Source organism: Paenibacillus solisilvae, assembly GCF_042656405.1.
Taxonomy (GTDB): domain Bacteria; phylum Bacillota; class Bacilli; order Paenibacillales; family Paenibacillaceae; genus Paenibacillus_Z; species Paenibacillus_Z solisilvae.
Genome location: NZ_JBHSOW010000043.1, coordinates 57,672 through 173,014, shown reverse-complemented (window position 1 = coordinate 173,014; position 115,343 = coordinate 57,672). Strand labels below are relative to the sequence as shown.

The 115,343-nt window shown below is 48.2% G+C and carries 99 protein-coding genes and 8 pseudogenes (2 of these 107 cut by a window edge); 53 read left to right on the top strand and 54 right to left on the bottom strand.

Features of this window, described 5'->3' with window-relative positions; translation table 11 throughout:
• A protein-coding gene (locus tag ACFPYJ_RS13085) for a ZIP family metal transporter (RefSeq protein WP_379188587.1) crosses the window boundary here: on the top strand, nt 1-1,168 show its 3' portion. Its footprint begins 26 nt before the window's first position; 1,168 of the gene's 1,194 nt are visible here — the last part of the coding sequence; its start codon lies off the left edge, out of view; its stop codon occupies nt 1,166-1,168.
• A gap of 28 nt (nt 1,169-1,196) precedes the next feature.
• Complete coding sequence (gene tatA, locus ACFPYJ_RS13080; RefSeq protein WP_379188586.1) at nt 1,197-1,370, top strand: twin-arginine translocase TatA/TatE family subunit; 174 nt, start codon at nt 1,197-1,199, stop codon at nt 1,368-1,370.
• Between the two features lie 102 nt (nt 1,371-1,472).
• Here tatA and ACFPYJ_RS13075 read toward each other — a convergent pair whose 3' ends face one another.
• Nucleotides 1,473-2,525: a LacI family DNA-binding transcriptional regulator gene (locus tag ACFPYJ_RS13075; protein WP_379188585.1), complete on the bottom strand. Its 1,053-nt coding sequence runs from the start codon at nt 2,523-2,525 to the stop codon at nt 1,473-1,475.
• Between the two features lie 284 nt (nt 2,526-2,809).
• On the opposite strand from ACFPYJ_RS13075, the gene ACFPYJ_RS13070 reads away from it, so the two are divergent.
• From ACFPYJ_RS13070 to ACFPYJ_RS13005, 14 genes are all read left to right on the top strand, one after another.
• Nucleotides 2,810-4,594: a sensor histidine kinase gene (locus ACFPYJ_RS13070; protein WP_379188584.1), complete on the top strand. Its 1,785-nt coding sequence runs from the start codon at nt 2,810-2,812 to the stop codon at nt 4,592-4,594.
• Nucleotides 4,569-5,783, top strand: coding sequence for a response regulator transcription factor (locus ACFPYJ_RS13065; RefSeq protein ID WP_379188583.1), 1,215 nt, complete (start codon nt 4,569-4,571; stop codon nt 5,781-5,783). Before ACFPYJ_RS13070 ends, ACFPYJ_RS13065 begins: the two co-directional genes overlap by 26 nt.
• A gap of 91 nt (nt 5,784-5,874) precedes the next feature.
• Complete coding sequence (locus ACFPYJ_RS13060) at nt 5,875-7,563, top strand: ABC transporter substrate-binding protein (protein WP_379188582.1); 1,689 nt, start codon at nt 5,875-5,877, stop codon at nt 7,561-7,563.
• A gap of 149 nt (nt 7,564-7,712) precedes the next feature.
• Nucleotides 7,713-8,573 carry an ABC transporter permease gene (locus ACFPYJ_RS13055; protein WP_379188581.1) on the top strand — a complete coding sequence of 287 codons (861 nt, stop codon included), beginning with the start codon at nt 7,713-7,715 and terminating at the stop codon, nt 8,571-8,573.
• 16 nt (nt 8,574-8,589) lie between these two features.
• On the top strand, nt 8,590-9,492 hold the full coding sequence (locus ACFPYJ_RS13050; protein ID WP_379188580.1) for a carbohydrate ABC transporter permease: 903 nt from the start codon (nt 8,590-8,592) through the stop codon (nt 9,490-9,492).
• Between the two features lie 25 nt (nt 9,493-9,517).
• A complete protein-coding gene (locus ACFPYJ_RS13045) occupies nt 9,518-11,980 on the top strand; it encodes a GH116 family glycosyl hydrolase (protein WP_379188579.1) in 2,463 nt (820 codons plus the stop codon).
• 93 nt (nt 11,981-12,073) lie between these two features.
• Nucleotides 12,074-13,177: a glycoside hydrolase 5 family protein gene (locus ACFPYJ_RS13040; protein ID WP_379188578.1), complete on the top strand. Its 1,104-nt coding sequence runs from the start codon at nt 12,074-12,076 to the stop codon at nt 13,175-13,177.
• A gap of 75 nt (nt 13,178-13,252) precedes the next feature.
• Nucleotides 13,253-14,200 carry a phytanoyl-CoA dioxygenase family protein gene (locus tag ACFPYJ_RS13035; protein WP_379188577.1) on the top strand — a complete coding sequence of 316 codons (948 nt, stop codon included), beginning with the start codon at nt 13,253-13,255 and terminating at the stop codon, nt 14,198-14,200.
• 700 nt (nt 14,201-14,900) lie between these two features.
• Nucleotides 14,901-15,623, top strand: coding sequence for a M50 family metallopeptidase (locus ACFPYJ_RS13030; RefSeq protein WP_379188606.1), 723 nt, complete (start codon nt 14,901-14,903; stop codon nt 15,621-15,623).
• Nucleotides 15,624-16,179: 556 nt separating this feature from the next.
• Entirely contained in the window at nt 16,180-16,962 is a 783-nt protein-coding gene (locus tag ACFPYJ_RS13025; protein ID WP_379188576.1) for a sugar phosphate isomerase/epimerase family protein, read from the top strand.
• A gap of 178 nt (nt 16,963-17,140) precedes the next feature.
• Nucleotides 17,141-17,722: a TetR/AcrR family transcriptional regulator gene (locus ACFPYJ_RS13020; RefSeq protein ID WP_379188575.1), complete on the top strand. Its 582-nt coding sequence runs from the start codon at nt 17,141-17,143 to the stop codon at nt 17,720-17,722.
• Between the two features lie 253 nt (nt 17,723-17,975).
• The gene (locus ACFPYJ_RS13015; protein WP_379188574.1) at nt 17,976-18,713 is read left to right on the top strand and encodes an SDR family NAD(P)-dependent oxidoreductase; all 738 of its coding nucleotides are present in this window, start codon (nt 17,976-17,978) and stop codon (nt 18,711-18,713) included.
• Between the two features lie 202 nt (nt 18,714-18,915).
• A complete protein-coding gene (locus tag ACFPYJ_RS13010) occupies nt 18,916-19,089 on the top strand; it encodes a hypothetical protein (RefSeq protein ID WP_379188573.1) in 174 nt (57 codons plus the stop codon).
• Nucleotides 19,090-19,216: 127 nt separating this feature from the next.
• Nucleotides 19,217-20,701: a glycosyl hydrolase gene (locus ACFPYJ_RS13005; RefSeq protein ID WP_379188572.1), complete on the top strand. Its 1,485-nt coding sequence runs from the start codon at nt 19,217-19,219 to the stop codon at nt 20,699-20,701.
• Between the two features lie 100 nt (nt 20,702-20,801).
• Here the strand turns inward: ACFPYJ_RS13005 and ACFPYJ_RS13000 are convergent, their stop codons facing one another.
• The gene (locus ACFPYJ_RS13000) at nt 20,802-20,990 is read right to left on the bottom strand and encodes a hypothetical protein (protein WP_379188571.1); all 189 of its coding nucleotides are present in this window, start codon (nt 20,988-20,990) and stop codon (nt 20,802-20,804) included.
• A 206-nt stretch (nt 20,991-21,196) separates the two neighbouring features.
• Here ACFPYJ_RS13000 and ACFPYJ_RS12995 point away from each other — a divergent pair, with 206 nt between their 5' ends.
• A complete protein-coding gene (locus tag ACFPYJ_RS12995; RefSeq protein WP_379188570.1) occupies nt 21,197-21,937 on the top strand; it encodes a YheC/YheD family protein in 741 nt (246 codons plus the stop codon).
• An 89-nt stretch (nt 21,938-22,026) separates the two neighbouring features.
• On the opposite strand, the gene ACFPYJ_RS12990 is transcribed toward ACFPYJ_RS12995, so the two are convergent.
• Nucleotides 22,027-22,218 carry a DUF1657 domain-containing protein gene (locus tag ACFPYJ_RS12990; RefSeq protein WP_379188569.1) on the bottom strand — a complete coding sequence of 64 codons (192 nt, stop codon included), beginning with the start codon at nt 22,216-22,218 and terminating at the stop codon, nt 22,027-22,029.
• A gap of 215 nt (nt 22,219-22,433) precedes the next feature.
• On the opposite strand from ACFPYJ_RS12990, the gene ACFPYJ_RS12985 reads away from it, so the two are divergent.
• From ACFPYJ_RS12985 to ACFPYJ_RS12975, 3 genes are all read left to right on the top strand, one after another.
• A complete protein-coding gene (locus ACFPYJ_RS12985) occupies nt 22,434-23,294 on the top strand; it encodes a DUF421 domain-containing protein (RefSeq protein WP_379188568.1) in 861 nt (286 codons plus the stop codon).
• Nucleotides 23,295-23,462: 168 nt separating this feature from the next.
• Entirely contained in the window at nt 23,463-24,218 is a 756-nt protein-coding gene (locus tag ACFPYJ_RS12980) for a DUF3891 family protein (protein WP_379188567.1), read from the top strand.
• 46 nt (nt 24,219-24,264) lie between these two features.
• Nucleotides 24,265-24,687 carry a DUF1284 domain-containing protein gene (locus tag ACFPYJ_RS12975; RefSeq protein ID WP_379188566.1) on the top strand — a complete coding sequence of 141 codons (423 nt, stop codon included), beginning with the start codon at nt 24,265-24,267 and terminating at the stop codon, nt 24,685-24,687.
• Nucleotides 24,688-24,944: 257 nt separating this feature from the next.
• Here the strand turns inward: ACFPYJ_RS12975 and ACFPYJ_RS12970 are convergent, their stop codons facing one another.
• Entirely contained in the window at nt 24,945-25,277 is a 333-nt protein-coding gene (locus ACFPYJ_RS12970; protein ID WP_379188565.1) for a MarR family winged helix-turn-helix transcriptional regulator, read from the bottom strand.
• Between the two features lie 395 nt (nt 25,278-25,672).
• On the opposite strand from ACFPYJ_RS12970, the gene ACFPYJ_RS12965 reads away from it, so the two are divergent.
• From ACFPYJ_RS12965 to ACFPYJ_RS12945, 5 genes and pseudogenes are all read left to right on the top strand, one after another.
• Nucleotides 25,673-26,257: a GNAT family N-acetyltransferase gene (locus ACFPYJ_RS12965; RefSeq protein WP_379188564.1), complete on the top strand. Its 585-nt coding sequence runs from the start codon at nt 25,673-25,675 to the stop codon at nt 26,255-26,257.
• A 27-nt stretch (nt 26,258-26,284) separates the two neighbouring features.
• A pseudogene (locus ACFPYJ_RS12960) lies at nt 26,285-26,812 on the top strand (class I SAM-dependent methyltransferase); the annotation flags it as partial.
• Nucleotides 26,813-26,949: 137 nt separating this feature from the next.
• Nucleotides 26,950-29,058 (top strand): serine hydrolase, encoded by a 2,109-nt coding sequence (locus ACFPYJ_RS12955; protein ID WP_379188563.1) that lies wholly within the window; start codon nt 26,950-26,952, stop codon nt 29,056-29,058.
• Nucleotides 29,059-29,462: 404 nt separating this feature from the next.
• Nucleotides 29,463-30,461: a Gfo/Idh/MocA family protein gene (locus ACFPYJ_RS12950; protein WP_379188562.1), complete on the top strand. Its 999-nt coding sequence runs from the start codon at nt 29,463-29,465 to the stop codon at nt 30,459-30,461.
• 478 nt (nt 30,462-30,939) lie between these two features.
• Nucleotides 30,940-31,593: a methylenetetrahydrofolate reductase gene (locus tag ACFPYJ_RS12945; RefSeq protein WP_379188561.1), complete on the top strand. Its 654-nt coding sequence runs from the start codon at nt 30,940-30,942 to the stop codon at nt 31,591-31,593.
• Between the two features lie 328 nt (nt 31,594-31,921).
• Here the strand turns inward: ACFPYJ_RS12945 and ACFPYJ_RS12940 are convergent, their stop codons facing one another.
• A complete protein-coding gene (locus tag ACFPYJ_RS12940) occupies nt 31,922-32,800 on the bottom strand; it encodes a helix-turn-helix domain-containing protein (RefSeq protein WP_379188560.1) in 879 nt (292 codons plus the stop codon).
• A gap of 168 nt (nt 32,801-32,968) precedes the next feature.
• On the opposite strand from ACFPYJ_RS12940, the gene ACFPYJ_RS12935 reads away from it, so the two are divergent.
• From ACFPYJ_RS12935 to ACFPYJ_RS12920, 4 genes are all read left to right on the top strand, one after another.
• Nucleotides 32,969-34,021 (top strand): alcohol dehydrogenase catalytic domain-containing protein, encoded by a 1,053-nt coding sequence (locus tag ACFPYJ_RS12935; protein WP_379188559.1) that lies wholly within the window; start codon nt 32,969-32,971, stop codon nt 34,019-34,021.
• On the top strand, nt 34,018-35,019 hold the full coding sequence (locus ACFPYJ_RS12930) for a Gfo/Idh/MocA family protein (protein ID WP_379188558.1): 1,002 nt from the start codon (nt 34,018-34,020) through the stop codon (nt 35,017-35,019). The genes ACFPYJ_RS12935 and ACFPYJ_RS12930 overlap by 4 nt, the downstream gene beginning before the upstream one ends.
• Before the next feature lie 169 nt (nt 35,020-35,188).
• Nucleotides 35,189-35,824 carry a pentapeptide repeat-containing protein gene (locus ACFPYJ_RS12925; protein WP_379188557.1) on the top strand — a complete coding sequence of 212 codons (636 nt, stop codon included), beginning with the start codon at nt 35,189-35,191 and terminating at the stop codon, nt 35,822-35,824.
• 206 nt (nt 35,825-36,030) lie between these two features.
• On the top strand, nt 36,031-36,768 hold the full coding sequence (locus ACFPYJ_RS12920) for an MBL fold metallo-hydrolase (RefSeq protein WP_379188556.1): 738 nt from the start codon (nt 36,031-36,033) through the stop codon (nt 36,766-36,768).
• A gap of 88 nt (nt 36,769-36,856) precedes the next feature.
• On the opposite strand, the pseudogene ACFPYJ_RS12915 reads toward ACFPYJ_RS12920, so the two are convergent.
• A pseudogene (locus tag ACFPYJ_RS12915) lies at nt 36,857-38,180 on the bottom strand (TrkH family potassium uptake protein).
• Between the two features lie 193 nt (nt 38,181-38,373).
• Here ACFPYJ_RS12915 and ACFPYJ_RS12910 point away from each other — a divergent pair.
• Nucleotides 38,374-38,742: an MmcQ/YjbR family DNA-binding protein gene (locus ACFPYJ_RS12910; RefSeq protein ID WP_379188555.1), complete on the top strand. Its 369-nt coding sequence runs from the start codon at nt 38,374-38,376 to the stop codon at nt 38,740-38,742.
• A gap of 3 nt (nt 38,743-38,745) precedes the next feature.
• Here the strand turns inward: ACFPYJ_RS12910 and ACFPYJ_RS12905 are convergent, their stop codons facing one another.
• On the bottom strand, nt 38,746-39,036 hold the full coding sequence (locus ACFPYJ_RS12905; protein WP_379188554.1) for a DUF3817 domain-containing protein: 291 nt from the start codon (nt 39,034-39,036) through the stop codon (nt 38,746-38,748).
• Nucleotides 39,037-39,501: 465 nt separating this feature from the next.
• On the opposite strand from ACFPYJ_RS12905, the gene ACFPYJ_RS12900 reads away from it, so the two are divergent.
• Nucleotides 39,502-41,265, top strand: coding sequence for a proline--tRNA ligase (locus ACFPYJ_RS12900; protein WP_379188553.1), 1,764 nt, complete (start codon nt 39,502-39,504; stop codon nt 41,263-41,265).
• A gap of 108 nt (nt 41,266-41,373) precedes the next feature.
• Here the strand turns inward: ACFPYJ_RS12900 and xerS are convergent, their stop codons facing one another.
• Nucleotides 41,374-42,450, bottom strand: a complete 1,077-nt coding sequence (gene xerS / locus ACFPYJ_RS12895; RefSeq protein ID WP_379188552.1) for a tyrosine recombinase XerS — start codon at nt 42,448-42,450, stop codon at nt 41,374-41,376.
• Between the two features lie 203 nt (nt 42,451-42,653).
• Between xerS and ACFPYJ_RS12890 the strand changes: the two genes are divergently transcribed.
• Nucleotides 42,654-43,403, top strand: a complete 750-nt coding sequence (locus tag ACFPYJ_RS12890) for an SDR family NAD(P)-dependent oxidoreductase (RefSeq protein ID WP_379188551.1) — start codon at nt 42,654-42,656, stop codon at nt 43,401-43,403.
• 46 nt (nt 43,404-43,449) lie between these two features.
• Nucleotides 43,450-44,385 (top strand): helix-turn-helix domain-containing protein, encoded by a 936-nt coding sequence (locus ACFPYJ_RS12885; RefSeq protein ID WP_379188550.1) that lies wholly within the window; start codon nt 43,450-43,452, stop codon nt 44,383-44,385.
• Between the two features lie 224 nt (nt 44,386-44,609).
• Here ACFPYJ_RS12885 and ACFPYJ_RS12880 read toward each other — a convergent pair whose 3' ends face one another.
• Nucleotides 44,610-44,954, bottom strand: a complete 345-nt coding sequence (locus ACFPYJ_RS12880) for a winged helix-turn-helix transcriptional regulator (RefSeq protein ID WP_379188549.1) — start codon at nt 44,952-44,954, stop codon at nt 44,610-44,612.
• A 259-nt stretch (nt 44,955-45,213) separates the two neighbouring features.
• Between ACFPYJ_RS12880 and ACFPYJ_RS12875 the strand changes: the two genes are divergently transcribed.
• The 3 genes from ACFPYJ_RS12875 (at nt 45,214) to ACFPYJ_RS12865 (ending at nt 48,114) form a co-directional block, all read left to right on the top strand.
• Nucleotides 45,214-45,861, top strand: coding sequence for a cell wall hydrolase (locus ACFPYJ_RS12875; protein WP_379188548.1), 648 nt, complete (start codon nt 45,214-45,216; stop codon nt 45,859-45,861).
• A 189-nt stretch (nt 45,862-46,050) separates the two neighbouring features.
• Nucleotides 46,051-47,454: an immunoglobulin-like domain-containing protein gene (locus tag ACFPYJ_RS12870; RefSeq protein ID WP_379188547.1), complete on the top strand. Its 1,404-nt coding sequence runs from the start codon at nt 46,051-46,053 to the stop codon at nt 47,452-47,454.
• Between the two features lie 99 nt (nt 47,455-47,553).
• Nucleotides 47,554-48,114: an NUDIX domain-containing protein gene (locus ACFPYJ_RS12865; protein ID WP_379188546.1), complete on the top strand. Its 561-nt coding sequence runs from the start codon at nt 47,554-47,556 to the stop codon at nt 48,112-48,114.
• Nucleotides 48,115-48,246: 132 nt separating this feature from the next.
• Here the strand turns inward: ACFPYJ_RS12865 and ACFPYJ_RS12860 are convergent, their stop codons facing one another.
• Nucleotides 48,247-48,729: a C40 family peptidase gene (locus tag ACFPYJ_RS12860; protein ID WP_379188545.1), complete on the bottom strand. Its 483-nt coding sequence runs from the start codon at nt 48,727-48,729 to the stop codon at nt 48,247-48,249.
• Between the two features lie 268 nt (nt 48,730-48,997).
• Here ACFPYJ_RS12860 and msrA point away from each other — a divergent pair, with 268 nt between their 5' ends.
• The 5 genes from msrA to ACFPYJ_RS12835 all read left to right on the top strand — a co-directional run bounded on the left by msrA (nt 48,998) and on the right by ACFPYJ_RS12835 (nt 54,781).
• Complete coding sequence (msrA, locus tag ACFPYJ_RS12855; protein ID WP_379188544.1) at nt 48,998-49,987, top strand: peptide-methionine (S)-S-oxide reductase MsrA; 990 nt, start codon at nt 48,998-49,000, stop codon at nt 49,985-49,987.
• 310 nt (nt 49,988-50,297) lie between these two features.
• A complete protein-coding gene (gene hflK, locus ACFPYJ_RS12850) occupies nt 50,298-51,356 on the top strand; it encodes an FtsH protease activity modulator HflK (protein ID WP_379188543.1) in 1,059 nt (352 codons plus the stop codon).
• Complete coding sequence (gene hflC, locus ACFPYJ_RS12845; RefSeq protein WP_379188542.1) at nt 51,353-52,213, top strand: protease modulator HflC; 861 nt, start codon at nt 51,353-51,355, stop codon at nt 52,211-52,213. Before hflK ends, hflC begins: the two co-directional genes overlap by 4 nt.
• 1,223 nt (nt 52,214-53,436) lie before the next feature.
• A complete protein-coding gene (locus ACFPYJ_RS12840) occupies nt 53,437-53,832 on the top strand; it encodes a PadR family transcriptional regulator (protein WP_379188541.1) in 396 nt (131 codons plus the stop codon).
• A 373-nt stretch (nt 53,833-54,205) separates the two neighbouring features.
• Nucleotides 54,206-54,781 carry a Calx-beta domain-containing protein gene (locus ACFPYJ_RS12835; protein ID WP_379188540.1) on the top strand — a complete coding sequence of 192 codons (576 nt, stop codon included), beginning with the start codon at nt 54,206-54,208 and terminating at the stop codon, nt 54,779-54,781.
• 168 nt (nt 54,782-54,949) lie between these two features.
• On the opposite strand, the gene ACFPYJ_RS12830 is transcribed toward ACFPYJ_RS12835, so the two are convergent.
• Complete coding sequence (locus tag ACFPYJ_RS12830; RefSeq protein ID WP_379188539.1) at nt 54,950-55,213, bottom strand: hypothetical protein; 264 nt, start codon at nt 55,211-55,213, stop codon at nt 54,950-54,952.
• Between the two features lie 280 nt (nt 55,214-55,493).
• Nucleotides 55,494-56,012, bottom strand: coding sequence for a hypothetical protein (locus ACFPYJ_RS12825; RefSeq protein WP_379188538.1), 519 nt, complete (start codon nt 56,010-56,012; stop codon nt 55,494-55,496).
• 590 nt (nt 56,013-56,602) lie between these two features.
• Here ACFPYJ_RS12825 and ACFPYJ_RS12820 point away from each other — a divergent pair.
• Complete coding sequence (locus tag ACFPYJ_RS12820) at nt 56,603-57,958, top strand: FAD-binding oxidoreductase (protein ID WP_379188537.1); 1,356 nt, start codon at nt 56,603-56,605, stop codon at nt 57,956-57,958.
• A 249-nt stretch (nt 57,959-58,207) separates the two neighbouring features.
• On the opposite strand, the gene ppsA is transcribed toward ACFPYJ_RS12820, so the two are convergent.
• From ppsA to ACFPYJ_RS12780, 8 genes are all read right to left on the bottom strand, one after another.
• A complete protein-coding gene (gene ppsA / locus ACFPYJ_RS12815; RefSeq protein WP_379188536.1) occupies nt 58,208-60,823 on the bottom strand; it encodes a phosphoenolpyruvate synthase in 2,616 nt (871 codons plus the stop codon).
• 303 nt (nt 60,824-61,126) lie between these two features.
• On the bottom strand, nt 61,127-63,382 hold the full coding sequence (locus tag ACFPYJ_RS12810) for an ATP-binding cassette domain-containing protein (RefSeq protein WP_379188535.1): 2,256 nt from the start codon (nt 63,380-63,382) through the stop codon (nt 61,127-61,129).
• Nucleotides 63,383-63,893: 511 nt separating this feature from the next.
• On the bottom strand, nt 63,894-64,292 hold the full coding sequence (locus tag ACFPYJ_RS12805; RefSeq protein WP_379188534.1) for an SRPBCC family protein: 399 nt from the start codon (nt 64,290-64,292) through the stop codon (nt 63,894-63,896).
• Nucleotides 64,289-64,618: an ArsR/SmtB family transcription factor gene (locus ACFPYJ_RS12800; RefSeq protein WP_379188533.1), complete on the bottom strand. Its 330-nt coding sequence runs from the start codon at nt 64,616-64,618 to the stop codon at nt 64,289-64,291. The genes ACFPYJ_RS12805 and ACFPYJ_RS12800 overlap by 4 nt, the downstream gene beginning before the upstream one ends.
• Nucleotides 64,619-64,765: 147 nt before the next feature.
• Nucleotides 64,766-64,861 (bottom strand): hypothetical protein, encoded by a 96-nt coding sequence (locus tag ACFPYJ_RS12795; RefSeq protein ID WP_379188532.1) that lies wholly within the window; start codon nt 64,859-64,861, stop codon nt 64,766-64,768.
• Nucleotides 64,862-65,807: 946 nt separating this feature from the next.
• A complete protein-coding gene (locus ACFPYJ_RS12790) occupies nt 65,808-67,019 on the bottom strand; it encodes an MFS transporter (protein ID WP_379188531.1) in 1,212 nt (403 codons plus the stop codon).
• Nucleotides 67,020-67,048: 29 nt separating this feature from the next.
• Entirely contained in the window at nt 67,049-68,053 is a 1,005-nt protein-coding gene (locus ACFPYJ_RS12785) for an ROK family protein (RefSeq protein WP_379188530.1), read from the bottom strand.
• 266 nt (nt 68,054-68,319) lie between these two features.
• The gene (locus ACFPYJ_RS12780) at nt 68,320-70,350 is read right to left on the bottom strand and encodes a hypothetical protein (RefSeq protein ID WP_379188529.1); all 2,031 of its coding nucleotides are present in this window, start codon (nt 70,348-70,350) and stop codon (nt 68,320-68,322) included.
• Nucleotides 70,351-70,518: 168 nt separating this feature from the next.
• On the opposite strand from ACFPYJ_RS12780, the gene ACFPYJ_RS12775 reads away from it, so the two are divergent.
• Both ACFPYJ_RS12775 and ACFPYJ_RS12770 read left to right on the top strand, forming a co-directional pair.
• A complete protein-coding gene (locus ACFPYJ_RS12775) occupies nt 70,519-71,325 on the top strand; it encodes a phytanoyl-CoA dioxygenase family protein (RefSeq protein WP_379188528.1) in 807 nt (268 codons plus the stop codon).
• Nucleotides 71,326-71,430: 105 nt separating this feature from the next.
• Complete coding sequence (locus ACFPYJ_RS12770) at nt 71,431-72,276, top strand: AraC family transcriptional regulator (protein ID WP_379188527.1); 846 nt, start codon at nt 71,431-71,433, stop codon at nt 72,274-72,276.
• 279 nt (nt 72,277-72,555) lie between these two features.
• Here the strand turns inward: ACFPYJ_RS12770 and ACFPYJ_RS12765 are convergent, their stop codons facing one another.
• Entirely contained in the window at nt 72,556-73,677 is a 1,122-nt protein-coding gene (locus ACFPYJ_RS12765; protein ID WP_379188526.1) for a mandelate racemase/muconate lactonizing enzyme family protein, read from the bottom strand.
• A gap of 195 nt (nt 73,678-73,872) precedes the next feature.
• Between ACFPYJ_RS12765 and ACFPYJ_RS12760 the strand changes: the two genes are divergently transcribed.
• On the top strand, nt 73,873-74,571 hold the full coding sequence (locus ACFPYJ_RS12760) for a GntR family transcriptional regulator (RefSeq protein WP_379188525.1): 699 nt from the start codon (nt 73,873-73,875) through the stop codon (nt 74,569-74,571).
• Nucleotides 74,572-74,858: 287 nt separating this feature from the next.
• Nucleotides 74,859-75,743: an endonuclease/exonuclease/phosphatase family protein gene (locus ACFPYJ_RS12755; RefSeq protein WP_379188524.1), complete on the top strand. Its 885-nt coding sequence runs from the start codon at nt 74,859-74,861 to the stop codon at nt 75,741-75,743.
• A 135-nt stretch (nt 75,744-75,878) separates the two neighbouring features.
• Here ACFPYJ_RS12755 and ACFPYJ_RS33195 read toward each other — a convergent pair.
• The 10 genes and pseudogenes from ACFPYJ_RS33195 to ACFPYJ_RS12705 all read right to left on the bottom strand — a co-directional run.
• Nucleotides 75,879-76,025 (bottom strand): annotated as a pseudogene (locus ACFPYJ_RS33195) (transposase); the annotation flags it as partial.
• A gap of 479 nt (nt 76,026-76,504) precedes the next feature.
• Nucleotides 76,505-77,032, bottom strand: coding sequence for a DinB family protein (locus ACFPYJ_RS12745; RefSeq protein WP_379188522.1), 528 nt, complete (start codon nt 77,030-77,032; stop codon nt 76,505-76,507).
• A gap of 207 nt (nt 77,033-77,239) precedes the next feature.
• Nucleotides 77,240-77,988 (bottom strand): annotated as a pseudogene (locus ACFPYJ_RS12740) (polysaccharide deacetylase family protein).
• 110 nt (nt 77,989-78,098) lie between these two features.
• Nucleotides 78,099-79,204, bottom strand: a pseudogene (locus tag ACFPYJ_RS12735) (rhamnogalacturonan acetylesterase).
• Nucleotides 79,201-79,746: pseudogene (locus ACFPYJ_RS12730) on the bottom strand (hypothetical protein); the annotation flags it as partial. The pseudogenes ACFPYJ_RS12735 and ACFPYJ_RS12730, both read right to left, overlap by 4 nt.
• Nucleotides 79,747-80,936: 1,190 nt before the next feature.
• Complete coding sequence (locus ACFPYJ_RS12725; protein ID WP_379188521.1) at nt 80,937-81,920, bottom strand: aldo/keto reductase; 984 nt, start codon at nt 81,918-81,920, stop codon at nt 80,937-80,939.
• A 123-nt stretch (nt 81,921-82,043) separates the two neighbouring features.
• Entirely contained in the window at nt 82,044-83,027 is a 984-nt protein-coding gene (locus ACFPYJ_RS12720; protein WP_379188520.1) for an aldo/keto reductase, read from the bottom strand.
• 25 nt (nt 83,028-83,052) lie between these two features.
• Nucleotides 83,053-84,042, bottom strand: a complete 990-nt coding sequence (locus tag ACFPYJ_RS12715) for an aldo/keto reductase (RefSeq protein ID WP_379188519.1) — start codon at nt 84,040-84,042, stop codon at nt 83,053-83,055.
• Between the two features lie 29 nt (nt 84,043-84,071).
• Nucleotides 84,072-85,025, bottom strand: coding sequence for an aldo/keto reductase (locus ACFPYJ_RS12710; RefSeq protein ID WP_379188518.1), 954 nt, complete (start codon nt 85,023-85,025; stop codon nt 84,072-84,074).
• Between the two features lie 282 nt (nt 85,026-85,307).
• Nucleotides 85,308-86,231 carry a helix-turn-helix transcriptional regulator gene (locus ACFPYJ_RS12705; protein ID WP_379188517.1) on the bottom strand — a complete coding sequence of 308 codons (924 nt, stop codon included), beginning with the start codon at nt 86,229-86,231 and terminating at the stop codon, nt 85,308-85,310.
• A 112-nt stretch (nt 86,232-86,343) separates the two neighbouring features.
• Here ACFPYJ_RS12705 and ACFPYJ_RS12700 point away from each other — a divergent pair, with 112 nt between their 5' ends.
• Entirely contained in the window at nt 86,344-87,879 is a 1,536-nt protein-coding gene (locus tag ACFPYJ_RS12700; RefSeq protein WP_379188516.1) for a sulfatase family protein, read from the top strand.
• A 119-nt stretch (nt 87,880-87,998) separates the two neighbouring features.
• Here ACFPYJ_RS12700 and ACFPYJ_RS12695 read toward each other — a convergent pair whose 3' ends face one another.
• The 4 genes and pseudogenes from ACFPYJ_RS12695 to ACFPYJ_RS12680 form a co-directional block, all read right to left on the bottom strand.
• Nucleotides 87,999-90,008 carry an alpha-L-arabinofuranosidase C-terminal domain-containing protein gene (locus tag ACFPYJ_RS12695; RefSeq protein WP_379188515.1) on the bottom strand — a complete coding sequence of 670 codons (2,010 nt, stop codon included), beginning with the start codon at nt 90,006-90,008 and terminating at the stop codon, nt 87,999-88,001.
• A gap of 19 nt (nt 90,009-90,027) precedes the next feature.
• Nucleotides 90,028-90,783 carry a carbohydrate ABC transporter permease gene (locus ACFPYJ_RS12690; protein WP_379188605.1) on the bottom strand — a complete coding sequence of 252 codons (756 nt, stop codon included), beginning with the start codon at nt 90,781-90,783 and terminating at the stop codon, nt 90,028-90,030.
• A gap of 13 nt (nt 90,784-90,796) precedes the next feature.
• Nucleotides 90,797-91,582 (bottom strand): hypothetical protein, encoded by a 786-nt coding sequence (locus tag ACFPYJ_RS12685; protein WP_379188514.1) that lies wholly within the window; start codon nt 91,580-91,582, stop codon nt 90,797-90,799.
• 196 nt (nt 91,583-91,778) lie between these two features.
• Nucleotides 91,779-92,624: pseudogene (locus tag ACFPYJ_RS12680) on the bottom strand (formylglycine-generating enzyme family protein); the annotation flags it as partial.
• Between the two features lie 405 nt (nt 92,625-93,029).
• On the opposite strand from ACFPYJ_RS12680, the gene ACFPYJ_RS12675 reads away from it, so the two are divergent.
• From ACFPYJ_RS12675 to ACFPYJ_RS12665, 3 genes are all read left to right on the top strand, one after another.
• Nucleotides 93,030-93,659, top strand: coding sequence for a chromate transporter (locus ACFPYJ_RS12675; protein WP_379188512.1), 630 nt, complete (start codon nt 93,030-93,032; stop codon nt 93,657-93,659).
• Nucleotides 93,660-93,674: 15 nt separating this feature from the next.
• Nucleotides 93,675-94,205 (top strand): chromate transporter, encoded by a 531-nt coding sequence (locus ACFPYJ_RS12670; protein ID WP_379188511.1) that lies wholly within the window; start codon nt 93,675-93,677, stop codon nt 94,203-94,205.
• A gap of 136 nt (nt 94,206-94,341) precedes the next feature.
• Nucleotides 94,342-95,511, top strand: coding sequence for an ROK family protein (locus ACFPYJ_RS12665; RefSeq protein ID WP_379188510.1), 1,170 nt, complete (start codon nt 94,342-94,344; stop codon nt 95,509-95,511).
• 411 nt (nt 95,512-95,922) lie between these two features.
• Here ACFPYJ_RS12665 and ACFPYJ_RS12660 read toward each other — a convergent pair whose 3' ends face one another.
• The 5 genes and pseudogenes from ACFPYJ_RS12660 to ACFPYJ_RS12640 form a co-directional block, all read right to left on the bottom strand.
• Nucleotides 95,923-96,210 (bottom strand): DUF3986 family protein, encoded by a 288-nt coding sequence (locus tag ACFPYJ_RS12660; protein WP_379188509.1) that lies wholly within the window; start codon nt 96,208-96,210, stop codon nt 95,923-95,925.
• A gap of 301 nt (nt 96,211-96,511) precedes the next feature.
• The gene (locus ACFPYJ_RS12655) at nt 96,512-96,784 is read right to left on the bottom strand and encodes an NAD(P)H-dependent oxidoreductase (protein WP_379188604.1); all 273 of its coding nucleotides are present in this window, start codon (nt 96,782-96,784) and stop codon (nt 96,512-96,514) included.
• Nucleotides 96,781-96,876 carry a winged helix-turn-helix transcriptional regulator gene (locus ACFPYJ_RS12650; protein ID WP_379188508.1) on the bottom strand — a complete coding sequence of 32 codons (96 nt, stop codon included), beginning with the start codon at nt 96,874-96,876 and terminating at the stop codon, nt 96,781-96,783. Before ACFPYJ_RS12650 ends, ACFPYJ_RS12655 begins: the two co-directional genes overlap by 4 nt.
• Nucleotides 96,877-96,904: 28 nt before the next feature.
• Nucleotides 96,905-97,000 (bottom strand): annotated as a pseudogene (locus ACFPYJ_RS12645) (winged helix-turn-helix transcriptional regulator); the annotation flags it as partial.
• Nucleotides 97,001-97,247: 247 nt separating this feature from the next.
• The gene (locus tag ACFPYJ_RS12640) at nt 97,248-98,351 is read right to left on the bottom strand and encodes a glycoside hydrolase family 172 protein (RefSeq protein WP_379188507.1); all 1,104 of its coding nucleotides are present in this window, start codon (nt 98,349-98,351) and stop codon (nt 97,248-97,250) included.
• Nucleotides 98,352-98,472: 121 nt separating this feature from the next.
• On the opposite strand from ACFPYJ_RS12640, the gene ACFPYJ_RS12635 reads away from it, so the two are divergent.
• The gene (locus ACFPYJ_RS12635) at nt 98,473-99,348 is read left to right on the top strand and encodes an AraC family transcriptional regulator (protein ID WP_379188506.1); all 876 of its coding nucleotides are present in this window, start codon (nt 98,473-98,475) and stop codon (nt 99,346-99,348) included.
• 40 nt (nt 99,349-99,388) lie between these two features.
• On the opposite strand, the gene bioC is transcribed toward ACFPYJ_RS12635, so the two are convergent.
• From bioC to ACFPYJ_RS12600, 7 genes are all read right to left on the bottom strand, one after another.
• Nucleotides 99,389-100,249: a malonyl-ACP O-methyltransferase BioC gene (bioC, locus tag ACFPYJ_RS12630; protein WP_379188505.1), complete on the bottom strand. Its 861-nt coding sequence runs from the start codon at nt 100,247-100,249 to the stop codon at nt 99,389-99,391.
• Nucleotides 100,221-101,027, bottom strand: a complete 807-nt coding sequence (locus ACFPYJ_RS12625; RefSeq protein ID WP_379188504.1) for an alpha/beta hydrolase — start codon at nt 101,025-101,027, stop codon at nt 100,221-100,223. Before ACFPYJ_RS12625 ends, bioC begins: the two co-directional genes overlap by 29 nt.
• A complete protein-coding gene (gene bioF, locus ACFPYJ_RS12620) occupies nt 101,024-102,193 on the bottom strand; it encodes an 8-amino-7-oxononanoate synthase (RefSeq protein WP_379188603.1) in 1,170 nt (389 codons plus the stop codon). The genes ACFPYJ_RS12625 and bioF overlap by 4 nt, the downstream gene beginning before the upstream one ends.
• A gap of 24 nt (nt 102,194-102,217) precedes the next feature.
• Complete coding sequence (bioB, locus tag ACFPYJ_RS12615) at nt 102,218-103,195, bottom strand: biotin synthase BioB (RefSeq protein WP_379188602.1); 978 nt, start codon at nt 103,193-103,195, stop codon at nt 102,218-102,220.
• A gap of 43 nt (nt 103,196-103,238) precedes the next feature.
• Nucleotides 103,239-103,970: a dethiobiotin synthase gene (gene bioD / locus ACFPYJ_RS12610; RefSeq protein WP_379188503.1), complete on the bottom strand. Its 732-nt coding sequence runs from the start codon at nt 103,968-103,970 to the stop codon at nt 103,239-103,241.
• Nucleotides 103,967-105,328, bottom strand: coding sequence for an adenosylmethionine--8-amino-7-oxononanoate transaminase (bioA, locus tag ACFPYJ_RS12605; RefSeq protein ID WP_379188502.1), 1,362 nt, complete (start codon nt 105,326-105,328; stop codon nt 103,967-103,969). The genes bioD and bioA overlap by 4 nt, the downstream gene beginning before the upstream one ends.
• Nucleotides 105,329-105,645: 317 nt before the next feature.
• Nucleotides 105,646-106,443 (bottom strand): aldo/keto reductase, encoded by a 798-nt coding sequence (locus ACFPYJ_RS12600; protein WP_379188501.1) that lies wholly within the window; start codon nt 106,441-106,443, stop codon nt 105,646-105,648.
• Nucleotides 106,444-106,695: 252 nt separating this feature from the next.
• Here ACFPYJ_RS12600 and ACFPYJ_RS12595 point away from each other — a divergent pair, with 252 nt between their 5' ends.
• A complete protein-coding gene (locus ACFPYJ_RS12595) occupies nt 106,696-107,577 on the top strand; it encodes a pentapeptide repeat-containing protein (protein ID WP_379188500.1) in 882 nt (293 codons plus the stop codon).
• A gap of 237 nt (nt 107,578-107,814) precedes the next feature.
• On the opposite strand, the gene ACFPYJ_RS12590 is transcribed toward ACFPYJ_RS12595, so the two are convergent.
• On the bottom strand, nt 107,815-108,009 hold the full coding sequence (locus ACFPYJ_RS12590) for a hypothetical protein (RefSeq protein WP_379188499.1): 195 nt from the start codon (nt 108,007-108,009) through the stop codon (nt 107,815-107,817).
• Nucleotides 108,010-108,075: 66 nt separating this feature from the next.
• Here ACFPYJ_RS12590 and ACFPYJ_RS12585 point away from each other — a divergent pair, with 66 nt between their 5' ends.
• Nucleotides 108,076-108,483, top strand: coding sequence for a MarR family winged helix-turn-helix transcriptional regulator (locus tag ACFPYJ_RS12585; protein WP_379188498.1), 408 nt, complete (start codon nt 108,076-108,078; stop codon nt 108,481-108,483).
• A gap of 116 nt (nt 108,484-108,599) precedes the next feature.
• On the opposite strand, the gene ACFPYJ_RS12580 is transcribed toward ACFPYJ_RS12585, so the two are convergent.
• From ACFPYJ_RS12580 to ACFPYJ_RS12555, 6 genes are all read right to left on the bottom strand, one after another.
• Nucleotides 108,600-109,196 carry a YjgB family protein gene (locus ACFPYJ_RS12580; RefSeq protein WP_379188497.1) on the bottom strand — a complete coding sequence of 199 codons (597 nt, stop codon included), beginning with the start codon at nt 109,194-109,196 and terminating at the stop codon, nt 108,600-108,602.
• Nucleotides 109,197-109,524: 328 nt separating this feature from the next.
• A complete protein-coding gene (locus tag ACFPYJ_RS12575; protein ID WP_379188496.1) occupies nt 109,525-110,556 on the bottom strand; it encodes a LacI family DNA-binding transcriptional regulator in 1,032 nt (343 codons plus the stop codon).
• Nucleotides 110,557-110,581: 25 nt separating this feature from the next.
• Complete coding sequence (locus tag ACFPYJ_RS12570; protein WP_379188495.1) at nt 110,582-112,741, bottom strand: DUF4185 domain-containing protein; 2,160 nt, start codon at nt 112,739-112,741, stop codon at nt 110,582-110,584.
• A gap of 118 nt (nt 112,742-112,859) precedes the next feature.
• On the bottom strand, nt 112,860-113,945 hold the full coding sequence (locus ACFPYJ_RS12565; protein ID WP_379188494.1) for a Gfo/Idh/MocA family protein: 1,086 nt from the start codon (nt 113,943-113,945) through the stop codon (nt 112,860-112,862).
• An 84-nt stretch (nt 113,946-114,029) separates the two neighbouring features.
• Entirely contained in the window at nt 114,030-115,022 is a 993-nt protein-coding gene (locus ACFPYJ_RS12560) for a zinc-dependent alcohol dehydrogenase family protein (protein WP_379188493.1), read from the bottom strand.
• A gap of 103 nt (nt 115,023-115,125) precedes the next feature.
• A protein-coding gene (locus ACFPYJ_RS12555) for a DUF6259 domain-containing protein (RefSeq protein ID WP_379188492.1) crosses the window boundary here: on the bottom strand, nt 115,126-115,343 show its 3' end. 2,014 nt of this gene lie beyond the right edge of the window; 218 of the gene's 2,232 nt are visible here — the last part of the coding sequence; its start codon lies off the right edge, out of view; its stop codon occupies nt 115,126-115,128.

Sequence of the window (115,343 nt, the reverse complement as noted above, 5' to 3'; positions counted from 1 at the left end):
CAGTTGGAAATTGTGGGGCTGGGGGATTGCGCCTATCGTTGTATTGGCTATTATTATTACGGTTATTACTCAGTTAGGCACAGGTGTGAAGGAGCAGCAGGCCGCTCCTATAGAAGTGATTAACTTTGAGCGAATTACGTTGGTGGACAACGGATTCAAAGTGAGGGTGCTCAATTCGGGACCGAAAGAGGTTACGATTGCACAGGTCGTCGTAGACGATGCGTTCTGGAATGCAGAGTTTGATCCCGATCCGACTCTGAAGCGATTTGAACAGGCAACGATCACCATTCCTTATCCTTGGGTGGAGGGGGATCCTCATGAAATTCGGGTGATTACAACGAACGGATTGATATTCGCCGGCGAGGTAGCTGCAGCAATGAAAACGCCGGAGCCGAATGCCAATCGGTTCATGCAGTATGCTTTAATCGGCTTCTATGTCGGAATTGTTCCAGTCGGCTTAGGACTGCTCTGGTTCCCGTTTATGCGGCGCTTCTCAACCAGAGGAATGCAGGCTGTACTCGCATTCACGGTAGGCTTGTTATTCTTTCTCATTATCGATACGATTCAAGAGGGAATAGAGCTTGGTACGGAAGCGCCGGGAGTATTTCAGGGAACAGGCCTCGTATGGTTTGGGGCGCTGCTCAGCTTTCTATTCCTGCTTGCTGTTGATCAAAGCGGCAGCCGAAGAACGAAGGAGCTTGAGAATAACGGTAAACGGATCGCATTCAAGATCGCCGGCGGAATCGGGCTTCATAATTTCGGCGAAGGGCTGGCAATCGGTGCGGCTTTTGCAGCTGGAGAAGCCGGGCTTGGAGCGTTTCTTATTATAGGATTCACGCTGCATAACGTGACGGAGGGAGTCGGAATTGCTTCACCGCTCTTGAAGGAACGGCCGACGTGGAAGACGTTTCTCGCTCTGGCCTGTATAGCAGGGGCTCCGGCCATTATAGGAACGTGGACAGGTGGATTCGTGTTCAATGATGCACTTGCTGCGCTGTTCTTTGGGATCGGTGCCGGAGCCATCGCTCAAGTCATTTACGTCATCAGCAAAATGATTATCCGGGAATCGCAAAGGTACAGCATTCCTTCCGTCAGCTGGACGAATTTCTCCGGCGTTTCGCTCGGCCTGATTGTCATGTACGTAACGGCTCTACTGGTTAATTTTTAAACAAATCATCACTTTGGGGGTGCACAATATGCCATTTGGAATTGGTGCAACAGGTCTCTTGCTATTGGTGCTTGTCGGGCTGCTGCTGTTCGGTCCATCAAAGCTGCCTCAGCTTGGCAGAGCGATCGGTTCAACGTTCTCAGAGTTCCGTAAAGGGACGAAGGAATTAATTGATGGGGACGCGGAGGAGAAGAAGAGTTAATAGTGGGACTAAGTTGAAGAGGGCTGCCAATTGGCAGCCCTCTTCTTTTTAGCATCATATTAAGGTATGTACGCTAAGTTCTCCCACGCATTGCCGTCTGGATCATAGACCTGCACTATATCTTGAACGAGTACTTTCCCCAAAAAAAACCTTGGTAGACAAACGCACCGTTTCATATGGACGATCCGGATCTTTCAACCGCTGCAGCAATTGTTCGGCTGAGCGAACCCCCAATTGATATTCGTCGTTGGAAACGGTGGTTAAAGTGTACCCCAAAAATTCAGCTTCATTGATTTGATCGAAACCGGAGACGGCGATATCTTCAGGAACCCTTTTGCCGATTTCGTTCAAATATTTGATGACGTGGAGCGCTGTCCTGTCATTGACACAAACGAAAGCGGAAGGGAGTCTTTCCATTGAGGACAACGAATGAACGATATCTTCGTAGCTCTGATAGTTATCCGTGCTATCCGAAATGATGAAATGGTTCGGATCAATGGTTAATTTTGCTTCAAGGACGGCTCTTTGGAAGCCAAGCCAGCGCTCCAAAAAGCTTCTGCAGGATGAAATGTCGCCGATAAAAGCGATGTCAGAATGACCAGTCTGAATCAAATGCCTGGTGATGCGGAACATGCTGTCTTCATTTTCCATGAAAACGACGTCTGCATTCAATTCGGAAAGCGATATATCGGGATTAATGTTGATAAACACCTTAGGCAATGGCAAATCAATCAATTTCTCGGTATACAGCTTGGTTATACTCCCTGCCACGATAAAGCCTTCTATGCCATTACCCAAGATGTGGGGCAAACCGAGCGAATGGATATCTTCTTCTTTAATAAAGCTGAGCTTCATTTCATATCCGCTGCTGCTGATGATTTGTTCGACGCCCCGCATCACATTCATCCAGAAGCCTGAGACATGCAGATGGCTCTTGGTTACGTATGCAATGCTTTTTGCCAGGTTCACAGTCCCGGGCGGATCGTCCAAGCTAGGCAATTTCACTTTTTTATAGCCCATGGCAACGGCTTGCTCGATCACTTTTCTTTTGGTTTCTTCCGTAATGCCGTGATGATTATTAAGCGCCTTGGAGACGGTGTTTCTGGAAATACCCAAACGATTTGAAATATCGCTGGTCGTTATTTTTTTGCTCACGTTTGTCATCAAATCCTTTATTCCTTGATCATCTCTCCTCTCATTCTAGGGTAGCCAAACATTTTGTCAATAAACAAACTCGATAAAATGTAAAAAAAAATTGTAATTGTGAATGAAATGCCTAAATTTCAATGGGGCGAAATGAAAGTTTTGTTTACAAAAAATGCAGTTGGATATATCATAATCAGCATAATGCTTACAAAAATATAGAAATTGTAAACTTACAAAATGCGCAAAATGAATTATGGCAATGATCTTATCCGCAAGGAAGGTGCGTAAGGGCAATGATTCGACTCCTAAGACTGAATAACATCCGGCTTCGCAACAAGCTGCTGCTGTTATACTTTCTCGCCATTTTCATTCCGGTCATGCTGACCAATGCGCTGTTTTATGCTACGGTGTCGAGCAATGTGAAGCAGCAGAAGGTAAAAGACCTCTCCTATACAATGGACAGCATGAAAGAGGAATTTCGCAAGGCGGTCGACGGGGCCGTGCAAGTTTCGTCCGTATTGTATACGGACAGCGTATTCAATGACGATTTGAGCAAGTCCTACGGTTCTCTGGGGGATTTTATCTATACCTATTATGAGGATATCCGGAAGCCGCTCAGAAGCTTCATTTCCATCTACAGTCAAATAGAAGCCATAGAATTGTATTCCCAGAATGATACAATCATTTATTCGGATTTCCTGCGGGTGCTGGACCGCTCTGTCCGTGAATCGGAATGGTACAAGCAGCTTGCGGAAAGCCGGAACCAGCTGTTGATTTATCCGATTCCGTCACAGCCGGATATGCCAGCGGCAGCGCCGCTGAGCCTGATTCGGAAGCTTGATTATTTCAAGGACGGGGGAAAGGTTGAATCGATCCTAAAGATCAATCTCCGCTTTCAGACGTTACAAAGCATATTCGACAGACCAAGCACCCAAGGCGAAATCGCACTGCTGGACAGTAAAAACAACGTGATCTACTCTACCGGCAGGACTCCGATTAATGAGCTGCTCGCGCAGAAAGGAAACATTAGGATTGAAACAAACCTTTCGGATTCGCTCTATGTCGGGGGATGGACCATCGTCGGCTTTTTTCCGGAGAAGGTTGTGCTCGGCGAATTATTCGAATCCAGAAAAATCGTCTATGATCTCGTGATCGTTAATTTACTGATTCCTACGCTGGTCATTGTGCTGATCTCCCGTTCGCTGCAGACTCGTCTTGTCAGGCTTCTGAAGCATATGAAAAAGCTGAAAAATCAAAACTTCGAAGTGATCGATCATAAGCAGGATCAAGACGAGGTGGGGCAGGTGACACTGGAATTCAACCGTATGACGGTCCACATGAAAAATTTGATTCAGGACGTTTACAGAGCGGACATTCAGAAAAAAGCGCTGGAACTCGCCCATAAGCAGGCACAATTAAACGCGCTGCAAAGCCAAATCAATCCCCATTATTTATTCAATACCTTAGAAGCCATCCGCATGCATTGCGTCATCAAGCAGGAGGACGAGACGGCAAGGATTATTAAATTGCTGGCCAAAAGTTTCCGCCGTTCTCTGCATTGGGAGAATGATTTGATACCGCTTCAGGAAGAAATTAATTTCATTCATGAATTTCTGCAAATCCAAATGTACAGGTTTCACCATAAATTCAGCTGCAGAATAGAAGTCGCAGAAGAGGCATTGGGCCGGAAAATACCCAAGCTGAGTATTCTCTCCATTGTTGAGAACGCTTGCATCCATGGTTTGGAAGCGAAATCCGGGCAGGGCACTATCACTGTCGACTGTCAACATTATGGGGGGGATTTGTACGTTTATATCGCAGATAACGGCATTGGAATGACGGAGGAAACCTACGAGTCGATAGTTGGCCGTCTTGCCTCTGGCTATGAGTCAGGAGGAAGCATCGGAATTATTAATGTTTATAACCGGCTGAAGTTAATTTATGAAGACAGGTTCGATTTTCATATCGAATCACGACTGAATTCCGGTACGAAGGTTTACATAAAACTGCCGTGTTTGATGGCGGAAGCTTCCGAAAGCGAGGGGGATGAAAATGGTGTATCGCTTACTTATCGTTGAAGATGAACCGGTGATCCGGCAAGGTTTGATCCGGCTGCTGGCTTTGGAGACGCATGGATATATGCTCTGCGGTGAGGCGGAGAACGGTTCGGAAGCTGCTGCGATGATCGAGGCGCATAACCCGCATGTCGTCATAACGGATATAAAAATGCCTCTGATGGATGGTCTGGAGCTCATCAGAAGGGTTAACGAAAGCGGCTGGCCAAAACCAAAGTTCATTCTATTATCCGGCTATCGCGAGTTTGATTATGCGAGAAAAGCGCTCCGCTATGGAGTTACCGATTATTTACTGAAACCAGTAGACGAAGATGAGCTGATTGCATTGCTGAAGAAGACAGCGGAAGAACTCAGGAAGGATGAACGGAAGAGATTCAAGGAGGCGGCGGTTAAGGCACTGATCGGACTGACCGCTGCCGTGGAAAATGACCGTTTGCCGGAATTAATGGGCTCTGTATGGGAAGGACCTTATCGTTATGTCGGGATTTCAATTCATGAGGCCTTTCATCGGCAATTTCGGGATCAGGTCATTTCTATGCTGGATGTTATGAAACCAGATATTATCGCCGTCGCCTTACCGGGCGAAGACGGTTCGGATCTAGGGATGGTATTCTCAGGTCCGGCGCTTCGGGAAATCGGCGATGATTGGGGCTCTTTGGCGGATGAGCTGAACGTCAGCCTTTCCGGCTGTGCAGAGGCCGATACGCTGCCCGAACCTTATTTATACATTGGAGAGCAGGTTGAGGAGCTGCAGTCGCTGCGTTCCTCTTACCGTACTGCGGTAATGGCCTGTCATGCTGCTGTACTGTCGGACAAAAGATTTACAGTCAGCGGCAAGTCCGGGAATCTGAGCGGGTCAGGCGTAATCGGCGAGATCCAGCAGTTTATCCGGGAGCATTATAGGGAGCCGATTACACTCAAGGAAATGGGAAAAGCGAATTATATCCATCCGATTTATTTGGGACAACTGTTCAAGAAGACGACCGGTCTGCATTTCAAAGATTATTTGCATAAAGTCCGGATCGAAGAAGCGAAGCTGCTGCTGCGGAAATCCGATTTGAAGGTGTATGAAATCGCCGGTAACGTCGGTTATGCGGATCAGGACTATTTTATGGATAAGTTCAAAAAACTGGCGGGTATGACGCCGACGCAATACAGGGAGAAACAAATGACCGGATGGGAGACTGGTTAGTTTTTTGGGGGTAGGAACACAGCTTTACAGGGATTCAGAAGAAAGCGATTACATTTATACTACATACATACCAATCAGAGGGGGAAATATTTTGAAGCAGCTAAAACCGCTTACAGTCTTAACTGCCGGACTTTTGGCCATGTCGGTCGTATCGACTGCCTGCAGCAGCAAAACGGATGAACAGCCTAATGCCGAAGCGGAACAAACGAATGTCGCGAAGCAAAATAACGAATCGGCTGGGCAAGCAAAATCGGACACCAAACCGATTACATTCTCTTATTTCCTCGGAGATCCTGGAGATAACCCGCCTGAGAAAAGAAAGATTGCGGATATGATTACAGAGAAAACCGGCGTAACCATCAAGTATGAGAATGTAGTAGGTGATCTCGGCCAGAAGCTGGGCGTTATGATTGCCAGCGGCGATTACCCTGATTTGATTTACGGTCAGAATCAAATGGGTAAGCTGGTGGATGCTGGAGCACTTATACCGCTTGAAGATTTAATAGAGAAATATGCTCCGAATATCAAGAGGCTTTATGAGCCTTACTTTAACCGGATTACAAATAAAGACGGGCATATTTACTCCATTCCGTTCGGAGCACCAACAGGTAAACCGATTAGTTCTATGAACGCTGCTTTCTGGATTCAGAAAGATGTCCTGAAGGATATGGGCTTCCCGAAAATCCGCACGTTCGACGAATATGTCGATGTCCTGAAGCAATATACGGCGAAGCATCCGGAAATCGATGGCCAGAAGACGATTCCATTCGATATTCTGACCGATGACTGGAGGATATTCACGTTAACGACAGCGCAGCAATTTCTTGCTGGTGGACCTAACGATTCGAAGGCGATGGTAAAACCAGGAACAAGTGAGCTGAGCTTCTATCAAACGGATGAAAACATTTCCAAGCGGTATTGGGGCAAGCTGCAGGAAATGTACAGCGAAGGCATGATCGATCCTGAAGCGTTCGTAGCCAATTATGATCAATACATCGCCAAGCTGGCGAGTGGGCGCGTACTCGGCATGTACGATCAAGCTTGGCAATTCGGCAACGCGACGAATGCTTTGTTAACAGAGAAGAAATTCAATCGGACTTTCGCACCGGTGCCGATTACATTTGACAGCAGCATCCAAGACGACTACATGGACGTTCCGACAATGAACTATGGCTTTGGTTTCGGAATTACGATCAATTGTAAGGATCCTGTCCGTGCTATCCAATTCGCCGACTACATGGCGAGCGATGAAATCCAGCTCCTCAATAAGTGGGGCGTGGAAGGCGAAGATTACAAGGTAGACGAAAACGGAAGATTCTACCGTACGCCGGAGCAAATTGCTAATTTTAGCAATAAAGATTTTGTAGCGAGCTTTGGAGCTGTCGGGGCTTTCCCTGACGCTGTGGGGACAAGACCGGATGGCAATGCGTACAATCCGAATCAACAGCCTGAGATTGTTGCAGCCAGCTATTCCGATATCGATCGCGAAATTTTGGAGCACTATGGCGTTAAAACATACGAGCAAATGTTCTCGCCGCCGAATCTGGCCAGAAAATACTTCCCGCTCTATAGTGTCGATCTTTCGGACAAGGCGAAGGTTTTTGAGCAGAAATCCAATGATTTGCTCAGAAAATATGCCACTCAGATGGTTGTGTCCAAAACGAAGGATGATTTCAACAAATCCTGGGATGAATATGTTGCGGAAATGAATAAGCTTGATCCGAAGAGCTGGATCGACGAACTGACTGAATCCGTTAAATATCGTCAAGAAAACTGGTAATCGCCATCCAGGTGCAGAGCAAAATGTACGCGATTCAAGCGTGCATTTTGCTCTCCTTATTTCAAATGCAGCAAAGAAGGGAAGGAAACGGGATGCCCGCTGGGATGAGATTTTTCAAGAAAGTCAGCAGTCAGAAGGCCTTGATATTCATGTCATTTCCATTTGTCATCTATGTCGTTGTGTTCGCCTATGTTCCGATTTGGGGATGGCTGATGGCCTTCCAGAACTATAAGCTGGCGCTTGGCATGTTTGATCAGCAATGGGCCGGTTTGGACCATTTCAAGGCTTTGTTTGCTGACGACGCTTTCCTCCGGGTCATGCGCAATACGCTTGCGATGAGCATCATCAACCTGGTGCTTGGGTTCGTGACTGCTATCGGTTTGGCTTTGCTATTGAACGAGCTTCGGAGTTTAATGTTTAAGCGTGTGGTACAGACCATCAGCTACCTGCCTCATTTTATATCCTGGACAGTAGGCGCGAGTCTAGTGCTTTCCATGCTGTCCATTGACGGTCCGGTCAACACGATATTAGTTTCCTTACATATTATTGATAAGCCTATCATGTGGATCGGCATTCCTCATTATTTCTGGGGCATCATCGGATTGTCTAATGTGTGGAAAGAGGTCGGTTGGAGCGCAATCATCTATTTGGCTGCGATGTCAACGATCAATCCTTCTCTCTATGAGGCAGCAAGTATAGACGGTGCAAGCCGGTTCAGACGAATCTTCCATATTACACTGCCAGGAATACGCCCCATTATCGTTATCTTGCTCATTATGAGCATCGGGCACATCATGGATGCCGGGTTTGAGCAGCAGTATTTGCTGCAAAACGGTCTCGTTGTCGATTATGCCGAAACGATTGATATTTTTGTGTTGAAATACGGGTTTAATTTGGGTCAGTTTTCGTTTGCTACAGCAGCCGGAATATTCAAAAGCGTTGTCAGCATTGTGCTGCTCTTCGGTGCGAATGCCGCCGCCAAGCGATTGGGCCAGGAAAGACTGATGTAGGAAGGTGAACAAGTTGATGAAAAACCGAAGCGATGCATTCGGTATTGGCAGCAAGCTGTTTGATTGGTCGAACTATTTACTGATGGGTTTACTCATCGTCGTTGCTTTGTTTCCATTCCTTAATGTTCTTGCCGTTTCCTTGAATCAGGCTGTAGATACGGCGCGCGGAGGTATTTATTTATGGCCAAGGCAATTCACATGGCTCAATTATAAGTCTGTATTTAACGATCGCATTATTTATCATGCCGCTTTGATCTCCGTGCTTCGAACGGCGGTCGGAACAATTCTCAGCGTGTTTTGTACGGCGATGCTGGCCTATACCATCAGCCGCAAGGAATATGTATTCCGTAAATTTATTACGATCCTGTTCGTCATTACAATGTATTTCAACGGCGGACTGATTCCGAATTATCTGCTCATCAGGCATTTGCATATGACGAACAGCTTCTGGGTTTATATTGTTCCGGGCATTGTAGGCGCCTTCAACCTGATCGTCATCCGCTCCTTTATCAACGGCTTGCCAGGCAGCCTGATCGAATCGGCAAGAATGGACGGCGCCGGAGAATTCCGGACCTTCATTAAGATTGTACTGCCCTTATGTATGCCTGTAATCGCTACCGTTTCCTTATTCGTGGCAGTAGGCCAATGGAATAACTGGTTCGATACCTTTCTTTATAATTCTTCTAATCTTAACCTAAGCACACTGCAGTATGAGCTTATGAAAAAGCTGCAGTCTGCCAGCCTGAGCGTTTCGGCGGATTCGGCATTCGTCCGAGGCAGTGACAATAAAATCGTCGTTACGCCGAATTCGATCCGGGCTGCGATTACTTTGGTTGCAACGGTGCCGATCATGCTGGTCTATCCGTTTCTGCAGAAATATTTCGTTGCCGGAATGACGCTTGGCGGAGTGAAAGAATAAATGAATTCAGCATGGGGGGACAAGTGTGAACCAGAAGCGTTATAACGGGGTTTATAAGAGCAGCCGAAATTCGCATGTTGCGTTTCCGCTGGGGGGAATTGGTGCAGGCATGTTCTGCCTGGAGGGCACCGGTGCGATGTCGCATTTCTCCCTGCATCACAGACCGGATACGACGAATGAACCGATCGTATTTTCCGCGATCAGCGTAAAAGGACGGGACGGTGTCATTGCCAGAGTGCTGGAAGGACCTGTGCCGAAACGGAAAATATTCAGCAGCCGATCGAAAGACTCTAACGGGCCGGGGAATGGGCTGTACGGCAAGCACTACGGGCTGCCGCGGTTCAAGGAAAGCCGTTTTCAAGCGCGTTTCCCCTTCGGAACAGCGGAACTTCGCGATCCCAAGGTGCCGGTAGCTGTGACAATCTCCGGCTGGAGCCCGTTCATTCCGCTAAATGCCAACGATTCCAGCTTGCCTGCGGCTGGGCTGGAATTTACTTTTGCAAACCTGACCGATCAGCCGCTTGAACTCGTCTATTCTTATCATGCGGCTCATTTCATGGCGGCAGAGGGCGCAAACAATCAACGTGTGCTGCGGGCAGATTCGGAGAACGGTTTTGTGCTGGATCAGCCGCCGATCGCAGATCAGCCGTGGAAGCGGGGAGCGTTCAGCGCGGTTACGGATCACCTTCAGGCAAAAGTGGACTGCGCCTGGTTCAGGGGAGGCTGGTTCGACTCGCTTACGATGGTCTGGAATGCGGTTGAATCCGGGCAATGGCGTGAGAATCCGCCGGTCGACAATGGAGCGCCGAGCCCGGGAGCAAGTATTTATGTGCCTCTTCAGCTGCTGCCGCATGAGCGTCAAACGGTCCGCCTGATGCTTTCCTGGTTCGTGCCGGAATCGAATTTGAACGTCGGAATTCCCGCTTCTTCGCAGCAGGAGGGTGCGGACAGGGTTCATGCAGCGCCGCTGTACCACAAACCGTGGTATGCGGGGAGATTTGAAGACATATCGGCCGTATCAGCTTATTGGACCCGCAGCTATGCACGATTGCGTGAAGAGAGCTGTGCGTTCACCGACAGCTTCTATGGTACGACAATGCCGGCAGCAGCGGTAGAAGCCGCTGCAGCGAATTTGTCCATTCTGAAGTCGCCAACCGTTCTGAGGCAAATCGACGGAAGGTTCTGGGGCTGGGAAGGGAGTGAGGATACGAGAGGCAGCTGTCATGGCACATGCACACATGTGTGGAACTATGCGCAGGCGCTTCCTCATCTGTTCCCGGAATTGGAGCGGAGTATTCGCGCAACTGAATTTGAAGAAGGCCAGGATGAGCGGGGACATCAGAATTTTCGAGTACCGCTGCCGATCCAGCCGGCCGATCATGACTTTCATGCGGCTGCCGACGGTCAGCTGGGCGGGATTATGAAAGTGTACCGGGAATGGCGGATCAGCGGCGATATCGGATGGCTGCGGGCAATTTGGCCGAAAGCAAAACAGAGTCTGCGCTTCTGTATGGAAACCTGGGATCCGGATGGGACCGGCGTTCTCGCCGAACCTCACCACAACACGTATGATATCGAATTTTGGGGTCCTGACGGGATGTGCTCGTCGATCTATCTCGGTGCGCTGAAGGCCGCTTCCCGCATGGCTGAAGCCTGCGACGACAATGCCGATGTATACGAAACGGTATACCGGAGAGGCAGAGATTATTTGGAGAATGAACTGTTTAACGGGGAGTATTTCGAGCAGAAGATCAAGTGGGAGGGACTTAGAGCGCCTTCGCCGACTACCGGCAAACAGGCGTGGAACGTTAATTATTCCTCTGAAGCGGCAGCGCTTATGAAGGAGCAGGGGCCAAAATATCAATACGGTCAAGGCTGCTTGTCCGATGGTGTCATCGGCGCTTGGTTAACCGAAATGTGCGGGCTCGGCGATATTCTGGATCGCGCAAAAGTCAGAAGCCACCTGCTCAGCGTGTATACCTATAATCTGAAACGCGATTTATCTGAGCACGCCAATCCGCAGCGACCCGGATTTGCGCTTGGCAATGAAGGCGGCTTGCTGCTGTGCACTTGGCCGAAGGGAGGACGGCTGGCATTGCCGTTCGTATACAGCAACGAAGTATGGACGGGTATTGAATATCAGGTTGCGTCCCATTTGATCTCGTTAGGCTGCGTAGAAGAAGGGCTGGAAATTGTGCAGACTTGCCGCGACCGATATGACGGCAGCGCGCGCAATCCGTTCAACGAGTATGAATGCGGTCACTGGTATGCGCGGGCAATGGCTTCGTATGGACTGCTTCAGGGGTGGAGCGGTATCCGTTATGATGCATGCGAACGGACGCTGTACATGTCGCCGAAAGCAGCCGGGGATTACAGCAGCTTTCTGTGTACGGCCAGCGGATACGGCATTGCCGGGATGAAGGGCGGGATGCCATTCGTAGACGTCAAATCCGGCCAGATCGCTATCGAACACATAAACCTGGAATAAAGATGCCGAAGTGGGAGGTGATGGATGGGAAAATAGAGCGGATGTTGTTCAACCGTTTGTTGATCTGCAAATTGATGAGGAGGGATTGTTGAAATGGTCTATAGCCGTCAAATGTTATCTGTAATTCTGGTCATGTCGTTGTTGGCAATGATGCTACTCGTTACTCCGCCGAAAGCCGATGCGGCTTTTGGGGATCGTGTTACAGTGTCGGGAACGCAGTTTATGGCGGGCGGAAAGCGGATCTGGTTCAACGGCGCGAATACACCATGGAATTCATGGAATGATTTCGGCGGCAGTTTTGATGCTGCATGGTGGAGCAGCCACTTCCAAGCTTTGCACGACAACGGTGTCAATGAAACGCGAATTTGGATTACATGCAATGGCGAGACAGGCATCAACATTTCAACCGATGGAACCGTATCCGGTGCTACCGCGGCGCATTGGAGCAATCTTGACACGTTGTTCCAGTTGGCAGAGAGCAAAGGGATCTATATTATGGCCACTTTAATTTCGTTTGACCATTTTAAGAACAATCATGCGAATTATATGAGTTGGCGCAATATGATTACAAATAATGCCAAAATCGACTCTTTTGTAAACAATTATATAATCCCTTTTGTTAACCGTTACAAGTCCAATCCTTATTTGTGGTCGATCGACCTGTGCAACGAGCCAGACTGGATCTATGAGGATGCGGCCAACGGCAATCTCTCATGGGATGTGCTGCAAACCTATTTCGCCAAAGCCGCGGTTGGCATTCATCAGAACAGTAATATTTTGGTTACGGTCGGCATGGCCATGATAAAATACAACAGCGATACGGCTTCGGGCGCTCAAGGGAACAAAATCAGCAATGCTGCCCTGCAGGCTAAAGTCAATAACGCCGCCGCGAAAGTCGATTTCTATTCGCCGCATTATTACGATTGGATGGGACAGTATTGGGGTGTCCCTTTCTATATGACGCCGTCTGCTTTCGGGCTTGAAACAAGCAAGCCGGCAATGATAGGTGAAACGCCAGGCAACGGTACATCCGGTCATACACTTACCCAAGACTATGAAAACGGCTATACGAATGGATGGCAGGGTGTGCAGCCATGGACTTCAAACGGTGTTGACAGTCAGGGCAATTTCAATACGCTCACGCCTGCGACCAATGCCTTCCGCAATAATCACGGCTCATTGGTATTCCCGTCCTAGGCGAGGCAATGCTAGAGTCCTGAACGTAGCATTTATCAATTGTGTTCATCCAAATGTCTTAAGGGAGGGTTTCGGTTGCCCAAAGTGCTTACAAATGAGCAGGTCCAGCATTTTAGAGAAAAAGGTTGGGTAAAAGTAGAGCAAGCTTATCCGCGGGAAGAGGCTCTGAAGGTGCAAGATTTCCTCTGGGATGAATTGGCCAAGCGCGGGTTCAATAAGGAAGATCCGAGCAGCTGGACAGAGCCTGTCGTTCGGCTCGGAGACTATGTCAATCCGGTGACGGACGGCCTTAATTCGGATCGCCTCACGGGGGCGATCGAAGATCTGCTCGGCGAGGGCCGCTGGCAGTGCGGGCAAGACCGGCATAATGTCAGCTGGGGCGGCTTCATCATTAACTTTGGTCCAGAGGTTCCTGGCGGCTGGCATTACGACGGAAGTCATTTCCGACATTATCTGGACAGCTGGGAGCAGGGACTGCTTCTAGTCTGCTTATTCTCCAGCGTCCGCAAGGGTGGATCAGGCACGCTTGTCGCGGAGGGCTCCCATAATATCGTTGCGAAGATGCTGGCGAAACACGAGGAAGGTATTGGTCTTGGGGAAGCGATTCGCGAATGCAATAAACATCCTTGGCTCGCAGAGCTGTCAGGCAGGAACCAACAAGCGGCTAACGATATCTATAATAATGCAACCTCAAAGGACAAGAAATCCAATAGAGAACATCTGGCTAAATTTATGAATACAGCCTACGAAGATCCGGATGGATATTCCTTGCGAGTCGTGGAAACGACCGGAGAGCCTGGAGATCTGGTCATTTGCCATCCGTTCCTGTACCACGCTCCATCTGACAATGAGCTTGGGGTTCCGCGTTTCATGTGCAACCGGGTATCGCCTACATACGATAGAATGAACTTCAATCGGGAAAACCCGGCGGATTATTCGGTAGTCGAGCAGATGATTCGAGCGTCACTAGGGCTTAAAGACGGTGAAAGATGTACGTGGGCAAGAAAAGAGGAAGCGGGCTAATCCTGAAGCTCAAATAGAGACTGCATCCTTTTCGTTATTCATGAAGTTCTTTTCGATCAATATAGCGAATTTCAGCAGTAATTTAATAAGCAGCAGAGGGCTCCCTAAGTCAGGGAGCCCTCTTTCGCATGCCAAGCGTTTACCTGGCACAATATCAGAATTGGGAAAAATATGTTGGATAATTACAAGTAAAAGGGTGCCGCAATTATGAGCTGGTTAGCGGTACTGGTTGTGCCAGGACTACTGTATTGTGGTTGATTGATCAGCATAGAATAAAGGATATGATGTTATTCAGAGTTTCTATTTCACTGCTTGTCTAATTGCCGGTGCTTATTTTCGCTTTTTGCGTGACCGGGTTTTGGTTACTGTACCGTTTCCGGTAGTTTCCGCGCCAGAGCCAGCTGCATTCCCTGTTCCATTATTGGAATTTGAAGTTCCGGAAGGAGGCGGCAAGTTGGTGGCATTACCAAAAATAATCGTACCTTCATTATGAACAATAACCACCCATCCAATTTGACAAGTCATAGATTCTTCATCATCCTTTACAATCTACTTCTCCAGATCATCTATTATATGAGAAACTAATAGGATCCGTATTGGCTATTGCTGGTGCTGCAAGAGCCTTTTCTCTGATTTGCTAGAGGAAATTGGCGTCTTCTAAGTTTTTCCGGATCCGCTATTTTCTAGGCTCTCCTAGTAGCTGCCCGGCCGGCTGAGGTATAATAGATCAGATAGAATAGAGGAGGGGAATATCATAAAATCTTGGTTAAAAACAGCTGTAGTCCTCGTTATTACGGCATTCTTAACACGGTTTATACCGTTCTCCGAATTTTTCCGAAACGTGGATACGCTTGTCCACGAGCTGTCTCATGGATTGGCAACCTTGCTGCTATCGGGTGATGTGAGGTTCATTAATCTGTATGCGGATCAGAGCGGAGTCACTTATTCAGCCTACACCGGTTCATGGAAGTCTATACCGATCTCGCTCGCGGGATATTTCGGCTCCGCTTTGTTCGCGGTTCTCTTGTTTTTCCTGTATTCATATAAGAAGGAAAAAGCTGGACTCATCGCGGTCGCTGCTGCTGCCGTTCTGGGGGTTTCGCTGTTTGTCCGGAATAGCTACGGCATGTTGTGGTGCGGCGGATTTGCGCTGCTAACGCTCTTTATCTGTTATCTTTCACGTCCTTGGCTGCTGAGAGGCTATTATTTGCTCATTGCTTTCATCTGTCTGGTAGAGTCGGTCATCAGCACACTGATTCTATTCTCGATCTCCATTCAAAATCCGCAAGCTGCAGGAGACGCAGCCAATCTCAGTCATGCCACTTATGTTCCGGCGATTTGCTGGGCATTGCTGTTCGTGGGATTCTCGCTCTGGAGCGCCAGATTATCGGTTAAGCTCTTCGCTAAACGAGGGTTTAAATAATAGAAGGGGAGGCTCAAGACCAGCCATTCTCCTGTCTCATTAGAAACAACCTTGTTATTATGAAAACAATTCAAGCTAACTTGAAACGGCGGCTCATCCCGGTTGGGATGGCCGCCTTATTTCGTTCCTTTTCTCGTTTAAAGAGGCGTATCAAATACGTATAGCCTTCCAAGAAGCTGAACAAGCTGCGGCTCATTTGGCTGGAGAAACGGAATTTAATATTCAACGTTCATAATTTAATCGGTATGGCGGAATTGAGATGCCACTCTTTTTCCTAAACGAATCAATCACAAGCAAGTGTTCCAAAGTAAGTCTTGCAAATGCTTACATCACGTTTTATAATCAAAATCAGAGAAATCCAAAACGTTTTGGAGGAGGTGGACTGCGTCCGCTCAAAAAATGATACATAAGACAACATTCCTGTTATCGGCCTAATAAACGACAACATTTGCAGTTTTGTAAGACTATAAAATCAAATCCGAAACGTTTTCGAATAAAGAATGTGTCAGACCCTGTAAAAGGAAAGCACTGCAGCCATCAAATAGGAGGAGTTCACATGAAATTAGGTATTATTGCTTCAGCAGAAGCCTCTCGTTTTCAGGAGGCGAAGTCTAAGGGGCTTGAGTTTTTGGAATTCTGTATTAATATCGGATCCGATGTCGATGCCTTCGCAGCCAGCGTACCAGCGCTGAAGGAAGCAAGCGAGCAGACAGGGGTAAAGGTTGCTTCAGTCGGACGCTGGGGCTCCGAACGGATTACCAAAGCGGGGGTCGTGGAGGAGGAGCTTCTGATCTCCTACCGTCTCATTGATGCAGCGGCGGAACTTGGATGCCCGAATTTCGTATGCGGCGTAAACTATGTTCCTGAGCTGTCTTACTATGAGAATGCAACGCTCGCAATTGCCTATTTCAGCAAGCTCATCGATTATGCGTCGGCAAAGGGCGTTGCAGTATCCGCCTATAACTGCTCATGGAATAACTTTGTAGATAATGAGATGGCTTGGACGGTTATTCACGGGCATTTGCCGCAGCTTGGCATCAAATACGATCCTTCCCACTCGCGTTACGCCGGCAGGGATTACTTGAAGGAAGCGCGTGATTGGGGCCAGCGTTTCCGCCATGTCCATATTAAAGGGTCCGTTATCATTGATGGGCAGCGTTTTGACGATCCTCCGGCGGGCTTGGATCAAACAGATTGGGGAACCTTCATGGCGATTCTTTATGGTAAAGGCTACGATGCCGGCCTCAGTATCGAGCCGCATTCAGATGTTTGGCACGGAGAGCTTGGCGGCAAGGGTGTACAATTTACGATGGACTATATAAGGAAAATGATGTTCTAATCATACCCATACCCATACGTTAAAGGCGCTGAGAGGCGTCTTTTTTGTGTTAAGAATATAACGAACGTAAATAATAAAAGGGATCGTCGTCGTTAAATTGACATTCCGATACGTTTCAATTACACTAGAATGAACATTCGGTTTATAAAACATATCATCTAATCAAGGGGGGAATATGATGTTCGAGAGATACAATAAAGTTCAAAGAGCCGTCTTGGAAACGACACTGCGTATCATCAATCAAAAAGAGCTGCAGGCTACTTCGATGTCTCTGATCGCCAAAGAATCCAAGGTATCCACGGGAAGCATCTATCACTATTTTCAAAGCAAAGAAGACATAATCAATGAACTGTACAAAGCAATTGTTACGTTTACCGGCGATGTTGTAATGAAGGACATTGATGCCAATCAGCCTGTTCAAGCACGTTTTCGCCGAGTGTGGGAAAATATTATCGGGGTGAGCATGAAACATCCGGAAGGATTTCAATTTATTGAACAATATTCCTTTTCTCCATATATATATGAGGAATCGAAGCTGGAAGCCTACAAGGTAGGCTGGTGCAATCCCGTTGAGAAGCTTTATTCAGAAGCGATCGAGCAAAAGCTGTTCATCGATATGGAACCCAAATTGTTAGTGCAAATGCATTATGGCTCCATCGTTTATTTGGTTAAGGCCGATTTACAGAAGTATATCGAGCTAACTGAGGATGCGGTTCAACATGTTATTACATCTGCTTGGAAATCGGTTTTGCGAAGTTGAAGAAGCATGCTGTGATATGCAATTTCGATAACGAAGGGAGGTGAGAGGCATGTAAGTCATGATATGCTGAGGGATCGACAAACCTAATAAATCGAATTTAAATGATTCTAATTCTAGAATGAACATTCGGTCTATCCAGTTCGCCAATGTAAAGCATCGTTTCCAATTTCTTAAAAACACAGGTTGGATAACATTTTTTTTACATGTATTAGATAGAACGTTGATTCTAATTATAAAAACGGAGGTTATTCATTTGAAAAACAAAATCGTGTTAGTGACAGGCGCAACAAGCGGCATTGGCAGAGCCACAGCGATATTACTTGCAGAAAGAGGAGCAAAGGTTATTGTCGCAGCCCGCCGTGAGCAAATGGGACAGGAAGTTGTTGAAGAAATAGCTGCAAAAGGCGGGGAAGCCGTTTATTTGAAAATGGATGTTAACAGTGAAGAAAGTATTCGAGAGGGTATTCATTGGATCGTGGATAAATATGGAAGACTGGATGCGGCAGTTAATAATGCCGGTATAGTCAGAATACCGACATCGCTGATCGATACGGAAATCAAAGATCTGGAGGAAGTGTTTCAGACGAATGTCATTGGTGTCTTTGCCAGTATGAAAAATGAAATTCAGCATATGCTGCAAACAGGCGGAGGAGCCATTGTGAATGTGTCTTCCATTAACGGTCTGCGGTCCATGGCCAAATCAGGTCCATACAGTTCCTCGAAGTTTGCAGCTCAGGCACTGACCCAATCGGCTGCATTGGAATTTGCAAATCAGAACATCCGGATAAACGCTGTTGCCCCGGGGCCGACAACGACGGAAATTACAGCTGGTTTGGAGCCATCCATTATCAAGCATTTAACTGATATTATTCCAATGAATAGAATGGGTGATTCCGAAGAAATTGCCAAGGGAATCGTATTCCTTCTCTCTGACGAATCTTCCTTTACAACGGGTGCAACTTTGGTTATGGATGGCGGATTTACAGCCTAATAGGTATGATCAGACACATCAACTGGCCATTCCGAGCGGGATGGCCAGTCCTCTCAGAATTCTTCAACAACGAAAATGCTCCTTTTTTCAGCTCATGAAAATTTTCGAACAATAGTAAAATACCTAGATATATAGTAAGATAATGGAAATAGAAAGTGGGGCGACTCAATAAAAGAAACTTATTTGGAAAGGAAGATTTGTAATGTTTAGCGGAGTTGGAGTATGGTATGGACTTTTTCCTGGAATCGCATTTCTATTGAATTTGTCTCTCCTGATTCTAGGCGTATATGCACTCGTTATGATAATAAAGCTTGCGCATCGTGGAATTAAAGCATTGGACATCTATATTGACGAGAAGACAAACAAATTCCGTTAAGCTCAGCATTATTATTTTGTTAGTCATTATAATAACTAATTTAAATAAAATTAGTGACAACTTGTTAGCAATTAATTATACTCCCCTTATAAGTCATGAATTCTTAAATGCCTAGGGGAGAATGCAAATGAGAAAAACGCACCTGCTTTTGATAACGCTTTCTTTAGCTGCAGCGGCTGTAATCGTAGGGATCCTGTTAGCGAAGGAATCGGTACCTGCTGAGGTGACGGAGGCTGAATCATTAAAGGGAACATCAGCTGCGGAGACGGCCATACCTATGACTTTTGAAGCGGAGAGCGGTCAGTTACAAGGAGATCTAACCATCGGCAAACAGCCGGCTGGATTCTCGGGCAGCGGCTATGTAACCGGATTTAAGAAGCCTGGGGATTCAGTCACGATACCTGTCACAGCGCCTGCTGATGATATTTTTGAGCTGATTGTCGGATATAATGGCCCGAGTGGGGATAAAGACACCGAATTAGCAGTGAATGGGATAGCGTTTGGCAGTGTCAATCTGAGGAAGACGGCAGGATTTACGGAAGTATCAGCTGGAAAAATCGCCTTGAATAGAGGAGAGAATACGATTACCTTCAACACAGGGTGGGGCTGGTACGATATCGATTATGTCAAAATCACAAACGCGGCAAAGAATCAAGAGCATCAGGTGGTCAAGGGCCTCGTAAATCCGAATGCCACACCTGAGGCGCTGGCCTTACAGCGTTATCTGGTCGACAGCTATGGAACGAGCATCCTCTCTGGACAGCAGAACTTAAATGATGCACTTGAGCTTAAGAAGCCGTACGGTAAGCTTCCTGCCATCGTTGGCTTTGATATGATGGACTATTCTCCGTCACGAGTGGAGCACGGAGCTAAATCCATGGAGATCGATAATGCATTGCTCTGGCATGATCTAGGCGGTATTGCCGCTTTTACATGGCATTGGAATGCTCCAACGGACCTTATCGATTCCGGGGAAAAACCTTGGAGCAGCGGCTTTTATACCGAGGCCACAACCTTTGACCTTGAGAATGCTCTGGCGGATCCTGATTCCAAGTCCTACAAACTCCTGTTAAGAGATATGGATGCGATTGCGGAGCAGTTAAAGAAACTGCAGGATGCCAAGATTCCCGTACTCTGGCGGCCCCTTCACGAGGCGGAAGGCGGATGGTTCTGGTGGGGGGCGAAAGGTCCTGAGCCTTGTAAGCAGCTGTGGAAGCTATTGTATGACCGGTTAACGAACGTTCATCATCTGAACAATCTGATCTGGGTCTGGAATTCAGAATCCCCCGACTGGTATCCGGGTGATGATACCGTAGATATCATCAGTGTTGATTCCTATCCGGCAGCAGGCGATTATAGTCCGGATATTAACCGGTATGAGAATCTGGTGAAGCTTGTTCAAGATAAGAAGCTCGTCGCGATGGCTGAGAATGGACCGATACCGGATCCGGACCTGCTGACTAAGCTTCAGGCCAATTGGAGCTGGTACTGTACCTGGGGCGGAGAGTTCATCAATGACGGCAAGCAAAATACGAAGGAGCATATCCAAAAAGTCCTGGATTCGAGCTATGTGATCACGCTTGATGAGCTGCCGGATTTCAGCACCTATTGAATGTTAAGAAGAAGGCAATCTCAGCATGCGTTTGATTTCATTGAAGATGATTTCGATCCCCTGCTCAATCTGGTCTTCTTGAACCCTGGTTACACTAATCTTAAATCATATTCATGTTCGCTAAGCTGCCGGAAAAATGCTGCTTGGGCGATTCCAGCAAAATATGCTTCTTCTTCAGTTTCTCAAGCAGAGCTGCAATGTTAAGTGAGTCCGGTAATCGAATATGAGTGTGAACGCCTGAATAGACTTCCGCATGGTGAATGATCGATGTGTCGTTATATTTGTTCAAGGCATCCTTCAACCGGGTTAATCTTCAGCCGGAGTAGTCGGAGCTAACTATCGGGTCGTGAAACGGGCCAAGGCCGCTGAAGGCGAGCAATCCTATAAACTTACGGCAAGGTAAAGCCGGGGATCTCCGCCTATTTTTAAGACCGTCAGCAATCTTCCACATACACTGTTCAAGGAAGATCATGATGATTTCAGGGAGGTTAGTCCATGCCTCAATATATTGGAAGCAAATTGAGAAAAACAGAAGCCATACTTCGTAATAAGTCGCTTCGGCAGTTTGTCCCGAAGACTGTCAGGCTTAATCGTCTTCAACTGCTCAGAATGCTTCAGCAATTTAAGATGGTCTATGTCAAGCCGGTGAGCGGCACTGGTGGAAACGGGGTCATGCGGGTTGAAAAAACCGCAGCAGGATATCATTTTCAAATTCTAACACGCAAACGCTCATACAAAAGTCTAAATGCAATGTACAGCGCGATTCAGAAGGAGACGAGGGGCAGAGGCTACCTCATTCAGAAGGGGATTCATTTGCTCAAATACAGAGGCCGAAGATTCGACCTGCGCATTATGGCGCAGCTTAATCTCCGGAAGAGATGGGAGACAACCGGAATCATCGGCCGGGTCGCCGCCCCGCGAAAAATCGTCACGAATTATCACAGCGGCGGAACTCCGACCCCTGTATCGAGGCTTTTAGGCAGTCTTAGCAATAAACGCAAATACAACCTGACCATCCAGAAGCTGAAGAATATGGGTGTAACATCCGGTCGGGCCATGAAGGCTAGATTCCCGGGCGTATGTGAAGTCGGCGTTGATGTCGGCTTGGACAGTACGCTCAAGCCTTGGATTCTTGAGGTTAATACCCGCCCGGATCCGTATATTTTCAGAAAACTGTCCGATCCTTCGATATTCAGGAAGATCAGGCGTTATGCTAAGGCATATGGAAGGTTATAGAACGTTCATACAGCCATCAGAAACACAATCGATCTTTGTATCGGTTGTGTTTTTTTGCAGCCGATATCCATGCTGGTATGCGCAATAGATCAGGACTCATCCTGTTCAAGCTGCCCCAACCGGGATTGCAGCTTCTGAACAACTAGGTCGGTTTGCTGAGCGGCATGTGCAAACTTCGACTTGGCATATTGATTTTCTGTCTCCAAGGCAAAAAGTTCTAAGCTGGCTTGCGCCCCTTTCAAAGCAGCAAGACATGCTTTTACATCAGATGTTACCGTCAAGACCAACACCGCCTAATTAAGATAGGTTGATATCAAGGTTAGTTTAGCGCTAACGACGGATAACTATTCATAATGATGGCAATTAATACGATTCTTCGTTTCATAAAATTCATCCAATTCCTGAAGACCTTTCTAATGATGGGAAACAGTTAGAGGACTGATGGTTTCTTATAGGTGAAATAATGGATATAACGATTTACGGGAGGTTTAATGATATGCCGGAATGGATTGAGGTTGCGTTGCGTACTTTAGTTTCCATCATCGTATTATTCATCATGACAAAGATATTGGGAAAGCGGCAAATTTCTCAGCTTTCTTTATTCGAGTATATAACTGGGATTACAATCGGCAGTTTGACCGCTTATATATCGTTAGACATCGAATCGACCTGGTTTCTTGGCATTGTCTCCTTGTTGGTTTGGGTCGCATGCTCTTATGGCATTGAATTGCTGACCTTGAAGAGCAAAAAAATGCGGGATCTTATTGATGGCAAAGGAACGGTCTTAATAAAAGACGGCAAGGTGATGGAAGAAAATTTGAAGAAGGAACGGTTGACTGCTGACGAACTGCTGGAGCAGCTGCGGAGCAGAAATGTATTCCGGGTGGCAGACGTTGAATTTGCGTTAATGGAATCAAGCGGTCAAGTCAATGTGCTGCTCACAAGAGAACATAAATCGCTAACCCCGTCGCATCTGGGGATCCAGGTTTCGCCCGAGCAGGAGCCTCAAACGGTGATTATGGATGGGAAGATGATTGACGAGCCGCTTGCTACACTCGGTTTAACCCGTGAATGGATAAAGGTTGAGCTGGATAAAATCGCTGTGCTCCTTGAAGAGGTATTCCTCGGTCAGGTAGATGCATATGGGCAGCTGACTGTAGATGTATACAATGATCAAATCAGTGTGCCGGTGCCTCAAAAGAAGGCGGCCTTATATGCCGTACTCAAGAAGTGCGAAGCAGATTTAGAGTCGTTTGGCGTGACGGCCAAGAGCAAGAAATCCAAACGGATGTATGAAGATTGCGTACACCAGCTGGAAACCGTAATAGCGGAGCTCAAGCCCATTTTGCATCGATAAGCGCTGCCAAGATCCCGCTCCATCCTTGAATATAGAAACGGACACTATGCAAGGCGAAAAGGTTTGTGGGAGAATCACCCATGAGCCTTTTTTGGCCGATAGGATTTCTTGATTATTAATGCCATTAATAATGGTAATATAATAAAAAAGGAGGAGGGTGAAGCTAAGATGATTGTTTATGAGAGGCAGCATGATTTTATTATGATTACTCAGCATGAACACGCTCATCTCTCTGGAGACCTTGCAGCAGCATTGGATAACAGGTTTGCTGCTCAAGACGATCGAAGAAACGACTTTCTATTTGCAGCAAGGGAGCATGATCGGGGGTGGATAGATTTGGACAGTGCACCTTTATGGAATGACCGGGATCACTGTCCCTATTCTTTTCTGGATTTTCCGCTTCAGCCCAGATTTACCTTCTATACAAAAGGGATTGATGAGGTTCAAGAGCAAAATAAATTTGCAGCGCTGTTATGCAGCCTGCTCTATACGACACTTTTCGAACGGCTTCATAGCAATGAATGCTTAAAATATTTGAAATCCGAATACGATAGACAAGGATATCTTGCAGATAAACTTGCGATTGAACGTGAAGACAGCCAATTAAAGCATTATTTAAACCTGCTGTTATTCTGTGACGAGCTGTCTTTGTTTCTGTGCATGGAAGAGCCCGGCTCGCCTGTCAGCCAATATAAATTCTTCGCCGGGGGTCTGGGCAGTCCTATGGATCATAAGGATAAGATTCATGTGAACTGGAAAAACAGTGAAACTCTGGTCCTTTCGTTATTTCCTTTTCAACACGATATCATCGCCAAATTTCCTTATAAACAAGTCCCTAAATCAGAGATTTCCGCACTTGGAATTACAGAAGCCTATTTACAATCGGAATGGAAGAAACGGGATATCAGGATTCAATCCGAATGAAAATGACTAGCGTATGAGTTGAATGGCAGACAGGGAGAAGAGTGACATGACAATTAAATTACGCGGACATCATCTGCTCTGTTTACTCGGATATCGCGGGATGGGATATTCCGAGGCGTTTTGCGTCAATATGACCGGGATCTATGAAACCTTGAGAGCGGAGCCTGACACAAGGATCGAAATCGTCATCGGACCGGATGACATCTGCCAGGCTTACCCGCCGGATAAACCGAACCACTGCAATGGCGACGTATATCTGCAAGATCAGGCTGTCTTGTTGAAGCTGGGGCTTGAACCCGGCAATCAGGGCAGCTGGGGAGAGATATGTGAGAGGGTCACTACGAACATTGTACCTTCGGATATCAGTCACATTTGCAGCACATGTCCTTGGGAGTCCTATGGTGTATGCCAGGAAGGCGTGCAGTTGATTATTGAAGGGAAGTCATTACCGGCAATCGGGAATAAGTAAAGGACCTGTCTTAGCAGAAGTAAGCTGATAAGCTGATCAGGATGCAAACCACACGCCACCGGTGCCATTCTCAGAAATGAGAAATGTACTTGGTGGTTTTCTTTTGCTGCTTGCTGCCGCGGGTTGTAACTTTTTTGTTCCGCATATTGGTGAAGACGATTCCGCACTCAGAGGCAGAAGTACTGCCTAATCTTGATCATCTGGCTCCTGAAAACAGACATTCACCGCTGGAAGCAGCACGGTCGGTAAAGAAATTTTTAAGAACCTGAACAACTGTTGAGTTGTTTAAGCAGGTTAAGTAATAGCCTGCGGTTCTCGGGAGACAATGATCCTACTACTTGCTCTGACGCTTCGCTCATGGCATTTCGTGCATGTTGGATTAGTGGCGGGGCCGCATCTGTGAGCCGTAAGAAAGTAGCGCGGCGATCCTCCGAATCCGGAACGCGTATTAGCATGTTTTCCTGCTCCAGCGCATCAACAAACTGTGTGACGGTACGAGCTTTAATCCCGATTTTGGCGGCGAGCTCGCTCATTCGGATCGGTTCATTCTCAGCGATGGCGATGAGAAACCGCAAACTGGGCCCTGTCATGAACGAAGGGACATCAAGGTTTCCTAACTGTATTTCAAATTGCGTATGCAGCAAAGCCCATGAACTCAGCCAGACCGGACATGGACGGGGCCGCATTGTGCTTCAGATTGCTGATGAATAAGCAAGTATTTAATGATATTAATAATCGGGCCGGAACTCACACTTTTGTGGGTTCTTTTTTTATATCCAGAAGATTAGCTGACATGGTAAAATGTACCTCAAAGCAAGTATGAAGGGTTTTGAACACGGCATTCAGAAGAGGAACGGAATTCAAACGAATGTATGGAGAGGGAAATTGCAAGATAGTTAATGACATTAAATGATTGTGTCGAAAATTCGCTTGGTTGTATCCAAGGATCTACTAATTCTTCGAATAATTATTTGGAGGCGTATCTATGAAACTGGAGATCTGCAATCCTATATTACTCTCGTTTCCAGACCGATTCGAGAGCAAGCGGCTTATCATACGCACTCCATTACGCGGGGATGGTGCAAGGGTTAACGAAGCGATCAAAGAAAGCATCGAAGAACTGCGGCCTTGGATGCCATGGGCACAGCAAGTTCCGACAATAGAAGAATCAGAGATCATCTCACGCGAAGGAAATATCAGATTCACAGAGCGATCAGACCTGAGGCTCTATTTAATCCATAAGCAAACAAGTCAATTCATTGGCGGCAGCGGACTGCACCGGATAGACTGGCATGCAAGGAAGTTTGAAATCGGATATTGGGTTCGCACTTCCAGCAGCGGTCAAGGTTATATTACAGAAGCGGTGGAAAGAATTACACAGTTTGCCATTCAAGAATTACAAGCCAATCGGGTGGAGATTAGATGCGATTCAAGAAATTTACGGAGCATTCATGTTGCGGAACGTCTCGGTTTCACCAAAGAAGGAATCCTTCGGGCTGATAAATGTGATGTGGACGGCTGCTTAAGAGATACCGTTATTTTTGCGAAAATACGTGGGACAGAGTTCTGACTCTGTCCAGTTCATGGATGCGGGGTTGGGAGAAACAGCATCCCGATCGCACAGAGAATGAAAGAAAGCAGCGGTACAGTTACCTGTATTGACCTGCTCCCCGGTGCAATCGAGAAGCTGCTTGCAAATGCGGAGCAATACAACGTCAATGATCGTATCGCAGTTGAGGCTGCTGATGTGGAATTCTATGCAATTAAACGCAATCACTACGATTACGTGATCGCCTGTTCATCTTTGGAGCATGTTTCAAGTAAGGAGGCATTCCGCATGGTAGTGACACGTATCATTGAAGGGACGAAGGCTGGCGGAATCAATATTTTGATCAATACAGAAATCGAGGAGGTTGATCTTGGTTCAGGCGTGATTACAGAGGGTGTAATTGAGCTTAATATGAAATCAGAGCGTGCAGTTACTGTCCTTAAGGAGCTGTATAAAGATTGGGACATTCTTGTACATACTCAAGTCCCTTATCTCATTCATGAAAGCAAGGCGGGCAGGGATATCGAATTCAGGTCCAATTGGATTACGTTTGTTGTGCAGAAGCATCGCTTGTAGGAGGGGAACCGTGGAAGCGGTAGAATCCAACTAACGTCGCAGGGAAGACTGGTCTTAAGTCTAGTTACAGGAAATGTAAATACAGCTAAGATGGAGATGGAAATTCATTCCTGACTATCCATAAGGAGGGCTGTGTTTTGAAATCTCGTCGAATACGCAGTATGACCATAATTATATCTGCAGCAGTTGTTCTTAGCCTGACAAGTGCGAGTGTATATGCTGAGCAGATGAATCCAATCGAATTTAGTGTTCCCGTTAATTTGACCCAGGGAGCTTCTGCTGTACCGGCAGTTCCATTCGCGAATCCTGAACCGGCTCTATCTGACGGGCCGCGCGAAGCAGCAGAGGTACAAGCCTTTCTTGATCAATTATTCGCAAGCAGTTCGATTAAGCAAAAGGCAGGAGCAGTCTCGGTCTCTGTTGTCCGTGATGGCCAGGTGCTTGCCGCCAAGGGCTACGGCATCGTAGATCAGATTGCCAAGCAGCCGGTGAGTGCGGAGCAAACCACATTCCGGATCGCTTCGGTCTCGAAGGTATTCACAGCAGCTGCAATCATTCAGCTCGTGGATCAAGGTAAGCTTTCGCTGGAGGATAATATAGAGAAATACTTAGACGGATTTAAGCTGACTAATCCCTTCAATAAACCCGTTACCATTGCAAACTTGCTCACACATACAACCGGCTTTGAGATTCGGGACCCGAATAACAGCAATTTCCTCTTCGAACCTGCAGCGCCAGCCATGGCGCTTAAAGATTCCATTTTCACAGATTTCCCTCCAGTCGTACGTGAACCGGGAACTTCTTACATGTACGATAATTTTGCTTCGCGACTGCAGGGCTATATTGTTGAGAAGGTGAGCGGCGAAGCCTTCGGCCTCTATATGGCGAATCACATGTTCAAGCCTCTTGGCATGACCTCATCCAGTTTCACGCAAACGGAGGATTTGGAAAATAGGCTGGCTGTTAGTTATGATGCTGCAGGAGCTGCGGTTCCTGCCTATCGTCTACAGCCAAACCCGCTTCCCGAGGGCGGTATGATTACGACCTCGGCCGATATGGCGAGGTTCATGAACGCCTTCATGAATAGCGGCAAAGCTGCCGATGGTACAGTGATACTAAGTCCGGAATCGGTCAAAGCGATGTCTACCTATCATATGTCCATCGATCCTTCCGTTCCGGATACCACCTATGGCTTCGAGGCTCCCAATCCGGTGCAGACAAAAGGTTTGTTTACTATAACCAAGGGAGGCGACATACTTGGGTTCAGCTCGCTGCTGTGGCTGATGCCGGAGAGCAAGGTCGGTATTTTTGTAACTTACAATAAGAATGGAGATCTGCGAGATGCGCTGATTTCTGCGTTTATGGATCATTACTATTCCGGTCATACGAAGGATATTGGAGATCCGGGTTACGTGCAGCAGTCCGAAGAAGAACTTCGCGCCAATTTTGAGGGGTTATATAAGGACCTGAGAACTTCGGCATTAGTAACACGTGTAACAGCAGCGGGGCCCGGGAAGCTGATCACATTCGACATTGTCAGCGGGCGTCATGAGTTTAAACAGGCAGGGAAGCTTTTGTTCATCGATGAAGCGGGTTCGCCGCTTGCATTTAAGCTGGATGATCAAGGGCAAGTAAGCTATCTCAAATATCCGAATCCGGTCGGCTATGCAGCGAAGACACCGGCTGCGGCGGGCTTCCCGGACATTCCTGACAATCACCCTTTTGCTTCTTATATTCATGCAAATCAATCGATTGGATTGATTAAGGATGATCCGAACAAGCCTTTCCGGGCAACGGATACGGTCAGCCGTGCTGAGTTTATACATGCATTAGTGCAGCAATTCAGTTTGCCGCCTTCTGCGAATCCTTCGGACTTCAAGGATACGGGCGGTTCACCCTATGAAGCAGAGATTCAAGCAGCGAAGGAAATCGGGTTGTTGACGGGTACAAGCAAGGGGAATTTCGAGCCGAATCGGCCAATTCTTCGTGAGGAAGCGGCTGTCGTCATAGAACGGCTGTTGGCTGCTGTCAGCGGCCAACAAACTCCCAGATTACCGGCGAAATTGGCACCCGGTACGGATTATTGGGCCGTTTCTGCCGTCAGCTTGATGGTGAACCTGAAACTTTATGGCCCGGAAGTAAGCACAGCAGCAGACGGGTTCACCGATTATGGTTCCAAGCGCTCATTAAACAAACAGGAACTGGCTGTTCTTCAATATTCACTGTTATTTCCTGGTTCTGAATAGGACTTCAGGGTGGATCTGAGCCGCACCTCGTGCGGCTTTTTTCTATTGTCTAGAGTGAGCTTTTGTTGCTATTATGAACGACTATAAGAATCATTGTTACAGAATTGGCAAGAATTGAGTTGAGCAAACCTCCACGATTAGGACAGAAGGAAGGGTCAAATCCATACCGAATCGTCTGCGTAAGAAGTTGCTCTTGGCCAGTAAGCAGGTAATTGAATCCTTCACCGGCAGCTGCCGCCGCAAACTTATCGCCCTTATGATTATCCTTACCTGTAATCGCTTTCTATCTGATTTTTCAGCGTTATATCGTGCAGGGGATTGCCGAGGGGGCGATAAAAGGCTAGTCTAGTTAAGGGAAACCATTCATTACTTAACTAACGACAAGCAATCGCCAAGGAGGAACTATGAACATTCGATTCGGGATTATCGGCACAAACTGGATTACAGAGCGTTTCATTCAAGCTGCAAGAGAAGCGGAAGGCTTCGAATTAACTGCGGTCTATTCCAGAACACAGGAGAAAGCGGATGACTTTGCAGCTAAACACGGCATTGCGCATACCTTTATAGATCTGGAAGAGATGGCGCGCAGCGGGGAGCTGGATGCGGTGTATATCGCATCCCCTAACTCCTATCATGCGAAGCATGCAGTCTTATGCATGAGTCATGGGAAGCATGTATTATGCGAGAAGCCCGCCGCATCGAATACGGCTGAGCTCAAGCAAATGATTGAAGCTGCATCCCAGCACAACGTGGTCTTCATGGAAGCGCTCAAGAGCACGCTGCTTCCAAGCTTTCAATCGATCACGGAGCATTTGCCTGAGATCGGGAAGGTACGCCGCTATTTTGCGAACTACTGCCAATATTCATCCCGCTATGATGCTTATAAGGCAGGGCAAGTGCTGAATGCTTTCAATCCGATCTATTCAAACGGAGCTCTGATGGATCTTGGCGTCTATTGTATCTATCCGCTGATCGTGCTTTTCGGCGAGCCGAAAGAGATTAGAGCAACGGGAATGCTGCTGGAGTCCGGAGTCGACGGACAGGGAAGCTTAGTTGCGCGGTATGAAGAGATGGAAGCCGTCGTCATGTATTCGAAGATTAGTCAATCGTCCATTCCTTCAGAAATTCAAGGGGAAGCGGGCAGCATCGTCATTGACAGCATCAGCGATCCGCAGAAGATTGAGATTCAATACAGAGATGGACGCATTCAGGATATATCAAGACCTGCCGACAGGCCTACAATGTATTATGAAACGCAAGTATTCATGGACCTGATTCGCAGCAAGCAGACCGAATCAACGGTTAACTCGCATGCGAACTCATTGGCTGTAATGGCAGTATTAGATGAAGCGCGTAAACAGCAGGGACTTGTATATCCAGCGGATATCAATGAAATGAACTAAACAGCCAAGGATTCATGTAACCCCTTATGACCATCGGCTGTATTTTACCCATCAGGAGCTTGCGGCAGGAGCGACAATCAAATTCAAGATGAGCAATCAACCGAATTCCAAAGAACGGGTTTAATCGGTAATCAGGGAGCTGTCTGAGTAGAGAATTTCTACCTTCAGACAGCTCCTTTTGATCATATTAACAAGGTAATTTGAGGTGGAATGGTGAATATTACTTTGAGCCGATCACACCGACTCAAATCCATTATATCTACCTTCAGATTATAATCGGCAGGCTGGTACTTTATCAGACAAACGAACGATACCTCAGAATGGACGTGTAGAAGTTATATCCGTTGAACTTATCCCTAGAAACATCGAGCAGCTGGACCATGAACTGCAGCTGATTCAATCCAATTTCCCGATTGTTAATACCGTTAATATTCCGGATCTGTTAAGATTTCAGACTCGCAGCTGGGAAGGCGCCGCCTTGGCCAAACCGTATTATGACCATGCAATTCCTCATATTCGTGCAATTGATTTTAATCTTAAGGAAAGGCTCGATCTGCTGCAGTATTTGGATCATCATTCTATTACTCAAGTACTGGCAGTGACGGGAGATTTGCCTCAGGATATGAACCGCAATGTGTATCCGACCACAAGCATCGATTTTATCAGGAAAATAAAGCAGGAGAGCCCCCATATCAAAGTTTTTAGTGCAATTGATCCCTATCGCAATAATTTCAAAATGGAATACGAGTACATCGGGCGAAAGCTTGACGCAGGTGCGGATGGATTCTTCACGCAGCCTTTCTTTGATCTACGCCTGATGGAGGTATACAGCGAGCTGCTCCATAATGTGGAGGTGTTCTGGGGGGTGTCGCCGGTAATCAGTCCTAAGTCCCGGAATTATTGGGAGACGAAAAATCATGCGATTTTCCCTCGAGACTTTCAGCCGACGATGGAGTGGAATATTGAATTCGCCAAGAACGTTACAGCATTCAGCAGAGCGACCAACTCGAACATGTATGTTATGCCGATCCGGGTGGACTTGAAGGCTTATCTGGAGGGGATATTCCAGGAAGGAAGCCAGTCCGTACAAGAGGATGAGGAAATGAGATTGGCGGGAAAAACACTTCTCTGATGAAAGGGAAGGCAGCCGCCTAATAAAACGATTTAAACGGAGATTTACAATGAAAGCGGAGGAGACGTGGGGAGCGAAAATTATTAACAGCATTAAACATTTGCCTGCTCAAGGCGGGGCAACTTACGAATCCGCTTCCCTTGAAGCCGGGCACGTCTGATGGACGACTGGCGGCTGAGGTTCATCCTGACCAGGGCTTATCTGCACTGGGATTTCAAGGGTATAAGTAGAGGGAAGGCGACGTGATCAAAAGCGGTGAATGCCAATTGACATTCACCGCTTTTTTCCGTTCACAGCGATATACGATATACGGCTGCCTCTTGCAAATTCAGGATAAGGAGCGTCGGTATTCTCTTGGGGACAATCCAGTTTGACTCTTGTATGCTTTGGATAAGTGGGAAGCGCTGCCGAAACCGCAGTATTCCGCAATAAGTTCCAGATTAAGCGAAGTCGTCGATAGGAGCTCGCGGGCCTTCTGAATCCGCAGCTTTACTAAATATTGATGAGGCGTTGAACCGAAATTCGCGATGAATACGGTGGAGAAATGGGAATCTGAATATCCGGCATGCTTGGCCATCTTATCGACTGTAAGCGGCGTAGAGAGATGAAAGGAAAGGAAAGCATTCATTTTATTAACGAACTGCTGCTCTTCAAACTCATTGGAGCCAGCTGAGGTGTTCCCGTCACTGCCCAGCAAAAGCAGCAGCAGCTCTGTAGCCAGCTTTTGCACAGTAAGCATACTTCGAATGTCATTATGCTTAAAATGTTCAATCATGCGGTAGAGTGTATCCCTGCATTTCAGCGGCTGCTCTGGATAGAGCTTTACAGGAAGCCGGATCGACGGGAAATCATTAAGCTGCGGCTGAAGAAGATTCATATAACCGTCGATATGGGTTTGACCCGGCGTCGTAACGAAGCTTTTCGACCGTTCAGCGTTATAGAACCAATCCAGATGAGCATTTGGGACAACACATTCGCCGATGCCTTTGGTCGTGAATGGAATACCGGGCTGTATAAGGGCAAAATCACCCTCGTATAACATGTAGGCGGTTCCCTCTACCGTTAACTCGTATGTGCCTTTCTCCAGAAACAGAATTAAATAATCAAGCAGTCTTCTCTCTGCCTGGAAGAAGTTCGAGCTTATGAATCGATAGCAAAGCCGAACATAAGGCAGGATCGGATAATCATTCCAGCTTTTCTGCTGCATATAAACCTCATTCCTCTAACTTTCATGGCATGATGTCATTATAAATCGTTGTTTTTGACAAGTAAAATCAAAGTTTTAGGCAAGCGTATTCGAGTCATTACAGGTAGAATGGTATACATTGAGATAAAGTATAACATGTTTTTTACATGAATAATTGGAGGTCTTCTTATGAACTCATTAATGGCATTAATTAAAGAAATTCCGAAGAAAATGCAGTCTCCGATCTTCACTGGAGAGAAGAGAATCGCCTTTATGGAGAAGGATGTCCCAGTGCCGGGTCCAGGAGAACTGCTGATACGTTCCAAAGCGAATGCGCTTTGCGGATCAGAAAAGGGTTTTTATCTGCATGGATCGGACAGGCTTACACCAGGCCATGAAGCTGCTGGTATCGTCGCTGCTGCTGGCCCTGAAACGATAGTGAAACCGGGGACACCGGGTGTTGTATTTTTGATGGATTTCTGCGGTTCATGCCGCAGCTGTAAGCTGGGCTTTACGAATCAATGTCTGGCCAAGCGGGCGGATATCGGCTTCTCGCAGGATGGCGGATATGGTGAATATATGGTTGTTCATGAGAATATTTTCTTCCCGATTGACGCCGGCTTACCTTTCGCTGATGCAACCCTGCTGCTTGATATAATGGGAACCGGGGGCCATGCGATACGCCGCGCAGTGCATGCGCGTCAAGATATTGAATCTGTTCTGGTTGCAGGAGCGGGACCTATTGGCCTTGCTATACTGGCAATGGCAAAGATCCTTCTAGGCAGGGAAATACCGGTATTCATCACAGATATCAACCCTTATCGGCTTGAATTAGCGGAGCGCCTGGGCGGCATTCCGATCCGTGTAGATCAAGAGTCCATTGCTGACCGGTTGAAGGCTGGCGGACTTGAAGCGGTTGATGCGGCGCTGGATTCCAGCGGGCAAACAAGCGCGCGCCGGGCATGTGTGGATCATTTAAGCAAACGCGGTGTTCTTGTCTGTGTAGGACATGGCGGTGAGGTGAATCTTGAAGTTTCATCGGATTTAATCGGACCTGAACGGGCTGTCTTAGGCAGCGAATATTTTGCTTTTCATGAAATTGAAGCAAATGCACAATTATTGCGTGTTCATCGCGAATATTTATCTCAGATTATTACGCATCGGTTCCCTGTCGAGCGAATGCAGGAAGCTAGTGATTTGTTCTTCAGCGGCCAGTGCGGGAAAGTGGTGGTAGAGCAATGAGCGGGATACAAAATCAGGACAGCCGTAAAACGAAGATAGCCATAATCGGTGCCGGAGGCTGGGGAGAGCAGCATGCACGTGTACTGTCAGCTCATCATCAGATTGAGTTATGTGCAGTCGTCGGGCGCACGCAAGAGCGGACAAGGGAGAGAGCGGAGAAGTACCATGCACGCAGCTATACAGATATTCAAGCCATGCTGGAGCAAGAACAACCGGATCTGGTGACGATCTGTCTGCCGAATCAGTCGCATTTCGATGCTACACTCACTGTTATAGAGGCTGGAATACCGCTTCTCGTGGAGAAGCCGCTTGTATTCGATATCGCCGAGGCGGATCGTTTGCTTGATGAAGCTGCAAAGCGGAATTTGTTCTTCGCTATTAATTTCAACCATCGCTATGCCAAACCCATGCAGCTTGCCAAGCGTACAATCGAAGCAAACAAGCTGGGTGAACTCGTATTCGGCACTTGGCGCTTTGGCGGTGAAGGCGGCAACGAGCATCCATACGGGAATCTGATTGAAACCCAGTGTCATGGCTTTGATTCTCTGGAATATTTGATGGGACCCATTGAATCGGTTATGGCGGAGATGACCGACATTACAGGTAAAGGGTTCAGCTCGATGTCTATTTCGCTTCGCTTCAAGAATGGTGCGGTTGGAAGTATGACCGGCTCCTATGACTCTTCCTACGCTTATGCGGATACACAGTTCCTTGAAGTGAACGGGACGCGGGGGCGTGTTCTAATTGAGGACACGGTTCGCCGCTTTTCGTACCAAGAGGCAGGCAGCGAGACGGCAGAAGTATGGCAGGCCGGTTATTTCAATGACCGGGAGAGAGAGTTCCACCGGACGTTTGACTTACATGTTGAACAAATCATTCAAGCTTTCCGCTCGGGCCAAGCACCGCCGGTTCATGCAGAGGCCGGACTGCGGGCACTCAAGCTTGCGCATGCGGCGATAGAATCTTTCCATTCCGGGAGAAGAGTTCGGATTGAATAGAGAGGTTTGAAAGGAGACGACCTTGCCTCATGGTTCGAATAGCGGTGAACCGGCTGAATCTGCTGCCCCAGCAGCAGAATCGACAAAACCTGTTGTGGAATCAGCGAATCCTGAGTCAAATAATCAACATAATTATAATTATGTAAACAAATAAAGGATGTATTCACTTATGAAAATCACACCGCCGAATATTCCAGCCATGATATCTCCCTACATGATTGAACAGCAGGAAATTTATCCGGAGGAAGAGATATCGGAATGCCTCTTTACGGATACCCTAATTGAGAACCAAGCAGCGGAGGCAGCCGTCTTTTCTAAAGTCATCTTTCGGAACGTGACCTTTAACCAGGTTTCGCTTCGAAATGCAGAGCTGACCGATGTGCGCTTTGAGAAATGTGACTTGTCTAACGTAGATTTCAGCGAGTCGCTCATGCACCGCGTAGAATTCATCAATTGTAAAATCATTGGAATTAATCTCAGTTCGTCCACACTGCGGAATATCAGGTTCGATTCCTGCAACGGCAGCTACGCAAATTTTCAATTTACGGATTGGAAGCAAGGTATTTTTCAAGATTGCCTGCTTGTTCAAGCGGATTTCTATGCGTGTAAGCTAGTACAGATGCAGTTCGAGCGGTGTCAATTAAAGCAGGCCGAGGTCTCTGGCACGAGTTTGGCTGGTATCGACCTGAGCAGCTGTGAGATCGAAGGTCTTAGCTTGACAATCGAGGATCTTCAAGGCTGCATCATTTCTGCTGTTCAGACTGTCATTTTCTCCAAATTTTTAGGTGTGGTGATCAAAGAATAGACGGCAATGCTAACATCCGCATCTGTTGATTATGCGTAATTCGTTTACGCTTGATCAACAGATGCTTTTTTATAACCACTAAAATATATATTTACAGGTTATAAATATTCGGATACAATGAAAATATAACCAATTAAATACTATTTTAAAGGTTATAAAATCCAACGATTTCATTTCAGCTTTCATTCAGAAAGGATGGATGAGCAATGAAGATTCAGAAACTCCCTTGGGCAGGTATTCGAGTGGAGGTCGAGCAGACAAGTATCGTAATCGATCCCTTATTTCATTTTCCGGCCAAATATGGTGAGCCCCATGAGCGATTTTATCCGCTTGACGAATTTGGTTCCGTTGATGCTGTACTTATCACTCATCATCATGGCGATCATTTTGACCAGGCAGCGATTTCCACTTACTATGGGGCGGATATACCTGTGTATATGCCGCAGGAGTCAATTGCCTTGGCGGCCGCTCATGAACTCAAGTCCGTACAAGGTGTAACCGTGGGACAAAGCATCGAGATTGGTTCCTTGACTGCTTCAGCAACGTTCTCTGTAGATGGATTTGGGGATCCTCAGGTTGCATGGGTAGTTGAAGGCGGAGGCAAGAAGCTTATTCACTGCGGAGATACGTTATGGCATGGCTCCTGGTGGAGAATAGAGAAGGCTTACGGACCGTTCGATGCGGCTTGTTTGCCGGTAAACGGGGCTGTTCTCGAGCCTCCTGGCGTAACCCCAAGCGGACAGCCGATTGTCCTCAATCCGGAACAAGCGGTTTCTGCTGCTGTTGTGTTAAAGGCATCCGTATTAGTTCCGATTCATTATAAAGCCATACACTATCCACCGCTGTATACCGAAACGCCAAATGTGCTGGAGCGATTAGAACAAAGCGCGAATGGAAAAGTCAAGCTAGCCGTATTAAAGGCTAAGGAGTTTCTGGCGTTATAATCACTTCCAATAACTCATATTCGTCCAAAGCCAAGATATCGTAAAAATACAGAGGTCCAATGCTGCCTGCATTGGACCTGAAATTCGTTTATTGGCCGATCATGACTTGTTCCTTCGGATAATGAAAACGAGTATCCTGATTTCCTTTCTTCAGAAATAGAATCACATTCATGATCCCGATCCGCCCTATGAACATCGTAAGTATCAGCAGAAGCTTGCTGACTGCACCCAGGCTAGCCGTGATGCCTGTACTGAGGCCGGTTGTACCGAAGGCCGAACAGAGCTCGAAGAGCAATCGCTCGAACGGCAGATCTTCCACCCAACACGATCATACTTGCCGCGATATAGGAAATGGCTGTGAAGAAGACGATGTGAGCCCTGCTGATATCCTCGTCGATAAGCTCTCTATTAAAGACACGGATGCTCTTATGCCCCCGCATCGCAGCAAGCACAGAGAAAACCAGGACGAATATGGTTGTTGTCCGGATTCCTCCGCCGACACTGCTCGGTGATGCGCCGATAAACATCATACCCGCCAGCATCGTAAGCGTCGGTGCAGAGAACAGCCCGATATCAATCGTTGCAAGCCCGCCGCTGCGGGAAGAAACAGAATGAAACAAGGCGATGAACAAGGATTCATACCAGCTTTTTCCCTGCAGAAGACGATCCTGCTCGAACAGCAGAATGAACAGCGTACCTGTAACGACAAGGATGACGAACGTGAACGTCGTAATTTTCGTAAACAGAGAATAACGGTATTTCATCAGCTTACGCTGTGCGTAAGCAGCCCTTACTTCGATTAGAACAGGAAAACCGATGGCGCCGCATACAATCAGCAGCATCGTGATGGTTTGATAGATATAATCATTGGCGAAACTCAGTAATGAGTTGCCATAGACATCAAATCCTGCATTCGTGAACGCACTGACAGAGGCGAATAACCCATGAAAGTACGCCCAATACCAGCGGCTCTCATACCCTGTGATCAATAGATGACTGCCGAGCAGGAGAGCGCCGATAAGTTCAATCACTAATGATAAAACAATGATATCGCGCATAAGAGCGACTAAGCCGGAGAGCTTGGAGCGATTGTGATCCGCAGCAATGCGAATTCGCTGCTCCAACCCTATTTTCTGGCCAAATAATAGCCATACCAGTGTTCCCATCGTCATAATGCCGATTCCGCCGATTTGGAAAAGGATAATAAGTAGAACAATGCCCCAGATATTAAAGATATCATTAATGGATATTACCGATAATCCGGTTACGCTAATTGCACTCGCTGCCGTGAATACGGCATCCATAAAGGTTAGAGAAACGCCAGGCTTATGAAATAACGGCAAATAAAGCAGGACTGAAGCGACCGCAACGCAGGCAAAATACAGCGTTACGATAAGCTGAATAGAGCTCATCCGCTTCTTGGGACTATCAATCTTCAAGTTCAACAGCCTCCCATGAATCTATACTATCGATTAGCATACCCTAACCGGATCAAAAGTAGAAGCGGTAGAACGTTTAATGATTCAAGGGTGAAAGAAGGAAAAGAATGACCATTCTCGAAATAATGGGAATAGTCATTCTTGGCTTAGGAGAGGAATGAATGGGATGAATGCTTTGCTTGCGCAAATTATGCGGTTGTGTCTCTCTTTTCCAGAAACCAGTGAACGGTTGAGCCATGGTGCTCCAAGTTTCTTCATTCAGGAGAAAAAGGCATTTGTGCATGCTCACGATAATCATCATGGTGACGGGAAACTCGCAATTTGGTGTGCGGCCCCTGCGGGTGCTGCCGCTGTGCTGGTAGAGTCGGAGCCGGAAATTTACTACATTCCCGCATACGTCGGGCATTTGGGCTGGGTGGGTGTTCGTCTTGACCGCAATGCCGCCTGGGATGATATTGCCGGTGCGATACAGAATGCTTATCTAACCCGAGCCCCAAAGAAGTTGAAAGATGTTCTTGTCAACAAGGATCGTTAAGAGCTACTCTTCTTTGCGAAGCTTCGCATCGAGAACGTACGTTCCTATTGGAATGAAGGCAACCAGGAACGCGATAAGAACACGCAGGAATGACCAGCGTTTGACGATCCACACATGAAGCAGCGCGAATAGATATAAAGTAAATAATAATCCGTGCAAAGCACCGACGATGGTCACTGCCAGCGGCATGTCCGCCCAATATTTGAGCGGCATCGCGATTAAGAGCAGCACCAGATAAGACGTACCTTCTGCATTACCGATGAATCTGAAACGGCCGAGTGCGGTTTTAAGCATGATAAATAATGACCTCCGCTTTCTTTTGGGATGGTTGTCTTTTTTGTATACGCACCCCGCCTTTAGATGGTTGCGATTGCCGCACAGATATCATTGACAGGTGTGACAAAATCGTGTAATTTAAATTAAAATATTGACACAACAACCATAATCAAGGACATAGACCGTAAACGGACGCTGCGGACAGAGAGGGAGCCGATTGCTGAGACGCTCCTCGCCAGTAATTTCGGTTTCCTCCCTTGTAGTTGCTTGCAGAGCGTAACTAAGCATCTGCGGCCGGATAATCCCGTTACAGATGAAGAGAGTTGTATTCCTGGTTGACGGCTGCACTGATTCCAATTCCATAATTGGGGTCATCATTCAATCAATAGGGGTCCAATCAAATTTTGGGTGGTACCACGAGCGCGCACTCGTCCCTTAACCAGGGATGGGTGCGCGTTATTTTTCGTGGAGAGGGTGATTGGAATGAAACAATCGAAGACTTTCGTGCCCACGCTGCGGGAAGTGCCAGCAGATGCTGAGGCCATCAGTCATCAATGGCTCGTTAAGGGAGGGTTTATCCGTCAGGTTTCCGCTGGGATTTATTCGCTTCTGCCACTAGGGCGAAGTGTACTGCGCCATATTGAAGCCATTATCCGGGAGGAGATGGAACATACAGGCGCCCAGGAGGTGCTGCTTCCAGCGCTTCAGCCTGCTGATCTATGGCATCAATCCGGCAGATATGACGTATATGGGCAGGAACTTATCCGGCTTGATGATCGGAATGGGCGGGACTTCGTACTTGGTCCAACTCATGAAGAGGTGATTACCTCTTTGATCGAACAAGAAATAAACTCTTACCGGAAGCTGCCTGTGACTTTATTCCAGCTTCAAACGAAGTTTCGTGATGAGCGCCGGCCTCGTTCCGGCTTGCTTCGATGCCGGGAATTTCTCATGAAGGACGCCTATTCCTTCGCAGCAAACTGGGAGGATCTCGACCATACCTATACAGCGATGTATGATGCGTACCACCGGATATTCGAACGCTGCGGCTTAACTTTCCGTGCTGTTCTGGCAGATGCGGGTGCTATCGGAGGAGAAGGCGGGACCCATGAATTCATGGCAATCGCCGAATCCGGCGAGGATACAGTTGTGACCTGCGATACCTGCGGCTATGCAGCTAATTTGGAGAAAGCGACTAGTGTGCTTGATTCATCAGCTGCAGCAAAAGGGGCAGAGGCAAGTTCAGGTTCAGGAATACCCGGGGATTCCGCCGCTGCTTCTGATCAAGAGGATGTTCCCGAGAAGTTCCATACGCCAGGCATGAAGTCGATAGAGGAACTTATCCATGGACTCGGCATAGGCGCAGATCAATATATTAAAACCTTGATCTTTGCGGCAGATGGCAATCCCGTTGCTGTTCTGGTTAGAGGCGATCATTCGATCAATGAAACCAAAGTGTTGAATCAGCTCAGCGCCATCACGCTGGAGCTTGCGGATGAGGAAACAGTCAAGTCCATTACCGGGGCTGCTTGTGGATTTGCAGGACCAGTCGGGCTGAGAATTCCGGTGCTGGTCGATGCCGCGGTCGCTATGATGAGCGCGGCTGTCACGGGTGCAAACGAAACAGACTATCATTTACGGCATGTTGTGCCAGGCAGGGATTTCTCAACGGAACAAGTCGGCGATTTCCGGAATGTTCAAGCAGGCCAGCGATGTCCTTGCTGCCCGTCCGGTGTGCTTCAGACCGTTCGGGGGATCGAAATTGGTCATGTGTTCAAGCTTGGAACCAAATACAGCGATTCAATGGGTGCAACATTCATGAATGCCGGAGGTTCGGAACAGTCCGTTATTATGGGCTGCTACGGGATAGGCGTGACGCGACTTCTTGCGACCATTATCGAACAGCATCATGATGAACAGGGAATGATTTGGCCGGCTGCGGTTGCTCCTTATCACGTCCACCTTATTCCGGTATCGCTGCAGGATTCCGTGCAGAAGGAAGCAGCGGAACGGCTTTACGCAGAGCTGTCTGAAGCGGGTATCCGCGTGCTGCTTGATGACCGGGATGAGCGGATGGGCGTAAAGCTGAAGGATGCTGATCTGATCGGACTGCCGATACGGATTGTTGTTGGGAAAGCAATCAGCGATGGTTTGGTAGAGCTGAAGGAACGCGGATCCAAGGATGCGGCGGAGCGGGTTGGAGCCGATCAAGCGATTGCGCTTGTTCGGGAAATTTTGGCGAAATAAAGCATCCTTATCTAATGAAAACCCCTGCTTCCTTCTCAGCTTATGACTTCCGCGGCAGGTTACCGCTCAAGTCAGGACCGAAAAGGGGCAGGGTTTCTTATCTCACATTTATTTCTGCCGGTCAATAGCCTCAGCCATCGTTTTATCGGTTAGATGCGCATAGATTTGCGTGGTTTCCGGCGAAGCATGACCAAGCTGCTCCTGTGTTTTGTACAGATCGTTGCGCAGGTAATAATCGGTTGCGAATGAATGCCGTAGTTTATGTACGGACAGATAAGGCTTTCCGAATCGCTTCGCGTATTTGATTACCATCTCTTGTATCGCCCGCTTCGTCATCCGCGAGCCTTCCTTCTTGCCATTGGCAATGGCGAGGAATAGCGCTTTTTCCCGTTTGGGCGATTTATATTTCGTCTCCCTTAAGGACAAATACTGTTCGATGTCACGCATAGCTTCTTGGCGGAAATAAACAGGTGTCTTGAACGTGTCGTCGTTCTTCCCTTTCCGGTACACGTACAGTAATCTCTTCTTGAGATCGATATCATCGACATTCATATTGTATACCTCAGATACACGAAGGCCGGAATTCAGAATCAGGCTTACGATGCTCGTGTCCCGCAACCGGTTATTCACGTAAGCGTAAAGGGCCTGCTTGTTATTGGCGATTTCTTTGCCGTAGTCCTCATTAATGTAGGCGATAAATTCATCAATTTCCTGCTCCTGAAGCAGCTTCCCTTCAAGCCGGGCGGCGGTATCCTTCGGTTTCTGCGTTCGTTTGATCGATACTTTAGCCATCACATTGCGCTTGAGAAGCGGGTAAAACTCCTCATCCTCTGCAATTTGGCTCAAATAATGAAATAATGAGCGAAGGGAGGAGAGTTTGCGGGAAATGGTCGTTTTGCTATTCGTATTTGACTGCCTCGTAGCTAAGAACATTCTGAATGAATCAATGCTGTCCATGTGCAGCTTCTCGAGCTCATCAAGCTTGATCTCGCGGAAAGTCGGGCCTTGTGCCAAACCTTCCGCCAGCAGCCAGGAGAAGAAAGTGTCATAATCGCGAATATATTCGAGCAGGGACGAGGGTGAGAGGTCGGGCAGCTTGTAGTTAATGAACTTCTCCACGAACCATGGCATGGATGGCGTCTTGCGATCCAGCTCCTGTCGATCTTTGATTTTGATAATATTCATTCCATATTCACCTCAGGTCGTTCGAATGGCTTATCTATTCATTTTATAGGAGCGGGAAGTGCTTGTAAACAGATCTCAGAACGTATGTTCCAGTCCTCGGGTAATCGCCCAGGTTGCTGTCTGCAGGAGAAAAGGATTACACTAAAGACAACCGAACAGGTAATAGTTAGCGTTAGGAACTACAAAAGCAGGGAGTGAGGGATATGCTTACATACGACGGTAAAATCGTGCTCATTACAGGTGCTTCAGGAGGCATCGGCAGCCATTTGGCAAGAGCTTACGCTAAGGAAGGCGCTCGTGTCGTACTCGTAGACAAGCGGACATCTAACGGACAAGCAATCGCTGAGGAGATCGCAGATGAGGGCGGGCACGCTCAATTCTTTGCAACGGACCTGGGCAGTCCCGACCAAATTGAGCAGCTGTTTAAATGGATTCAGCAGGAGTATGGCACGCTGCATATCCTCATTAATAATGCCGGCTTTGGCATTTGGAAATCACCTTACGAGCTGACAGTCGAAGAATGGGATCATGTGCTGAATGTGAATCTGAGAGGTACTTTCCTTTGCTCCAGGGAAGCGGCTAAACGAATGCGGGTGACCGGAGGCGGGCGAATTGTTAATATTTCGTCCACCCGGGCGAGAATGTCCGAGCCCTCAGGGGAAGCTTATGCAGCTTCCAAAGGCGGTATTACTGCCATAACGCATGCGCTTGCCGTTTCACTCGGGCAAGATGGGATTACTGTGAACTGCATCAGTCCCGGCTGGATCGAAAATGGGGATTACGGGGAGCTGCGCCAGATCGATCATGATCAGCATCCGGCAGGACGTGTTGGCCGGCCTGACGATGTGGTGCGAGCCTGCATGTATTTGACCGCACCGGATAATGACTTTGTCACGGGAGCGGATATTGTCGTTGATGGCGGTATGACGCGTAAGATGATTTACGAGCACTGATCCTGATACATTTCATCATGCACGAATAGGGAAGGAGGGTATGCCTTTGAATGGCGATGCGAACAGAAATACGAACAGTACGGAGCTTGACTATTCCAACAGAGGCTTACCCTCCATTAAAGTTGCAGGCGACTTCGTGATGAAGGCCGGCACTGGCCTTGGGCCCAGACAATTAAAGGATTATGAGCTGCTTTATTTTCCTGATGGGACAAGAAGCGTTTATACGGTTGATCAAAGGACGTATATATTAAACGAGCCCTGCTTTATTCTTACGAGGCCGAACGAAACACATACTTATATTTACGATCCGATTCAACCGTCACGTCATTTGTTCGTCCATTTTGATTTCAATCAACCAAGCTCAGCCGTCTTGCCCTTGCCAATTCTGCTTCCGGGCGAGCCTTCATATATTCCGATAATCGGTGAGCTGCTGCCTGCTATGATGAAGCAAATTCTGACGATTACCTATACGCTGCCCAATCGAATTCAGCAGCGGGGCGGAGCGCTGCTGCTTGCTTTACTCGAGGAGCTTAACGGTCTTCTCAGCGATAAGCCTGCAGAGCCGGATTCGAATCAAATGCCGCTTCAAATTATTAAAGCTCTTGAATATATTGATAAGCATCTCGAAGAATCCATTAGTATTGAACAGCTTGCCCATAAAGTGGGTTGGACGCATGAACATCTGTCACGCTCTTTTGTTCGTTATACAAGCCGGACCCCGCGTGAAGTCATCATCCAGCGCCGGGTTGAACGGGCTTGCCAGCTGTTAATCTATGAAGAGAAAAGTGTAAAGCAGATCGCATATACAGTTGGATTTTCAGATGAAAATTATTTTTGCCGGGTATTTAAGGTCGTTAAAGGAGTGACCGCTACTGCTTACCGCAAGAAATATTACAACCCGAAGTATCGGGATTTATATCCTGTCCAGGATGGAGATTCCTTGTATCCAGCCAATCGGATATTGTTCCCTAGAGGAAGCTGACTGGCTTCGTCAGCCAGACAGTTCAACAGACAAGGACATCAGGATTAAGCGAGCTCTACATGTTTAGACAAAGTATTTAATGAAGTTAACTATCAATGTCGAATTACTTGTTCAGCTAACTCTACACGTATCGACAAAGTATTTAATGATGCTAACTATTAATGTTGAAAAATAAAGCCGAACCAATCCCTTTGGGGAATGGCCGGCTTTTTTTGTCGTATGCGCTATAAGGTGAGGCCAAATCGTTTTAATTCGATGAAGATACGCTCGAGCTGTTTCCCCTTCTCTGTGATGGTATATTCCACACGAGGAGGGACCTCGGGGAATACGGTACGCTCAATAATGCCGTTCTCCTCCAGCTCTCTTAAACGAAGGGAGAGCGTCTTTGGACTAATCCTATCCATCGCTTTCAGCAGCTCGCTGAACCGCAGTGTTCCTTCAATAAGAAGATCGCGAATGATGAGAAAAGTCCACTTCGTTCCAATGACATCGATGGTTTTGGCAATGGGACAAGCTTGTCCTGGTGTTCCCTTATTCAAGGTTACGGGCTCTGCCTCAGGCTTTTGCATTGATTCATCATCCTTTACCGGTCAATGTGCATCCAATAGGGCCAAGTATAATACAAAAGTAACTTTTGGGAAACAGCTTTTTTAAAGGAAATGTTAGATCAACCAGCTCCTTCCTTAATGAGAGATTTTTTAGATCATTAAAATTCATTCTTAATCGACAGATGTATCTGCAAACCATGCTACAATTATGGCTGTGAATCACCACCCGGGTGATTCTTATTCCAGCATAATGATAATGATACGGAGGGATTTATACATCGTGTACAAACGACTAACGGCTCTCGTTCTTGTTCTGCTTGCTGCATCGGGAGCAACTGCGAGCTATCAAGCTGAAGCGCAGGTACCTGCGACTTTGAAATATGGAAGCACAGGACCTGATGTTCCTGATCTGCAGTTCAGACTGCAGACGCTCGGTTACTTCAAAGGCTCGATTACGACGACATTCGGTATGTCAACTCGCAATGCTCTAATGGGCTTTCAGAGGGCTAACGGGATTGCTAAGGATGGTATTGCTGGTCCTCGAACATGGGGCAAGCTTAAGAAACTATCCGTAAGTAGACCAGAGCTATCGAAGCTTGCACGAATTATATATTCTGAGGCAAGGGGAGAGGTTTATAAAGGGCAGGTAGCTGTCGGCGCTGTTGTAATGAACAGACTGATTTCGCCTAAATTTCCTAAGACAGTGACAGGTATCATCTTTGAGCAGTCTGCGTTTACAGCTGTAGCGGACGGTCAATACTGGCTGCTGCCGAACCAAACTGCCTTTAAAGCGGCAAGAGAAGCTGTAAGGGGCTATGACCCCACGGGGAATGCATTGTTCTACTATAATCCGGATACTGCAACCTCAGACTGGATTCGGACCCGTAAAATCGTATCCAAGATCGGCAATCATGTATTCGCGAAATAATTAACGGCTATGAGACTTCAATAACGCTATTTTAAAAAACGCTATTTTAAAAAATCCGCCTCGTGCGGATTTTTTTTTTGATTCCATCGCTGCAACAAATCTGGTGAGGGATTCGTTAAAAAGGTAAGTATCAAGAAGAAGATCCAGCGTGTAGATCTTTACCAACATTGGTTCAAGGAGAGATGATGCATGAAGAGGTGGACCGCATTACTCGTTATTTTATCCTTGTTCGTATTCAGCACCACGACGATGGCTCACGGCTATGAGGGCAGCAAGAAAAACTCCATTTCCTGCAAGAAGATTGAGGATCAGATGCTGCACGCTTTGAACAAAATTAAGAATGGTAATGACCGTGCTGAGCTCAAGAAGAAGATTGATGAGTTTAGAAAGAAATGCGAGGCTGATCAGTACAATAATAACGGGAAGCAATCGGATTTGAAACGGGTGACTGCAGATAAGAATGAGCTGCAAATTCGTTATACGAATAACGATTCTGCTAATCGTGTAACAGGGCCAGTTATTCTGAGTCAAAGGGGTACGAACGGTTCGGTCATTACTTGGAGCTCAAGCAATCCCGGCGTTATTTCAAATAACGGTTTAAATGTCAATCGAAGCAACAGCTCCGATCAGAAGGTTATTCTGACAGCAAAGATCAGGTACAGCAAGACTAGCGTTTCGAAGAGCTTCACCCTAATTGTTAAATCAACGGAGCCGGTATTAACGGACGCTCAGAAGCTTGCTAAAGACAAAGAGGCTTTGACCCTATCTTTTAATGGAGTGGATAACGCAGGCAGCGTTACCCAGAAGCTTAAGACGCTGCCGACAAAAGGGAAGTATGGATCTTCGATCTATTGGTATTCAAGCTCACCTAATCTTGTATCCGCCGACGGTCAAACCATTAATCGTCCCGCTGCCGGAACAGGGGATATCAATTTAACATTAACGGCATTAATTTATAATAACAGTGCCGCTGATGTCAAAATTTTCACGATTACAGTGAAGCAGCAGATTTCGGATGTGCAGCTGGTAGCAGAGGATAAAGCCGCTTTGCAAATAGACTTTGGCGGTAATGATGATGCAAGCCATGTGACAAGAGCGATTGATAAGCTTCCATCCAAAGGGCAGGGCGGCTCCACGATTATATGGAATTCAAGTTCTCCATCGATTCTCTCAAATGACGGGAAAACGATCCATCGTCCTGCATACGGCAGCGGTGATGCATTTGTCGTTATGACCGCATTCATTTCATCGAACGGAACAGGAGACGTGAAAGTGTTTATCCTTACTGTGAAACAATCGTTGACAAACGGTGATGCGGTTGCAGCCGATAAAGCTGAGCTTGCAATTACCTTCAAAGACAGCGATAATGCCTCAAATGTCACCAAAGCGATCTCCCTGCCTACAAAGGGCTCCTATGGCAGTACAATTAAATGGTACTCCAGCATGACATCTGTTATTTCGGATAATGGCTCAGTTGTGAATCGTCCTGCAAGAGGAAAAGGCGATGCGATCGTCACCTTGATTGCAATTATCAGCAGCGGTAATGCAGCTGATGTGAAAACCTTTTATCTGACGGTTAAGCAGATGAATTAAGTGATAGTCAACAGTTGAACTTTAGAGTTTGCAGCGCTATGATGAATGAGTAAGCGAAAGTGAAAGTTGACTCATACATCGGACAAATAGGGTGAATTCATGGAACCAAAATTTTGTTTAACATGCGGATCGGTATTAGAGAAGCGTGATATGGATGGAACGCTTCGAATGGCTTGCACAGCTTGCAGTTTCGTTCATTGGGGCAACTACAGCGTAGGCGTTGGCGCGCTCGTTGTCAAAGAAGAAAAGGTTCTGCTCGTTCGAAGAGCCCAGGAGCCGGGCAAGGGCTATTGGACCAATCCTGGAGGCTATATCGAGCAGCAGGAGCTCATTCATGAAACCATTCAAAGAGAAGTGAAGGAAGAGGCCGGTATCGATGCAGTCGTACGTAGTGTTGTTGCTGTGAGAGATCAGCCGCGGTTCATCCATAACGTATACATTGCGTTTTCGATGGATTACGTTGCAGGGGAGCCCACACCTGACGGTTTCGAAGTAGACGCGGCCGGTTTCTTTAGTCTGGAGGAGATGGGAGAGATGAATGTAGCCGGATTCACGAAATGGCTCGTTAACATTGCACTTGAGCCGCAGCATTCAGCTGGATTGAAACCGGATTTGGAGCCGATCGTTCAATTGGATGGTTATGGGTTGTTCCGGGTCTAAAAGGTTTTCATAATTATTATTATGTAAACTAAAAAAATGAACCTTTTCGTGTGACAGCGAAGAGGTTCATTTTTTATTTACACGGAAATATAACAATTAAATAAATGAGTTGGTTTTTATGTTGGATCGTTATTAAGATTTTACAACCCGACGGGCTGTAACAAATTTGGATTTCCAATACTTTGAATTCATATCCGCAATATTAACACCTTTGTTGGAACTATGTAGAATTTTGTTATTGCCGGCATAAATTGCGACATGACTGATGCTTCTTCCGTTTGTATTAAAGAAAACAAGATCTCCCATACTCAGATAGCCTTTCGGTACTTTCGTTCCTTCCGTTGCTTGAAGAATAGAAGTACGTGCTAATGAGACATTGAACTTGTCAAATACATATTGCGTAAAAGAAGAGCAGTCAAATGCATTCGTGGACATGCTTACGACACCTAGTTTATATGGGGTACCGAGATATTTTTCGCCGAATTTAATAAGTTCTCTTGTGGTCTTAGTTGCTGCATGTGCCGGTGCTGCTGTTCCTAACGCAAGCGCTGTTAATCCAATGGTAGCGCACAAGCTCACGTTCACGACGTTCTTAAGTAATCGATTCATTTGCATGTTCTTGTTGTTCCCTCCAGCTCTTGTTATGTATAATTTGTGATTTGTAATGTCAGAAATAACTATAACACACAAAAAAACTCGTAAAATGGCACATTAAGAAGGAACATCAGGAATAAGAGTATCTATCGTTCTTTATGAGAATTTAATGAGAATTCTCTCATAGAAATAGGAATACGTATGAATTTCCTTCAGTTTGGAAAGTTATACGTCTTTTGTTATGATTATTGAGTATGAACAGTATAAGGAATGTAGGAGGAGATCCATCTTGAAGGATGAGCAAAATCAAGGCGAACATTACCAATTAGCTACTTTTGCCGGTGGCTGCTTCTGGTGCATGGTGACGCCGTTCGAAGAACTTCCGGGTATCATCAGCATCGTTTCGGGATATATGGGTGGACATACCGTTAATCCAACGTATAAGGAAGTATGTACCGAGACGACCGGTCATGCCGAGGTTGTACAAATAACGTTTGATCCGAACGTTTTCCCATATGAGAAGCTTCTAGATATTTATTGGATGCAAATTGATCCGACAGACGCCGGCGGACAGTTTCATGACCGGGGCTCATCTTATCGGACGACGATCTTTACCCATAATGAGGAGCAGCAAGAGCTTGCTGAGAAATCGAAGCAGCGTCTGAATGAAAGCAAACGTTTCGATCAACCGATCTTCACACCGATCGTGCCGGCCTCTACATTCTATCCGGCGGAGGACTACCATCAGGATTATCATCATAAGAATCCGCTGCGTTATAAAATGTACCGTAAGGGCTCGGGCCGGGACAGCTTCATTAAGAGTCACTGGAACACGGAGCAGGATCGGGAAAGCCGCCGCGATAAACTCACTCCCATTCAATTTGAAGTCACTCAGAATAATGGGACAGAGCCGCCATTTCGTAATGAATATTGGGACTTTAATGGAGAAGGCATCTATGTTGACATCGTATCCGGCGAGCCGCTATTCAGCTCCCTAGATAAATTTGATTCCAATTGTGGATGGCCGAGTTTTACTAAACCGATTATTCCTTCACAAGTGAAGGAGAAGCAGGATATTAGCCATATGATGATCCGTACGGAAGTGCGAAGCAGGGAGGCAGACTCCCATCTAGGTCATGTTTTTACAGATGGGCCAGGGCCGACGAAGCTCCGTTATTGCATCAATTCCGCCGCACTGCGCTTCATTCCCAAAGCTGATCTGCAAGAAGCCGGTTATGGACAATTTGCTAGTTTATTTTTGGATTCATCCAATAATTAACGACATGAAATAAAACCGCTATTCAAGAATTGGAGTCAATCTGATTCTTGAATAGCGGTTTTTTTAGTTTACATAAATAAAACTATGTTAAATTTCTGCGAGCCTACTTATTTGGAGCAGAATGATCTGATCTCACCTAATAGATTACATAGTTTTAATTATGTAATCTAATTATAAATAATTAATCACATTAAACAATAGATCAACTGCTTCCGCAGTCCGCATGCCGTTTTAATACAAAGAGAAAGTCTGAAACGCTTAGGTTTAAGCTGCGTACTTACCTTTAGAGTTTAAGAAAGGGGAAATATGGATGAGCGAGTACAATGCATCTATACCGCGCAGACCGGAATTCAACTGGTCGCCGAAAAAGACAAAAGCCACGATAATCGGTGTTATCGTGGCTTTTGCAGCACTTTTAGGCTACTCCACATTTTATACGGTTCAGGAGCAAGAGCATGCGGCAATTCTAACTTTTGGAAAAATCACACACACGGAAGAGAAAGCTGGACTGCATTTCAAGCTTCCTTTTCCAATTCAAGAGGTTATCAAGCTGCCTGCAGTTAAGACTCAGCGAATCACGATCGGCTATCGCGATGATGGCGGTAAGATAACGACTGTCGATGAAGAAGCACTAATGATTACTGGAGATGAGAACATTGTATCAGCAGATGCGGTAGTGGAGTGGAACATCAGCAATATCGAGAACTATCTCTATAATATCGATAATCCGGAAGCCTTCTTAAGAAATTCCGCGATCGCCGCGATTCGTTCCGTTATGGGAGCGAACAAACTCGATTATGCCATTACGGAAGGAAAGACAGTCATTCAAGGTAAAGTGAAAGAGAAGCTAATTGAGCTTCAAACACTCTACAATACTGGGATACACATTCAGGACGTGAAGTTCCAGGATATTGAACCCCCTGGCGGGGAAGTAACGGATGCCTTCAGAGAAGTAACGAACGCGCGTGAACAGAAGAACACGAAGATTAACAATGCAGCCAAATATGAGAATGATACGATTCCAAAAGCGCGGGGAGAAGCCGAAGCCCTGCGTCAGAATGCAGAAGGTTTAAAGCAGTCCCGAATCTTGAATGCGCAGGGTGATGTCGCCAAATTCAATGCCATTTATTCGGAATACGTCAAGAATCCTTATGTCACGAAGGAACGTTTAGTCATCGAGACGCTTGAGAAGATTTTGCCGAAAGCGAAGATCTTTATCTCCGATTCTTCAAGTGAAACCGTCAAATACTTGCCGATCAATGAGCTGCTTCGGAGCGGCAGCACAGCTGGGACCGCTGCGGGCGGCGGAGCTGGAGCTGGAGCTGGTTCAAGCACGGGATCAGCGGCGCAGGGAGGAACTTCAAAATGAATAAACGTTGGGTTTTCACAGGTTTGGGTGTAATTGCCGCAATCATACTGTTAAGCGGATCGTTATTTATCGTTCGGGAAGGCGAGTATAAGGTGGTTTTAAAGTTCGGAGAAGCGGTACGTTACATCGATGAGCCGGGGATGAAGCTGAAGATCCCATTCATTGAGAGTGTTACCTTCCTTCCTAAATATCAAATGGTCTACGATAGCAAACCTACCCCCATACTAACAAAAGATAAGAAACCGATCGTGGTAGACAATTATACGATTTGGCGCATCAGTGATCCGCAGAAATTCCTTAGAAAGTTTCAATCGGTCACCTACAGTCAGGAACGGATCGATGCGGCTGTCTACAGTATCGTACGCAGGAAGCTCTCTGAAATCGATTATGGTAATATCATTAGTGAAAATACGTCGCGCGGGGATTTGACAGCTCAGATCACATCTGAGGTTCGTTCGGGAATGGAAGAGAATGGCGTTGAAATCGTCGATGTCCGGATCAAGCGGACGGATTTGCCTGAGGAAAACAAACAGAGCGTGTACAGCCGAATGGTATCTGATCGACAGTCTATAGCTACCCGTTATTTGTCCGAAGGCGATGAGGAATCGCGCAAAATTACTTCCAAAGCTGACCGTGCTGCGACGGAACTGATTGCAGAGGCTCAAGCTGATGCGAAGAAAATTCTAGCCGACGGCGAGCAGCAGGCCGCGAAAATCTATAATGACGCTTACAGCAAGAACCCCGAGTTCTATAAGCTCTACCGTACACTGGAGAGTTATGTTACGACTTTCCAAGGAGAGCCTGTCATCATGCTTCCCATTGATTCGGACTACACCAAGATATTAATCGGCAAATAAGAAGAAGTTAGTCGTGATTAGTCATGCTAGGTGATTTTTGATGTGTATGAATGAGGAATGATTGTGAAGGAGCTTGCCAAGCGGCAACTCCTTTTTTCTATGGAAGCAATTGGCAGACCGCGGAGACATTATTTAAGTTCGTATCCGCTCGCAGACTTACGAGAAACGATGGTCTATAAACATCGCGGCCATTTTTATGGGCTTGGAAGTTCTGGGACGTTGTGCAAATGTTTTGGTTCCGCTTATCTTCTTTGGAATCGTTGTACTAGTAGGATTGGCAGTTCCTCAAATTCCCATCGTCTGGGGGATTTTGAGGACGGAAGCTCTCGATTGAGACCCGCCGTCGTTTTCAATTAGACCGTAGCATACGATTGTTTTAAATATACTTGTTTCCACCCTTATATATGAAAAGCAGCTTCGTTCAGGGAAATTTTAAGAGCGAAGTGGGGGATTTTGAAGACGGCGGCTCTCGATTAAGACCGCCGTCTTATTCAATTTGAACTTCCGCATACGATTGTTTTCGATATACTTGTTACCACCCTTATAATATACTATCTAACTCTCTTCGGCGCACTATGTTTATCCTGCTACGCTGCTCGGTAGACACACCTTATTTTGTTTGATCGATTGTACCACCTTACTTTCATTCATCCAATCTGCTCATTTCAATTCCTTATCTACTTATTACGATGTCCAATTCTCTGTTTATTTTCTTTTATGAGATCTGCAACTTAAAGAATTTGCCCCTTTGATACCCGGTTTTTGCTATCTGCCCGGCCGGCCCACTCTCAATCGAAATCGATTCTAGATACGTATAAAGTTTTAGAGAGATAATCTGCTCCTAGATTAGAAGAGACAAAAAGAATAAAAACGAGTCCAGAAATAGATATAAATACTGCAGCTAGATAGGAATCTAGATACAGAAGATGTAGAAGAATGGTTGAAAAGGGGATAGGTAAAGGTAAAAAAAGTGTGGCGGAGAGGATTCTAAAAAGAGTGGAAACAAGTATATCGAAAACAATCGTATTTGTGATACAATATGGATAAGTAAATTTTCCCTTAGAATGCACTTATTGGTAAGTTCGCTTTTTAGTCCTCTTTACTCCCCTCTTTCAGTCGAGTGCTGAAAATACAGATTCCAAGGGGGGAGGGTACTATTTTCTGTTTTCGGAATTCATTGATGTGGTATGACTTTCCAAAAATTAGAAGGGGTGAAATTCATTATGCCGAGGAACGAAAATCCAATTGAAAAAACGGAATCGCTAGGACATGTTGTAAAAGTGCAGCAGGTTATCGATTTTATCGTGCTTTCCGATTTGATGAATGGACGGCGTTATCACAGTGAAATGGAACAGTTCATTACTCATACGCTTGATGGCGTTGGTGTCAATGATGCCTATTTCAGCCAGCGTCTAAAAACGCTCGCAGAGAACGGCCACGTTAATCGACAGTGGGAGGGCGACAACCGGTACAATCGATTTTACCAGATTACGGATTCGGGTGTTGAATATTGTAAGAGCCTGCTCCGCGAACTTCCGGATCGTGTGAAGATGGCGCAGCGAGTTTACACTCTCTTTGATAAATACATGGATAAGTTTGGTAAGATGAATCTGAAATAGCATTTTTTTATATTTCGCACTGCATTATGATATAACATCATGAATTAACCGATGCTTGTAAAACCGTTATATATTTGACTGTAATATATATCATATATATTGGGATGGCGAACCTGTCACTAGAGAATTATCGGTATTGATTTATGACAATGACACTCCTGAATCGGTTCCAGGTTCGGTATCGATATGGCCCAGTGAACAGTTCGCACAACTGCCAGCTGATGATTTGACGGCCCCTTTTTACTACTTCGACCCAGCGTACGAGAAAGCAGGCTATGTCTCCCTTACCGTATATCGAACCGGGAGAAAAGGGGGCGTAACTGTCAACCATGAAACCCGGCCCGGGAAAGCTTCCAAATAAGCTGAACCGGCTGTGGAGAACGAAGACTACACGCCGGTGAAAGGAACGCTGACGTTTGCCGAGGACGAGCATATGAAACGGATCGATATTCCAATTAGGGATGATATTAAATATGAAGGACCCGAAAATTTTAGGTTTGCCCTGACTAATCCGACTGGCGGGGCTACATTATGGAATTTGATAGAAACAGATGTGTTCATTTACAGCGACGATCCACGTCACCAATTTCGATTCGAAGATGCTGCTTACTATGCAATTGAAGAGGAGGGAAAAGCCCTGATCAAGGTGAGGCGCTCAGGCGATGTAAGCATACCGGCCACCATTGATTACGAGCTTATCCCCGGAACGGCTGAAAGCAGTGATTATACGTCCGCAACGACTGGGAGTATCACGTTTGGAGCTGGCGAAATAGCGAAAATATTGGTGATTCCAATTACCGATGACACGCTTAAGGAGTACCAGGAATCGTTCCAGATCCGGCTGCTGGACAATAACCCGGACGACATTATAATAGGGCTCGGCACGTGGCCGACGACCGAGGTAGTTATCTATGACAAAGACCATCTAAAGCCCGGTAGTTATCTATGACAAAGACCATCTAAAGCCCATTAAAATGATAAATCCGGAATTGCTGTTTTGATATTTGTACAAAATACGGGTTTTGTGATTATGTATCTCGTGTAGTGTATCTCGTGTTGTTTTCCAGCCCCTAATCTTTAATTTTATTTTCTTAGTCTTTAATTTTATTTTCTGCTTTTATTTTCTGCCGCTGCTGTAGCCTCTCATTGAATTTTTGTTTAGTTTCAGTAATGGTCTGCTCGCGATTTCTGGTAAAGGTAAATCATGACCGTTTCCAGCCCCTATCACTAATACATTGGTGGTGAAGTCTCCGCTAAATACACCCGCACTCTGGATTAGCTTATGAACCACCTGTTTATGAGGCGCCCAATGAGGAACTATTAGCTCTAAATCTGTATTCATCTCTCGATAGAAATTCTGTAGAAGTTGCTGAACAGCCATTACTCCTCCTCCTCTAAAAAGGCTCTCCCAAAATTGTGATCTTCGTTTTACGACGATAACCCGCTAATAAAGATGATGCTGATTAAGTCTCTATTGTATTATTCGCAAATATGATTTCCAAAGCCACCCGGTGCGTAACGGGTATACAACTTGAAAATAGGTCTATCCACAATTTCGGATAGACCTATTGTTGAAATGTTATTGGATAGCGAGCGCACTATATTTCGGATTTTTCGTTATTTCGTTCTTTATCTTCTGTTTTAAATCTTTCCATTCAGCTTCATGGATCGCTGTTGTCGACATTATATTTTCCCAATTCAGCAGTCATAACAAAATACAGACCTTGTCGATTTTTCTTTAGAAATAATAAGTATTTGCTACCAGCTTTTAATTCTTTGTAACCTTCTCTTGTAATTATTGACTTACCGGTTAGTGTTTGATCATAGCTAATTGGCTCACCAACTTGTAAAGTTTGATTTATTAGAACATCACCTTTTAATATTTTATCTACTTGAACATTAGTTATGGTATAAAAGTCTTGGGTCGCTCCAGTCGAAGCAAATGTAGTTGTAACGTGCTTTCTGTCATCAAAGTTTTGATTTGTTGATCCAATAATTACTGCATCAGCCTGATTAAACATTGTTTCTTCGGAGTCGAAGACTTTGTAAAAGGCATGGGTCTCAATAATCGTTTTGTTTACCGAGTTATATACTGTGAAATAATATGTTACAGCAGATAAAAGCAATACAGCAAGTATTATTACCGTGTAGTTTACTTTTCGAGATGCAACTAATTTCATTTAATTTCCTCCTTAATTTTGGTTTAACTTAAGTCCCCCATCTAGTAGTTAATTGTCCTTTATCATAAGTACTAGGAGTATTAAATGATTCTTTAGTTGAAGAAACTGTTGATTTCATTATTGAAGTTGATGCGCTTATACCAGTGGTATGCGCTATAAAATGTCGGGATCTTGTTGGAATATACAAATATTTAGATTCACAAGGTTCCCTATGCTCTACTTTTTTCTTGTTGTTTAATTTCTCCCATTTCCATGCATGTCTTGCTCGATGCTCTAAGTCAGTTTGCTGAAACTTCATTAGCTTTTCAATTGCATAGTGGTTTAACATTTGAGCACCACCGCCATTCATCAAAATTTCTTGATGAAATCAGTGCAGCATGTAGAAAAAAGGAAATCAAGGATTAATCAAAATAAATTGATTTAGCACTTATCGGCTTCGTCCATATCTATTCATTCGTTTAGAATTATTTCTTTTTAGATCAGTAATAATCTGCATTGGCCCACTCCTTAGTCTGATGTCCTTCATACGATATAAAGTTCCATATGCTGGATGAAAGTCTAATCACATGCTCAAAGGGAGTTGGGATTTGTTGAAATCCAAAACGAAACTTACCGGGCTAGTTATATTTAAAGGCGATCCCGGTTACGATGTTGCTCGTAAGAATTGGGACCCCCATACGAACAGATTCCCCAAAGTGTTTGTTTTTGCGAAAAGAACGCAAGACGTGGCGAATGCCATTAAGTGGGCCAACGAAAACAAGGTTCCCATCCGTCCGAGAAGCGGAAGGCATTCCCTGGAAGTCAATCTTTCGCAGGTCAACGGAGGCATTGTCATCGATGTAAGCAAAATGAAAAAAATAACGCTCAATAAAAAAAGGAGCACTGCAATCGTCGGATCGGGCAACACAGTGGGAAGAATCGCTAAAACGCTTGCGCCGCTAGGCTATATCGCTCCGTTTGGCGACAGCCCATCCGTTGGGATCGGCGGCATCACGCTCGGCGGAGGAATCGGACCTCTTCAACGGACGGTCGGCCTCGTCAGCGACAATCTGATCGCGCTCGAAATGGTTGACGCGAAGGGTAGGGTCATTCGCGCCAACAAAAAACGCAACGCGGACCTCCTGTGGGCTTCCAAAGGGGGCGGCGGCGGTAACTTCGGCGTATACACCAGGTACAAATTCAAAGTGCATTCCGCTCCGGAGAAGGCTACGGTATACCGCATCACCTGGCCGTGGGATCAATTCCCGGAGGTGCTCAAAGCTTGGCAAAAATGGGCGCCCTGCGTTGATAACAGACTGGGCAGCGAGCTGTCGATCGGTCCGAAAAAAGGCGGTAACGTCACCATGAACGGGCTCTTCCTCGGATCGAAAACGGAAGCCCTCCGCCTATTAAAGCCCATGACGAGCATCGGAACGACAACGAGCAAGATCATTCGCTTATTACCTTACCCGAAAGTCGTGGACTTCCTGTTACCTCCTGATCCTGTCCTTACGCAAAGGGAAAGCAACCAGTTCTCCAGCGGTTTCGGCCGACGTCCGTTCCCTGATAAAGCCATCAAGTCCATGCGCAAGTTTTTAGAGCAGGTAGAAGGCGAATTCGCGGGATTCTTCTTCCTCAACTGGGGCGGAGCCGTAAGCCGCGTAGCCCCTAAAGCGACGGCATTCTACTGGCGTAAAGCGAAATTTTACGTCGAGTGGAACAGCTCTTGGATCAAGAAATCCGATGCCGCCAAAAATATCGCCGTCGCTCGCGAAACGCGCCGGAAGCTGCAGCCTTACATCGTGGGGTCCTATATTAACGTTCCGGACCAAGGGATCAAGAATTCCGGGCCGGTTTACTATGGCGCAAACTATCCTCGATTGCGGAGAGTTAAGGCGAAATACGATCCAGGTAATGTGTTTAATAATCCGCAAAGTATTCCGCCGGCAGTCAGAACAAAAAGCTAATAAGGAAAATGCAGGAACTCGGCAAAACCCAATTATAATCCGTTTATCCACGCCCCATCTTGTAAACAAGGTGGGCTTTTTAACGTTCACTTTCAAGTACATATTCTTGTGTACCCATTAAATATAAAAACGCTATTTACAATGTTTTTATCGGTATGTTTTCTTGAGAACCGACACGTCATTATGGGGTGTCGCCCCTTTTATCCATTGCCCGTTATTATGACTGAGACTCTTACTTGACGTCAGCCATTACAATATTTCGATATACCCTTCTGTTCCATGCACGCGAATTCGTTGCCCATCTTTTAACAGTTTGGTAGCATTCTCCACTCCGACAACTGCTGGTAAGCCATATTCACGTGCGATAACTGCTCCATGGGTCATCAGTCCACCAACTTCGGTGACTAGGCCTTTTATGGATACAAACAATGGTGTCCAGCTAGGGTCAGTATATGAGGTGACTAATATATCTCCATCTTCTAGATCAGCATCTTCCATGTTTAAGATGACACGTGCTCGTCCCTCTATAACTCCGGAAGAAACAGGAAGACCTACAATAGCTTCGGCTGGGAGATTTTCTCGTTTGTACTCACCTGCAATGATTTCACCATCAGACGTGATAACACGTGGGGGAGTTAGTTTTTCGAAAAATTTGTAATCATTTTTTCGTTTGTTGATGATCTGATAATCAAGTTTGTTTGTGCGTACGACTTCGTGAAGTTCTTCAAAAGTGAGATCGTATATATCTTCTTTTTCATGAATAACGCCCGCTTGTACGAGTTGTTCGGCTTCTTTCAGTAAAGCCTGCTTATAAACGAAGTAGCGATTAATCATGCCGTATTTTGGATATTCACGATAACCGATGAAATTCCGGATTAGGTCGATCATTCGTTTTGTTTCTTTGGCTTTTTGTTCGCCATCCGGCAATTGCTTCAATCGCTCTAATAACTCTTGTTCTTTTTTCAAAGCTTCCTGTCGCCCTTGCTCAAATTTCCAATTGCTTGCATGAGGCTCAAAGGATTTGATGTTATTCAGAATCAACGGGACAAGGGTAATTGGTTTCTCGCTCCAACGCGTTCTGGTAATATCGATTTCTCCGGCACAGCGCATTCCGTATTTGTCGAGATAAGCATGGATAGCGTCTTGGGTTTCCTGTCCGCCCTCAAACTTAAGCAGTTCATCCAAAAAATGATCCTCTTTTACATGTTTTAAATAATCAATGACTTCCGGATAAGGACGAATCACATCTGCAACATCCAATAGCGCCAATCCCATTTCCGAAGTAATATTGTTTGGTACAGATTGAGAAAGCGTATCTGCTGCGTTTTTTTCACCCAACCATTTCTTCATGTTTTCATTGATCCATGATGAAGCATCCATAGCAGCCATAAACACAGCCGAACTTTGTGGGTCAAATAAGATCTTCTTTAATTGCTGGATATCTTCCAGGATAAAATCAAACAAATCCGATCCTGATTTCGTTCGGATGTTTTGTTTCAACTCTTCTATCGATGTTTGACTACGCTTAATCAAATCTGAAACGATGGTCGGATCGTTTTCGATTTGTGCTTGAAAACCCGCAGACGACATACCTTTATTGCTTTTACCAAGGCTCTGTTCTTTTTTATCATTTGGTAACGATTTTATAAAATCTCCTCGCTCTATTATGGTCATAAGTGCGTCTTTTAGGAGCGGATCGTGTTGTCCCATGGCATTTAATAAATTTTCTCTGCTGTCAGGTGAAGCTAGATTATGTGTAATATCAACAAACAACCTTCCACCAGCTTTACGCATTGGTGCACGAGTCGTTAGCAGGAAAAAAGACAATCCCAGTGGTTTCATGGTATCGGTCATCATTTGTTGGTGACCGACAGATACGTAAACGTGATTTTCTTGATCATTCGCTTCAGGGATAGGGTATAAAGTCGTGATTGGCCGACTCTGGACAATATAAAATGAATCATCCACCAAACACCATTCGATATCTTGCGGGCAGCCAAAATAAGCTTCGATCTGTCTTCCGATGCGTGCCAGTTGTAAAATTTGTTGTTCAGTAAGGGTTTGCGTCTTTTGTTGATCAGGATCGATCTGCTGGGTTTCAGTTCCGCCTTCTTTTAGTCCATAGATAGCCAATTGTTTGGTTGCTATCCTCTTATTGACGATTTCCCCTTCCTGTACTTGATAACAATCGGCAGATACCAAGCCAGAAACCAGCGCTTCTCCAAGTCCAAAACTGGCATCGATTGATAGCGACTTTCGGTTAGAAGTAATTGGATCAGCGGTAAATAAAATACCCGAAGCCTGTGGGAAAACCATCCTTTGAACGATAACGGATAAATAAACTTGACTGTGGTCAAATCCATTTTGCATACGGTAGATTACCGCGCGATCCGTAAATAGGGAAGCCCAACATTTGCTGATATGATGCAAGATTGCTTCTTTGCCGATGATATTTAAATAGGTGTCTTGTTGACCAGCAAAAGAGGCATGTGGTAAATCTTCAGCAGTCGCACTAGAACGCACTGCATAAGCATGTTCATCACCAAACTGGGAGAGATAGTGAGTAACTGCTTTCACAACATCGGAAGGAATTTCTACTTCCATAATGATTTGTCGAATCTTCCTGCTGATTTCACCAATTTGATCTCGATCTTCTACTTTTAGCATTGTTAGTCGATCCAACAAAGCATGATACGTTTCGTTTTGTTCGATGGCTTTTTGATATCCCACTGTAGTAACACAAAATCCTTCTGGTACTTGTATTCCTTCAATTTTTGATAATTCCCCTAAATTTACCCCTTTTCCGCCAACGAGCAAAAGCTGCGTTTTTTCCATTTCCTGAAAACCGAGAACCAAAGAACTCACTCAACATCTCTCCTAACCATTAAATTGAGAAAAAACATTTGACAAGAGTTTACCGGCGTGGTACAATTAATTTGTAAGGTGAGTTACTTATGTCCATGTAACTTTCAGAGATGTAATCTGATTATATCATCGTGTCTGTTTATATGCAATATAAAAGAACCTGATAAAACTATCCAGGTTCTTTTTTGATTTCCCGCTAAGCGCGGCTATCCTCACTGAATTTTCTCTTCCGGCTGCAGAACGGCCTAATATATCGTTCATTCTCTATGGAAAACAAATGAATCCCATACATTACTAAAGTGATTACATCAAGTATCTTCCCGTGATCGACTGCTCCGCATGGATGATCTGCGGAGGTGTGCCCTCGAACACCACTTGACCGCCCTTGCTGCCTCCGTCCGGTCCCATATCGATAATCCAATCCGCTTGGCTGATTACATCGAGGTTGTGCTCGATGACGATCACCGTATTGCCTGCATCCACGAGGCGGTTCATGATCCCCAGAAGGTGACCGATATCTGACATATGTAGGCCGGTCGTCGGCTCGTCCATCACGTAGATGCTTCCCTTCTTATGCAGCTCGCTTGCGAGCTTGATGCGCTGGCATTCCCCGCCCGAGAGCGTGCTGAGCGGCTGGCCGAGTGTAATATAGTTCAGCCCCACATCACTCATCGCCTGGAGCTTGCGCACAACCTCTTTTAGCTGAAAAAAATCCAATGCCTGCTCCACAGTCATCTCCAGCACTTCTGCAATTGACTTGCCGTTCAGCTTGTACGTGAGCACCTCTTCCTTGAACCGTCTACCTCCGCATACTTCGCATGGCAGCTTCACGCTGTCAAGGAATGCAAGGTCTGTATACACAACACCCAGCCCTTGGCAGTTCTCGCAAGCCCCCTTGGAGTTGAAACTGAACAAGCCTTGATTGACCTTGTTCGCGGAAGCAAACGCCTTGCGCACATCATCCATAATGCCCGTGTAGGTCGCGGGATTCGAGCGTGTTGACACGCCTATCGCCGATTGGTCGATGACGATCGCATCCGGATGCTGGCTGAGGAATACTTCGTTAATCAGCGTACTCTTGCCCGAGCCGGCGACACCCGTAACTACTGTCAGCACTCCGGTTGGAATATCTACACTCACGTTCCGCAGGTTGTGAAGTAGGGCATCCTTGATGGACAGCTTGCCGGATGGCTGCCTGTAATCGTGCTTCAGTTGGAGCGGCCGCTTCATATGGGTGCCTGTCAGTGTACCTGCCTCCAGCAAGCCTTGGAAGCTTCCTTCATACACGATGGTACCGCCGCGGCTGCCGGCGTAAGGCCCGACGTCGACGATATGATCCGCCAACGTGATCACATCGGGATCATGCTCGACCACAATCACGGTATTGCCCTTGTCGCGCAGCTTCTGTAGCAATCCATTTAAGCGGTGTACATCACGGGGGTGCAAGCCAACGCTGGGCTCATCGAAGATGTAAGTGACATCCACCAGACTGCCGCTCAGGTGCTTCACCATCTTGACGCGCTGCGACTCGCCGCCGGACAATGTATCCGTCTCACGGTCCAGCGTCAAGTAGTCAAGTCCGATATCCACGAGATGCTGCAACCGCTCCGTCAGCGACTTGACGACCGGCACGGCGACAGGATCGTCAATCTCCCGAATGACGCGGATGAGCTGTCCGACCTCCATGGAGGACAGCTCCGCAATGTTGTGTCCATTGATTCTGCAATTGAGCGCGGCCTGACTGAGTCTCGCGCCTCGGCAGCTGGAGCAGGGACCCTCGGAGATGTACGGCGCAACAGCTCGTTGTGTGCGCTCGGACATCGTCTTCACATCCCGCTTGATGTACTTGTTGGTGAACTTCTCGATGATGCCTTCCACTGTAATATTCACTGCCTTCCCGGCGAACTGCACCTCCACTTTCTTCGCCTTTCCGTGCAGCAGTTGCTCCAGCTCCTCGTCCGAATAATCGCTCAGCTTCTTGTCGGGATCGAAGGACCCCGACTGCACGATCATGTTCCAATCCCAGCTGTTCACCGTATAGTCCGGCAGCATGATTGCCCCTTCATTCAACGACCTTGACTTGTCCAGCACCTTGCTCATGTCGACGCCCAGCCTGCGACCGATCCCGTTGCACTCGGGACACATGCCTTGCGGATCGTTAAACGAGAACATGTACGCTTGTCCAACATAGGGCTGACCCACTCGGGAGAAGAGAAGACGGAGAATGGGAGAGATATCGGTAATCGTGCCCATCGTAGAATGGGAACCGCCGCCCAGCCGCTTCTGATCTACAATAACAGCCATGCTCAGGTTCTCGATCGCGTCTGCATCCGGTTGCGGAAAACGCGGCAGAAAGTTGCGAACGAACATGCTGAAGTTTTCGTTCAGCAGACGCTGGGATTCGGCGGCGATGGTATCGAAAACGATCGATGACTTGCCGGATCCGGATACCCCGGTGAAGATCGTGATCTTCCGCTTGGGAATGCGCAAGGATACGTTCTTGAGATTGTTTTCCCTCGCACCAGAGATTACGATATACTCCTGATTAGATTCGCTCATGCTTAACATCCTTCCGATAATGTTAATTTCTACTTATATTCACATTGTACCATTCATCGTGCATAGAAAGTCGGGCAGCCCGAACTTGCACCTGTTATAGTTCTAACCAGGGAGGTGAACCGGTAGCTTTTCTCGAATATTCAGGGTGTGTCCGTAAATTACAATTTGATGATTAGAGATGGCTGCCCCCCTCATACTCTCCATTCTTCAATCGATTAAATAATAATGGGAACTGAACACCGGACTTTGTAAAGGATACCTTTGCAAGTTATCCACCTCTTCGGCATAAATAAGGCTTAGACAATAGGGCGATCACATACTAGCTTTATCCATTTGCACTTCTTGCGAACTTGACCCTAAACGACAAGAACTTGTCAGATTGTCCGAAGTAGACATAAACCGGCTGCAGACTACATGCAGCCGGTTTATGTTGATTCTGGTCAAGCAGGGTTCAACTATCGTACCCATTAATTTAGCATTGGGGGAGGAGATGTTTTAGTACCGAATGCGGTTATTGTTCCAACACCTTTTCAAACTCGCGGAACCAATTACCCCAGCCATACCTTGCGCCTTCGAGACCTTGAGCATTGGCGAATCCGGTTTGTTCGAGATGAAGGTTAACCTTTCCGTCCCCTAAATCCTGCAGCGTCCAGGTGACCGTGTGCTTCTCCCCTCCGCTGGCCCAAGTATAGGACACCCGGTTTGGTGCGTCCACGATAAGCACTTCTCCGTCAATAATGCCATCCCAATATTCGGACGGCTGAGTGCGAAACTGAAAACGGTGTCCTACGACGGGCTTAAAATCATTTTCCATGACCCACTTGGCAAGCTTGTTTGAATCGGTTAAGGCGGACCAAGCCTTCTCGATCGATGTCGTATACTGAAAATCCAAGGATAATGTTAAACTCATTCATCTTCCTCCTCTAATAGTTGGTTTAAGCGCAACATATTGGCACTCCAGAACTTGCTGTAGAAAGCCACCCAATCTTGAATTTCTCTGAGTGGAGAGGCGTTTAGCCTAAATCGCGTTTCTCTGCCGACTTTTCGATCAAGTACCAGTCCGGCCTCTTTAAGGATTGTCAAATGCTTGGATACCGCTGTACGGCCCATTTGAAACTGTGCCGTTAATTCATGAAGCGGTATCTCCTCTGCCTCTGCTAACAGACGAATCAGTCGGCGCCTAGTTGGATCTGCAATCGCGTCAAACGCATCCCGCAACTGGTTGTTCTCGCTCACAGCACCCTCTCCTAAATATTATTAACAAGTGACAGCCGTTAGTTTAACCACCTCCTTAAAGTATGCGGCTCTTCGGAAGTAGCGCCCACGAGGCGAGAGCTAGGATTGCACAACTAAGTGGCTAAAAATATGGTACGCATAAGCCCCTTAGTCTCCCACGAATGCATGTGATGCAGCTGTGCCCGTCATTCCAAAGAAAATGCCGGTGTATACCCATTTTTTAAGCCGCGGAAAGCCCGGCACGAGGATGGCTATCGTCCTAAGCACTTTCCAAATGACTAACTCTTAATTAGACACCATTTAGTGACGCTTTGATTATATGTCACCATTTGGTGTCGTGTCAACCTCCCTAGGGGGATCATTTTTCAATATGATAATTGTTGTGTACTGGGAGGATCTCCTATGACTAAAAAAAAGCATTGGATCGTTTTATTCAATAATGAAGACACCTCAATGATTCACTTTGATTAGAGACCATAAAACATGAGGACTACATTTCTATCACTGTACAAAAGGGAAAATCCGCAATTCTTCTGCGGATTTTCCCTTTACTAACTTGGATATATATTCTTGTCATCTGACCCGAGATCGTATATGCGCTGCCCGGATCGACGGCGGATTACTGAAAGTAGGCGCAGCATGCCAACCACATGCCCGCCCGTCCCAATGACGAGCCGTCGGTAGAGGCCCCCGGCCAGGCCGGGAAAGGTCAGGGCATAGGACGAGAATCAATGGCACCCCTCGAGTAGCAGTTCACGTCCCGTGGGTCCCCCTCCCTTTCTCCTACCCTCTTTTTCCAAATAAGCATTCGGAGCGTCTCAAGCAGCAACCTCATTACAAACGACAAGAAGACCGCCGGCCATCCTGCCATTGGCAGAATGAGGCGATCTTCTATGCCGTCCGAAGACGATGGCTACCCGTGGCGCTAATTTGTTGCATTGATCCGCATCCCGCGCCTCTGCCGAAATAGATAATTAGATAACGACAGACCGGGTAAGGGACGCGTTCAACATGTGAGTACTAATGTTGACGCACCTCCTTTCCTGATAAGCATACTTTAACACAGCTTCGGTCAAATTTCTAGTTTTTATGTACATTATTCAGAATATTTTTTCAATTATCCAATCCAACGACTCTTTGCCGCCTTCAGGGAAGAATGGCGCGGCTCTATTTTTTATTCAGGAAAGCATCAAGACGCCACAGCCCTTTGTTTCAATATTCGGTTAACTTTCTCTGAACTGAACAGCATGAAAAAGATAAAAGCTAATGCAGCTGTTGGGAACATGCCAATACCCGTTTGAGAAGCGATGAGACCAAATATAGGTGGTAGTAATGTAGAACCTGTATATGCAACCGCCATTTGATATCCCATCAATTTGGCTGAATTTTCTTTTCCGAACCGGGCCGGCGTTTCATGAAGCAAACCTGGATATATAGGTGCAAGTCCTAAGCCAATAAGGATGAAGCCGATCAGTGTGAACGCGTCAGGAAAAGGCAGCAGCAGAATGAGTCCGCCTGCAAGTGCGGTGAGTTGGCCAAGGAGAATTAGAACACGATTGTTTATTTTCAGAGTCACAAACCCGGTTATCAGCCTGCCCACCGTAATTCCGCCATAGTACAAAGAAATCCAACTGGCAGCTGTTTCGGCAGAAACATTTCTTGCGCCTACGAGATAACTAGCACCCCATAAACCTATCGTTGATTCAACACCGCAATAAAATAAAAATGCTAGAAGCGAAGCTTTTACACCGCTAATATGAAGCGGATGTATCTTCCGTGTTTCATTGTTTTGAATGAACTCGTTATTGCTTGATCCGGTTTGTACTGGAACTGCTGCAGACTGTTGTAGGGCGGCAACCCGCTTCCATAACGGAAGCGTAACAAACAATATGATAACGAGGCCAAATTGGAGCATCGCAACTTGCGAATAACCTTCTCTCCAAGAATTATGATTCGCAATAAAATAAGACATAATAATAGGCCCCATGGTTGCACCTATACCCCAGAAACAATGTAACCAACTCATATGATGAGCCTTATAATGAGAAGCCACATAATTATTGAGTCCTGCATCGACGGCTCCACCCCCAAGACCGAGAGGAATGGCCAAAATCGTAAGCCAAAGCAGCGAAGGGGCAAAAGAAAAGCCTAGCAACGCCCCTGCCGTCAAGCAGCAGCTGATTAAAGTAACCTTACCTGTTCCAAATTTCTCTATAAGGGTACCGCTGAACAGGCTTGATAATATAGTTCCAGCGGAAACTATCATGGATAAAAGTCCGGCTGATTCAAATGAAGCTCTAATTTCAGGATGCATGACCGGCCAAGCGGCCCCCAGCAGAGAGTCTGGAATCCCTAAGCTGATAAATGCAAGATAAATAATAACTAGAAACCAAGCTGCCATAATAATATTCCTTTCTATTTATGCTCTCTTTACTTGAAATTTAAAGTTGTTGGTTCTAGTTCCTGTAAGGTTAGCCATTTCATGCCTTCTTCAAAATCCTCATAAAAGGATTTCGATAAAATAATTTCAGGATATGAAGGAATGTTATGATTTGATAGATAAATTTCCCAAGAACGAAGCAAAGCACTTTCTTCTAAATTTTCTCTATAAATCACAATTTGATCAGGGGCAAGAACAGCATTGAGAGTCTGAATGACTTTGCAAACGATTTCTAAAAACTCTTCCGAATCAAACCGGTTCTTCCAATCTATATCCATAGGAAGGAACTTGATTTCACCAGCCATGCCATTCTTCCCTTTTACAATTTTTCCATCTAGGCAAATCCCCATCCCAGGTGGATATTTTTCAGGAAAATAAACGCCTAGTACGATTTGATTGACGTGTAGCTGTTCTCTATAGCTGTATCCGCTGATGGCAGCATTCACATCATTCTCCAAGAATACGGGCAGCCCAAATTTGGTTTGCACCTCTTCGATCAAGCGTATGTCTTTAAGCTCATCATGACTGGTAACTGCGATTTTACCGTTTACAGACTGTCCTGGAATCCCTATTCCAATGGCCTTAATGGAAGGGAAACGGGAAAGAATTTCATCTATCATTCCATAAAAACGGGAAATATCGAAAACTTGTATAACATGCTCTTCTCTCATCAGAATTTCCTCTTGTAAATTAACTACAGATGCAAAAACGACATCGCTGCCTTGTTTTTCGTTTACATGTATAACCAGTGCAAGACTAAAATCATAATTGAAACGGTAGGTTAAAGCAGGCCTCCCTCCGGTTGATGGAATGGTTATATCCTCCAATAGCTCTCCGAAATCCAGCAATTCTTTTACAAGTGAATTGATTGTTACCACACTCAGTCCAGTCATTGCAGCCAGTTGGGGTTTTGTTGCTGTTCCGATCTGCTTCATGACCCGCCGTACATTGTTCAAATTTATTTCTTTCATTAAATTTGAGCTAGCTTTTTCCATTGGCTCACTCCTTAATATAGACACTTAATAAACACACTTAATAAAGTCACTTTATTTATAGTGCGACAATCGTTATCCTATGTCAAGAGGGAGCATTAAACAAAACCTGATATCTGATATCAGCAAAAAAGCGGGCAAGGCTCTGCTGCCTTATCCCGCTTCCGTAACGCTTCGTTTTTCAAATATGAATTCTCGCACCGCACCACCGACCGAAATCAACATGTGTGTGTGGCCCATCTTACGATCCTTCTTTACCCTTCCATTGCTCAGCCGATCATTCCGAAGCGATTGAGAAGCTCGCGGTGATGGGCTTTTATCCGGAGATAGCTCTCCGACGCCGCTCCGTTGCCCCAATCGAATATTGTAAATTCCCCAATGCCGAGTCCATTATCGTCCACGACGCCGCCGTGCCCGTAATTTTCCATCATAAACCCGTAATCCTTCTCGTTAAAGAACGGATGTGCTTTTTCCCACTGAGCCTGTGATGTCGGATTTTCCGGACAATACATCATGACAAACGCACACCGAAGTGCAGCGAGCCCCCTTTCGACGTATTCATCCCGCCTCAGCTCTATTCCATATTCCAAGATGAGCTCGGCAAACAGACTTTGGCGCGCATCATTCCACTCACCGTCACAGTTCATGACGCCGAAGCCGCCCAGTGCACTGACGTAAATGTATGGCGGCTGCCAGGAGGCTTGTGTCATGAGCATTTCATCCAAGCACCGCTCCCCGAGCTTTAAATATCCGGTATCTCCTGTTTGTCTGAAGCAGGCCAGAAATGCCTCCGCGCTCCAGAACATGGAGAAATTGCACTGCTTATACATGTTATTGCGCACCACTTTCCGCCCTACCAGCTCCCGGCTTCCGTATCGGCAGCAGGACCAGTATGTCTCAAAGTCCTCCCAGCGTCCAGTTGGAACGATTTCCCTTGCGAGAGCATCCGCAGCTTTTAGCGCCGATTGCAGCCAGAGGTCCGAACCGGTCAGCCGGTGCAGATGGAGCAGAAACGTAACCGACATTGCCGTTTCGGGAGAATCGTCCAAAATGTCAAGCGGTGCAAGCGTCTCATTATCCAGCCATGCCGGATAAAAACCATTCTCATCCTGCAGGCTAACCAGTGCTTGCGCATAACTCGAGGCATATTCGAGCAGCCGCTCATCCTGCTCCAATTCCTCATACCACCTCAACATCAGCAGCGAAGTCCAGCTCATGTCAAGCAAATGATACGGCGCTGAACGAACAGACTTTCGGTCATGCTCCGGATTCCGGTTTGAATTGCCCCAATACGCGGTTTCCCAGCCTTTGGAGCGATTGACCAAGACATCATCGACCGTAACTTGCTCCATTTCCGTTGCGATTAAAGCCGGGAATAGTCCATGGCGCTGCGGAGCGGCCAGGGCGAGTTCCTTGGTCAGGCGCGCACGCTGGAGCATCTCGGGATCTTTGTTTTCTAGTCCGTAGCGAAACATGCCTTGCGCCGAACGCAAGGAACTGAACCATGCCTGGTTCCAGATCGAACGGAATTCTCGCTCATTGACAGGGCCGGGATAATTGGGACTCTGCGTCACGTTGACGATAAACGCAGCCGCTCCCACCTTACGGCCGTCCAGCTCAAACTCCTGCCATACGCTGTCCTTCCAGCTTTCGAAAGCCCAGTTGTATGTATGTCTCACAAGCCGATCCATCGGCAGTTCCTCCGGTGCCCCGGACCGAAAGAGCGGTCCTCCCCACCGTTCCCACAAGAAATTGAGCACCGGCCGCCATGGATTGCCGAGCGCATCCGCGTCTTCGAAGGTCATCAAATAAAAGCCTACTTCGACTGTTCCCGCCGGATATTTGGCGCCGGGCGCCCGTTCATACAGCACATGCTCCTTCACACAGTACTCGCTCATGCCAACGGTAAGCCGGTTGCGCAAAGCGTCGTTGTCCATATACCATCTGACTGGCGTTCCTTTGACCATGATGTCCAGATCCGGCACAAGGATGAGCAGCTTCCGGTCATCCATAGCGATCAGCGCAGGCGATCGGAAGCTGTGCTGATCGATAATATGTTCGTCTGAAGGCGTAAGATGCGGCGCCCAATGGAAAGAAGGCGTGAACGCCGGTTCGACTGAGAGCTGCCAATCATCCTGCTGTGTCTGATTTTCCAGCTTGAACGACAGGCTGTATTTGATGATATGCTCGTTAATCCGCTGCTTTGTAACCTCGGGCTCTACAGAGCCGATGGGATCGCAAACGATCCCTTGAATATACCGGCTTATTGCCGGATCCTGTTTAATCTCGAATCTGTCCAAAAGTTATCCTCCTTTATTTTCAAGCTCAATTGCGTTTTTTTCATACAGACCTTTAGTAATAACCACAGCAACTTATGGTGGAAAACGAGCAAGAATGCGCATTCTTTTCATATATCAATCAGGTTATAATTATTCATAGGAGCGCAATAATTTGAGGAGGAATACGGTATGAATCTGCACGGCCTGACGATTGAACAGAAGCTTCTATGGGAACGTGACGGCTATCTGGTACTAGAGGATTTTCTAGATACCGGCGAGGTTGATTATTATAACGAGCGGCTGGATCACGCCTTTAAGTTGTGGGAAACCAAAGGCGGATATAATCCGTCCTCCGGTCAATTATCAAACGTCCAGCAGGTATGCGGCGTCATTGAATATGACGATGCTCTATTTCATTTGATGGAACACGCGCGGATGATGTCCATTTTACGTGACATCCTCGGCGATTCCTTCGTCATGATCGATAATGACGGCCTAATCAAGCCACCGCAAAAGGAAGCACATACGAACTGGCACCGGGATACGGGCAGCCAACTGTTCATGAATGAAAAGAAAGTCCCGTTCATGGCCAAGGTCTTCTATTTCCTTTCCGATGTGAATGATAATGGCGGCTGCCTCGCCTTCCTTCCGGGCAGTGTGCATATGACCAATGAGCAGCTGCCGAGAGTACAGAAACAGGAAGATATGCCTGGCCACGTACGGATGAGCGTCAAAGCCGGTACGGCTGTTATTTTTAACGGGTACACCTACCATTCGGCGCTCAACAACTACTCCGATGAAACCCGCCGCTCGCTTATATACAATTACGCGCCGTCCTTCCTGCGGACTTGGCCCGGCTATGAACCTTCCGAGGACCTTAAGAGCAAAGCCGATACCAGGCTGCTTCAAATGCTGCTGGGGATGCTGCCGTGGACGGATGATCCGAAGGCATTCGACGTGCCGGCGGCCGTTCCGACCGAAGCCGGGAAATATTAAAAGCGCGGAGCCCATCATACAGCGGAACATCCTGCAGGATACGATCCGGCAGGATGTTCCCGTTTGGCTGGCACTGCCAATCTCTTATACAAAAGGATGCAAAGCATGCATGATGAATGGCTGTCTACGCCGAGCCCCTTTGCCAAGGCGACCCTCTACCATCCGCTCATAGGCGGATTCGATCCCTGTCACAGCAATTTTTTCTTTGAGCGGGACTACTATCCGGCCTATGAAATACTGCTCATCACAAAAGGAAAAGGCGCATTCCGCCAGGGGACGGCCTGGATGAAGTTCGGCCCCGGCGACTGCTTGCTGCACAATATGCGGTATCCGCATGCTTACAAAGCGGATCCGGAGGACCCGTGCCAGATGCTGTATCTGGTGTTCGACGGCAACGATCTGGATAATCTGTGGCCACGCTTATTCGGGGGCTCGGTATCGCTGTTCCCCGCGTTCGGCACCGTTCCCGGAGCTGATTCCGCTGCGGTCGTTCGCATGCTTCGCTCGGTATTGGACGGCATGCGGACGACAATTCCCCATCAGGAATGGGAGCAGTCCTCGCTCATTTACGGGCTGCTGATGGAGTGCGCCCGGCTAGCGGATCGCAATGGAGCTTTTCAGCCGGTCCCATCCGGCATCGACCGTGCCGCAAGGTACGTTGACGCCAACTATCTGACCATCGGCAGCATCAAAGCGTGCGCTAACGAGGCCGGACTGAGCGTCTATCATTTTATCCGGCAGTTTAAGAAATATTACGGCTATACGCCTAAGGAATATATACTGCAAAAGCGGATCAACCACGCGAAGCGGCTTCTGATGCTGACCGATGCCAACGTAGGGGAATTGGCCGAGCAGTGCGGCTTCGAGAGCTACAACGCGTTCCGCCATGCGTTCCAAAATGCTGAGCACTGTTCGCCTTCGGCGTTTCGCAAAAACTGGAAGAGGGGTTAAATGCTCCGCTTCCAGTTTTAATATGACCGATTACCAAGGCGCCGCCACTGCAAGTCGTTCTTCGTTCATTCCGGCTGGGAGCATCCGCCTCGCTACATATATTGAGCGCATCTAGGGCATTAGTAAGCCAACCAACCCCTGCCCAACCCGTTAAGGTTTCACCAGAATTTCGTTTACTTGCTGGTCCATCTGCTTGAGGCCTTCGTCGACGGTGACCTTGCTCAGAGAAAATTTGATCGCAGATGGAGAAATGGCTTTGTCCCGTCCCTTTTATCAAGTTCAATGCACTAGGTACTTCTTCACGACTTTCTCATCCAGCTCGATTCCCAGACCAGGACCCTTGGGAAGCTGTATGAATCCGTCCTTGAATGTAAGTGGATTCGCAACGACATGTCTCGCGAGTGGGGATTCCGATCGTGTGTATTCGATCAAATCGCCACGGGGAATACTGGCCACGAATTGCGTGCTTGCCGCCACAAGAACACCGGTTTTAAAAGCATGCGGGACAACCCTGCGGTTATGGTCGTAAGCCATATAAGCAATTTTTCGCGCTTCCGTCAGTCCTCCGCATCGTCCCAGATCGGGCTGCAATATATCGACTCCGCCTTCGCGCAGCAGCCGGTCGAATGCCCGTCTTCCGCTTTCCTGTTCCCCGGCTGCGATGTAAATGTCCGCCGCTTGAGACAACTGCATATAGCCGGCCAAATCATCCGGAGGCAGCGGCTCTTCCATCCAGTGAACGCCGTACCGCTCAAACTCCTGGGCCATCCGGATCGCATGCTTCACATCCCATACGTGACCCACGTCGATCATCAGTTCGTTCTCTTCCCCAATGACCGAACGTATGGTTCGAACCAGCTCGATGTCAAACGCCTTCGATACCCGGCCGATCGGCCCCCAGCCGAACTTGATCGCTTTGTAGCCGTGATTCATATACGTCTCGGCCAGCTTCGCGGCCTCGGCGATCGTATCCGGCATGAGCAGGCTGGCGTATGCCTTGATCTCCTGCCGGTAAATACCGCCAAGCATCTGTGCTGCCGGACGTCCTGAGGCCTTGCCGATAATATCCCACAGGGCGATATCGATGCCGCTCATCGCATGAAGCACGGGACCCGAACGGCCGTAATAAAGGGCGCCCATATACATTTTGTCCCATAGTCGCTCGACGTCGAATGGATCTTCCCCGATAAGCAAGTCCTTCAGCCCGGTGGCGATTGCGTGTGATGGAGGAGCGAAAATGACGGAACGGGCGACAACGGGCACGGAATCGATCTCACCGATACCGTCGATCCCCTCGTCGGTCCGCACCCGGACGATCAGTGTGTCCTGCGTGCCGTCGCAGCGAGTGGCGTCGATTTGCGGTAACTTGAGATACAAAACTTCAACATCGGTAATTTTCATAAAGAGTGCCACCTGACTGTATAAATTGGTTGTAAAGCATCGTTTAATTCCTAGTATGCGCTTTCAAAATGAGTATAGTTTTGAATTGTAAGATTGTCAACAATCTTATTGCTGATTGTTATTTTGACAATAATTATGGTATCGCCTATGATACAGGTAATGATTCACAAAACCGTGTCCAGAAAGGTTCATACGATGGAAACATTCAGCTTTAAAGAGCAAAAGCCTACCTCGCTTCGGCACCGGGTAACGGATGAAATCCGCAATGCGATTCTAAGCGGGCAGCTGAAACCGGGCGACCGGCTTCGAGAAATTGCGATTTCAAAGGAAATGGGCGTCAGCCGCGGACCGATCCGTGAAGCGATACGCACACTGGAGCAGGAAGGTCTCCTCCATTCCTCACCGTATAAGGAAACGGTTGTGGCGGAATTTTCCAAAGAAGAAGTTATCGAAGTGTTGATCCCCATACGGCTGACGATCGAGCTGTTTGCTATCCGGTCAGGACTTTCGTGGATGAACGATGCGGATTTCGCTCAGATGAACCGGTTTGTTGAGGGCATGAAGGAAGCAGTCGCGCAGAAGGATTTGGCCCGGATCGTGGATAACGACATTTCATTCCACGAATATTTGATCCAAGCATCCCGTGCCGGCAACATCATAAATATATGGTCGAGCATCGTCAATCGGATCCGGCTGCATTTCTTCGTTCAGGGGCCGATGTACAAAGACCAGAATCAGATCTACGAAGAACACGCAGTTCTGCTGCAGGCGATGCAAGCGAAGGATGTCGAACTAACCTGCCGGCTTATGAAGGCTCATATCTATGACGAGAACGTCAGTATTTTGCAGAACGCCGGGAACGAAGTAACCGCAAACGACAGCGAAACAGTGTAACCGGAACCCTGCCGCACTTCTGGTTCATCTATGCGCTGCACGATAATAGAACGTCAAAGCAGCCTTCCCGGTTAAACTAGGGAAGGCTGCTTTGAAATAAGACGCATCATGCAGGTTGTAGGTATCTGCTTCAGATAATCAAACACCAATAAATGTTCAGTCATGTCTATTATATGTTATTATTTACCATAATTTATACTTTATTAATATAACGTGAATCTTACGAGAACATTCAGTTGCTATCCTCTCTCATGAAGATAAATATACTAAACGAGAGGATGATCAAGTTGTTCAAGAAATCTTTGGCTAGGCTTATGATCATGTGCATGATGGTTCTGCCTGTACTGACATATGCCGGGCAGGCAGTCGCTGCGGAGGCGAAGGAGAAAAAAGACAAGGAAATGGGAATCAAAATCATGTCCTACAATATTCATCACGCCGAAGGAAAAGACGGCGTTCTCGATTTGCAGCGAATTGCCGATATAATCGCGAAGTCTGGAGCCGACATCATCGGCCTGCAGGAAGTGGATAACCATTGGTCGGATCGGAGCAGCTTTGAAGACCAGGCCAAATGGCTGGCGGACCGCCTCCACCTGCACTATGCGTACGCAGCCAATCTTGATCTAGAACCTTTGGAAGAAGGACAAGCCCGCCGCCAATACGGTACGGCTGTATTCAGCAAATTTCCGATTCTGCATGCGGAGAACCATTTGCTGACGAACATCCCGTATACCGAAAAACCATCGGAACAGCGCGGTTTGCTTGAAACGGTGATTAATGTAAAAGGGAAGCATATCCGTTTCTATAACACCCACCTCGACAATCGCCGGGCTGAGCAGCGGGACCTGCAAATCAAGGAAATTCTTGCCATTGCAGGCAAAAAGGAAGGCACGTCCATCTTTGTGGGAGATTTCAACGCTAAGCCGGGCAGTGCAGAAATATTGAAAATAACCGCACAATACAAGGATGTATTTGCCGAACTCGGTCAAAATGATACCTTTACGATTCCCTCATCGTACGTGGATCCGATTACCGGTGCCGTCTCTAAACCGGACAGTCGAATCGATTATGTATTCACTACCGACGATGTTCAGTTTCGAGCAGCGGATGTGATCGACTCCATTGCTTCAGACCACATTGCGGTGACGGCCGATCTCCTGGTGACGAAATAAAACGGGCCTATCTCCTGTTATTTATCTAAAAAGGAGCTGCCCTCGAAAGTAAGTTAGGTTTACCCTTGCAGTTGAGTAAATAAACAAACCCGGGAAGGGGCAGACGTTATTTCTGCTCCTTCCCGTTTGGTCGATTGCTGCTTTCTTCAGCAGACTATAGGCAAGCGAAAGCCACCTGACCTCTTGGCTTATTTTTGGCAACCCGCGAAGCAGGAACCGCCGGAATCCCCGGTAGTTCTTCAGTTGTCCAAATACATTCTCCGGCTCGATCATCCTCCGAACCTGTTACACCCTAGCCTATACTGGAATTCGTACAGTTAAATAGACTTCCATTCGATTAAGACTGTCTCTATACTGCATTCCATACAGCTAAATCGCCCCAAATGAACCATTTGGAGCTCAATTCGGCATTTATAACTGGAAATTTCCAGTATAGCGCTGGTTCGTACATCTAAAGCCCGAAATAGCTGTAAAAATCCAGTATAGATGTGCATGCATCAAGCGGTTGACTGCCGACACCTATCGCCCCGCCACGCGTGGGGTTCGGTGCAGAAGTAAACCGCGAATGCCGAACACGCAGCAAGTCGTTCACACAAGTGTATTACGGATGTGCCCCCAAATCTCTTTCGTTAAGATTTGGGACAGCCCCTTGTCATTTTCAAAAATTAATATTCTGCAGGAAAACAAGAGTCGCCGCAGCAACTTATGATTTCCAAGTCATGCTCCCTATCGTTTAAGATGGACAAAGAGCTCTCTTTCATCTAAACTTCAGGATCATTCTGTAATTGATTCAGCAATTGAAAAATCTGTCCCCTATGATTGGATTCATGTTCAATCAAGTGATAGACAACCCACTCAGGTGTGACTTCGTAGTGTTCAAGTACTCTTGGTTTACGCCAATCGGCTAGGTCCATTGAACGGAAGTGCGAAAGAAACACTTCACGTACCGTATTAAGGCGGTGAACATGCTCCTCCAAACTTTCTCCTTCAATATGAGTTAAAGAATTGTTTCCCGAACGGGGTTCCTGCGGGAATAACGAACGTATATCCGGATCAAATTCAGTACCAAGAACCTCTACATATAACCAATCAGCCTCAATCAATGCAATGTGATATAACAGTGAGCCAATCGTATGTCTTCCATCTATTTTCATGTCAAGTATACTTTGACTGGTTCCGGTTAATCTGGCTATAAGAGTATGGCGAACATCTTCTAAACACCATAGCCATCGACCGATTTCTTCAACATATCCTGGTAATGGCGTCACCAGTAAAGACCTTCTCTCCAACGTTATCCTCTCCTTCATCATGGCCATATCCTATTTATTATACCAAGTTCACGGAATAGCCGCATATAATGAAAAGCAGGCCACCTCATTATCCGTTACAAAGGGGGGCCTGCTTTCTTTAAGCACTTTAGAGTCGATGTACAGCATCACTGCCGTTAATGGTCCTGCAGCACCGGAAATAGACTTGCGCGTACTTTCCGGCACTTCCTAATCGAATAGAATCTGGCTGCCTCCCTTGACCTCAACGATATCGTTGTTCACACTCAGCCATACGGAAGCGGCGGATGGGTTCCATACGAACCTGCTGGAAGCTGAAAACTTAAGCTGTTGAAATGCTTTTACATAATCAACGATTTCCAGGTTCGTCGCATACCAAATATCCGTCCGGTTGCCGATCAATCGGCAGAAGCTCTCCATGAACTCCCAGTTTTGTTCCAGATCGAATTCGTAGCTGTGGCCCATACATACATCATATATAAATATTGTTTTTTATGCAGTTCGCCAAAAGATTCCGCGAGATTCATCAAATTCGCCTTGTGGGGGCAGGTAGGCTTCCACTCGAACCAATCGTCCGGCATTCCGAATTGTCCGGTACTTTGAACGACCCGGGCGTATTCGATTCCAAGATGCGGGAGCATCTCTTTGATCCGGCTGTTGAAGGAACCGTTGGGGTAAGATAAGCCTCTCACTGTATATCCCATAGTACCTTCCAGCCGTTTGCGGTCCTCCATGATTTCTTCCACAATCTGCTCCTTCGGGCATCTTGCGATCGTAGGATGCGTTAACGTATGTGCAGAAACCTCATGTCCTTTGTAGAGCGCGCCAATTTCCGCTTCACCGATGCGGTCGCCTTCTCCGAGCATTCCCGAATTGATGTGGAATGTCCCTTTAATCCCATATTGGTTAAAAATGGACACAAGTCTCCGGTCTGCCGCTCGACCATCGTCATAGCTCATCGTCAAAACTTAGTGCTTTCCCCCGGGAAAAGCCAGTAAAATTTTTGGCATCACTGTCACCTCATTTACAATTTCATTCGTGGCTTCCCACCCTTTTTAGCCTGACGCTCTTAGCGCAAATAAAGGGTGAGCGGCTGTAAACGCAGCTCCTTCATTCCTTCCAGCACGAGCTTCGCCACCTGCGACGCGCCCTGCTCCTGAAAATGCGTGTTGTCCTCCGTTCCGTCCACGAAATTCATATATTCACCTGGCGCAAGCCACATGAACACCGATTTCGTTCCCTCTGGCCCGAGCCGCTCGAACACTCCTTGCTCTTGGCCGCCAAATCAATCAATGGCACATTCTCCTCTGCTGCAAGCTCGCGCATCGCCGGCAAATAATCCCCATGCGTATCCAGAAGCGTGCCGTCTTCTTCGAAGAACCGGCGCTGTACGGCCGTAACGAGAATAGGGATCGCCTTCCGCTGCCGGGCCCCTTCAATATACAGCTTCAATGTTTCCTTATAGGTCTTATAAGGCAGAGTATATCGATCCTCCCCATATTTCTGGTCATTATGGGCGAATTGGATCAGCAAATAATCATAGGGTTTGATTTTATTCCAGATGGCGTCAAGATGCCCCTCCTTAATAAAGCTCTTGGAGCTTCGTCCCGACAACGCATAGTTCGCAACCGCAGCATCCACTTTGATAAACTGGGGCAGCATTTGTCCCCAGCCGGCATACGGATAACCATCTGCGGGCTGGTCTGTCACCGTCGAATCACCCGCCAGAAACAGCGTGCATGCTTGGTGGGAGGCGGTAATTTCCATTGCATTAATTCGCGGTGCCAAACCGCTGAATTTCAGCTTCAGACGTCCATCGGTGACCCAAACCGCAAAGCTCACCCGTGCGTAATGCCCTGGAACGGTCCTTTGTTTGTTCACCATCAAACGCCCTTCTCCCGCCTTGATCGTCGTCTCTGTGTCGGCCAGCTCATCCCCGAGCAGAACCGAAACGGCATACGTTCCATCCGGTACATCGACAATAAAGCAGGTATTCAGCGGAATACAAAAATCACGGCGAAGCGGCTGGCAACCTCCTCGGTCCTTTGCGTTCACTTGGTCTGCCGCACTGAAGCCGAAGCCAAGCATTTTCTCATAACGTGTTTGCGCAGTCACCTTCGTATAACCGTCTTCCGCAGCCCCCGTTCCAAAGTCGAAACGATAGCTAAGTGTCATTCTGTATCCCTCATTTCCCGCAATACGCCGGTTTCTCCGCCTGGATACAAGGCCGAATGGGATAAACGTTTGGATTGGGGCAGCGGTTTCCCGGCTGCCGGAATTTCCTTCAAGGAGAACGGGCTGCTTGAGTAAACGGATGCCGTCTCATCATTGTAGATGAATACCTGCTCCGTTCCGGTGCCGACTAAATCCGTATGCACGGCATAGCCTTCCGATCGAAACTCCACAATCATGTTCATATCACCGTCGTACAGCGCCGGATATAGACCGCCACCGCGCCGGAATGCCAAGATGTAATCCGGAGAATCATGTGTCCAGCCCCGAAGCGGTTCAATAATGGTCAGCCAGCCGTCCGTTTTGCGGTTTTCCTTCCAAATCTCCCGTCCGCTGCCGTCCAGCAGAAACAGTGCGTCTTTCCCCTTCAACCCTTTCCCGTCGTCCTCCCGGACAAGCAGGTCGAGCCCGGCGACTTGCAGACCGGGCAAATCGCTCCGAAACTTACCCAAGGCGACATGCTGCGACTCGACCGAGCCTTCATAGTAACCACGGCTGCCAAACCGCGATCAAGATATTCAAGCTGCACCGCTTCATCATGCGCCGCTTGAAGCTCAGCTTTCTCTTCGATTGGTTTCAATAAATTCCCTCCCTTTGCTCTAACATAAGGGGGCAGCTCCTTGAGAACAATCATACATTCTTGATTTCTGCAGCGATTCTAGATTGTACTTTTTTGCAGGACTGCGACTTATTTGCAGAATCACCCTCTGCCGCAATTCGCGGCTTACTCTATACACCGCAAGAAGCTCCCAGCGCCTGGTAAGGCTGAAGCCTTACGTACAGTTGACTTTCTGCACCAGGAGCAGCTTTCAGCCTCAACCTGGTTGGACTGCGCTGCATGCGGCTGCAACGAGCAGCTTCCAGCATAGTAGTGCGATACGTTTAGCAATCAACCACTCGATGATGCAAATCTATACTGGATTTATACAGCTATTTCGATCTTTGGATGTTCGAACAACCGCTATACTGGAAATTTCCAGGTATATATGCCAAATTTAACTCTATAAGGCTTATTTGGGGTTATTTAACTGTACGAATTCCAGTATAGAGGCAGCCTGAATCGGATAACACCGATTTTAACTGTATGAATTCCAGTATAAGCTAAGGGCGTAACATGCACCTACGCAGCTCTCAGCCAAGGGTGAGGCGATGATACGTGATGCCGGTTAACCAATAAGGCATAGACAGGAAGGGAAGGTGACGGCGGGACTTTTCCATTAGTCATCTTAAAAAAGCCGGCTCCAAAAAGCATCGTAAACAATACCATCCCTATGACCAAACGCCTTCCGATCAAAAAATCAAAACCTATTCCATTTTTATACGGTCATTGCGCATGCGGATGTTCTTCCGGTTAAAAGCATGAAGATGTGCTGTTAAAACATCTCATTCGTGTCGTGCCGTGGATCAGCTCCGCCGCTTGAGTATCTTCGGGCATCGGTGAGCGAATAGGGGTTGTCCCAAAAGCCGCATTTGGAATTTCAGCCCCTACTGTGAAGGCCAGCTTGAATGTAAAAAGAACCTTCATCCCCACTTTATCGTGGTTTTGAAGGTTCGTTTGTTCTTATATGGCATTGTTGCACTTACACTTACCCTTTTGAGAAAGCCCCTTAGAGGAGACAAACCAAGCTTGATGATCTGTTTTTATCCCTTTTGTGTCAACCACTTTTGTGTATCCTCAATAGGGTCCGCGGATGGCGTTCTTGACGTTCTGTTCGTAGAACTCGCGCAGTCGTGCATGCTCATCTCCCGAAAACGGTGAGACAATCTGTACACCAAGGTTGTCCTCAACTTGGGCGGTGTTCCTGAATCCCGGGATGACGCACGTAATATGCGGGTTATCGAGGATCCAACGCAGTGCGGCGCGCGTCATGTTGCCCCGGCTTTCGCCGATCCAGTCCAGCTTGCGGCTCAGCTCGACACCAGTCTCGAACGGCAGACCCGCGAACGTCTCACCGACGTTGAAGCTCTCTCCATTCCGGTTGAAATTGCGGTGGTCGTCGGCCGCGAAGGTGCTGTTCTCGCTGAATTTGCCGGTCAACAGCCCGCTTGCGAGTGGAAGACGCACCAGAATGCCGACCCCCTGCTCATGAGCCTTGGGAAAGAGCGTTTCTGCCGGCTTTTGCCGGAACAGGTTAAAGATGACCTGCAGTGCCTTAACACCCGGCTGCTCCAGGCAAATCAAGCCCTCCTCCACCGTCTCCACGCTGACGCCGTATTCGCGGATTTTACCTTCCCGCTTCAAACGGTCGAGTACCGCGAACACTTCGCCGTCGCGCAGGATGTCCGTCGGCGGACAGTGGATCTGGTAGAGATCGATCCGCTCGCGCTGAAGCCGCTTCAGACTGGCCTCGCAAAATGCCCGGACGGACTCATACGTATAAACGGCCGGATCCGTAATATCTGCCGAACGGCAAAACTTCGTCGCCACGTAGATATCATTTTCCTTGCCCTTCGTCGCCTTCGCGAGCAGCTCCTCACTGTGCCCGTCTCCATACACATCCGCCGTATCGAAGAAGTTGACGCCCGCTTCCATCGCTCGGTCCAGCGCCGCCAGCGAATCTTCGTCCTTCACGTTTCCCCAGGAGCCGCCGATGGCCCACGTGCCGAAGCTGACCTCACTGACTTTCATTTCGGTATTGCCAAGCTGTCTGTATTTCACGCTTATTTCCTCCTATGTATGTTGTTCTTATTAGCAGCATCCCGCTGCAATAGCAGGATTCAGACGGAGGATTGTAAAATAATACGCAGGAATCTTCCGGCAATAGCGTTCCTGCGCGTCCGTTTAATTCAAGCCGCCGAGTACCGGATGCGGGACATAAGGCTCTTCCAGCAATGTGACTTCCTCCGCGGTCAGCTTCACCGAAAGCGCCGCGACCGCGTCGTCCAGATGATATGCCTTCGTAGCGCCAATGATGGGAGATGACACAGGCTCCTTCTGCAGTACCCAGGCCAGCGCCACCTGTGCGCGCGGCACGCCGCGCCTAGCCGCTACTTCTCCGACACGCTCAACTACCTTGCGGTCAGCCTCTGCCGTAGCCGCATAAAGCGTCTTTCCGAACTCATCAGCCATGGAACGCTCGCTCGTCTCGTCCCAATCCCGCGACAGCCTTCCCCTCGCCAGCGGGCTCCACGGAATGACGCCGATTCCCTGCGCTTTGCACAGTTGGAGCATCTCGCGTTCCTCTTCCCGGTAGAGTAAATTCAAGTAATTCTGCATGGAAACGAACCGCGTCCACCCATTTCGCTCTGCGGTGTGAAGAGCGCTCAGGAACTGCCAAGCATACATCGAGGATGCTCCTATGTAACGCGCTTTGCCTGCTTTAACGACGTCATGCAGCGCTTCCATCGTCTCTTCGATCGGTGTATGATTGTCCCAGCGGTGAATCTGGTAAAGGTCGACATAATCGGTGCCGAGCCGCTTCAGGCTGTGATCGATCTCGCTCAGAATGGCCTTCCGCGATAGACCGCCGCCGTTGGGCCCTGGCCGCATGCGTCCGTGCACCTTCGTTGCAATGACGACATCATCCCGCTTTGCAAAGTCCTTAAGCGCCCGGCCGACAATCTCCTCGCTTGTCCCGTCGGAGTAGACGTTCGCAGTATCAAAGAAGTTGATGCCAAGGTCGAGCGCTTTACGAATGAATGGCCGGCTCTGTTCTTCGCCCATCGTCCAGGCATGCCCGCCCCTGTCGGGTTCGCCGTAACTCATGCAGCCAAGGCAAATGCGGGATACGTCCAGTCCGGTTGAACCCAGTTTTACATATTCCATACTATCAGCCTACTCTCATTCAGCATTATTCCCAGTGACGTTTGCCGCCTACACGGGATTTCGGAGGTATAACGGCATCGATCCGTTCGAGATCGTCTTTATTGAGTTCAACATGAAGCGCACCCAAATTATCCTCCAGCTGCTTCATGGTACTCGGCCCGATAATCGGCGAAGTGACGCCAGGCTGTTGAATGAGCCAAGCCAAAGCCAATTGGCTTAAGGTGACTCCCTTTTCTTCCGCTATGGGTATCAGAGCTTCGATGGCACTCAGCCTATCCACGATATACCCGGAATTTAAATCCAAATTTTTACGGCCAATACGCGTATCTTTCGGAAAAGGCTGATTGCTGCGGTATGCGCCTGATAACCAGCCTTCAGCTAAAGGCCCCCACGGCATAATCCCCAGCCCATACTTCTGGCAAAGCGGAATGACATCTTCCTCAATGCTTCGGTCAAACAGGTTGTACGGTGGCTGCTCGGCCACAAAGCGTTCCAAATTCATGCGTTCGCTGACCATAATCGCTTCCATGGTTTGCCAGGCTGGGAATGTGGAGAGGCCGATGTAACGGACTTTTCCCTGGCCCACCAAATAATCAAGCGTTCTCAGCGTTTCATCGATAGGGGTATTCGAATCGGGACGGTGAATCCAATACAAGTCAATATAATCGGTTTGCAGTCTCCGCAGGCTTTCATCTATTTGCTTGATAATGTGAACGCGGCTGTTTCCCTGGTCGTTCGGTCCCTCGCCCATTCTGCCATGTACTTTGGTTGCCAGAAAGACCCGGTCACGCCGGTCTTTGATCGCTTTTCCTACAAAGGATTCTGATACTCCCTTGGAATAAACATTGGCTGTGTCAACAAAATTTAAGCCTGCATCCAGGAAACGATGAATGATCTGGACCGACTCCTTTTCTTCGGTACGCGAACCAAAGTTCATTGCTCCTAGGCAAAGATTCGAGACTCTAGCTCCTGTACGGCCTAATTGACGAAAATCGACTTTATATGATTCCGACATTGTTCATACCTCCCGTAAATATAAATTGGTTAAACAGGGAAAGCGTCGCTTAGCTTCTGCATCTGCTCCTCGGACAGCTTCCAGCCGACAGAGCCGATATTCTCCTGCAGCTGCTCCAGCCTGCTTACGCCCATAATCGCCGAAGATACGGCGGGTCGATTGATAATCCAGTTCAGGCTGACCTGGGCTGGTGTTTTGTCCATTTGATCGGCAATATCCTTCAGCAGGTTGACTCCGCTTCGAAATCTGCGTGCCCTTTCGGCAACTTCCGGTTCGTCTGAACCTCGGCTGTTTTCCGGCACGCTTTCTTCATATTTCCCGGACAGAATGCCGCCGCCCATAGGGCTGTACAAGATCATGCCGATTCCCTGATCAACGCACAGCGGCTGCAGCTCCTTCTCTACCGCCCGGTTGGCCAAGCTATAGTTAGGCTGCACGGAAACGAAGCTTTCAAGCTTGTTTACATCGCTGACCCACAGTGACTTCGTCAGCACCCAAGCCGGAAAATTTGAGCAGCCGATATACCGCACCTTCCCTTGACGGACCAAATCATCATAGGCGCGCATGGATTCCTCCAGCGGAGTTTCCCAGTCGACATTGTGCGCCTGGTACAAATCAATATAATCGGTACCGAGCCGGCGCAAACTGTTTTCAACTTCCCTCATAATGTGAGCGCGGGATTGGCCTTTGTCGTTAGGACCCGGACCGATTTCTCCGTGTACCTTCGTGGCCACGACAACCTTATCCCGTTTTCCTTTAATCGCTTTGCCGAGAATTTCTTCCGCTTCTCCACCCGTATAACGGTTGGCGGTATCGATCAGATTCACTCCCATGTCAATTGCGGCATCGATGATTCGGATAGAATCCTCGGATGTCACCTTTCCCGCCTTTCCCCAGCGCGGGGTCGGGCTTCCAAAATTCCAACAACCAAGACTAATTCTCGATACTTTAAGTCCGGACTTTCCTAATCTGACATATTCCATAATCTGCATTATTCTCCTCTCTTGGACTCGCGTTATACCAGGACAACTGACGACGGTTATTGCGGAATAGATAGAGGGCTTCTTTACAGTATAAAGGACATAATACCAAGTGGAAATGACTGAATTATTTGAAACTTAGTAACTTTCAGTATAGTGTCTCCTTTGCTTTTCAGTTCAAGAACAGCCATATGATCCCTATTTTCAGTTCAAGAACAGCCATATGATCCCTATGAATATAATCGTGTCCCGACATAAGTTGAGAGGTAATGATCAGAATCCTGATCAGATCTGGAATCTCGCGCCGGTCATCTCACCGCTCCTAATAGAATTGCTGCGAACAGCCGTCGTTCCCTTTCTGATTGGAAAGCTTCGGTAACTGGATGGCGAGAGCGAGCATTCCTTCTTAAAGGCTCTGCTGAATGTGTATAAGCTGGGGTAGCCGACCGCGTAGGCGATCTCCGTTACGGAGGCTGTAGTCTCGGCGAGCAGCCGCTTTGCTTGATTTATGCGCGACCTCGTCAGATAGGCAGCAGGGGTGATCCCCATCCGTCTCGTGAATTCCGCAGTAAAGTGGGAACGGTTAACGCCGGCAGCCTCTGCAGCTTCGCGCACTGTGATTCCCGCTGGAGCGTGCAGATCCATATGCGTCAAGCCGCACCGGAGGCAGTCCGGGAGCTGCTCGCCGCTGCCGTCTTCTCTGCGGTGAATCAGATCCGCGAACAGCTTGTAAAGCAGGCTCTGCATGAGATAAGGCAGCGAAGCGCTTTGAGAAGGAGCCTCCATCATCAGTTCAAGAATGGAATAGAGCGCCCGATCCGTCCTCGCAGATTCGGCTTGTCTGAATATTGGATTCCCTCGGGTAAAGCCTGCTCTTCCAAGGAGACGTTCCGCACCAGGGCCGCCGATCTCCACATAGATGAGCTCCGGTTCTTCTTGCCCCGCCTTGTAATGCGTGCAGGATGCTTCCGGGAAACGGCAGTACAAATCGCCTGCTTGCAGCTTAAGACGGCGATCAGCTCGAATCAGCTGCAAGGATCCCTTCTGAACCGCATATAAGCCGAAGCAATCCGCCCGATTTCGGCCAAGCCCAGCTTCTGCCGGAGACATTCCACTTCCTGCCCGAACAGGCCACAGCTGGCATTCCTTATCCCACTTCCCAGGCTCATAACGCACGGGCCCAATCCGCTTTAATCCGTCATTCCTCATTATCTATCTCCTCTCACTTGCGGTATCCGACAAAATGGTAAATTAGACCCACGCCGCGCCATTCCAGCTTCCTCTCTACTAAGCTATTATTAGAAAAGGAGGCGATCAATAGATGAAGAAACCCAACATTCTGCTCATCACGAGCGACCAGCAGCATTGGAACACGATCGGCGCATTCCAAAGTGAGGTTCTCACGCCGAATCTGAACCGCCTGGTCCGCGAGGGAACCGCTTTCTCCAGAGCTTATTGCCCCAATCCCACATGCACGCCGAGCCGGGCATCCATCATCACCGGCATGTACCCAAGCCAGCATGGAGCGTGGACGCTCGGCACCAAGCTCCTGGAGGATCGGCACTGTGTCGGCGACGATTTCGCGGCGGACGGATGCAGAACAGCTCTGATCGGCAAAGCCCATTTTCAGCCGCTCCGCTCCACGGAAACCTATCCTTCCATGGAAGCCTATCCGACTCTTCAGGAATTGGACCATTGGCGCCGTTTTGAAGGTCCGTTTTATGGCTTTGAGCATGTGGAGCTCGCTCGCAATCATACGAACGAGAGCCACGTCGGCCAGCATTATGCGCTGTGGATGGAAGAGAAGGGCTGTACAAACTGGCGGGATTACTTTCTGCCGCCTACCGGTACGATGGATCCGAGCGTTACGTATAAATGGCCGATACCCGAGGAATATCACTACAATACCTGGATTGCCGAACGATCCAATGCGCTGCTTGAGCAATACGCCCGGGACGGGGAAAGCTTCTTCCTATGGTCCAGTTTCTTCGATCCCCATCCGGAATATTTGGTCCCTGCGCCATGGGATACGATGTACGATCCTGATTCCCTGACAATTCCGCAGGCAGCGCCTGGTGAACATGACAGCAATCCGCCCCATTTCGGCATGACACAGGAGGAGCAGCCGGATTTCTCCAGCCTGCTGGAGACTGGATATGGCATTCACGGCTACCGCTCTCATCTTTACTACGAATACGGCAGCAAATTCAAACTGACGGATGCCGACCGCAAGAAGCTGGTCGCGGTCTATTACGGCATGATCAGCATGATGGACAAATATATCGGCCGTATTCTTGACAAGCTGGACGAACTGAGTCTGACGGAAGATACGATCGTCGTGTTCACTTCCGACCATGGCCATTTCTTCGGCCAGCACGGTCTTCAGGCCAAGGGCGGCTTCCATTACGAGGACCTGATCCGGGTTCCATACCTCGTCCGTTATCCGGGACATGTACCCGCCGGCGTCCAGTCGGAAGCCATCCAGTCACTCGTTGATCTGGCGCCTACCCTGCTATCCTTCCGCGGCATTCCAATCCCGCATGGTATGACAGGAGTCGATCAGCGCGAGGTGTGGGAAGGATTCAAGCCGCGGGCGCGGGATCACGCCCTCATTGAATTCCGCCATGAACCGACGACCATCCATCAAAAAACGTATGTTAACGACCGCTACAAAATAACGGTGTATTACAATCAAACCTATGGTGAGCTATTCGATCTGCAGAGCGATCCGCAGGAGCTGCATAACCTATGGGACGACCCCGGCAGCGCGGAGTTAAAAAGCACCCTACTGCTGAAATATGCCTGGGCTGAGCTTGGGAAGGAAGCAATGCCGATGCCGCGCATCTGGCATGCCTGACCCGGGCCGCTCCGCGCATGAATAACGAAAAGGCCTCCGCTCCATGAATTCGAAGGAGCGGAGGCCTTCTGCTTGGCCGGCTTCCTCAGAAGCCGGCTGAACCTAGTTCAGACAATGAATCAACGCTTCAGTTCAATCACATAAACGGAGTGCGGCCTGAGAGTCAGACATGATGCATCCCCGCCCCATGGTACGCGCTTCTCCTGTGCGGTTATACGTTCCGGTTCAAACACCGAGTTGATGTCCTCATAGTCGTCTCCCGTCACTTCCCATACGGCCGCTTCACCCGCCATCTGGAAACTCCCTGTTTGGAATTCCGCTTCAACGTGTTCAAGTCCCCGGTTGACCGCGAATACTGTCAGAATCCGTTTCGTCTCATCCAGACAAGCCGTCACGTCCAGTACCGGCAGCTCCACAGGCGTCAGACCAAATGCCGGACTTCCTTTCTCCCAGCTGTACGTGCCGCACTCCGTCTTCACCGGTGCGACATGTGCAAGCGGTCTGTTCGCGTAGAGCTTCATGACATGATAGGTCGGCGTGCCGTATACCGCCTGGCTCCTGCCGCTCCAGCCCGGCTTTTTGCCGCGGTATTGGTCGGCATAGGAGTCGCCGACACGGATGCATCCACCCAGCCAGCCGTTTACCAGATCCGAGAAGCTGCCGATTTCCACCAGATCCGACTGCCTGATATGTTCATTGAAATTAGCCGCATTGGCGACGGCAGCCTCCAGCGTATGTTCGGCCGGCAGTCCTTTGCGGATCGTATTGGCGTAGTACATGGTATTATATTCCGTTATGGCAAGCTTTACATGAGAGTACTCCGGATTGCCGCTAATAAGCTCCGCCGTCTGACCGACAATGGCCCTCGTCACCTCGGGGAACGCGGTTATGGCGTGGTACCGTATTTCTTTTGGTGTGCCGGGATTAATGCCGACCGTGCCTCCGCCATGGTAGATATGAATGGTTAACATATCGATATGCTCCGCCGCAATACCCAGAAGCGTCCGGTTCCATTCTTGATTGGTGTCGCCGCAGGCCAGCAGCATAATGTCCGGATCCACCTTCTTCATCTCCGCAGCAAAACGGTTGTACCGGTGCCCGAATTCCTCGGCGGTGCAGTGCCCATGCTGCCAGGAGCCGTATATTTCGTTACCGATTTCCCAGTATTTTACTCCATATGGCTCTGCATGTCCGTTTTGCGCGCGCAAGGCTCCGTATGCCGTGTCCGCGCCACCGTTGCAATATTCCAGCCACGCTGCAGCTTCCTCGGGCGTACCGCTCCCGGCATTAACGCAAATCAGCGGCTCCGTATCCGTATCTCGGCAAAACTGAATAAATTCATCGGTGCCAAAATATTTGTTCGTGAAGCCGCCCCATGCCTCATTCACCATATTAGGACGCTCCAGCACCGGTCCGATGGCGTGCTCGAAATGGTAGGCGCTGATGTAATTGCCAGCCAGACGCATCATGCCGGGCTTCAGCTCCCTCGTCATCTCCACGACTTCCCGCTTGACGATCCCGACACTGTCCTCCGGCAGCATCGAAACGTGATCAATCCACAGCATGCCTGTTCCGATAGAGTCCTGCCAGCTTGCACCTTCCGAAGAGATCATAAGCCGGAATTCCGCCTGCTCAGCCGATTTGGACGGCGTGATATCGACGGTGTAAGTCAGCCAATTATGGCTGCGCATCGCAACCTCGCCATCACCCAGCAGCTCGCCCGTTTGCGGGTCAGCCAGTTCAATGGCAAGTGTATGAAGCTCAATGGCCGCACGGGCGACGAGCTGGACCCGGTACTTCATGCCGCCCTTCACCGATACCCGCTGCGCAATGCCGCCGCGGCACTGATCCGCGCTGAAGATGCGGATTTTCTGACTGTGTCCGGAATGCTTCGGCGCCGCCGGCTCCAGCGCATACTGCGTATTTTTACCATCGGTCACCGGGTACCAGCCTGCAGATACGCCGTTTGCCTCCGCTTCCTCTTCAAAATCCATGTCCTTGAGCACAAAAGCCAGCATGGCGTCCATATGGTCGCGGATATCCTCTACGAAATGGCCGAAGATAAACGGATTAATCGTATGTTCCGCTGCGGCTTCGGTATGGACAGTAATGATTGCATGGTTTTTCATTGCATTCGTCTCCTCGCTATTATTCTTTAATTGAACCGATCATGACGCCCTTCACAAAATGCTTCTGTACAAATGGGTACATGATCAGCACGGGGATGCTTGCGATAATAATCAGCGCGTATTTGATGCTCTCAGCCAGCAGCAGCTTCTCCGTCATGCCGAAGGTGGAGCCGGATTCATCCAGAAAGCTGCTCTGGCTGACGATGAGAATTTCACGGAGCACAAGTTGAAGCGGATACAAGTTCTCGTCGCGCAGATAGATGAGTGCATTGAAGAAGGCATTCCAGTGATTCACGGCATAGAACAGCACCATGACAGCCAGAATGGGCTTAGATAATGGCAGAATGATATGAATCAGCAGCCTTGTGTTGGAGCAGCCGTCCATTAGCGATGCCTCTTGAAGCTCCCATGGGATGCTGTTCTGGAAATACGTTCGCATAACGATTAGATTATAAGTCGCAATAGCTGTCGGTACAATCATCGCCCAGAATGTATTAACAAGTCCCAAATCCTTCACTACCAGATAGGTCGGAATCAGCCCGCCGCTAAAGAACATCGTGAAAGTGATGACGAACATCAGCAGGCCGCGTCCGGGAAGATCCCTCCTCGACAGCGGATAAGCTGCAAGCGTAGTCATAATTAGATTAACGATTGTACCGACGGAAGTATAAAGCAGCGTATTTCCGTAGCCGCGCCATACGGCGTCATAGCGGAATATTTCTTTGTAAGCATCCAGTGTAAAGCCGGTCGGAAGCAGCCACATTTCTCCGGCCATCACCTTCGTTGGATCACTTGCCGCCCAGCTTCGCTTCGCGGACGCCGCTTGCTCCAGCCGACTCCCGGAGCAGCGGCAAGCTCTTGACGCCTGGGTCAGGGGAAGAGCGGTAGATGAATTCGCCGCTGTCGTTCATCACATAAATGCCGCTGTCCTCCGATGGCCGGATATTGTAGTTATTGCTTAAGATCCCGTAGTTGAGATCAATCATCACGACGCCGATCGTTTTGCGGTTATGCACGATTTTACGGCCGATCGTAACCGTCTCCTCACGCCCGTTGTAATTCTGGCTGATGAACATTTTTTCTGCAGGCGCTTTCACGATTTGACTGACGAGCTCGTTATTCAGGGTGGTACGGTCCACATAAGGGAATCCCTCATAGAAGATTTTGCCGCCCTGAACACTTACAACGGAAATCCGGTTGATAGATGATTTATAAGCGATTAAATAGGACAGAAAGTTGTCGATCTTCTTCTGATCCCGGAATCCGGCCAGCGATACCTCCGGATTTCCGCTCTGCAGCACATTGATAACGCTATCTTCATTCGTCACAACAAGCGCCAACAGCCGGCTCGCATCCTGCACGACGACATTGACGTTCTCGTCCGCCCGGCGGATGCTGTCGGTCACGTAATGGATGGCATTGCGCTTAATATTGTTTGTCAGATTGTAATAAATGACAAGACCGACCAGCACAAGCGCGGACAGGATGACAAGGCTGAACACGATGAATATTTTCCCCTGAATACTCCGCCTGAACGACAAAACCAGTGCGATTCTGCGAAGCCATATCGACATGCGGCAAATCCTCCCCCGATTTGTTTGCCTTATTATAGCAAAGGGGCTGTCTCAAAAGTCAATTAGACATTAATTCCCTTCCTCAGCGGGATGAACAAAATAAACGAACCCATTCTCCACATTAATGTAGAAAATGAATTCGTTTTGAGTTCAGCTGTTTCAAAGCTGCCCGCTCAAGTGCAAGCGCTGCAGCCTTTTATTCAATCGAGATATCCGCTGCGACCCGGAAACCGCAGTTGCCGGTAGAGCTGTCCGGTGTATTGCCGCTCCTCGCCGCTACCCGGTAACGGTTGCAGTAGGAACGGTGACAAAGATAGGATCCGCCGCGCATCGACCGCCGCTCCTGGGGTTCGTTAAACCTCGGGTTACTTAGAGAGGTCTGCCTGTGGTAGCCGGGGCTGAACCAGTCCGCGCACCATTCCCATACATTACCGGAGAGGTTGTACAGCCCGTATCCGTTGGGTTCATAGGCGTTGACCGGCGCTGTACCCACATATCCGTCGCTTGCATTGTTTTTGACCGGAAATTTGCCCTGCCAGATGTTGCACATATGCTTGCCGTCTTGTTTGAGCAGATCGCCCCACGGATAAGTTTTGCCTGCCAGACCGCCCCTTGCCGCATATTCCCATTCCGCCTCGGTCGGCAGCCGCGTGCCCGACCAAGCGCAGTAGGCTTCTGCATCATTCCACGAGATATGCACGGCAGGGTGGTCCAGCCGCTCATCGACCGTCGAATCCGGCCCTTCCGGCTTTGCCCAATAGGCACCTTCTACGACAAGCCACCACGGCACCTGCTGCGGGACGTCTTTCACGCGCATTCGCGTTTCTTCCGAGGCAAGCAGATGGAAGACATAAGACCAACCGAAGCGCTCGGCTTCCGTGATATAACCCGTGTTGTCCACGAAGTCGCGGAATTCCGCGTTCGTGACGGCGTAGGGCGATATCAGAAACGAATCGAGGCGCACCTCCCGGACCGGTCCTTCTCCATCTGCCGGAAATCCGTCGACGGCATCCGTTCCCATCCGGAACACGCCGCCTTCTATTCGGATCAAGCTGCCTCGCACTTGCTTGCCGGCGGAATTCACCTGAGCGGAAGACAGCGTCGGAATCGGCAGCACTCCCGGCTCAGTCTGATCTCTGCGGGCCGCGCAGCACGGTTTGTTCGATTCCATTTCTATTACCCCTTTCCCTACCTAAATGTCGGCGATTCATTTGTTATGATCATATACGAAAGGAATGGTTAAAATCCAATCCTATCATCTTATTACCATTTTGAAATAAATAGATTATTGATTCACAGAAAAAGAAGGATTCATTGATAATTTTATCAAAAAATCTTCTTATTCGGCTTGTATAAACATATATCACAAAAAGTTTATACCATTTTGGAATTAAGTTGTTATAATAAAAGGGGAGATGTTTCACCCGATAAGGAGGCTGAATGACAAATGAGAATGAAGCGCGCGACTAGGCTGCTTCACTTGTTCTGGGCTTTTTTTCGGATAGGCCCTTCCACCTTCGGCGGCGGCTACGCCATGATTCCCATGATCGAACGGGAGGCGGTAGAGAAGCGAAGATGGCTTGACGAGCAGGAGATGAGCGACCTGTTGTCCATCGCCGGTTCCGCTCCAGGCGGTGTCGGCGTCAACGCCTCCGCATTCATCGGTTATCGTCTGGCAGGATTGCCAGGCGCGGTAACCGCCATACTGGGCATAACAATGCCCACATTCCTGATTGTACTGGCGCTTGGTTTGGTGTACCTGCAAATTGACGAGCATCCGAAGGCCGTGGCCGCCATGCAGGGCATTCATGGTGCGATTCTGGCGCTCATTCTCGTCTCCGCTTACAAGATGGCTAAATCTTCCTTGTTTGATAAGTCGACCGTTGCGATCTTCATTTGTACGCTTGCACTGCTGACGATGACCTCATTCAATCCGGTTATTGCGATTGCCGGCGGCATTGTGTGTGGAATTGCTTGTGTAGCCTTGAAGTCGGTGCTCGGCATGAAGGTCCGTACGGAGAAGGAGAGGAGCACAAGTTCGCAGAACGATCCATTATATCTCGAGTACTACATTTGAGTCAGGAGGTTTCTTATGCTGTGGGACTTATTCGTCTTCTTTCTGAAGATCGGTTTTCTCTCCTACGGCGGCGGGTATGCCGTCATCCCAATGGTCCACTATGGAATCAGCGCACAGAACTGGATCAGCGACGCGGCGTTTCAGCAGATTGTCTCCCTCGCGGGGATGGCGCCGGGGCCCATTGCCACGAATAGCGCTACGCTGATCGGCTACAGAATTGCCGGAACGGCCGGTGCTGCAGCTGCGACCGCCGGGATCATACTGCCTTCGCTCCTGATCATCGTCATTATCGCTGCTTTCTTTTACCAGCTTCGTCGTAACCGATGGGTAAAAGCTGCCTTTTACGGCCTTCGGCCGATTGTCACCGGGCTTATCGCTTTTGCCGCCATCCGCTTTGGTTTTCCAAAGGGAACCGGTAATATCGACTGGCAGACAGCGGTCATGCTGCTTGTGTGCGCAGCCTCCGTTCTCGCGCTGCTCAGATACAAGCTTCATCCCCTGCTCGTTATTGCAGCTTCGGGAATCGCCGGAATCGTTCTGCTATAGCGGGTTATTGAACCGCCAAATGGTTGGCGGCTCGCAGTGAAGTAGGTTATAATAGCCTCAATTTAAGATCCAATTCATTTACCGGGATACATGGAGAAGAGCTGTGAACATACAATGGAGAAGCACTATTCCTTCAATGAAACAAATGATTTACGATCACATCGCGGACCGGGGGACTGTCTCGAAGGCGGAGCTGCTCGCGGCTTATTCACTCACAAGCAGCACGCTTACGCGCCTGCTTGATGAATCGGTGGCAGAGGGACTGCTTATTGTGTCCGGACTTGGCCCGTCCAGCGGCGGACGCCGCCCTCTTTTGTATGAAATCAATAACGACTACGGCTATTTCTTTGGGCTCGAGCTGTCTAGGCGCTACTCCGCGCTTGGTTTTTTCGATATGAATATGAATCCCAAATCGTTTACGCGCTGGCGCATGGACGAAACGATGACGCCGGAGCAGCTTGTACGCCACGCGGCGACCAATATCCGCTCCATCCTCAACGATCATCGCCTCGATGCACGGCAGGTTCTCGGCATTGGCGTCGGCGCGGTCGGGCCGCTCGACCGTACTTCCGGCACGATTTTGAAGCCGCTTAATTTCCCCGCCAGGGGCTGGTCGGACGTTCCGATTTGCGCCATGCTGACGGAGAAAACCAGCCTCCCGGCGATGCTCGAAAACGGTGCGAACGCTGCGCTGATCGGCGAACAGTGGTCGCTGCGAGGCATGAATGTCCAACATATGCTGTACGTTCATGCCGGTGTCGGCCTTCGATCCGCTATGATGTCGCATGGCCAGATTGTGCACGGCTCGGTTGACATGGAAGGCTCCATTGGCCAGATGGTCATTCAGACCGACGGCATCCGGCTGCAGGATTACGGCAATTACGGGGCGCTGGAAGCGTATGTTTCTGTGCAGGCGCTGGAGAAGAAGGCGCGGTCAGACGCCAAACTGGGACGCGGCGACCTGATGCGGATCGGCCATGTGACAGAAGACGCAATCAGCTATGATACCCTTCTTCAAGCGCTGGGACAAGGCAGTGACTATGCCGAGGAGCTCTTCATCCAGGCTGCCCATTATTTTGGCATCGGCCTCGCCAATCTGATCAACATGTTCCATCCGGAGAAAATCATTATCGGCGGCGCACTTATCAGCGCCTTTGAGCCGTTCTATCAGACAGCGATCCGGATCGCTCGAAAAAATACGTATTACGATCCGGTATACCAGCCGGATTTCTCCAAAGGTGAGCTGCGCGAGGATGCCGTCGCAACCGGCGCTGCACTGGCCATGCGCAAAGCTCTTACATTTTGACGGTAAGTCTGTCAGCTCCCTCTAAAACTCGACTTCTCGAAATAATAAAGAGCATTATCGGGTAATATTGCGCATCTATACTGGATTATTACAGCTATTTCGGGCTTTAGATGTTCAAATGAGCGCTATACTGGATAAATCCAGTTATAACTGACTAATTGTGCTCAATAAGGCTCATTTGGGGCGATTTAACTGTATGGAATGCAGTATAGAAGCCCCTTATTCGGAGGGAACCCTTTTTAACTGTATGAATTCCAGTATAGGCCTAGGTGTAGCAGGATTCTTAGGCTCTTTTGCCGCGGATAGGAAGGAAGAATTGATGATGGCGGGGTTGCCCTTCCTTCATTATGTACCTTCACATCACTCAGCAAGAATCAATGATTGAGATTGAAATATTTGAATATCTAATGATCATTGATGATCGATGCAGTCAGAATCATTGCTAGTAGGTTCTAAAAAAGGCAGCAAGACACTTTTTACCCAATTTACAAACTTATTCTCGGCATCTTCATAATCAGCTGCTTTGAATAACAGAACTCCAAATTCATTATTAATCTCACAGCTTGAATCGAATAATAGTCGAATATCTTCCTCGTCCAAATCATTGAAAAACACGTCCCAGCCTCCATCCTCATTCTGAAAGCCGGTAGCTTCTATACAATAATTATCTTCATAATAACCGATATGAAAGTGTCCCACTGCAGATAATCCTCCCTGAATTTTCTCCTGAAATACAGCGCTACTGACTCAGTATACCACTAACTCCAACATTTCTTGATAAACGTATTGAAACCCGGGCAACCAACTTTAAAATGATGCTCACAAACGACCCAAAAAAGCAAACGCCATGAGCGCTTGCTTGCAAATCGCAGCCCTTGTCAGAAAAGCTGTGATGTATGATTCTGTTCGTTAGTTTCCAACATCATTCTTTCCAATTGCCTCATTACGCATGAATCCAGGCGTTCCGGAAGTCTGGTTAAGCCTTACCCGGCTATCCAGGTTAATTGGAATACTCTTTCCGCCTTGCATAGGCTGCATCCAGAATTTTCCCTTGAGCGTTGTCAATATGCCAGACGTAATCCGATTTGCTCTGTTCCAGCTGTTCATCTGTGACGTTGCCAACATCGCTGAGCGAGAACGGCGGCAAGTAGGATGCGTTCACGAAATTCGCCATTCCCTCAATAGGGCGCAGATATTCGCGCAGCGTAAACCGGTTTGAGCCGTCAGGCTGATAAGTCTCAGCTGCTCCATATGTGGAAACCGCGGCGCCTATTGCCTATTCGGAGGTACGGAGGGATATACATGTCTGACAATCAGCTTGGCCTCCTCCAGCTTCCGCAATTGCTCGGTCAGCAATCTTGTCATTAATACCGGGAATTCGTTTCTTCAGCTCACCGTATCTTTGCTTTCCTTCAAGCAGCTTGTGAAGAATCAACGGTTTCCATTGGCCTGCAATCAAGTATACGGCTACCTCTGTGGGACATTGCATACTTCTGCCGTTGATTTCATACTCCGTCTTTGAAGCTGCCATCCAGACACTTCCCTTCTGCGAGCTGGAACAATCCGATCCAGCTTATCTCTGCTTAGTAAATATTCGCAGCCCTGCTCCTGTAAATCTAATCTGCGGGTCAAGGCAGAATCCGGGAATTCCTTGCTGCTTCAAAAACAGAAAAACGCCCCGTTTCCGCTGTGGAAAGGGACGTTCTTCATCTATCGCCGCATTCGAATGAATGGTCTTACCTTGGCCATCTCCGGTTAGCCGAGAGCAGCGCAGGGAACGGTTCGTGCGGCTCCATCTGATACCAATAGGCTACAGAGGAGATGTCATCTGAGCGTTCGAACAGCTTGGTGTGGTCATGTCCGATTTGCTGAATCGTTACCCGCAGGTCGCTTTCGAAACGGATCGGATCAGGCAGATGCCAGCGGTACATCCCGTGCATCGGTACATTATGGCCATACCAGGCATCGATTTCGGTCGTTTCCTTGTAAAACTTATAGCCCAAATAAGGCGTGGAATACGATTCCGGTTCATTCGTCTTCATATTGTTGAAGCACCATGCGCCTCCTACGTAATCCTCCGTACCGGTTCCGCATATAGTCGGCCAATCCTGGTCGCCATCCATAAAGAACTTGATCTCGCCTTCACCCCACCAGTTTCGCTCTAGTGCAGCCCATGCGAGGTACGTGCCGATATACTGCCCCGCACCTTTGACATTGTCCAGAATGGTGTAGTCTTTGCCGATTTCGGTAACGCTTTCACGGCGCCATTGTGCGTGGAAGTAAGCTGCATTCTCCGGCAGCTGATCAACAAGCGTATAATTGAACGTATAGAAAAATCCTTCGATATTTGCGGCATGCTGGTTCTCGATCGTGATCTTCGCCGACTGCCGGAACGGCATTGGTATATAACAGTTCATGCCCCCCGTCGGTACGACGGAGATCGGAAGCGAATTCACATTGGTTCGTACACCAAAGCCATTGCAGAAAAAATCGCCGAGCGGAACTTCGACCGATGGGGTCTCTTCATCATCCCAGTACATGCGGAGAACAAGATCGCGGAGAACGTATTGTGCCGCATGCCCTCTACCCGTTTTATCGGCGACGGTGATCCAGAAATGCTGGATGACACCGGTTCCTTGAATATGGGCAAGCGTGACCTCTTCGCCCTGATTAAGCGTAATGGCAGGTCTTCCTTTACGTCCAACGCCCAAGTTGCTCGATTCTTTGCCGCCTTGTCCCTTTTCACCGTTCGGATTTTCTGCCGAAATTGACCGGGTCCGTGCTTTCGTGACGAGCGGAGCGGTGGATAAGTCGAATCCTAGTCCGTGTTGCTGCAGCATTATTCCATCACCTCGTGTACCATATGTTGTGTATTTACGAACCTATTATATAATGAAAGTTACGAGGAATCATTAGCTTTTATTGTTCAATTGTTTATCAATTATTGCTGAGGTGAATAGAATGATGATTGAAAATCTGTCGCCTTTTATCCGGGTGGCAATGGATAGTGTGCTGGAAGCTTCATGGAAGATAGACGAGCGGGTCATTTGGGATTATGAATTGCTGTACCTGATGGAAGGCCAGCTTGTAGTGACCGTGGAGGACGAGGAATACAACGGGAAGGCAGGTGACTATTTCTTCTTTAAACCGGGGCAAAGACACTCGATTCAAATTATTGGAGGGGCACGGATCCGCCAGCCGCATGTTCATTTCGATCTGTATGTTCAGCCGGACAGCGAGGAAATCGGCGTATCCTTTAAACCTCTCAGCCAGATGAACGCGAAGGAACGGGGATGGATTAGGGAGAACGAGCTGTCCACCCAGCCTTTTTTCATACCCAATCACTTTCGACCGGTGGACCCTCTTTCAATAGAGCAAGCTTTATTCGAGCTGATTCGGGAATTCGAAACAAAGCCTCCCTTTTATGAGCTCCGCATCAAAGGCTGCCTGCTCACGATATTGTCCCAAATCATGAGAGAGCAATACTGGGGAAGCAAGATGAAAAGCGATGGACATATGGAGATGCTTTCGAAGGTTCGGACCTATATCGATTACAACGTGCACCGCAGCATTAAGCTGGGCGAGCTGTCTGAACGGTTCCACATCAGCAAGTTTTATTTGATTCATCTATTCAAGAACATGTACCAGATGACGCCGATTCAATATCACCAGCAGCTCCGGATGGAGAAAGCCAAAATCATGATCCAATATACGTACTTGCCCCTGCAGGACATCGCTGAACAGCTCGGCTATTCGAACATCCATGCATTCAGCCGCGCATTTAAAGCCAATGAGGGCTGCAGCCCTTCCGAATACCGCAGTTATTCGGCTCAATAAAGTGCCGCAAGCAGCAAGCAGCCAAGGAATTGGACTTCATCTACCCATCTGCCGATGCTTGGATCAGCAGCAAATCATAACTCGCAGCGACGCCGCCCTCTATCCTGAACTTAGCCTCATATTCCTTATACATGTCGGAGAACAGGCGCCGCGGGCTCAGTCCGCGCATAGAGGAAGCTTCTGTCGTGCTGGCTCCCACCGCTTTTACCGAATGAAGAAAATCCCTTGCTGATTGATACGTCTCCGTTTGAATCGAACGCTCCAATTGAATGCTTGAGAATCCGGATTCCTTGAGCAAATGCTTCCACTGAGCTGTCGCCAGGAACGACAGTCCGTGACGCTGCGGCTTCATTCCACTGGCCCGGTATGCTTCATTAAATGCCTCATGCAGCTCATAAAACGTATGCGGTCCAAATGTCGAGAACGCCAGCAGGCCTCCCGTGCGAAGCAGCCGCCGCAGGTGGCAGAGCGTCTGCCCCGGATTACTCAGCCATTGAAAGCAAGCATTGGAAACGATGAGATCATACGAGGCTGACGGAACATCAGCCGCCCACAATTCAACATCAGCAGCTAGAAAACGTAAACGGTCATGCAGACTGCTGCAAGATTCTATAGGGTTGGCTGTACTGGATGTAACCCGTTGTTCAGCCGCTTTGATCATTTCGGGCGCAATGTCAAGAGCAGTTATCGAAGCGCGTAACCAATCACCCGCCAAAATTTCGGTCAACGTTCCCGTACCGCAGCCGATCTCAAGAATGTCAGCCCCTTCTGTATCGTCCTTCCTCACCCTCCCCTTAAGAGATTTTGCAAGCCGGTCTGCCATGCCGCGCTGCACATGGGCATGATTGTCATACGCCCCTGCAGAGCTGCGGTTAAATTGATGCCGAATCCTGCTGCTCATGCCACCATCTCCTCATTTTGTCAGCTATGAAAGCCTCTCTTTCCATAAAAGGCGCATGACCGCAGCCGGGCATTGAAAGTAACGATGCTTGCGGCAAACGGGCTGCAAGCTCTGAAGCAGCGCCGTAAGGACAAATCTTATCCGCCGTTCCGTGGATGAGAAGAACCGGACAAAGGATTTCCGGAAGTTGAGGCACACAATCCTCGCTCCGCAAAATTTGTAGACCGGCAATGAGTGCGGGGGTTGTCCAGCTTCCTTCCTGCGGAAGGCTTTTGCCTTGCCCAGCCTCCCATTCCTCTTCCGTAAGCATATTTTGCCGGAATTTTGCTTCTACTCCCAGCCGGTCTTTCATGATTCCGGTAATCATCTGTCTAACGAATGCATCTGCCCAGCCGAGGTCCGACTCTTCTTTTGCACGGGTAAATCGGGCTGTTGCCGCAAACAAAACCAAGCCATCCGCATAACCTTTCCCGGCTAATTTCAGCGCCAGCAAGCCGCCAAGCGACCAGCCTCCGATCAGCAGAGGGCTGTCAATGGCTCTTGCCCTGCTGCTCGGGCCATTCGAAGACCGTACATGTACTGCCGCCGTCTCAATCAGGATCAGCATTTCCTCTGGAGAATCGGCAGCACTGTAATCAACGGAATGATGATGGAAATCAGGCAGCAGCGCCTGCAGCCTATTGAAGACCGTATCCGGGATGCTCCAGCCGGTCAGCCATAAGATAGTACCGGTTATCTCTTGATGCGTGTTCCCTGCCTGAATCTCTGAGGCGATCATGAACTCACCACCCCAAGCTGATGTCCGATGATTCGGATATGTGCAGCTGCTTCGGTGAGCTCCTTTTCCGAATGGGCGGCTGACAATGAGAAACGGATTCTCGCAGTGCCGGCCGGGACAGTTGGCGGACGAATCGCCACTGATGCAATACCAACTTCTTCAAGAGCACTGCTGAAGCGTAAGGCCAGCTCATTATCGCCGACAATCAGAGGGACAATCGGAGAGCCGCCGTCACCGGTTATAAATCCAGCAGAGCGAAGTGAATCCCGAAATAGCCTGCTTCCCGCATCAAGTTTTTCCCGGCGCCAATGATCGGCTTGTACCAAAGCTAACGCCTTTGATATACCGGCTACGATTGAAGAAGGCAGCGCGGTCGAATAGATGAGCGGCCTTGCCTTGTTAACCAGCCACCGGATGAGTGTGCGGCTGCCGCAGATATAAGCGCCGTAGATACCGAACGATTTACTGAACGTTCCCATATGAATATCCACATCATCCTGAATCCCAAGCTCATGGCACAAACCTTCGCCGCGTTTCCCGTATACTCCTCCGCTGTGCGCTTCATCCACCATCAGCATTGCTCCATATTCGCGTTTGAGCAAAGCGAGCTCACGCAAGGGCGCCTGATCCCCGTCCATGGAGAAGACGGCGTCTGTTACGATCAGCTTTCGCCGCTTATCCCGGTGCTTATTCAACAAAGACCTTAGATGTTCCATATCGTTATGACGGTACCTTGCATGATCCGCGCGGCTTAATACAATGCCATCCACGATGCTGGCATGATTCAATTGATCGCTGAAAACAACATCCCCTCTGCTCACTAAGGCACTAATCGCGCCAATATTAGCCATATATCCATTCGCAACAACGAGCGATGCTTCGCAGTTTTGCCAAGCGGCTAATGCTGCTTCCAGCGGGGCATAAGGCTGCCGGTTGCCTGTCACCAGGCGCGAAGCACCGGAGCCGGCACCTTCGGATTGCAGCGTTCTGTGCATGATGTCAATAATGGCTGGATGCTGGGCGAGTCCCAGGTAATCATTAGAAGACAGGTTGAGCAGCATTTGATCTCCGCGCACTGTATAGCCAGGAGATCCGAAGACCGGGCTGCTGACGCGTAAGGAGCGTTCCAATGAGGCGCCGGCCAATAATTCAAGTTCCTTGTCCATCCAGTTCACTCTGATTGCACCGCCTTAAAGGGCATTTAATTCAATCTCAAAGCCCAGATCCTCAATCATTTGATGATCAGCCGAAATCTCTTGTCCTGCTGTCGTCAAATAATCACCCACAAATAGTGAATTAACTGCGTACAGCGATAAAGGCTGCAGTGTGCGGAGGTTGACCTCTCGCCCGCCCGCCGCACGGATTTCCTTAGAGGGACAGATGAAACGGAACAATGCCAGCACCTTCAATGCTTTCATCGACGAAGTGCGTCCTGCATGTTCGAGAGGAGTTCCGGGAATCGCATTCAAAAAATTGATCGGTATCGAATCTGCATCAAGTTCGCGAAGAGCAAAAGCCATTTCAACAATTTCCTGATTGGTCTCGCCCATGCCGATAATGACACCGGAACAGGGGGACATACCGTGTTTCTTAACTTCTTCCACGGTTTCAACACGCTGATCATAGGTATGGGTCGTCGTAATGGAAGGGTAATTTGCTTTGCTCGTGTTGAGGTTGTGATTGTAACGGTGTACACCGGCTTCAGCAAGACGCCCGGCTTGATCGTCCTTCAGAATGCCTAGGCAAGCGCAGATTTTGAGCGGCATGGTTTCACGGATTTCTCTAACCGCGTCTACCACTTGATCAAGCTCCTTGTCAGTCGGACCTTTCCCGGCTGCTACGATGCAATAGGTTCCAGCCTTGCGTGCCATCGCTTCGCGAGCGCCGGCAAGCAGCGTATCTTTATCAAGCAGGGTATACTTTTTGACCGGCGCCGTTGAAACGATGGATTGCGAGCAGTAGCCGCAGTCCTCGGGGCAAAGACCGCTTTTGGCATTAATGATCATGTTCAGCTTTACTTTCTTGCCGTAATAATGTTTTCTCACGATGAATGCAGCATGCAGGAGCGGAAGCACCTCATCATTGCCGGTTTCAAGCACAGTAAGACCTTCCTCTAACGTTAAGCACTCTCCGTTCAGCGCTTTTTGGGCAAACGTCTGCCAGTCCATATTCGTTAGTCTTGTATTCATCTCAATCTTCCTCCCAAATAGTTTAAACTGCCAATGCCTGCCTGATCGGTGCGAGTTGTATGTTTTTTCGCAGAGTATGTATCAGCGTTTCTAAATTGATTTCCTCATTCAGAGAGGGAAACCGGCCAAGGCACTTAAGGCCGCTGTATCGTTCAATGAGTTCCGCATTTGAATGCGTGCTCGGATCGTTACGCTGCTCACTCGATGCGCCGTCGTTCATAATGAAACCTACAACCGGAATGCCGCGCTGCTGCAGGAATGCTGCAGTCAGAAGCGTGTGGTTGATCGTGCCCAGGCAGGACCTTGCTACAATCAGAGCAGGTATCCGAAGCTCCGAGATCAGGTCCGCCACCAGCGCGTCATCGGTAAGAGGAACAGCGGCGCCGCCTGCGCCTTCGACAAGCAGCAGCTCGTATCGTTTGATAAGCGGTAAGCCAGCGGCGACCAGCTCTTGCAAAGAAAGGGTCTCACCTGCATGCTTGGCTGCAAGCAGCGGCGCAAGCGGAGCTTCATACGAAAATGGAGCTACCGCTTCAGGCTGTTCATCAATACCTGTGTACTGCAGCAGCCGTTCAGCATCGGTAGCTCCGCTGCCAGGAACTGCGCCGGACTGAATCGGCTTCCAGACACCGGCATTCCGTCCTTCGGCGCGAAGCGCAGCGGCAATAGCTGCCGTCACGACTGTCTTGCCGACTTCCGTGTCCGTTCCGGTAATAAATAATCCGCGTATCGGTGCAGCATTCAATGGAGTCATGTAACGGCACCGCCTTCGGTGACGCTGATAATCGATTCCGACAAAATAGCTGTCATAGCATCCAGCTCAGCTTGACTGCTTGCAAGCGGGGGGATGAAGACGATCACATTGCCCAGCGGTCTCGTCAGCATGCCGAGTTCCCTTGCCCGCAGACTCGTGCGGACGCCGATTCGTTCTGCCCAATCATACGGTGCGCGCGAATCCTTATCTTGGACAAGCTCGATGCCAACCATTAATCCCTTTTGCCGGATTTCTCCAACATGCGGGCGATCCTTAAGAGCTGCAAGCTTCTGCTCCACAAATGACGCCTTTGTTCTTACTCCTTCCACTATATTCCGATCTTCAAACAGCTTCAGGTTAGCCAAAGCTGCGGCACAACCAAGGGGATTGCCTGTGAAAGAATGGCCGTGGAAAAATGTTTTCTGCTCTTGGTAATCGCCATAAAACGCACTGTACACTTCATCAGTCGCAAGGGTCGCTGCCAGGGGCAAATAACCGCCGGTAAGCCCTTTCCCGATAACCATCAAATCAGGTGATACATCTTCAAGATCGCAGGCGAACATTGCGCCCGTCCGGCCGAACCCGGTTGCCACCTCATCGGCGATAAGCAGCACGCCATGTTTACGGCATAACGCGGCCATCTCGCTTAAACAGCCCTGCGGCATGACAATGATGCCGCTCGCCCCTTGCACAATCGGCTCTACAATGAGTGCGGCAATCTCATCCGCCCGCGTCTCAAGTAAATTCCGCAGTGCCGCCAGCGTGTCTTCCAATGCCTTCATCTCCCCGCCTTCATGGCGATAGGCATAAGGATATGGAATGATGTGCGAAGGAAATAACATGGGACGGAATACGTCATGATACAGAGGGATGGCTCCGACACTTACCGCGCCGATTGTATCTCCGTGGTAAGCTTGATTCATCGTGATAAACGAAGTTTTACCCCGTACTCCCTGGTTATGCCAGTATTGAAACGCCATTTTGATCGCGATCTCGACACCGGTTGCTCCTGAATCAGAGTAGAACACTTTGTTTAAACCTTTCGGCGAAATACCTGCCAATTTCTCAGCAAGTTCGATTGCCGGTACATTGGCCATACCGAGAAGGGTGGAATGGGCGACGAGCTTTAATTGTTCTGTGATTGCCTGATTTAGCTCCGGCACATGGTGTCCGTGAACGTTAAGCCAGACGGAGGAGAAGCCATCGTAATAAGCCCGCCCATGAACGTCATACAGCATGATGCCTTCGCCCCGTTCAATAATGAGAGGGTCTGAGTGAACGTAGTCTTTCATTTGAGTAAAAGGATGCCATACATGATTTTTATTCAGGGCGGCAAGCCGTTCATAGTCCGATGTCACAAATAATCACCATCCGTTAATTGATTAATTGTTAACCAAAATAATTATTACTGGTTAACAATTCAATGCGGTCATTCTAGCAGATCGAAACGCCATCTGTAAAGAGAATTCAATCGATTAAATTGAAACGATTGCCAGACCACCTCCAATCCAGGCGCTTATCGGCGGTTGAAAAGCTAGCTGCCGGATAGAGAACGTCGGTATCAAGGCATTGATAAAACGGGGTGAACGAACATCAAAAAACCCTTCTGCAAAGTTCACAGAAGGGTCAATTTCTAGACCGTCATTGTATTCGGATTCAAACTGACCCGTCCTCATTAACCGATTCTAGCTGTCCAATTGTCGATAATCGTTCGCTCTTTCTCGTTAAGCGGACCTCGCCCGGCAGCCTGGAGGTTGGCATGTATCCAATCCTTGGCTCGCATAGAGACAATAACGTGATCAATCAGCGGCTGCTGCGTGACCCACCTAAGCAGAAGATCTGCCGCCATGCTTTTCTGCTCACCCAGCTCATCCAGCTTCCAGCCGCGGATGAAGGGAGAAAGTGCAATCGTCGTCATTCCATAATCCCTGGCATAAGTGAACATCTCTGCTGCTTCAAGGCGAAACGCATTATAGGGTGCCAGTACATGAGTAACTGGATGATCGTCAGGCAACAGCTGGAGATGTTTCAGCTGCGCCATTCCTAAACCAACCTTCTTCACCTTCCCTTCACTCATCCATTGTTTTGCTAGCGAGAGCTCCTGCTTGAGCTTCACAGAGTCGTCATGAGCGTGAATGACCAGAATATCTATGGAATCTGTCTGAAGTTCTTCCAGCATCTGCCTGATATGAGCAGATTCGAAAGGTGTAAAGGGGACCAGTTCGTTTTCTTTTCCAGGCTCCTTGAAGAAATTCCAGGCCATAACCCGGGCTTCCTCCCGCCTTCCGATCGCAGTGAAGATCTGTCCAAGCGCAGCCCGTTCTTGGTAGTAAGTGGTATCAATCAAATGAATGCTTTCGTTCAGACATGTGCGAACAATCTCACATTGCTCCTCGAATGTCGCAAGCGGATCGTTACCCAGTTCAGCGATAAAGGTATGTCCTCCAAGTCCAAGCTTCGAATGAATTGGCATTACCCTGGCTCACTCCTTCATGAGAAATTGATTTCAGGGACCAGGAACCCCAAATATTGGTCCTGCAGCAGATCATCCCATCCCTGAATGCGGTTCTCAGCTGCAGCGAGGATTGACGGGGGAAATATTCAGTACTAGTATATAAGAATTGAGAAAAATATCAAATTTTTTTCATAGAATAACATCCCTTTAACCTCCCATCGCCTTGCTAATAGATTGGACTATTCAAGTACTACGGAAGGAGGACACGCATTGACTGAGAAACAAGGATATTCAGATGCTCGTCCGGACAGGAACCGCCTTGATCTGCGAGCAGACTGCGAGAACTGTTTCGGCTTGTGCTGCGCGGCGCTGCCCTTCGCAGCCTCGGTAGATTTCGCAATGGACAAAAACGCCGGCCAGCCCTGCAGCAACCTGCAATCAGACTTCCGCTGCGGCGTACACACGAACCTAAGGGAGCTGGGCTTTCGGGGTTGTACGGTTTACGACTGCTTCGGTGCGGGGCAAAAGGTTTCTCATGTCACTTTTGGCGGACAGGACTGGCGGCAGCACCCAGAATCCGCGAAGCAAATGTTTGAGGTATTCCCCGTCATGTGGCATCTTCATGAACTGCTCTGGTATCTGAGCGAAGCACTGACGCTGCAGCCGGCCCGTTCGATCCACGGCGAGCTCAGCAACGCATTCGAGGAGACGATACGCCTCACTGGTCTTAGCCCAGACTCACTCATGAAATTGGACGTGGCAGCTCACCGGGTCGAGGTCAACGTTCTTCTCCTGCGGACCAGTGAACTCGTGCGGGCTGAAGTCAGCCGCCAGAAGCAGGACTCCTCTGGACGTAAGAAGAAGAACTACGGCCGTGGAGCCGATCTCATCGGTGCCAATCTTAGAGGCAATGACCTCAGGGGCGCTAACTTAAGGGGAGCCTACCTTATTGCCGCTGACCTCAGTGGGGCTAATCTTAGAGGGGCTGATCTCATCGGGGCTGATTTCCGGGACGCTGACCTCTGCGGTGCCGATCTCACCGGCAGTATCTTTCTCACCCAGGCCCAGCTCAACGCAGCAAAGGGCGATGACAACACCAAATTTCCGCAGTCCCTGACTCGCCCTGCACATTGGTCCACACGTCGTGCATAAGGTACTTTCTTCTCCGTTTATATTATCATTTTAACTGGCCCGAAGTTAAAGGCTGCTGTCAGTTTAGGACTGGCAGCAGCCTTATCTCTATAAATCGAAAGCCGATTTTCCGAAATTCATACGATGAGCTTTTCTTCACGCGAGTTATCAGCATCCTCGATTCCCTGTATAATAACATAGTTAACATTACGTGTTTCTGCCTTATTGATCAACTCTACACTTGAACCGCTTGGGTGTTTATTTGGGTTTATTGTCTTTCTTTTTCAACTTGGGAAATATGAACAGAGGCGGTACCCCTACCCATTCATAATACTCAGTCAAACCGTATAACTCAGCCAAGCTGTAAACGACTAGAAACGGTAAAAGACCAATCGCAAAAATAGCAAAAAATAATCCGAAGGAAATCGATTTCACAATCTCGCTTGCCCTCATAACACTCATCTCCAAATCTGAATTTATATCTCATTACGATATAAATATGCAAAGGAGCCTGTATAAATGCCAAATCAAAGCTTACCAAAAGCAGTTTATGAGCAGTTGGCGGATTTTAGATATAAGCTGCGAATATTTATTCACTTCAGTGAAAATGCCGCCAGAGAGGTGGGCCTGACACCGCAGCAGCATCAACTGATTCTTGCCGTTCAAGGCTATCCGGGACGCGATTACGCAACCATCTCCGAAGTGGCCGAAAAGCTGCAGATCACTCACCATGCTTGTGTAGGCCTTGTAACCCGCTGCGAAAAATCCGCTCTAGTCAAGCGCCGCCCCAATCCAGCTGATGCACGAAGCGTTCATATTGCTTTAACGGATAAAGGCATCGAGCTATTAGGGCGTTTATCGGCCGTGCATCTCATGCAGCTTCAAAACCTCCAATTTGATCTGACTTCTGTCGAAGATATCCTTTAATCGGCAGACAGCGTTTCAGTTATCTATGCTGTAATCTTCATAAATACTGAGGTTCACAATAACAAAAAAGGCTGCTCAAGAATCAAATTGACCCTTGAATAGCCCTCATACATTTATTAATCAGCTTTTGGCGAGTAGACATTGATGTGGTCGATATGAACGGCTTTGCCTTTAACTGGAGTCTTGGGTCCCACAAATTTAAGTTGACGATCACCGGCGCTGTACAGGTAAATTTTATCGGTTCCAATGAATCTTATCTCTTTGGGCATGCCAAGCGCCGTGATGACAGAAGTAAAGGTTAATGATTTAATGCCAACCGTTGGATCGATAGCTTGACCGAAATTGCGAAGATCGTACACCACTCCTTTTTTATTGACACCAACCGCGTATGCGCCCGCCCCCATTCCGAAATTGTAAAACTCGTAGCCGTTGCCGGATGAAGTTGGGTCGCCCCATTTTTTATGAATCTCACTAATCAGCGTTTTCCCGGATACAAAAGTGCTCCCCGGTACTTTTCCTTGTTTAGCAAGCGCCAAGATACTCTTCACGTATGCCGTAGTGCTGTTCTTCACTGCTGCTGTTGCGGCAGTTTCAGTCTTTACGCCAACAGCGGCGCTAACCGGTGAAACAGTTGCCAATGCACCGAGTGAAATCATTGCCGCCAAGCTTACTTTAGACCATTTGCGGAGAGCTTTGTTCTTTATATGCAGCATAAATGGAACACCTCATTTTTTATATTTTTTATATTTTTTATTTCTGAATTCATCATATAGCATCCTGCTAATTAAAAAGTTACAAAAGGGTAAAACTATTGTATCGAACTTATAACGTTGAAATTCACACACAAAAAACAACTATTATCTGTGAATATATAAAATAAACGGACATTCAGTATTTTTTTACCAATAATTATAATTTTTTTGGGATAGTTACCCTGTAAACTTAATACCATGCAGCAGCACTTTCTTATGAATCAAAATGAGGAGCAAGCCTCTGCACGGCCTGCTCCTCTTGGATCCATACTTGATTTATTTAGCTCTGTTAATGAGTGATCTGATCCTTGACTTCGGCACTCGATTGTCTGACGACCAGCTCCGGCATAATTTTCACTGCCTTCTCGCTCACTTCCCTCCCGTGAAGCCTGTCCATTAGCATCTGCGCGGCCCGACTTCCGATCTCCTCCTGCATAAGCGAAACCGAAGTAAGCTTGGGGTGCACCCGTGAAGAAATGTCAAGGTTATCCATGCCGACTACAGCCATATCATGCGGAATGGACAAGCCGGCTTCCTCGCAAGCATGCATAACGCCGATTGCCATCAAATCATTTGCCGCTACAATCGCCTGCGGCCGCGACTTCTGCATAATCAGCTTTCTGGCGGCCAAATATCCGCCGTTTTCCGTATAATCGGATTCTGCGATAAGCGTATCCTCAAGAGGCAATCCAGCCTCCTGCAGGGCTTCGCGGTAACCGCTGTACCTTTGATAGCCGGTCTGCTCGCCCAGGCAGCCGCCTATGAATCCAATGCGCTTCATCCCTTGCCTGATTAAATGCTCGGTTCCTTGTTTAATCCCTGTGAACGTATCCACGTATACATAGTCGAAGCGGTCTCCCCCTCCGGGCGATTCATATTGATTCGTCAGAACGACCGGTGCAGGCAATCTGTTGATCGCCCCAATATTTTCCTCGCAAAAGTGGAAAGATACCATGATCATGCCATCCGCCACACGTTCCTTTACATTCTGAATCGCCTTCAATTCCTCTGACAGCCGGTGCTTTGTATAGAACAGAATGAGCAGATAGCCATATTCTTCCGCAACTTGGTTGATTCCGTTTATCATATCGAAGTAAAACGGATTGCAGATGTCGGGAGCGGCAAATATGATTTTATTCGTTTTTCGGGTTTTCAGCATCTTCGCGGCATGATCGGGCGCATAATTCAATGATTTAGCCGCCTCCATAATTTTTGCTTTCGTTTGAATGCCGCAGTAGCCTCTGCCTGAAATCGCTCTCGACACGGTTGATGGCGATACGCCGACCTGCTCAGCGATTTGATATATCGTGTTCTTGTTCATGCGGATCGCCTGCCTCTTGAGCATATTAGTTCAATTCAACTGTATTCGATACGGGCTTCAGATCATTCAAGGAGTCCGCAATGAAGACCTTCATTGTATATCCGGAATTATTGCCCGGCAGCTTAAAGCCGCCGGTAAATGTCTCTTCAGCGCCAGAAACAAGCAGCTTCGTTATGCCTGATATATTTTCAAGCTCGCCTTTTTTGTTATACAAAGCTGCAACGAGGGTAACGGTCTTTGCCGCTCCCGTATTGTTTCTCACATTTGCGCTCGCGGTGACGAAGCCTTTTTTCGGCAGCTTCGTGATCGCTCCGCCGTCCGTATCTTTGAAGAGAACGCTGCTGACGGTATACGCGGCTCCTGTGACTTGGACCGTTCTCGTGACGGGTACGGCTGCATTACCGTCTGAGTCAGACACTTTATAAGTCAGCGTATAGGTACCGACGATCCCTGTATTAACACTACCCTCTACGATGATTTTGTGGGACAGATCGCCATCTCGCCCATCGGCTGCCGCTGCTCCCGCATCCGTGAATGATGCGCCAAGCGGCAATTCAACTTCTGCATCTCCTAATAACGTGATGACGGGCGGGTTCGTATCTACCGGCAGCAGCATATAATCGTCAATCTGAACCCAAGTGTCTCCGCTTGCATGCATGCCCGTAAATATCTTCACTTCCGAGTTGCTGCCGGAATTGAAGCGCACATTCAATTTCGTATAATTGTCATATCTTTCAAACTTCGTTTCCTTCAGAATATTCCCGGCAGCGCCCCTCACACCGAAATAGCCGGCGTTATTGTTCTGCGAGGTTTTAACGAAGCCTGTAAGGCTGTATTCCGTATTCGCTTCGACGGGCACAGTTTGCGTGATTGCATTCCAGCCGGTTGTATTCCTCAGCCACACATTGCTGCTTCCCGCCCTTGACAGCATTCCGTGGTCAACCCCGCCTTTTCCTTCCTCAAGTGTCCATGGAGCGGAGATCGTCTCCGCGGCTTGCTTCTCGAAGGAAGGGTCCGCAACGAGATTATGCAGAGGTGTTCCAATGTCCAGCTTCGCGCGCATCAGAAACACATTATACGGACCCCATTCCGACATCAGGAAATATAAATCGTTGCCGCTGTTGGTCCAAGGGTGAATAAAGCCGCCGTATAAACCAGGGAATTCCGCACCCGTTACGATTTCGGATTCATCGGACCAGCCGCTTGTCAAACTCGAAGAGCTCCTCATGACGATCGCATAACGGTTTTCGTTCAAGTAGGTCATTATCCACTTATCGTAATAAGAATTATATACAACCGACAATTCGCTGACCGGAGCGTCAACGACCGCTGCGGCTGCCGCTTCGTTATTGACTGACCAGCCCGAGCCGTTCCAATACTCATAATGGTCCTTGTGAAGCATGTCCGCTTCCGCCACTCTAGCCAAATAAGCGCTGTCAAACCTGCCGGCAGGCGTCCCGAACATATAGATATAGCCGCCATCCTTCACGTAAGCCGCTTGTGCGAATTTGCTTGATCCGTCCCATTTAACGCCCGACTTCGTCCAATGCTGCCCTTCGTCGTCCGAATACGCGATTTCCGAGAAATTCGTATTCCAACGGCCGTTAGCTCCCCAATTTTTAATTTGCATATAATGAATATAATGTCTTGCGCCTGCCGTTATTCCAGCCGTAGGAATCGCAGTGAAATCGCCGCTTCCGGAAGTGTTGTGGGCGGAGCTGATAATCTCCTTGGCATAGCCGGCTTTATTCTCATCCATAATCATCGATGTGAAGGTAAGTCCGTCCGAGAGCTCCGCATCTTCCGAAACCGCGAGCAAATTGCTTCTCCAGCCCTCTGCGCTGCCTCCACCGCCGAATCCGCCCCAGCCATTGTCATAGGAATCGCCGAATGCGACCATTACTTTTTTGTGGCTGGAGTCCGTAGTTGCATCCCACATGATGCCAAGATCAGTTGCCGCCAGTGCATAGTTCGCCCGGGTCTGATTCGGATTAGGCACCGTTTCTCCCTCGCGCGAAGCACCCGTTACTCTTGCAATCTTCACGGCTTTGCTTGCTGTCAGCTCGAACGCCGACGAGTCGGAGTTCTGCGGTAATCCTTCGGCAAAAGAAGGCAATGCCATTGAAACCATCAGCGCCGCTGCCAGCATGGATGTGCCGATTGCTTTCCTGTTGATTCGTATCACTATATTCATCCTCCTTATCTTATCAGTGCGAATAGCGGCTGCTCCCCATGCGTCTCGCCGGTTGGGCGATGAATAGGCATTGATCATGCGGCATCGCCCCGTCTCCCCTTCGCGTAAACTATCCATTCAACAATGCAACCGTGCCCGGAGGCGTATTCCGGTACCCCTCGAACAGCTTAACGATTTCCAAAGCATCCGCGAGCGAGCCCTTCTCCGGAGGCGTTCCGCTTAGAACGCATTCGCAGAAGTAAACGACCTCGGGAACATAGCCCAAATAGAAAATATTTTTGTTGTACAGCTGGCCCAGCGAGAACTCCGGCTCCCAAACGAGCGGCGCTTCCTCATCGGGAACGAGAAAGGATGCCGACCTGCCGTACGCAGGACGTTCAGCTTTGCGGTAATAAGTAACCTTGACCCCATTATCGACAACGACATTCTCGCCTTCTCCGACAACCTCCAGCCTCTCGAGAGGTCCGCTGCCGGAAATACCCGCCGCCATATGCAGGGTGCCTACCGCCCCAGACCGGAATTTCATGGACGTCACGCTGCCGCCGTTGAACGGCTCGCGTTCATACGAGAAGTGCTCAATCGGCCCCATCAAGTAATGGATGATCGATGCGGGATGGAAGAGATGGTCAAGCAGCCATTTCACCCGCCGCAGATCGGTCCGGTCCGATAACTCGGGCAGATCCTGCGGATAACGGATATAGATGGACGAAGGGCGGCCGAAGGACGGCGACGCCGTAATTTGCTTGGCTTTCCCGATTGCGGGGAAAAAAATCTTTTTCATTCCCGTCATCACATAACGTCCGCTTCTTTTACTAGCCTCCGCAAGTTCCTGCACTTCCGCAACGCTGGATGCGGTCGGTTTCTCCATCCAAACATGCACCCCCAGAGAGAGCGCATCAAGCGCGAGGTCCGTCGCCTGCACTCTGCCGTCCGGATGATACGCCGTTACGATGAACACGATGTCCGGCTGCTCCGTTTTCAGCATCTCCATATGGTCGGTGTAAAATCTTGGCGCCCCGAACTGTCCGGCATAAGCCGCCGCCCTGTCTCCGTTCATATCGCATACGGCAAGCAGTTCCACAGGAGCATATTGAAAAGTCGGATATACGTTGCGGTACGAATGTCCGCCCGCACCGATGAAACACGCTTTCAGCTTCTTGTCATATTCGAAATTGTAAGTCACGTTTGAATTCATGTCTGAATCTCCTTTGAAGGGCCGCAGCCCGTCTGTTCGACCAGCAATCCATAGTCATAACCATCCTGGAAGCTCAGCTACGCGTTAAAGCTTGATCTGAATCTTCAACAGCTCTGCATCTTTCGGCTTCGACAAAAACTCGGCGGCTTCTTCCAGCGAGATGACCTTAGAGACGAGCGGTTCCAGCAAGATTCTGCCTTCCTTCACCCATTCGAATGCAGGAATAAACGTATAGTTGATAGCCATTGACCCGATCAGCGTCCAATCTTTATGGTAGAGATCAAATGGGCTGATACGGATTTGAGCATGTTTGGGCGTTACCCCGAACTGCAAATAGGTCGCCGTCTTGCCAAGGTAAGAGAAGGCATCCTCGATCACGGCCGGAATACCCGTCGCGTCGACGACAACATCGAATGATTGCCCGGCCAGACGTGATTTATCCCGTACGTTAACCGTCTCGGTGGCGCCCATCGATAGCGCCAGCGCAAGCTTGCTCTCCGACACATCCACAACAGTAAGGCGGGAAGCGCCCGATCTGGATAAGGTCTGCACCAGCTGCTGGCCCATCGCTCCCGCACCGAACAGCAGGACCGAATTGCCGGCCTTAAGCTGAAGCCGGTTCATCGCATGCACCACGCAGGCGATCGGTTCGATGAATGCCGCCGTCTCGAAGGACATGGAATCGGGGATCCGAACGACATTCCTCGCCGGCACCGCTACGAATTCAGCCATACTTCCATTCACCGTGTTGCCGAGCGCCCCCCAGTTTTCGCATTGGTTGCCGCGGTTCGTTAAGCAATAGACGCATTGTCCGCAGAACAGGGAAGGATCGGCGGTTACCCGCTCGCCAATTCGGAGCCCTTCCACCCCTTCCCCCAGTTCATGAATGGTTCCCGAGAACTCATGACCCGGTATGATCGGATAAGGGGAAAGAAATTCGCCTTCATAGATATGAAAATCCGTACCGCAAATGCCGACCCGTTCGACTTTGATTACCACTTCGCCTGGCCGGGGATTCGGATATGGAACTTCCCGGATTGCCGCATGATGCGGACTTTCGATGACTAACGCTTTCATCCTTGTTCACCTCTTGTTTAGTTTTTTTCATGGTACGCTGCTCGAATTGGTATGAAATTGTTCTGTCATTCACCCCCTTTCCTCTTTCGTTTCCACAGACGCTTTACGAAAACTCGAGCAGAATGACGCTTCTTTGGGGAATATCAAACGCAATCTCTCCAGCTTCATCAAGCGAAATATCGAAGCATCCAGCAGCCGCAGTACCTGCCTGTAAAACATGTCTTTTACAGACTGTGGCGCTCAATCCGAGCTTCTCCGGGCCGACATCGATGGTTACCTTCCGGCATTCCCCGCTGACATTAGCAAAAAACAACCCGACAC

Bases quoted from the DNA above. Each gene is read 5' to 3' on its own strand.
- ACFPYJ_RS12860 (WP_379188545.1), bottom strand. From the start codon at position 48,729: ATGCAAATGAATCGATTACTTAAGAACGTCGTGAACGTGAGCTTGTGC.
- ACFPYJ_RS12970 (WP_379188565.1), bottom strand. From the start codon at position 25,277: ATGACAGGGCCCAGTTTGCGGTTTCTCATCGCCATCGCTGAGAATGAA.
- ACFPYJ_RS12910 (WP_379188555.1), top strand. From the start codon at position 38,374: ATGAATGCTTTGCTTGCGCAAATTATGCGGTTGTGTCTCTCTTTTCCA.
- ACFPYJ_RS12865 (WP_379188546.1), top strand. From the start codon at position 47,554: ATGGAACCAAAATTTTGTTTAACATGCGGATCGGTATTAGAGAAGCGT.
- ACFPYJ_RS12580 (WP_379188497.1), bottom strand. From the start codon at position 109,196: ATGCTGCATATAAAGAACAAAGCTCTCCGCAAATGGTCTAAAGTAAGC.
- ACFPYJ_RS13040 (WP_379188578.1), top strand. From the start codon at position 12,074: ATGGTCTATAGCCGTCAAATGTTATCTGTAATTCTGGTCATGTCGTTG.
- ACFPYJ_RS13050 (WP_379188580.1), top strand. From the start codon at position 8,590: ATGAAAAACCGAAGCGATGCATTCGGTATTGGCAGCAAGCTGTTTGAT.
- ACFPYJ_RS12920 (WP_379188556.1), top strand. From the start codon at position 36,031: ATGAAGATTCAGAAACTCCCTTGGGCAGGTATTCGAGTGGAGGTCGAG.
- ACFPYJ_RS12565 (WP_379188494.1), bottom strand. From the start codon at position 113,945: ATGAATTCAAACGTGACTTACAATTTCGAATATGACAAGAAGCTGAAA.
- ACFPYJ_RS12640 (WP_379188507.1), bottom strand. From the start codon at position 98,351: ATGCTGCAGCAACACGGACTAGGATTCGACTTATCCACCGCTCCGCTC.
- ACFPYJ_RS12785 (WP_379188530.1), bottom strand. From the start codon at position 68,053: ATGGAAAAAGCTAGCTCAAATTTAATGAAAGAAATAAATTTGAACAAT.
- ACFPYJ_RS12805 (WP_379188534.1), bottom strand. From the start codon at position 64,292: ATGAGTTTAACATTATCCTTGGATTTTCAGTATACGACATCGATCGAG.
- ACFPYJ_RS12635 (WP_379188506.1), top strand. From the start codon at position 98,473: ATGATGATTGAAAATCTGTCGCCTTTTATCCGGGTGGCAATGGATAGT.
- ACFPYJ_RS12950 (WP_379188562.1), top strand. From the start codon at position 29,463: ATGAACATTCGATTCGGGATTATCGGCACAAACTGGATTACAGAGCGT.
- ACFPYJ_RS12690 (WP_379188605.1), bottom strand. From the start codon at position 90,783: ATGGCCGGAGAAATGTGGCTGCTTCCGACCGGCTTTACACTGGATGCT.
- ACFPYJ_RS12810 (WP_379188535.1), bottom strand. From the start codon at position 63,382: ATGAGCGAATCTAATCAGGAGTATATCGTAATCTCTGGTGCGAGGGAA.
- ACFPYJ_RS12705 (WP_379188517.1), bottom strand. From the start codon at position 86,231: ATGAGGAATGACGGATTAAAGCGGATTGGGCCCGTGCGTTATGAGCCT.
- bioF (WP_379188603.1), bottom strand. From the start codon at position 102,193: ATGGACAAGGAACTTGAATTATTGGCCGGCGCCTCATTGGAACGCTCC.
- ACFPYJ_RS13065 (WP_379188583.1), top strand. From the start codon at position 4,569: ATGGTGTATCGCTTACTTATCGTTGAAGATGAACCGGTGATCCGGCAA.
- ACFPYJ_RS12790 (WP_379188531.1), bottom strand. From the start codon at position 67,019: ATGGCAGCTTGGTTTCTAGTTATTATTTATCTTGCATTTATCAGCTTA.
- ACFPYJ_RS12585 (WP_379188498.1), top strand. From the start codon at position 108,076: ATGCCAAATCAAAGCTTACCAAAAGCAGTTTATGAGCAGTTGGCGGAT.
- ACFPYJ_RS12675 (WP_379188512.1), top strand. From the start codon at position 93,030: ATGAGAATGAAGCGCGCGACTAGGCTGCTTCACTTGTTCTGGGCTTTT.
- ACFPYJ_RS12575 (WP_379188496.1), bottom strand. From the start codon at position 110,556: ATGAACAAGAACACGATATATCAAATCGCTGAGCAGGTCGGCGTATCG.
- hflK (WP_379188543.1), top strand. From the start codon at position 50,298: ATGAGCGAGTACAATGCATCTATACCGCGCAGACCGGAATTCAACTGG.
- ACFPYJ_RS12665 (WP_379188510.1), top strand. From the start codon at position 94,342: ATGAAACAAATGATTTACGATCACATCGCGGACCGGGGGACTGTCTCG.
- bioB (WP_379188602.1), bottom strand. From the start codon at position 103,195: ATGGACTGGCAGACGTTTGCCCAAAAAGCGCTGAACGGAGAGTGCTTA.
- ACFPYJ_RS12930 (WP_379188558.1), top strand. From the start codon at position 34,018: ATGAGCGGGATACAAAATCAGGACAGCCGTAAAACGAAGATAGCCATA.
- ACFPYJ_RS12715 (WP_379188519.1), bottom strand. From the start codon at position 84,042: ATGTCGGAATCATATAAAGTCGATTTTCGTCAATTAGGCCGTACAGGA.
- ACFPYJ_RS12870 (WP_379188547.1), top strand. From the start codon at position 46,051: ATGAAGAGGTGGACCGCATTACTCGTTATTTTATCCTTGTTCGTATTC.
- ACFPYJ_RS12935 (WP_379188559.1), top strand. From the start codon at position 32,969: ATGAACTCATTAATGGCATTAATTAAAGAAATTCCGAAGAAAATGCAG.
- ACFPYJ_RS12880 (WP_379188549.1), bottom strand. From the start codon at position 44,954: ATGCAAAAGCCTGAGGCAGAGCCCGTAACCTTGAATAAGGGAACACCA.
- ACFPYJ_RS13005 (WP_379188572.1), top strand. From the start codon at position 19,217: ATGAGAAAAACGCACCTGCTTTTGATAACGCTTTCTTTAGCTGCAGCG.
- ACFPYJ_RS12925 (WP_379188557.1), top strand. From the start codon at position 35,189: ATGAAAATCACACCGCCGAATATTCCAGCCATGATATCTCCCTACATG.
- tatA (WP_379188586.1), top strand. From the start codon at position 1,197: ATGCCATTTGGAATTGGTGCAACAGGTCTCTTGCTATTGGTGCTTGTC.
- ACFPYJ_RS12775 (WP_379188528.1), top strand. From the start codon at position 70,519: ATGAATCTGCACGGCCTGACGATTGAACAGAAGCTTCTATGGGAACGT.
- ACFPYJ_RS12890 (WP_379188551.1), top strand. From the start codon at position 42,654: ATGCTTACATACGACGGTAAAATCGTGCTCATTACAGGTGCTTCAGGA.
- ACFPYJ_RS13025 (WP_379188576.1), top strand. From the start codon at position 16,180: ATGAAATTAGGTATTATTGCTTCAGCAGAAGCCTCTCGTTTTCAGGAG.
- ACFPYJ_RS12840 (WP_379188541.1), top strand. From the start codon at position 53,437: ATGCCGAGGAACGAAAATCCAATTGAAAAAACGGAATCGCTAGGACAT.
- xerS (WP_379188552.1), bottom strand. From the start codon at position 42,450: ATGAATATTATCAAAATCAAAGATCGACAGGAGCTGGATCGCAAGACG.
- ACFPYJ_RS12700 (WP_379188516.1), top strand. From the start codon at position 86,344: ATGAAGAAACCCAACATTCTGCTCATCACGAGCGACCAGCAGCATTGG.
- ACFPYJ_RS12625 (WP_379188504.1), bottom strand. From the start codon at position 101,027: ATGATCGCCTCAGAGATTCAGGCAGGGAACACGCATCAAGAGATAACC.
- ACFPYJ_RS12720 (WP_379188520.1), bottom strand. From the start codon at position 83,027: ATGGAATATGTAAAACTGGGTTCAACCGGACTGGACGTATCCCGCATT.
- ACFPYJ_RS12600 (WP_379188501.1), bottom strand. From the start codon at position 106,443: ATGCCAATTCATTCGAAGCTTGGACTTGGAGGACATACCTTTATCGCT.
- ACFPYJ_RS13010 (WP_379188573.1), top strand. From the start codon at position 18,916: ATGTTTAGCGGAGTTGGAGTATGGTATGGACTTTTTCCTGGAATCGCA.
- ACFPYJ_RS12965 (WP_379188564.1), top strand. From the start codon at position 25,673: ATGAAACTGGAGATCTGCAATCCTATATTACTCTCGTTTCCAGACCGA.
- ACFPYJ_RS12975 (WP_379188566.1), top strand. From the start codon at position 24,265: ATGACAATTAAATTACGCGGACATCATCTGCTCTGTTTACTCGGATAT.
- ACFPYJ_RS12985 (WP_379188568.1), top strand. From the start codon at position 22,434: ATGCCGGAATGGATTGAGGTTGCGTTGCGTACTTTAGTTTCCATCATC.
- ACFPYJ_RS12995 (WP_379188570.1), top strand. From the start codon at position 21,197: ATGCCTCAATATATTGGAAGCAAATTGAGAAAAACAGAAGCCATACTT.
- ACFPYJ_RS12685 (WP_379188514.1), bottom strand. From the start codon at position 91,582: ATGTCGATATGGCTTCGCAGAATCGCACTGGTTTTGTCGTTCAGGCGG.
- ACFPYJ_RS13020 (WP_379188575.1), top strand. From the start codon at position 17,141: ATGTTCGAGAGATACAATAAAGTTCAAAGAGCCGTCTTGGAAACGACA.
- ACFPYJ_RS12560 (WP_379188493.1), bottom strand. From the start codon at position 115,022: ATGAAAGCGTTAGTCATCGAAAGTCCGCATCATGCGGCAATCCGGGAA.
- ACFPYJ_RS12900 (WP_379188553.1), top strand. From the start codon at position 39,502: ATGAAACAATCGAAGACTTTCGTGCCCACGCTGCGGGAAGTGCCAGCA.
- ACFPYJ_RS12770 (WP_379188527.1), top strand. From the start codon at position 71,431: ATGCATGATGAATGGCTGTCTACGCCGAGCCCCTTTGCCAAGGCGACC.
- ACFPYJ_RS12980 (WP_379188567.1), top strand. From the start codon at position 23,463: ATGATTGTTTATGAGAGGCAGCATGATTTTATTATGATTACTCAGCAT.
- ACFPYJ_RS12905 (WP_379188554.1), bottom strand. From the start codon at position 39,036: ATGCTTAAAACCGCACTCGGCCGTTTCAGATTCATCGGTAATGCAGAA.
- ACFPYJ_RS12670 (WP_379188511.1), top strand. From the start codon at position 93,675: ATGCTGTGGGACTTATTCGTCTTCTTTCTGAAGATCGGTTTTCTCTCC.
- ACFPYJ_RS12590 (WP_379188499.1), bottom strand. From the start codon at position 108,009: ATGAGGGCAAGCGAGATTGTGAAATCGATTTCCTTCGGATTATTTTTT.
- ACFPYJ_RS12825 (WP_379188538.1), bottom strand. From the start codon at position 56,012: ATGAAATTAGTTGCATCTCGAAAAGTAAACTACACGGTAATAATACTT.
- bioD (WP_379188503.1), bottom strand. From the start codon at position 103,970: ATGACTCCATTGAATGCTGCACCGATACGCGGATTATTTATTACCGGA.
- ACFPYJ_RS12650 (WP_379188508.1), bottom strand. From the start codon at position 96,876: ATGACAAGATTGCTGACCGAGCAATTGCGGAAGCTGGAGGAGGCCAAG.
- ACFPYJ_RS12765 (WP_379188526.1), bottom strand. From the start codon at position 73,677: ATGAAAATTACCGATGTTGAAGTTTTGTATCTCAAGTTACCGCAAATC.
- ACFPYJ_RS12710 (WP_379188518.1), bottom strand. From the start codon at position 85,025: ATGGAATATGTCAGATTAGGAAAGTCCGGACTTAAAGTATCGAGAATT.
- ACFPYJ_RS12940 (WP_379188560.1), bottom strand. From the start codon at position 32,800: ATGCAGCAGAAAAGCTGGAATGATTATCCGATCCTGCCTTATGTTCGG.
- ACFPYJ_RS13070 (WP_379188584.1), top strand. From the start codon at position 2,810: ATGATTCGACTCCTAAGACTGAATAACATCCGGCTTCGCAACAAGCTG.
- ACFPYJ_RS12760 (WP_379188525.1), top strand. From the start codon at position 73,873: ATGGAAACATTCAGCTTTAAAGAGCAAAAGCCTACCTCGCTTCGGCAC.
- bioC (WP_379188505.1), bottom strand. From the start codon at position 100,249: ATGAGCAGCAGGATTCGGCATCAATTTAACCGCAGCTCTGCAGGGGCG.
- ACFPYJ_RS12830 (WP_379188539.1), bottom strand. From the start codon at position 55,213: ATGGCTGTTCAGCAACTTCTACAGAATTTCTATCGAGAGATGAATACA.
- ACFPYJ_RS13055 (WP_379188581.1), top strand. From the start codon at position 7,713: ATGTCATTTCCATTTGTCATCTATGTCGTTGTGTTCGCCTATGTTCCG.
- hflC (WP_379188542.1), top strand. From the start codon at position 51,353: ATGAATAAACGTTGGGTTTTCACAGGTTTGGGTGTAATTGCCGCAATC.
- ACFPYJ_RS12695 (WP_379188515.1), bottom strand. From the start codon at position 90,008: ATGAAAAACCATGCAATCATTACTGTCCATACCGAAGCCGCAGCGGAA.